At 68.0% G+C, this 97,002-nt stretch carries 84 protein-coding genes (1 of these 84 only partly in view); 65 read left to right on the top strand and 19 right to left on the bottom strand.

The window, feature by feature from the left end:
• Positions 1-318: 318 nt before the first annotated feature.
• From HTY53_RS14720 to aceA, 22 genes are all read left to right on the top strand, one after another.
• On the top strand, positions 319-921 hold the full coding sequence (locus HTY53_RS14720; protein WP_174107341.1) for a TetR/AcrR family transcriptional regulator: 603 nt from the start codon (positions 319-321) through the stop codon (positions 919-921).
• A 91-nt stretch (positions 922-1,012) separates the two neighbouring features.
• Complete coding sequence (locus HTY53_RS14715) at positions 1,013-2,239, top strand: substrate-binding domain-containing protein (RefSeq protein WP_254599961.1); 1,227 nt, start codon at positions 1,013-1,015, stop codon at positions 2,237-2,239.
• A gap of 189 nt (positions 2,240-2,428) precedes the next feature.
• Complete coding sequence (locus HTY53_RS14710) at positions 2,429-3,190, top strand: ABC transporter ATP-binding protein (RefSeq protein ID WP_238511857.1); 762 nt, start codon at positions 2,429-2,431, stop codon at positions 3,188-3,190.
• Positions 3,191-3,194: 4 nt separating this feature from the next.
• Positions 3,195-3,956: an ABC transporter ATP-binding protein gene (locus HTY53_RS14705; RefSeq protein WP_174107340.1), complete on the top strand. Its 762-nt coding sequence runs from the start codon at positions 3,195-3,197 to the stop codon at positions 3,954-3,956.
• 145 nt (positions 3,957-4,101) lie between these two features.
• Positions 4,102-5,109 (top strand): branched-chain amino acid ABC transporter permease, encoded by a 1,008-nt coding sequence (locus tag HTY53_RS14700; protein WP_174107354.1) that lies wholly within the window; start codon positions 4,102-4,104, stop codon positions 5,107-5,109.
• Between the two features lie 46 nt (positions 5,110-5,155).
• Complete coding sequence (locus HTY53_RS14695) at positions 5,156-6,226, top strand: branched-chain amino acid ABC transporter permease (protein ID WP_174107339.1); 1,071 nt, start codon at positions 5,156-5,158, stop codon at positions 6,224-6,226.
• Between the two features lie 49 nt (positions 6,227-6,275).
• Positions 6,276-7,823 carry an acyl-CoA synthetase gene (locus HTY53_RS14690; RefSeq protein WP_174107338.1) on the top strand — a complete coding sequence of 516 codons (1,548 nt, stop codon included), beginning with the start codon at positions 6,276-6,278 and terminating at the stop codon, positions 7,821-7,823.
• A 155-nt stretch (positions 7,824-7,978) separates the two neighbouring features.
• A complete protein-coding gene (locus tag HTY53_RS14685; protein WP_438820963.1) occupies positions 7,979-10,072 on the top strand; it encodes a D-(-)-3-hydroxybutyrate oligomer hydrolase in 2,094 nt (697 codons plus the stop codon).
• 2 nt (positions 10,073-10,074) lie between these two features.
• The gene (locus HTY53_RS14680; RefSeq protein WP_174107336.1) at positions 10,075-11,043 is read left to right on the top strand and encodes a MaoC/PaaZ C-terminal domain-containing protein; all 969 of its coding nucleotides are present in this window, start codon (positions 10,075-10,077) and stop codon (positions 11,041-11,043) included.
• A gap of 179 nt (positions 11,044-11,222) precedes the next feature.
• Positions 11,223-13,811: an ATP-dependent chaperone ClpB gene (gene clpB / locus HTY53_RS14675; RefSeq protein WP_174107335.1), complete on the top strand. Its 2,589-nt coding sequence runs from the start codon at positions 11,223-11,225 to the stop codon at positions 13,809-13,811.
• A gap of 98 nt (positions 13,812-13,909) precedes the next feature.
• Positions 13,910-14,128: a DNA-binding protein gene (locus tag HTY53_RS25060; RefSeq protein WP_368041001.1), complete on the top strand. Its 219-nt coding sequence runs from the start codon at positions 13,910-13,912 to the stop codon at positions 14,126-14,128.
• Positions 14,129-14,403: 275 nt separating this feature from the next.
• Positions 14,404-15,411, top strand: coding sequence for a sulfate ABC transporter substrate-binding protein (locus HTY53_RS14670; RefSeq protein WP_174107334.1), 1,008 nt, complete (start codon positions 14,404-14,406; stop codon positions 15,409-15,411).
• Positions 15,412-15,432: 21 nt separating this feature from the next.
• On the top strand, positions 15,433-16,359 hold the full coding sequence (locus HTY53_RS14665; protein ID WP_174107333.1) for an EAL domain-containing protein: 927 nt from the start codon (positions 15,433-15,435) through the stop codon (positions 16,357-16,359).
• On the top strand, positions 16,356-17,024 hold the full coding sequence (locus HTY53_RS14660; protein WP_174107332.1) for an RBBP9/YdeN family alpha/beta hydrolase: 669 nt from the start codon (positions 16,356-16,358) through the stop codon (positions 17,022-17,024). The genes HTY53_RS14665 and HTY53_RS14660 overlap by 4 nt, the downstream gene beginning before the upstream one ends.
• A 178-nt stretch (positions 17,025-17,202) precedes the next feature.
• Positions 17,203-18,174, top strand: coding sequence for a sulfate ABC transporter permease subunit CysT (cysT, locus tag HTY53_RS14655; protein ID WP_254599960.1), 972 nt, complete (start codon positions 17,203-17,205; stop codon positions 18,172-18,174).
• Position 18,175: 1 nt separating this feature from the next.
• Positions 18,176-19,219, top strand: a complete 1,044-nt coding sequence (gene cysW, locus HTY53_RS14650) for a sulfate ABC transporter permease subunit CysW (RefSeq protein ID WP_174107331.1) — start codon at positions 18,176-18,178, stop codon at positions 19,217-19,219.
• The gene (locus tag HTY53_RS14645) at positions 19,216-20,367 is read left to right on the top strand and encodes a sulfate/molybdate ABC transporter ATP-binding protein (protein WP_174107330.1); all 1,152 of its coding nucleotides are present in this window, start codon (positions 19,216-19,218) and stop codon (positions 20,365-20,367) included. The genes cysW and HTY53_RS14645 overlap by 4 nt, the downstream gene beginning before the upstream one ends.
• On the top strand, positions 20,364-21,320 hold the full coding sequence (locus HTY53_RS14640) for a CysB family HTH-type transcriptional regulator (RefSeq protein WP_174107329.1): 957 nt from the start codon (positions 20,364-20,366) through the stop codon (positions 21,318-21,320). The genes HTY53_RS14645 and HTY53_RS14640 overlap by 4 nt, the downstream gene beginning before the upstream one ends.
• A gap of 423 nt (positions 21,321-21,743) precedes the next feature.
• Positions 21,744-22,943 (top strand): sensor histidine kinase, encoded by a 1,200-nt coding sequence (locus tag HTY53_RS14635; protein ID WP_174107328.1) that lies wholly within the window; start codon positions 21,744-21,746, stop codon positions 22,941-22,943.
• A gap of 113 nt (positions 22,944-23,056) precedes the next feature.
• The gene (locus tag HTY53_RS14630) at positions 23,057-23,872 is read left to right on the top strand and encodes a LytR/AlgR family response regulator transcription factor (RefSeq protein ID WP_174107327.1); all 816 of its coding nucleotides are present in this window, start codon (positions 23,057-23,059) and stop codon (positions 23,870-23,872) included.
• 166 nt (positions 23,873-24,038) lie between these two features.
• Positions 24,039-24,542 carry a ribonuclease E activity regulator RraA gene (gene rraA, locus HTY53_RS14625; protein WP_174107326.1) on the top strand — a complete coding sequence of 168 codons (504 nt, stop codon included), beginning with the start codon at positions 24,039-24,041 and terminating at the stop codon, positions 24,540-24,542.
• A gap of 348 nt (positions 24,543-24,890) precedes the next feature.
• Positions 24,891-26,183, top strand: a complete 1,293-nt coding sequence (gene aceA, locus HTY53_RS14620) for an isocitrate lyase (RefSeq protein WP_174107325.1) — start codon at positions 24,891-24,893, stop codon at positions 26,181-26,183.
• A 180-nt stretch (positions 26,184-26,363) separates the two neighbouring features.
• On the opposite strand, the gene HTY53_RS14615 is transcribed toward aceA, so the two are convergent.
• Together HTY53_RS14615 and HTY53_RS14610 are read right to left on the bottom strand one after the other, a co-directional pair.
• Complete coding sequence (locus HTY53_RS14615) at positions 26,364-26,798, bottom strand: universal stress protein (protein ID WP_149319063.1); 435 nt, start codon at positions 26,796-26,798, stop codon at positions 26,364-26,366.
• A 144-nt stretch (positions 26,799-26,942) separates the two neighbouring features.
• Entirely contained in the window at positions 26,943-27,893 is a 951-nt protein-coding gene (locus tag HTY53_RS14610; RefSeq protein ID WP_174107324.1) for a LysR family transcriptional regulator, read from the bottom strand.
• A 309-nt stretch (positions 27,894-28,202) separates the two neighbouring features.
• Here HTY53_RS14610 and HTY53_RS14605 point away from each other — a divergent pair, with 309 nt between their 5' ends.
• The 4 genes from HTY53_RS14605 to HTY53_RS14590 all read left to right on the top strand — a co-directional run bounded on the left by HTY53_RS14605 (position 28,203) and on the right by HTY53_RS14590 (position 32,747).
• On the top strand, positions 28,203-28,913 hold the full coding sequence (locus HTY53_RS14605; RefSeq protein ID WP_174107323.1) for a haloacid dehalogenase type II: 711 nt from the start codon (positions 28,203-28,205) through the stop codon (positions 28,911-28,913).
• A 45-nt stretch (positions 28,914-28,958) separates the two neighbouring features.
• A complete protein-coding gene (gene aceB / locus HTY53_RS14600) occupies positions 28,959-30,545 on the top strand; it encodes a malate synthase A (protein ID WP_174107322.1) in 1,587 nt (528 codons plus the stop codon).
• 241 nt (positions 30,546-30,786) lie between these two features.
• Positions 30,787-31,257 (top strand): SRPBCC family protein, encoded by a 471-nt coding sequence (locus HTY53_RS14595; protein ID WP_174107321.1) that lies wholly within the window; start codon positions 30,787-30,789, stop codon positions 31,255-31,257.
• Positions 31,254-32,747, top strand: coding sequence for a DHA2 family efflux MFS transporter permease subunit (locus tag HTY53_RS14590; protein ID WP_438820962.1), 1,494 nt, complete (start codon positions 31,254-31,256; stop codon positions 32,745-32,747). The genes HTY53_RS14595 and HTY53_RS14590 overlap by 4 nt, the downstream gene beginning before the upstream one ends.
• Before the next feature lie 49 nt (positions 32,748-32,796).
• Here the strand turns inward: HTY53_RS14590 and HTY53_RS14585 are convergent, their stop codons facing one another.
• Positions 32,797-33,066: an acyl-CoA-binding protein gene (locus HTY53_RS14585; RefSeq protein WP_174107320.1), complete on the bottom strand. Its 270-nt coding sequence runs from the start codon at positions 33,064-33,066 to the stop codon at positions 32,797-32,799.
• A gap of 118 nt (positions 33,067-33,184) precedes the next feature.
• On the opposite strand from HTY53_RS14585, the gene tsaB reads away from it, so the two are divergent.
• The 4 genes from tsaB to HTY53_RS14565 are packed head-to-tail and all read left to right on the top strand — an operon-like array spanning position 33,185 to position 36,603.
• Positions 33,185-33,982 (top strand): tRNA (adenosine(37)-N6)-threonylcarbamoyltransferase complex dimerization subunit type 1 TsaB, encoded by a 798-nt coding sequence (tsaB, locus tag HTY53_RS14580; protein ID WP_174107319.1) that lies wholly within the window; start codon positions 33,185-33,187, stop codon positions 33,980-33,982.
• Complete coding sequence (gene rimI / locus HTY53_RS14575) at positions 33,979-34,539, top strand: ribosomal protein S18-alanine N-acetyltransferase (protein ID WP_238511818.1); 561 nt, start codon at positions 33,979-33,981, stop codon at positions 34,537-34,539. Before tsaB ends, rimI begins: the two co-directional genes overlap by 4 nt.
• A complete protein-coding gene (locus tag HTY53_RS14570; RefSeq protein ID WP_174107318.1) occupies positions 34,536-35,429 on the top strand; it encodes a uracil-DNA glycosylase in 894 nt (297 codons plus the stop codon). Before rimI ends, HTY53_RS14570 begins: the two co-directional genes overlap by 4 nt.
• Positions 35,410-36,603 (top strand): DUF1853 family protein, encoded by a 1,194-nt coding sequence (locus HTY53_RS14565; RefSeq protein WP_174107317.1) that lies wholly within the window; start codon positions 35,410-35,412, stop codon positions 36,601-36,603. The genes HTY53_RS14570 and HTY53_RS14565 overlap by 20 nt, the downstream gene beginning before the upstream one ends.
• A 52-nt stretch (positions 36,604-36,655) precedes the next feature.
• Here HTY53_RS14565 and lplT read toward each other — a convergent pair whose 3' ends face one another.
• Entirely contained in the window at positions 36,656-37,975 is a 1,320-nt protein-coding gene (gene lplT / locus HTY53_RS14560; RefSeq protein ID WP_174107316.1) for a lysophospholipid transporter LplT, read from the bottom strand.
• Positions 37,976-38,476: 501 nt separating this feature from the next.
• On the opposite strand from lplT, the gene alr reads away from it, so the two are divergent.
• Entirely contained in the window at positions 38,477-39,610 is a 1,134-nt protein-coding gene (gene alr / locus HTY53_RS14555; protein ID WP_174107315.1) for an alanine racemase, read from the top strand.
• Positions 39,611-39,714: 104 nt separating this feature from the next.
• Positions 39,715-41,079, top strand: coding sequence for a DNA repair protein RadA (gene radA, locus HTY53_RS14550; RefSeq protein ID WP_174107314.1), 1,365 nt, complete (start codon positions 39,715-39,717; stop codon positions 41,077-41,079).
• A gap of 21 nt (positions 41,080-41,100) precedes the next feature.
• Here radA and HTY53_RS25055 read toward each other — a convergent pair whose 3' ends face one another.
• On the bottom strand, positions 41,101-41,568 hold the full coding sequence (locus HTY53_RS25055) for a hypothetical protein (RefSeq protein ID WP_368040999.1): 468 nt from the start codon (positions 41,566-41,568) through the stop codon (positions 41,101-41,103).
• Between the two features lie 331 nt (positions 41,569-41,899).
• On the opposite strand from HTY53_RS25055, the gene HTY53_RS14540 reads away from it, so the two are divergent.
• Entirely contained in the window at positions 41,900-42,385 is a 486-nt protein-coding gene (locus HTY53_RS14540; RefSeq protein ID WP_174107313.1) for a disulfide bond formation protein B, read from the top strand.
• A 45-nt stretch (positions 42,386-42,430) separates the two neighbouring features.
• Entirely contained in the window at positions 42,431-44,269 is a 1,839-nt protein-coding gene (locus HTY53_RS14535; RefSeq protein WP_174107312.1) for an ABC transporter ATP-binding protein, read from the top strand.
• A 48-nt stretch (positions 44,270-44,317) separates the two neighbouring features.
• Here HTY53_RS14535 and HTY53_RS14530 read toward each other — a convergent pair whose 3' ends face one another.
• Positions 44,318-46,258, bottom strand: a complete 1,941-nt coding sequence (locus HTY53_RS14530; RefSeq protein WP_174107311.1) for an ATP-binding cassette domain-containing protein — start codon at positions 46,256-46,258, stop codon at positions 44,318-44,320.
• Between the two features lie 262 nt (positions 46,259-46,520).
• Between HTY53_RS14530 and HTY53_RS14525 the strand changes: the two genes are divergently transcribed.
• Entirely contained in the window at positions 46,521-47,318 is a 798-nt protein-coding gene (locus HTY53_RS14525) for a hypothetical protein (protein ID WP_174107310.1), read from the top strand.
• Positions 47,319-47,366: 48 nt separating this feature from the next.
• Here the strand turns inward: HTY53_RS14525 and HTY53_RS14520 are convergent, their stop codons facing one another.
• Positions 47,367-47,876, bottom strand: coding sequence for a DUF2165 family protein (locus HTY53_RS14520; protein ID WP_174107309.1), 510 nt, complete (start codon positions 47,874-47,876; stop codon positions 47,367-47,369).
• A gap of 299 nt (positions 47,877-48,175) precedes the next feature.
• Between HTY53_RS14520 and HTY53_RS14515 the strand changes: the two genes are divergently transcribed.
• A complete protein-coding gene (locus tag HTY53_RS14515) occupies positions 48,176-49,267 on the top strand; it encodes a M14 family metallopeptidase (protein WP_174107308.1) in 1,092 nt (363 codons plus the stop codon).
• Positions 49,268-49,315: 48 nt separating this feature from the next.
• On the opposite strand, the gene prmB is transcribed toward HTY53_RS14515, so the two are convergent.
• The 6 genes from prmB to dapC form a co-directional block, all read right to left on the bottom strand.
• Entirely contained in the window at positions 49,316-50,218 is a 903-nt protein-coding gene (gene prmB / locus HTY53_RS14510) for a 50S ribosomal protein L3 N(5)-glutamine methyltransferase (RefSeq protein ID WP_174107307.1), read from the bottom strand.
• Between the two features lie 47 nt (positions 50,219-50,265).
• Positions 50,266-51,447 carry a succinyl-diaminopimelate desuccinylase gene (dapE, locus tag HTY53_RS14505; protein ID WP_174107306.1) on the bottom strand — a complete coding sequence of 394 codons (1,182 nt, stop codon included), beginning with the start codon at positions 51,445-51,447 and terminating at the stop codon, positions 50,266-50,268.
• A 104-nt stretch (positions 51,448-51,551) separates the two neighbouring features.
• Positions 51,552-51,905 carry an ArsC family reductase gene (locus tag HTY53_RS14500; protein WP_174107305.1) on the bottom strand — a complete coding sequence of 118 codons (354 nt, stop codon included), beginning with the start codon at positions 51,903-51,905 and terminating at the stop codon, positions 51,552-51,554.
• A gap of 73 nt (positions 51,906-51,978) precedes the next feature.
• Positions 51,979-52,362, bottom strand: coding sequence for a hypothetical protein (locus HTY53_RS14495; protein ID WP_174107304.1), 384 nt, complete (start codon positions 52,360-52,362; stop codon positions 51,979-51,981).
• A 128-nt stretch (positions 52,363-52,490) separates the two neighbouring features.
• Positions 52,491-53,318 (bottom strand): 2,3,4,5-tetrahydropyridine-2,6-dicarboxylate N-succinyltransferase, encoded by an 828-nt coding sequence (gene dapD, locus HTY53_RS14490; RefSeq protein WP_149319041.1) that lies wholly within the window; start codon positions 53,316-53,318, stop codon positions 52,491-52,493.
• Between the two features lie 96 nt (positions 53,319-53,414).
• Positions 53,415-54,626 carry a succinyldiaminopimelate transaminase gene (dapC, locus tag HTY53_RS14485; RefSeq protein WP_174107303.1) on the bottom strand — a complete coding sequence of 404 codons (1,212 nt, stop codon included), beginning with the start codon at positions 54,624-54,626 and terminating at the stop codon, positions 53,415-53,417.
• A gap of 256 nt (positions 54,627-54,882) precedes the next feature.
• On the opposite strand from dapC, the gene HTY53_RS14480 reads away from it, so the two are divergent.
• The 7 genes from HTY53_RS14480 to HTY53_RS14450 all read left to right on the top strand — a co-directional run bounded on the left by HTY53_RS14480 (position 54,883) and on the right by HTY53_RS14450 (position 65,274).
• Positions 54,883-55,872, top strand: coding sequence for a DMT family transporter (locus HTY53_RS14480; protein ID WP_174107302.1), 990 nt, complete (start codon positions 54,883-54,885; stop codon positions 55,870-55,872).
• 287 nt (positions 55,873-56,159) lie between these two features.
• Complete coding sequence (smc, locus tag HTY53_RS14475; protein ID WP_174107301.1) at positions 56,160-59,675, top strand: chromosome segregation protein SMC; 3,516 nt, start codon at positions 56,160-56,162, stop codon at positions 59,673-59,675.
• A 49-nt stretch (positions 59,676-59,724) separates the two neighbouring features.
• Positions 59,725-61,071, top strand: coding sequence for a cell division protein ZipA C-terminal FtsZ-binding domain-containing protein (locus tag HTY53_RS14470; RefSeq protein WP_174107350.1), 1,347 nt, complete (start codon positions 59,725-59,727; stop codon positions 61,069-61,071).
• Between the two features lie 37 nt (positions 61,072-61,108).
• Positions 61,109-63,268, top strand: a complete 2,160-nt coding sequence (gene ligA / locus HTY53_RS14465) for an NAD-dependent DNA ligase LigA (RefSeq protein ID WP_174107300.1) — start codon at positions 61,109-61,111, stop codon at positions 63,266-63,268.
• 172 nt (positions 63,269-63,440) lie between these two features.
• Positions 63,441-63,941 carry a hypothetical protein gene (locus HTY53_RS14460; RefSeq protein ID WP_174107299.1) on the top strand — a complete coding sequence of 167 codons (501 nt, stop codon included), beginning with the start codon at positions 63,441-63,443 and terminating at the stop codon, positions 63,939-63,941.
• Between the two features lie 155 nt (positions 63,942-64,096).
• Entirely contained in the window at positions 64,097-64,633 is a 537-nt protein-coding gene (def, locus tag HTY53_RS14455) for a peptide deformylase (protein ID WP_174107298.1), read from the top strand.
• Positions 64,634-64,770: 137 nt separating this feature from the next.
• The gene (locus tag HTY53_RS14450) at positions 64,771-65,274 is read left to right on the top strand and encodes a hypothetical protein (RefSeq protein WP_174107297.1); all 504 of its coding nucleotides are present in this window, start codon (positions 64,771-64,773) and stop codon (positions 65,272-65,274) included.
• Positions 65,275-65,322: 48 nt separating this feature from the next.
• On the opposite strand, the gene HTY53_RS14445 is transcribed toward HTY53_RS14450, so the two are convergent.
• From HTY53_RS14445 to map, 3 genes are all read right to left on the bottom strand, one after another.
• Positions 65,323-67,149, bottom strand: a complete 1,827-nt coding sequence (locus HTY53_RS14445) for a pseudouridine synthase (RefSeq protein WP_174107296.1) — start codon at positions 67,147-67,149, stop codon at positions 65,323-65,325.
• Between the two features lie 20 nt (positions 67,150-67,169).
• Positions 67,170-69,755, bottom strand: a complete 2,586-nt coding sequence (locus HTY53_RS14440; RefSeq protein WP_174107295.1) for a [protein-PII] uridylyltransferase — start codon at positions 69,753-69,755, stop codon at positions 67,170-67,172.
• 115 nt (positions 69,756-69,870) lie between these two features.
• Positions 69,871-70,689 (bottom strand): type I methionyl aminopeptidase, encoded by an 819-nt coding sequence (map, locus tag HTY53_RS14435; protein ID WP_174107294.1) that lies wholly within the window; start codon positions 70,687-70,689, stop codon positions 69,871-69,873.
• 337 nt (positions 70,690-71,026) lie between these two features.
• On the opposite strand from map, the gene rpsB reads away from it, so the two are divergent.
• The 16 genes from rpsB to HTY53_RS14355 all read left to right on the top strand — a co-directional run bounded on the left by rpsB (position 71,027) and on the right by HTY53_RS14355 (position 87,492).
• Complete coding sequence (gene rpsB, locus HTY53_RS14430; RefSeq protein ID WP_006578103.1) at positions 71,027-71,770, top strand: 30S ribosomal protein S2; 744 nt, start codon at positions 71,027-71,029, stop codon at positions 71,768-71,770.
• 304 nt (positions 71,771-72,074) lie between these two features.
• Complete coding sequence (gene tsf, locus HTY53_RS14425; protein WP_174107293.1) at positions 72,075-72,953, top strand: translation elongation factor Ts; 879 nt, start codon at positions 72,075-72,077, stop codon at positions 72,951-72,953.
• Positions 72,954-73,270: 317 nt separating this feature from the next.
• Positions 73,271-73,981, top strand: a complete 711-nt coding sequence (pyrH, locus tag HTY53_RS14420; protein WP_006578101.1) for a UMP kinase — start codon at positions 73,271-73,273, stop codon at positions 73,979-73,981.
• A gap of 110 nt (positions 73,982-74,091) precedes the next feature.
• Positions 74,092-74,652: a ribosome recycling factor gene (gene frr / locus HTY53_RS14415; RefSeq protein WP_174107292.1), complete on the top strand. Its 561-nt coding sequence runs from the start codon at positions 74,092-74,094 to the stop codon at positions 74,650-74,652.
• 78 nt (positions 74,653-74,730) lie between these two features.
• Positions 74,731-75,501, top strand: coding sequence for an isoprenyl transferase (locus HTY53_RS14410; protein WP_174107291.1), 771 nt, complete (start codon positions 74,731-74,733; stop codon positions 75,499-75,501).
• Between the two features lie 44 nt (positions 75,502-75,545).
• Positions 75,546-76,367 carry a phosphatidate cytidylyltransferase gene (locus tag HTY53_RS14405; RefSeq protein WP_174107290.1) on the top strand — a complete coding sequence of 274 codons (822 nt, stop codon included), beginning with the start codon at positions 75,546-75,548 and terminating at the stop codon, positions 76,365-76,367.
• A gap of 19 nt (positions 76,368-76,386) precedes the next feature.
• Positions 76,387-77,601 (top strand): 1-deoxy-D-xylulose-5-phosphate reductoisomerase, encoded by a 1,215-nt coding sequence (gene ispC, locus HTY53_RS14400; protein WP_174107289.1) that lies wholly within the window; start codon positions 76,387-76,389, stop codon positions 77,599-77,601.
• A gap of 14 nt (positions 77,602-77,615) precedes the next feature.
• Positions 77,616-79,019, top strand: coding sequence for an RIP metalloprotease RseP (gene rseP / locus HTY53_RS14395; protein ID WP_174107288.1), 1,404 nt, complete (start codon positions 77,616-77,618; stop codon positions 79,017-79,019).
• A gap of 130 nt (positions 79,020-79,149) precedes the next feature.
• Positions 79,150-81,450 carry an outer membrane protein assembly factor BamA gene (bamA, locus tag HTY53_RS14390; RefSeq protein ID WP_174107287.1) on the top strand — a complete coding sequence of 767 codons (2,301 nt, stop codon included), beginning with the start codon at positions 79,150-79,152 and terminating at the stop codon, positions 81,448-81,450.
• 13 nt (positions 81,451-81,463) lie between these two features.
• Entirely contained in the window at positions 81,464-81,991 is a 528-nt protein-coding gene (locus HTY53_RS14385; RefSeq protein WP_174107286.1) for an OmpH family outer membrane protein, read from the top strand.
• Positions 81,992-82,025: 34 nt separating this feature from the next.
• Positions 82,026-83,132 carry a UDP-3-O-(3-hydroxymyristoyl)glucosamine N-acyltransferase gene (gene lpxD, locus HTY53_RS14380; RefSeq protein WP_174107285.1) on the top strand — a complete coding sequence of 369 codons (1,107 nt, stop codon included), beginning with the start codon at positions 82,026-82,028 and terminating at the stop codon, positions 83,130-83,132.
• Positions 83,129-83,581 (top strand): 3-hydroxyacyl-ACP dehydratase FabZ, encoded by a 453-nt coding sequence (gene fabZ / locus HTY53_RS14375; protein WP_174107284.1) that lies wholly within the window; start codon positions 83,129-83,131, stop codon positions 83,579-83,581. The genes lpxD and fabZ overlap by 4 nt, the downstream gene beginning before the upstream one ends.
• Positions 83,582-83,677: 96 nt before the next feature.
• Positions 83,678-84,481, top strand: coding sequence for an acyl-ACP--UDP-N-acetylglucosamine O-acyltransferase (gene lpxA / locus HTY53_RS14370; RefSeq protein ID WP_174107283.1), 804 nt, complete (start codon positions 83,678-83,680; stop codon positions 84,479-84,481).
• Between the two features lie 107 nt (positions 84,482-84,588).
• Positions 84,589-85,722, top strand: coding sequence for a lipid-A-disaccharide synthase (gene lpxB / locus HTY53_RS14365; protein WP_254599963.1), 1,134 nt, complete (start codon positions 84,589-84,591; stop codon positions 85,720-85,722).
• 176 nt (positions 85,723-85,898) lie between these two features.
• Positions 85,899-86,663 (top strand): ribonuclease HII, encoded by a 765-nt coding sequence (gene rnhB, locus HTY53_RS14360; protein WP_174107348.1) that lies wholly within the window; start codon positions 85,899-85,901, stop codon positions 86,661-86,663.
• Between the two features lie 37 nt (positions 86,664-86,700).
• Positions 86,701-87,492: a TrmH family RNA methyltransferase gene (locus HTY53_RS14355; protein ID WP_174107282.1), complete on the top strand. Its 792-nt coding sequence runs from the start codon at positions 86,701-86,703 to the stop codon at positions 87,490-87,492.
• A gap of 112 nt (positions 87,493-87,604) precedes the next feature.
• On the opposite strand, the gene ppsR is transcribed toward HTY53_RS14355, so the two are convergent.
• Entirely contained in the window at positions 87,605-88,456 is an 852-nt protein-coding gene (ppsR, locus tag HTY53_RS14350; RefSeq protein ID WP_174107281.1) for a posphoenolpyruvate synthetase regulatory kinase/phosphorylase PpsR, read from the bottom strand.
• 301 nt (positions 88,457-88,757) lie between these two features.
• Here ppsR and ppsA point away from each other — a divergent pair, with 301 nt between their 5' ends.
• The 3 genes from ppsA to HTY53_RS14335 all read left to right on the top strand — a co-directional run bounded on the left by ppsA (position 88,758) and on the right by HTY53_RS14335 (position 92,838).
• Entirely contained in the window at positions 88,758-91,142 is a 2,385-nt protein-coding gene (gene ppsA, locus HTY53_RS14345; protein WP_174107280.1) for a phosphoenolpyruvate synthase, read from the top strand.
• A gap of 190 nt (positions 91,143-91,332) precedes the next feature.
• Positions 91,333-91,758, top strand: a complete 426-nt coding sequence (locus HTY53_RS14340) for an NfeD family protein (RefSeq protein ID WP_174107279.1) — start codon at positions 91,333-91,335, stop codon at positions 91,756-91,758.
• Between the two features lie 147 nt (positions 91,759-91,905).
• Positions 91,906-92,838, top strand: coding sequence for an SPFH domain-containing protein (locus tag HTY53_RS14335; protein WP_174107278.1), 933 nt, complete (start codon positions 91,906-91,908; stop codon positions 92,836-92,838).
• A 108-nt stretch (positions 92,839-92,946) separates the two neighbouring features.
• Here the strand turns inward: HTY53_RS14335 and smpB are convergent, their stop codons facing one another.
• Positions 92,947-93,399, bottom strand: a complete 453-nt coding sequence (smpB, locus tag HTY53_RS14330; RefSeq protein WP_006579356.1) for an SsrA-binding protein SmpB — start codon at positions 93,397-93,399, stop codon at positions 92,947-92,949.
• Positions 93,400-93,624: 225 nt separating this feature from the next.
• Here smpB and HTY53_RS14325 point away from each other — a divergent pair, with 225 nt between their 5' ends.
• Together HTY53_RS14325 and HTY53_RS14320 are read left to right on the top strand one after the other, a co-directional pair.
• Positions 93,625-94,062: a type II toxin-antitoxin system RatA family toxin gene (locus tag HTY53_RS14325; protein ID WP_174107277.1), complete on the top strand. Its 438-nt coding sequence runs from the start codon at positions 93,625-93,627 to the stop codon at positions 94,060-94,062.
• Entirely contained in the window at positions 94,049-94,426 is a 378-nt protein-coding gene (locus HTY53_RS14320; RefSeq protein ID WP_174107276.1) for an RnfH family protein, read from the top strand. The genes HTY53_RS14325 and HTY53_RS14320 overlap by 14 nt, the downstream gene beginning before the upstream one ends.
• Position 94,427: 1 nt before the next feature.
• Here the strand turns inward: HTY53_RS14320 and HTY53_RS14315 are convergent, their stop codons facing one another.
• Complete coding sequence (locus tag HTY53_RS14315; protein WP_174107275.1) at positions 94,428-95,456, bottom strand: DMT family transporter; 1,029 nt, start codon at positions 95,454-95,456, stop codon at positions 94,428-94,430.
• A gap of 147 nt (positions 95,457-95,603) precedes the next feature.
• Here HTY53_RS14315 and guaB point away from each other — a divergent pair, with 147 nt between their 5' ends.
• Positions 95,604-97,002, top strand: the 5' portion of a protein-coding gene (gene guaB, locus HTY53_RS14310) for an IMP dehydrogenase (RefSeq protein WP_174107274.1). The gene runs 65 nt beyond the window's last position; the window shows 1,399 of its 1,464 coding nt (coding positions 1-1,399); the start codon lies at positions 95,604-95,606; its stop codon lies beyond the right edge, outside the window.

Here is a 97,002-nt window from a genome sequence, read left to right as displayed (position 1 = left end):
GCAGCGTGGCGGGGCCTGGCGGGGTGGCGGGATCGGCGGCGTCCAAACGGTGTCTCCGTGGCGGCATGGCGCATCCTCGGGGAGCGGCGAAGCCGGCTGCAGCCGCCGTGCCTGTTGCGGTCCCTTGGGACAGCCATCTATTGACATTCCGATTCGCTGCTTTATACCATGAAACATGAATCACTTATCAGGTTGAACGGCCTGATCGGCGATCCCGGAACATGGCCTGCCAATGCCGCCCGGCGCCACGCTTCCGTTGCCGCCCGGCTGCTTTCCAACCGCTTCCCAAACCGTATTTCCGCTTGAGCCAAGGCGCCGATGCCACCGACCGAAGCCTGTGTGATCCCGAAAACCGCGCGCGGCCAGAAGACCCGCGACGCGCTGCTGCGGGCCGCCGAGAAGGTGTTCGGCGAGAAGGGGTACTACGCCGCGTCGATCTCCGAGATCACGCAGGAGGCGCAGGTGGCGATGGGCACCTTCTACCTGTACTTCAAGGACAAGGAAGACGTGTTTCGCGCGCTGGTCCAGCACATGCTGGAACTGGTGCGCGCGCATCTGCGCAAGCATGTCGCGCCGGCCACCACGCAGATCGAGGCCGAACGCCTGGGCCTGAAGGCGTTCCTGTCCTTCGTCTCGCGCCACAAGAACCTGTACCGCATCGTGCTCGACTCCTATTCGGTGGACGAGACGATCTACAGCCAGTACTTCCAGGTCTTCGCCGAGCTGTACAGCCGTCGGCTGACGCGCGCGCAGGAGCTGGGCGAGATCGTCCCCGGCGACGCCGAGGTGCGCGCCTGGTGCCTGATCGGCATCAGCAATTTCCTCGGCATGCGCTATGCGCGCTGGAAGCGGCCGGCCTCGATGGAGAAGGTGGTCGACACCGCGTTCGACCTGATCACGCACGGCCTGGCGCCCCGATGAGAAAGACGCCGACGAGAAAGACCCCGACGAGAAAACCCTAAGCGGTACCAGCCAGGCCAGGACAAAACAAAAAGGACCGAGGAGACAAACAATGGGACCCCACCGCATCGCCCGCCGCACCGCGGCGCGTGCCGCCGCGCTCGCCACTACGCTGGTTACCGCGCTGGCCACCGCGCTGCTGACCACCGGCACCGCCGCCGCCAAGGACATCCGCATCGCCCACGTCTACGACAAGACCGGCGCGCTCGAGGCCTATGCCAAGCAGACCCAGATCGGGCTGATGATGGGGCTCGAATACGCGACCGGCGGCACCATGACGGTCAATGGCCGCAAGCTGGTGGTGATCGAGAAGGACACGCAGGGCAAGCCCGATGTCGCCAAGGCGCAGCTGGCCGCCGCCTACAGCGACGATGGCGCCGATATCGCGGTGGGGCCGACCTCGTCGGGCACCGCGCTGGCGATGCTGCCTGTCGCCGAGGAATATCGCAAGGTGCTGCTGGTCGAGCCCGCGGTGGCCGATTCGATCACCGGCGACAAGTGGAACCGCTACATCTTCCGCACCGGCCGCAATTCCTCGCAGGACGCGATCGCCAATGCGGTCGCGCTCGACAAGCCCGGCGTGCAGATCGCCACGCTGGCGCAGGACTACGCGTTCGGCCGCGACGGCGTCAAGGCGTTCAAGGACGCGCTGAAGCAGGCCAGGGTCGTGCACGAGGAATACCTGCCGACCAACACCACCGATTTCACGGCGGGCGCGCAGCGGCTGTTCGATGCGCTGAAGGACAAGACCGGCCGCAAGGTGATCTTCATCATCTGGGCGGGCGCCGGCAATCCGTTCAAGATTGCCGACCTCGATCCGAAGCGCTACGGCATCGAGATCGCCACCGGCGGCAACATCCTGCCGGCGATGGCGAGCTACAAGAACTTCCCCGGCATGGAAGGCGCGACCTACTACTACTTCGGCATCCCGAAGAATCCCGCCAACCAGTGGCTGGTCGCGAACCACTACAACAAGTACAAGACCCCGCCCGACTTCTTCACTGCCGGCGGCATGGCTTCGGGCATCGCGCTGGTCGAGGCGCTGAAGAAGACCGGCGGCGCCACCGGCACCGAGAAGCTGATCGCGGCAATGGAAGGCATGTCGTTCGACACGCCCAAGGGCCGGATGACCTTCCGCAAGGAGGACCATCAGGCGATGCAGTCGATGTACCACTTCAAGATCAAGGTCGACCCGGCGTTCGCCTGGGGCGTCCCCGAGCTGGTCCGCGAGATCAGGCCCGAGGAGATGCAGGTGCCGATCCGCAACAAGCGGCAATAAGCCGGGGAGCGACCGGTGCAAGCCAGCCCTGCGACCTTCGGCGCCGATCACACCGCCAAGCACGCCGCCGAGCACGCCGCCAGGCACGCCGCCGCGCGGGCCACGGCCGCCGATGGCGCGGCGCCGTTGCCAGGCGGCGATGCGCGGCGCGGACCCGCCGACGCGGCGGCGTCGGCCGGACAGCCGGCGCTGGAGACCCGCGACCTGACGATCCGCTTCGGCGGCCACGTGGCCGTCAACGCGGTGTCGTGCGCGTTTCGCGCCGGCGAGCTGACCTGCATCGTCGGCCCGAACGGCGCGGGCAAGACGACGTACTTCAACCTGATCTCCGGGCAACTCGCGCCGACCGGCGGCCGCATCGCGCTGTACGGCCGCGATATCACCGGCCTGAGCGCGTCGGGCAAGGCGCGCCGCGGCATCGGCCGGGCCTTCCAGCTGACCAGCCTGTTTCCCAATCTGTCGGTGCTGGAGAACGTGCGGCTGGCGGTGCAGGCCCGGGCCCGCATCGGGCTCGATCTGCTGACCGTCTGGAGCAGCCATCGCGGCGTCAATGCCGAGGCCGAGCGCTGCCTGGAACGCGTGGCGCTGGCGGCCAAGCGCGATCTGACCGTGGCCGCGCTGCCGCATGGCGACCAGCGCAAGCTCGAGGTCGCGATCCTGCTGGCGCTGCGCCCGCGCGTGTTCATGTTCGACGAGCCGACCGCCGGCATGAGCGTCGACGAGGTGCCGGTGATCCTCGACCTGATCCGCGAGATCAAGCAGGACCGCTCGCATACCGTGCTGCTGGTCGAACACAAGATGGACGTGGTGCGCTCGCTGGCCGACCGCATCGTCGTGCTGCATAACGGCAGCCTGATGGCCGATGGCGATCCGGCCGAGGTGATCGCGTCGCCGATCGTGCAGCAGGCCTATCTGGGGCTGCCGGCCGACGGGGAGGGCGCGAATGCGTGAAACCATGAGCCAGCCATCCAGCGAAACATCGAGCGAAAACGCCGAGCCGCCGATCCTGCGCCTGCGCGACGTGCAGACCCATATCGGCCCGTATCACATCCTGCACGGCGTCACGCTCGACGTGCCGCGCGGCGGCGTCACGATGCTGCTCGGACGCAACGGCGCGGGCAAGACCACCACGCTGCGCACCGTGATGGGCCTGTGGCGCGCCAGTGCAGGGCGCATCGAATTCGACGGCAAGGACATCGCCGCGCGCGATACGCCCGCGATCGCGCAGGCCGGCATCGGCTACGTGCCGGAGAACATGGGCGTGTTCTCCGACCTGACCGTGGCCGAGAACCTGCGGCTCGCCGCGCGCCAGGGCCCGGCCGATCCGCAGCGGCTCGACTGGGTGCTGCGCATGTTTCCGGCGCTGAAGGTGTTCTGGCATCAGCGCGCCGGTGTGCTGTCCGGCGGCCAGAAGCAGATGCTGTCGGTGGCACGCGCGATCGTCGAGCCGCGCCGGCTGCTGATCGTCGACGAACCGACCAAGGGGCTGGCCCCGGCCATCATCCAGAACATGATCGCGGTATTTCGCGAGCTGAAGCAGACCGACGTATCGATGCTGCTGGTCGAGCAGAACTTCCAGATGGCGCGCGCGGTGGGCGACACGGTGGCCGTGATGGACGACGGCCGCGTCGTGCACGCGGGCACGATGGCCCAGCTCGCGGCCGACGAGGCGCTGCAGCAGCGCCTGCTGGGGCTGTCGCTGGCCGCGCATCAATGACGTCGGCCCGGATGATGTCGGACCTGAAGATATCGGGCCTGATGATGTCGGCCCTGTGCGAGGAAACCGAACCATGACCGCTGGCAGCACCGCGTCCGACCCCGCCACTCCCGTGACCCCCGTCACGCCGGTCACGCCCGATGCCATGCCGCCGGCGAATGCCGCGCATCTGCCGGCCGCACGGCTCGACTGGCTGCCGCTGGCGCTCGCGCCGCTGCTGATGCTGCTGGCATACCCGCTGATCGGCAGCGGTTCGACCTGGCTGACGCTGACGATCGCCGGCCTGGCGATGGGCATGATCGTCTTCGTGGTGTCGTCGGGCCTGACGCTGGTGTTCGGCCTGATGGACGTGCTCAATTTCGGCCATGGCGCCTTTATCGCGCTGGGCGCCTATATCGCGGCCTCGGTACTGCTGCCGCTGGCACCCTGGGTCGAGGCCGACAGCCTGGCGCTGAACCTCGCGGTGTTCGCGCTGGCAATCATTGCCGCGATGGTCGTGGCCGGCGCCTTGGGCCTGGCCTTCGAGCGCGTGGTGGTACGTCCGGTCTATGGCCAGCATCTGAAGCAGATCCTGATCACGATGGGCGGCATGATCGTCGCCGAACAGTTGATCAAGGCGATCTGGGGCCCCGAGACCATCGCGCTGACGCTGCCGGCGAGTTTTCGCGGGGCGGTGCTGCTCGGCGATGCCGCGATCGAGAAATACCGGCTGATCGCGGTGGTGCTCGGGTTGGCGGTCTTCATCGCGATGCTGCTGGTGCTGAACCGCACCCGCATCGGCCTGCTGATCCGCGCCGGCGTCGAGAACCGCGAGATGGTCGAGGCGCTCGGCTACCGCGTGCGCCGGCTGTTCGTCGGCGTGTTCGCGGTCGGCGCGGGGCTGGCCGGCATGGGCGGGGTGCTGTGGGGCCTCTATCAGCAGAACATCACCGCGGCGATCGGCGCGCAGGTCAATGTGCTGATCTTCATCGTGATCATCATCGGCGGACTCGGTTCTACCGCCGGCTGCTTCGTCGGCGCGCTGCTGGTCGGGCTGATGGCCAACTACACCGGCTTCCTGTTCCCCAAGGTCGCGCTGTTCTCCAACATCCTGCTGATGGTGCTGATCCTGCTGTGGCGCCCGCAAGGGCTGTATCCGGTGGCGCGGCGCTGAGGCTTGTCGACGCGTCATATCGCATGACAAAGGAACCGACCGCATCATGATCCGACTGCTCTCCGGCGATACCCCGCGCAGCCGCGTGCTGACGGCGCTGCTGGTGCTTCTGCTGCTGGCGCTGGTCGCCACGCCGTTCCTGATCCCCGGCGCGCGGGCGCTCAACATGGCCGCCAAGATCTGCATCTTCGTGGTGCTGGTGGCGAGCTACGACCTGCTGCTCGGCTACACCGGCATCGTGTCGTTCGCGCATACGATGTTCTTCGGCATCGGCGGCTATGGCGTGGCGATCGCGATGACGCGCTTCGAGCCGGGCTGGGGCGCGCTGCTGGCCGGCGTCGCCGGCGCGCTGATCGTGTCGATGCTGCTGGCGCTGGTGATCGGCCTGTTCTCGCTGCGCGTGCGCGCGATCTTCTTCGCGATGATCACGCTGGCGGTGGCTACCGCGTTCGCCACGCTGGTGTCGCAACTGTCGGCCTGGACCGGCGGCGAGGACGGCCTGTCGTTCAAGGTGCCGGCGCTGCTGACGCCGGGCTTCGCGCTGGAGGACGCCGACGGCGAGGCGCTCGAATGGCTCGGCGTGGCGCTCAACGGCAAGCTGGTTTCGTACTACCTGGTGCTGGCCGGCGCGGCAGTGCTGTTCCTGTTGCTGCTGCGCGTGGTCAACTCGCCGTTCGGCCGCGTGCTGCAGGCCATCCGCGAAAACGACTTCCGTGCCGAGGCGATCGGCTATCGCACTGTGGTCTATCGGACCGTGTCGACCGTGCTGTCGGCGGCGTTCGCGACGCTGGCCGGCGTGCTGATGGCGATCTGGCTGCGCTACAACGGCCCGGATACCTCGCTGTCGTTCGAGATCATGGTCGACATCCTGCTGATCGTGGTAATTGGCGGCATGGGCACGATGTATGGCGCGGTGATCGGCACCGTGCTGTTCCTGCTGGCCCAGACCTACCTGCAGGACGTGATGAAGCTGGCCAGCGAGGCCACCGCGGCGCTGCCGCTGCTGTCGTCGCTGCTGCATCCGGACCGCTGGCTGTTGTGGCTGGGTTTGCTGTTCGTGCTCAGCGTCTATTATTTCCCGCAGGGCATCGTGGGACGTCTGCGCGCCGCGCGATGACGACGATGGCCGGACTGATCATCGCGGTTCACTGCAAGGCGGGACGCTCATGTACGTAGTCGACTGGCTGCACAAGCACGCACAGCATCGCCCCGACAAGATCGCACTGGTCGACGTCGACAGCGGCCGGCAGATCAGCTATCGGCAGTTCGACGAACGCGCCAGCCGCTTCGCCGAATACCTGACCAACACGCTGACGCTCGCCCCGGGCAGCCGCGTCGCCGTGCTCGCGCACAACAGTTCCGACTATCTCGAAATGCTGTACGGCTGCGCCAAGGCCGGCATGGTGATGGTCTGCCTGAACTGGCGGCTGGCGCCGGCCGAGTTGAAGCCGATACTCGACGATTGCACGCCCGAGGTGCTGGTCGCCGGCGACGGCTTTCTTCACATCGTCGCCGAACTGGCACGCGGACGCGCGCTGCGTGCGGTGCTGCATCTGGCCGATGACGAAGCCGCCGACGTACCGGCCGGCTGGACCGAATACGAGGCGGTGCTGGCCGCGGCGTCGGGGAGCCTGATCGAGATGCCTTGCCGCGACGAGCACGAGGTCTGGCATCTGCTTTACACCTCCGGCACCACCGGGCGCCCGAAGGGCGTGATCCAGACCTACGGCATGGTGTTCTTCAACGCCGTGAACGCAACCATCGCGAACCGCATCACGCGCGACGACGTGATGCTCGCGGTGCTGCCGTTCTTCCATACCGGCGGCCTCAATCTGTACGCCAATCCGGTGCTGCATGCCGGCGGCACCGTGCATATCGCGCGCCAGTTCGATGCTGGTGCCACGCTGGCGCGGCTCGATGCACGCTCGGGCGCGGGCATCACGATGTTTTTTGCGGTGCCGTCGATCTACCAGTTCATGAGCCAGCATCCGGAGTTCGAACGCACCGACCTGTCGCGGCTGCGCAGCTGCGCGGCCGGCGGCTCGCCGGTGCCGCTGCCGCTGCTGCAGGCCTGGCAGGCCAAGGGCGTGACGATCTGCTTCGGCTTCGGCATGACCGAGACTGGCCCGACCGTGTTCGTCGCCGACGAGGACACCGCGCGACGCAAGCCGGGCACGATCGGCAAGCCGGTGGGCTCGATGCTGACGCGCGTGGTCGATCCGCTCGGCAACGACGTTCCCCCGGGTGAGCGCGGCGAGCTGCTGATCAAGGGGCCGGGCGTGACACCGGGCTACTGGAACCTGCCCGAGGCGACCGCGGCCGCGCTGCGCGACGGCTGGCTGCATTCGGGAGATATCGCCTATGTCGACGCCGACGGCGACTACTACATCGTCGATCGGGCCAAGGACATGTTCATTTCCGGCGGCGAGAACGTCTATCCGGCCGAGGTCGAGCAGGCGCTGTTCGCGTTGCCGGAGGTCGCCGAGGCCGCGGTGATCGGCGTGGCCGACGCGCGCTGGGGCGAGGTCGGCATGGCGCTGCTGGTGCTCAAGCCCGGCGCGCAGCTGACCGCGGACGACGCGATCGCGCACTGCCGGCAACGGCTGGCGGGCTACAAGGTGCCGCGCCATGTGCGCGTGGTCGATGCGTTGCCGCGCACGCCGTCGGGCAAGATCGAAAAACACAAGCTGCGCATGCAATACGGGCAGCAATGATGCGGCGCTCGCATGCGGCGTTGCCATGCAAGGAGACCACGATGCAGCACAGAGACGGAAGCGAGGTGGCGGGGCAACGGCGCGGCGACGTCGGCAAGGGCCGGGCAACGGCCGGAGCGGGAGGATGGGGAGGATCGGGAGGGTCGGGAAGGCGGATGTTGCTGATCCCGCTGGCCTGCATGGCGCTGGTTGCCTGCGGCTCGGATGATGACGACGACCATCGCGCGCCAGTCAACCAGCGGCCGGCCTATATCGGCGCGCTGACGGTGCACGACTACGACGGCAGCGCCGACGATCTGCTGACCGCCGGCCTGGGCAAGGACGGGCTGGCCGCCGCCACGCCGCCGCTGCCGGCCGATCCCAATGCGCCGACCCGCACCGAACTGCGCCGCTATGCGATCTGGAGCAACTACCAGGCGCTGGTCGATGTCAGCGCGGCCGGCGGCTACGGCACGCTGTACGGGCCCAACGTCGATGCGCAGGGCAACGTCACCGGCGGGCAGGGCAAGATCCCCGGCGTCGAGTATCTGGCCTATGCCGACGACGGCAGCGGCCGGCAGAACGTCACGATGATGGTGCAGATCCCGGCCAGCTTCGATCCGGCCAAGCCGTGCCTGATCACGGCCACCTCGTCGGGTTCGCGCGGCGTCTATGGCGGCATCTCGACCGGCGAATGGGGCCTGAAGCGCGGTTGCGCGGTCGCCTATACCGACAAGGGCACCGGCGCCGCGCCGCACGATCTGGGCAACGACACGGTCCCCCTGATCGACGGCACCCGCACCAGCCGCACAGCGGCCGGCCGCGACGCGCATTTCGCCGCGCCGATCGACGACAACGCGCGCGCCGCCTTCAACGCCGCGGCGCCGCATCGGCTGGCCTTCAAGCATGCGCACTCGCAGCGCAATCCCGAGAAGGACTGGGGTCTGTTCACGCTGCAGGCAATCGAATTCGGCATCTGGGCCATCAACGATCGCCACGGCGAGATGCGCGACGGCCAGCGCCGCCGAACCATCGACAAGGACAAGCTGCTGGTGATTGCCTCCAGCCTGTCCAATGGCGGCGGTGCGGCGGTGGCCGCGGCCGAGGCCGACCTGCAGGGGCTGATCGACGGCGTCGCGGTCAGCGAGCCGAACCTGAACATGCCGCGCGATGCCGGCATCGCGGTGCGGCGCGGCGGCGCGCCGGTGGCCGTCAACGGCCGCACGCTGTACGACTACACGACGATGGCCAACCTGCTGCAGCTGTGCGCGGCGCAGGACCCGGCCAACGCGCAGGCGCCGGCGGTCGGCTTCTACGCGACGCTGGGCAGCATCCCCGCCAACCGTTGCGCCGCGCTGGCCAGCGCCGGCATCATCCGGGGCGCCACGCTCGCCGAGCAGGCGGCCAGCGCCCAGCAGACGCTGCGCGACTACGGCTGGGAGCCGGAGTCGGCGGTGCTGCACGCCTCGCTGGGCTTCTTCGAGGTGGCCAGCGCGGTGTCGGTGACCTATGCCAATGCGCTGTCGCGCGCCAGCGTGACCGACCGGCTGTGCGGCTACAGCTTCAGCGGCATCAACGCCGCATTCGAGCCCGCGCCGGTGACCCAGGCGCAGATGGCCAACATGTTCGCCACCGGCAACGGCGTGCCGCCTTCGTCCGGCGTGCAGCTGATCAACGACCTGGACCCGCGCGGTCCGCGCCGCGATCTGCTGTCGCGCTCGCCCGGCTCGCCGGTCGACGACGCGAACACGTCGGGCGCCCGCTGCCTGCGCGACCTGGTGACCGGCAACTCGCCGCAGGCCCTTGCGCTGCAGGTGGGCGAGCGCCTGACCTTGCGCAACGGCAATCTGCGCGGCAAGCCCGCGCTGATCGTGCATGGCCGCGACGACGCGCTGCTGCCGGTCAACCATACCTCGCGCCCGTACCTGGGCCTGAACCGTCAGCGCGAGGGCGCGGCCAGCCGGCTGTCGTACATCGAGGTGACCAACGCCCAGCACTTCGACGCCTTCAATGCGCTGGTGCCGGGCTATGGCAATCGCTATGTGCCGCTGCACCTGTACCTGAACCGCGCGCTCGACGCGATGTATGACCATCTGCGCAGCGGCACGCCGCTGCCGCCGTCGCAGGTGGTGCGCACGGTGCCGCGCGGCGGCGCGCCGAATACGCCGGCGCCGGCGATTCAGCCTTCCAATGTGCCGGGCTTTGCCGCCAACCCTGCCGCCGGCGACCGCATCGAGGTCACGGGCGGCATCGTCGAGGTACCGCAGTGACGATGGCAACGAGGCAGCCTGCGGTGTCGTCCCTGCGCGGTGCACCGCGCGTGCTGACGCAGGACGACTTCGATCGCTTCGCGCGCCTGTCGCGCGACGACAATCCGATCCACTGCGATCCGGCGTTCGCGCGCGGCACGCATTTCGGCGCCACCGTCGCGCACGGCATGCTGCTGTTCTCGCTGCTGTGCGCGCAGATGCAGCGCGGCCGCGCGGGGCCAGTGCTGCCGCTGGCGCAGACGCTGATGTTTCCGCAGCCGACCTACGTCGGCGACGGCGTGGTGGCGGAAGTGGTGCCGGGGGAGGGCGCAGCGGGGCGGGTCGCGCTGCGGACCGCGATCCGCTGCGTCCAGCGCGGCGGCCGCGCGGTGTCGGCCGACGAGGCGCCGGTCACGGCGAGCGGCGAGGCCGAGCTGCTGCTCGACCCCGATGCCGCCGCGCTCGCCGGCCCGCTGATCGACGGCGCGGCGGGCTCGGTCGCCGCCGTGGCCGGCGATGCGGCGCTGTATCACCTCAGGCCGGGGCAGCAGGCCGACGCCGTGCGCAGCTTCGAGCGCGCCGATATCGACGACTATGTGGCCCTCAGCGAGGATGCCAATCCGCTCTACACGGATCCGGCCCTGGCCAGGCGCCGCGGCTTCGACGGTCCGGTGCTGCCACTGCCGCTGCTGGCCGGCATGTTCTCCGACCTGCTGGGCACCCGGCTGCCGGGGCGCGGCACCGGCTGGATGAAGCAGTCGCTGCGGCTGCGCGCGGCGGCCCGGCTGGGCGAGCCGCTGCGGGCGTCGGTGCGGATCGTGCGGCTGCGCACCGACAAGGAGCTGGTCAATCTGGCCACCGACATCACCGGCGAGGGCGGCCGGCTGGTGCTGCAGGGCGAGGCGCTGGTGCTGGTACGCAATCTGGAGAAAAAGGGGGCGGGCGGAGCCGAGGACCTCGGTCAGGACCGGCCGGCCGCGGTGTCCTCCTGAGCGGTGCGATGGCGCGCTGCTTGCGCCACATCAAATGACGCAGCGCTTCGTCTTGAAATGTCACGGCAAAGCCCTATCTTCGGCAGTGACATCCGGTGTCCTGCCGGCCGACGACGCGTTGCGCACCGACTGCGCCGCGGGGGCCGCCTCGGGACACGTATCCCAGAGAGGGTTTCCCTATGCGTCTTGACAAACTGACTACCCGATTCCAGGAAGCGCTGGCCGATGCCCAGTCCCTGGCCATCGGCAACGACAACCAATACATCGAACCGCAGCACCTGTTGCGCGCGCTGCTGGCGCAGAACGACGGCTCGGCGCGCGCGCTGCTGTCGCGCGCGGGCGTCAACATCAACGGCCTGGCCAGCGCGCTCGACGCCGCCATCAAGCGGCTGCCGCAGGTGCAGGGCACCAGCGAGGTCCAGCTCGGCCGCGAACTGGCGGCGCTGTTCAACGCCACCGAGAAGGAGGCGATCAAACGCGGCGACCAGTTCGTCGCCAGCGAGCTGTTCCTGCTCGCGGTCGCCGACGACAAGGGCGAGACCGGCCGCATCGCGCGCGAGCACGGCATGAGCCGCAAGTCGCTGGAGGCGGCAATCGACGCCGTGCGCGGCGGCGAGTCGGTCAACAGCGCCGACGCCGAGGCCCAGCGCGAGGCGCTGAAGAAATACACGATCGACCTGACCGAGCGCGCCCGCCTGGGCAAGCTCGATCCGGTGATCGGCCGCGACGACGAGATCCGCCGCGCGATCCAGATCCTGCAGCGCCGCACCAAGAACAACCCGGTGCTGATCGGCGAGCCCGGCGTCGGCAAGACCGCGATCGTCGAAGGGCTGGCGCAGCGCATCGTCAACGGCGAAGTGCCCGAAACGCTGAAGAACAAGCGCGTGCTGGTGCTCGACATGGCCGGCCTGCTGGCCGGGGCCAAGTACCGCGGCGAGTTCGAGGAGCGCCTGAAGGCGGTGCTGTCCGATATCGCCAAGGACGAGGGCCAGACCATCGTCTTCATCGACGAGATCCACACGATGGTCGGCGCCGGCAAGGCCGAGGGCGCGATCGACGCCGGCAACATGCTCAAGCCCGCGCTGGCGCGCGGCGAGCTGCACTGCATCGGCGCGACCACGCTGGACGAGTATCGCAAGTACATCGAGAAGGATGCCGCGCTGGAGCGCCGCTTCCAGAAGGTGCTGGTCGACGAGCCGACGGTCGAGGCGACCATCGCGATCCTGCGTGGTCTGCAGGAAAAGTACGAGCTGCACCACGGTGTCGAGATCACCGACCCGGCCATCGTCGCCGCGGCCGAGTTGTCGCACCGCTATATCACCGACCGTTTCCTGCCCGACAAGGCGATCGACCTGATCGACGAGGCGGCTGCGCGCATCAAGATGGAAATCGACTCCAAGCCGGAGGAGATGGACAAGCTCGAGCGCCGCACGATCCAGCTGAAGATCGAGCGCGAGGCGGTCAAGAAGGAAACCGACGAGGCCTCGCGCAAGCGGCTCGAACTGATCGAGCAGGAGATCGCACGGCTCGAAAAGGAGTACGCCGACCTCGACGAGATCTGGAAGGCCGAGAAGGGCGCGGCCCAGGGCGCCGCTGCGCTGAAGGAGGAGATCGACAAGATCCGCCTCGAGATCGCGCGGCTGCAACGCGAGGGCAAGCTCGACAAGGTCGCCGAGCTGCAGTACGGCAAGCTGCCGGAACTCGAAGGCAAGCTCAAGGCCGCCACCGCGGCCGAGGCCAGCGAGCAGAAGCAGCCCAACCGGCTGCTGCGCACGCAGGTCGGCGCCGAGGAGATTGCCGAGGTGGTCAGCCGCGCGACCGGCATTCCGGTCGCCAAGATGATGCAGGGCGAGCGCGAGAAGCTGATTGCGATGGAGGACTATCTGCACAAGCGGGTGGTCGGCCAGGACGAGGCCGTGCGGCTGGTGTCCGACGCGATCCGCCGTTCGCGCGCGGGGCTGTCCGACGAGAACAAGCCTTATGGCTCGTTCCTGTTCCTCGGCCCGACCGGCGTCGGCAAGACCGAGCTGTGCAAGGCGCTGGCCGAGTTCCTGTTCGATTCGCAGGAGCATCTGATCCGCATCGACATGAGCGAATTCATGGAGAAGCACAGCGTGTCGCGGCTGATCGGCGCGCCGCCGGGCTATGTCGGCTACGAGGAAGGGGGCTACCTGACCGAAGCGGTGCGGCGCAAGCCGTATAGCGTGGTGCTGCTCGACGAAGTCGAGAAGGCCCATCCGGACGTGTTCAACGTGCTGCTGCAGGTGCTCGACGATGGCAGGCTGACCGATGGCCAGGGACGCACCGTGGACTTCAAGAACACGGTGATCGTGATGACCTCGAACCTGGGCTCGCAGATCATCCAGCAGATGACCGGCGAACCGCACGAGGCGATCAAGGGCGCGGTGTGGCAGGAGGTCAAGACGCAGTTCCGGCCGGAGTTCCTGAACCGCATCGACGAAGTGGTGGTGTTCCACGCGCTCGACCAGAAGCACATCGAGTCGATCGCGAAGATCCAGCTGCAGCGCCTGCAAGCGCGCCTGGCGCGGATGGACATGGCGCTGGAAGTCAGCGACGCGGCCCTCGAGCGCATCGCCAGCGCGGGCTACGATCCGATGTTCGGCGCGCGGCCGCTGAAGCGCGCGATCCAGCAGCAGATCGAAAACCCGGTCGCACGGCTGATCCTGGAAGGCAAGTTCGCCGCCAAGGATGTGGTGCCGGTGGACTACCGGGATGGGGAGTTCACGTTTGGGCGGGTGGTGCATTGAAGGTCGTCATGTCGCCACCGGTTGAAACCACCTCCCTCTCCCCAACCCTCTCCCCCTGAGGGGGAGAGGGGGGTACACCTACCGATTCGGGACCGCTTGTGGCATCAGCAACCAAGGTTTGGGACGTCGCGGACCATCTGAAGACCGAACGCGACATGGCGTCATATCTCGAGGCTTGTCTCGAGGAAAGGGACAGTGAGCTTGTTGCCCTTGCGCTGGACGACATTGCGCGCGCGAAAGCGATGCATCGGAACGCAACTCTTGACCTGGATCAACCGCCGTCGGCCGCCCGGCCGCTAACATCGACTCCGTCATGAAGCTGCGGGGGCGCACTTCATGACTTGTCTACCCGTTTCCTTCCTGGAAACTTGACCCGCGGTGCTCCCGTACCGCGGGTTTTTTCTTTTGGCTGCCGCCCGGCAGCGCCATCACCCGGCCGTTTGGCGCCTTATGCGAAAAACGTGCTTGGATCGGCGAAACCATTCGTTCCTCGTCGCCTTGCCCGCCGGTAGCCTCGATGCTATCGCGATGGCCCATGCATGCCGTCGCGCATGCCAGCCTTATTTTTTCCGACGGACGGGAGCCCTTGAAGATGATTCGCCAGTTGGCCATTGCGGCCGCAGTGTTGTCCCTTGCCGGCGTGGCCGGTCTCGCGCAGGCCCAAACGACCCTGCTGAACGTGTCCTACGACCCCACGCGCGAGCTGTATGTCGACGTCAACGCCGCCTTTGCCAAGGCCTGGAAGGCGCGCGGCGGCGACAACGTGACGATCCGCCAGTCGCACGGCGGCTCGGGCAAGCAGGCACGCTCGGTGATCGACGGGCTGGAGGCCGACGTGGTCACGCTAGCGCTCGGCTACGACATCGATGCGGTGGCCCAGAAGGGCCTGATCAAGCCGGACTGGCAGAAGCGGCTGCCGCACAACGCCTCACCCTATACCTCGACCATCGTGTTCCTGGTGCGCAAGGGCAATCCGAAAGCCATCCGCGACTGGAACGACCTGGCCAAGCCCGGCGTGCAGGTGATCACGCCCAATCCGAAGACCTCCGGCGGCGCCCGCTGGAACTATCTGGCGGCCTGGGGCTACGCGCTGCGCCAGCCCGGCGGCAACGAGGCCAAGGCGCGCGATTTCGTCGCGCAGCTGCTGAAAAACGTGCCGGTGCTGGACTCCGGCGCCCGGGGCGCGACCACGACCTTCGTCGAACGCGGCATCGGCGACGTGCTGATCGCCTGGGAGAACGAGGCGCTGCTGGCGATCAAGGAGCTGGGCCCGGACAAGTTCGATATCGTCGCGCCGTCGGTGTCGATCCTGGCCGAGCCGCCGGTCGCCGTGGTCGACAAGGTCGTCGACAAGCGCGGCACGCGCCGCGCCGCCGAGGCCTATCTGCAATTCCTCTACACCGACGAAGGCCAGGAGATTGCCGCGCGCAATTACTACCGCCCGATTTCGGAGAAGGTGGCCGCCAAATATGCGTCGGCCTTCCCGAAGGTCAAGCTGTTCACGATCGACGAGGTGTTCGGCGGCTGGCAGAAGGCCCAGCAGACCCACTTCGCCGATGGCGGCACCTTCGACCAGGTCTATCAGCCTGGCCGGCGCTGAGCCGCGGGATCGGGAGCGTCCATGAACGACAGTCGCACGCTGGCCCGCCGCGATCCGGCTTATCGACCGCCGCTGGCGCCGACCGATGCCGACGGACCGGTCGCCGGCCTGGCCGACGCACCGATCCCGGCCGCGCTGGCGCGCTATCTCGAGGCGCTGCCGGACCGGCCCGAGCCCGGCTATTCGCTGTGGCGCGATGCCCGCGGACAGGTGCAGGGGCGCTTCCATCATTGCTCGCTGACCAGCGCGTTCGCGCCGCTGATCGCGCTGGCGGACCGCCGCGCGATCGGCCACGAAGGCACCATCCGCACCTATGCGGGCGAGCAGCCCGGGCTCGCTGCGTGGAAGCTGTTCGCGCTGGCGGCCGACGACGCCTCGCTGGTCGCACTGGACCGGCTGTCGCGGCTGCTGCATGCGATCAACTATGTGGCCGCCGGCGGCACGGGCAAGCTGGTGCTGAACGTACACAACCGCCTGCTTGCCGCGGTGGCCGACGACCACGGCGCGGCGTTCCGGCGCGCGGTGCAGGCGCTCGACCTGCCGCAATCGCAGCTGGTGATCCAGGTGCCGGCCAGTGCCAACGACAATCTGCCGCTGCTGCTGCAGGTGGTCGGCAACTACCGGCGCAACGGCTTCGCGGTCAGCCTGCAGGCGTCCGACCCGGCCGAGGCCGGCGTGCTGATCGCGCAGGCGCGGCCGGACTGGCTCAAGCTCGATATGGGCCGGCTGTGGACCGACCGCCAGCTGGCCGGTCTGCGCACCAGCGCCGCCGATGCCGGCGTCACGCTGATCGGCCGCCGGCTGGACAGTGCCGAGACCGCGTTGCGGCTGCAGGCGGCGGGCATCGAACTGGGGCAGGGCGCCTATGCCGGCGCGACGCTCGGGCCCGGCGAACTGCGGCGCGCGACCCACGCTTTGCGTCACCATGACCAGGAGGAACCGAGATGACGTCGCGTCTGCCGTCCCATGCCGCCGAAATCGAGCTCGAGGTGCCGTCCGGCCTCGGCATCCTGACCGTGCCGGGCCTGCACGGCAGCGGCCCCGAGCACTGGCAGAGCCGCTGGGAACGCCGCTTTCCCGACTGGCAGCGGGTCGAACAGCGCGACTGGTCGCGTCCCAGCCTGCATCTGTGGGCCGAGCGCGTCGGCGACGCCGTCGCCCGGGTGCGCCGCGTCGCGCCGCGCGGCGCGGTGCTGGTGGCCCACAGCTTCGGCTGCCTGGCGACGCTGCGGCAGGCGGCGAACGACCCCGACGGCATCGCCGGCGCCTTGCTGGTCGCGCCGGCCGACCCGGACAAGTTCGGCGTCGCGCCGCTGCTGCCGACCTTCCGGCTGCCGTTTCCGACGTTGCTGGTGGCCAGCCGCAACGACCCGTGGATGGCGCAGCGCACCGCCTTCACCTGGGGCACGCTGTGGGGCAGCGAACTGCACGATGCGGGCAGTCTCGGCCACATCAACGCGGACTCGGGCCTCGGCCGTTGGCCGGAAGGGCTGGCGCTGCTCGGCACCCTGCTGCAGCGGATCGACGCGCGCCGCGCCGACGGGGCCCATGACCGCCACAGCACGGCCTGGGAGGCGGGACTCGAAGTGATTCCCACGGTCCCATATATCTAGAACGACTAAAGACATGCGTAAATATTCGTTCTGGATATAAGCGCTGCTCTGCACAATCTACTGGTCCGCTGCCGCTGCGCCGCACAGGCGCGCCGGCGGGCCCATCGCACGTCGATCGCCCGTCGCACGCCCAATGTGGCGCGCGTCGTCGCCGTCGCCGGCTTTCGAACCCGACACCATGCCTGCCACCCTGCCATTGACCGATACCGTGCCAGCGGCGCCGACCTTCCCGCGGCGGCTGCCGGGGCCGCTGCGCGCGCGCCATACCGTGCTGCCGGGCTTCGGCCTGTCGCTCGGCTTCACGCTGCTGTATCTGACGCTGATCGTGCTGATTCCGCTGGCGGCCGCCTTTCTGAAGGCGTTCACGTTGAGCTGGGACAGCTTCTGGGCCATCGTCACGGCGCCGCGCGTGCTGGCCGCCTACAAGCTGAGCTTCGGCGCCTCGCTGATCGCCGCGCTGGTCAACACCGTGTTCGGGCTGGTGGTGGCCTGGGTGCTGGTGCGATATCGGTTTCCAGGGCGGCGCCTGGTCGATGCACTGGTCGATCTGCCGTTCGCGCTGCCGACCGCGGTGGCCGGCATCGCGCTGACCGCGCTGTTTGCCGGCAATGGCTGGATCGGCCGCTGGCTCGAGCCGCTGGGCATCAAGGTCGCCTTCACCCCGCTGGGTGTCGTGATCGCGCTGACCTTCATCGGCCTGCCATTCGTCGTGCGCACGGTGCAGCCGGTGCTGGAGGAACTCGAACGCGAGCTGGAAGAAGCCGCAGCCAGCCTCGGTGCGACGCGCTGGCAGACCTTCCAGCGCGTGATCGCGCCCGCGATCGCGCCGGCCTTGCTGACCGGGTTTGCGCTGGCCTTTGCGCGCGCCACCGGCGAGTACGGCTCGGTCGTGTTCATCAGCGGCAATATGCCGATGGTCTCCGAGATCGCCCCGCTGATGATCTACGCAAAGCTCGAGCAGTACGACTACGCCGGCGCGACCGCGGTGGCAGTGGTGATGCTGCTGATCTCGTTCGCCTTGCTGCTGCTGATCAATGGGCTGCAGGCCTGGTCGCGGCGCCGTCAGAACGGCGGCCGGCAGAGCGCGGCGAACGCGCGTGACGACGCCACCGACAACACGAGCGCGCTGACTGCGGCCGGAGACTTCTGAAATGGCCGGCTCCCTTCCTCTGGGCGCGGCACGCGCGCTGCCGACGACGCCCGTGCATGATGCCACTGGCGAGGCGCCGTGGGTGCGCCGCACGCTGATCGCGCTGGCGGCGCTGTTCCTGACGCTGTTCCTGTTCGTGCCGCTGGCCGCGGTGTTCTACGAGGCCCTGCGCCAGGGCCTGGGCGCCTACTGGAACGCGCTGACCGAGCCCGACGCGCTGTCCGCGATCCAGCTGACCCTGACGGTGGCGGCGATCGCGGTGCCGCTCAATCTGGTGTTCGGCGTCGCCGCGGCCTGGGCCATCGCCAAGTTCGAATTTCCCGGCAAGAGCCTGCTGATCACGCTGATCGATCTGCCGTTCTCGGTCTCGCCGGTGATCTCGGGCCTGATCTACGTACTGCTGTTCGGCGCGCAGGGCTGGCTGGGTCCCTGGCTGGCCGAGCACGATATCCGCATCCTGTTCGCGGTGCCGGGCATCGTGCTGGCAACCATCTTCGTGACCTTTCCCTTCGTCGCACGCGAATTGATTCCGCTGATGCAGGCGCAGGGCACCGAGGAAGAGGAAGCCGCGATCGTGCTCGGCGCCTCGGGCTGGCAGACCTTCTGGCGCGTGACGCTGCCCAATATCCGCTGGGGCCTGCTGTATGGCGTGATCCTTTGCAATGCGCGCGCGATGGGCGAGTTCGGCGCGGTGTCGGTGGTGTCCGGCCATATCCGCGGCCTGACCAACACGATGCCGTTGCACGTCGAGATTCTGTACAACGAATACAACTTCGTCGCCGCCTTTGCGGTGGCCTCGCTGCTGACGCTGCTGGCCCTGCTGACGCTGGCGATCAAGACGCTGGTGGAGTTCCGCACGCGGCGCGAACTGGGCGAAGCGAGCGACGAGGCCGTGCCAGCCGCGTTGCACCTCGCGTCGCCGCCCGCATTGCAAGCCAACGCGCCGGCGTTGGCCGATGGCGCCGCGCGTCCGGCGCGAACCACGGGGACCGCGTCGCCGGCCAGGCCGGCGGATGCGGAAGACAGCTTGGGATGGACATCATGAGCATTCAGGTCAGGCATCTGCACAAACAGTTCGGCGACTTCGTTGCGCTGGACGACGTCACGCTCGATTTCGCCGAGGGCGAACTGACGGCGCTGTTGGGGCCGTCAGGCTGCGGCAAGACCACGCTGTTGCGCGTGATCGCCGGGCTGGAACGCGCCGACCGCGGCCAGGTGCTGCTCGAAGGCCAGGATGCGACCGGCCAACCGGTGCGGCAACGCCAGGTCGGCTTCGTGTTCCAGCACTACGCACTGTTCCGCCATATGACGGTGTTCGAGAACGTCGCCTTCGGGCTGCGGGTCAAGCCGCGCGGCGAGCGGCCGAGCGAGGCGCAGATCCGCGAGCGGGTGCGCGCGCTGCTGGAACTGGTGCAGCTGGACTGGCTGGCCGACCGTTATCCGCCGCAGCTGTCGGGCGGCCAGCGCCAGCGCATCGCGCTGGCCCGCGCGCTGGCGGTCGAGCCGCGCGTGCTGCTGCTCGACGAACCGTTCGGCGCGCTCGATGCCAAGGTCCGCAAGGAGTTGCGCCGCTGGCTGCGGCGCCTGCATGACGAACTGCATGTGACCAGCGTGTTCGTCACGCACGATCAGGAGGAGGCGCTGGAAGTCGCCGATCGCGTGGTGCTGATGCAGCGCGGCCGCGTCGAACAGGTGGGCTCGCCGCAGGCGGTCTACGAACATCCGGCCACGCCCTTCGTGTTCGGCTTCCTCGGCCATGTCAATCGCATCCACGGACGGCTCGAGCGCGGGGCCGAGGGCGGGGCGCTGCGTACCGGCGCGACGCTGCTGCCGCTGTCCGATGCCTCTGCCGGCGCCGGCGAGGACGGGCTGGCATCGTTCGACGAGGCGGAGGGCGCGGAGGCGGTCGGCTACGTGCGTCCCCACGATGTCGAGCTCGAGCGTTATGCGCCCGGCGCGGACGGCATTGTCGCCACGCTGCGGCGCGCGCTGGCGCTCGGTCCGGTCGCGCAACTGGAACTGGAGCGGGAGGATAACCGCGAGCTGATCGAGGTGGTGCTGCCGCTCGAGCGCTTCCAGCGCGACGGCTACCGCGAGGGCGAGCTGCTGGCAGCGCGGCCGCGCCGGATGCGGGTGTTCGCCGGCGCGCAGGCTGCGGCCGGCAAGGTGGCGCAGGCGGGAGCGGTGCGATGAATTTCCAGCAACTGCGATCGATTCGCGAGGCGGTGCGCCGCCAGTTCAATCTGACCGAGGTCGCCAACGCGCTGTACACCTCGCAACCGGGCGTGTCGCGCCAGATCCGCGAGCTCGAGGAAGAACTGGGCGTCGAGATCTTCGAGCGCTACGGCAAGCGGCTGACCGGCCTGACCGCGCCGGGCCGTGAGATCGTCCGCATCGTCGAGCGGCTGCTGCTCGAGGCGGAAAACCTGCGCCAGGCCGGCGACGAATTCGCCGGCCGCCATACCGGCCGGCTGACGGTCGCCACTACGCATACGCAGGCGCGTTACGCGCTGCCGAAGGTCGTGACCGAATTCCGGCGCGCCTATCCGCACGTCACGCTGGCGCTGCAGGAGGCCTCGCCCAACCATATCGTCGAGCTGCTGCTGTCGGGGCAGGCCGATATCGGCATCGCCACCGAGGCGCTGGCGAGCGAACCGTCGCTGACCGCGTTCGACGCCTATACGTGGCGCCACGTGCTGGTGGTCGCGCCCGACCATCCGCTGACGCGCCTGCCCGAGCCCACGCTGGAGGATCTGGCCGGCTTTCCGATCATCACCTACGACGCGGGCTTCACCGGCCGCCGCAAGATCGACAGCGCGTTCGCGCAGGCCGGCCTGCAGCCGGAGATCGTGCTGACCGCGCTCGACGCCGACGTGATCAAGACCTATGCCGAGCTCGATCTCGGCGTCGGCATCATCGCCTCGATGGCCTACGACGCGCGCAAGGACAGCGGCCTGGTGCGGATCTCGGCCGACCATCTGTTCGCACCGAACACCACCAGCGTGGCGGTGCGCCGCGGCGCCTATCTGCGCGGCTACGCGCATGCCTTCATCCAGCTGTTCGCGCCGCATCTGTCGGAGCAGGCGGTCAGCAGCGCGTTGTCGGAGAGCGGCAGCGTCGGCGCGCTGACGGCCGAGGCCGCGTAGGCGGCATGCAGCGCCCCATCGCGGCGCTGCGGCATGCCGGCTTGCTCGTGCACCGCGCGTTCGCCGCGGTGCCTCGTTGCTTCGGCCCGTCAAGCCATCGCCCTGACGCATCCGGTTCGGGCCCGGCAGCGGCCGCTTCGCGCCGCCGCTCGCCCCGTTCGTCGCATCCGGGTTTCATTCGCCTCGTCACCCGGGTTACAGTATGCGCACGGACACGGGATGCGAATCGATGCAGCGGCCGCGCGCCATGCTGCACCGCATCGCCGATCATCCCGTGCCGCGTGCGATCCGCCTCCGAGATGGCGAGTGCCGCGGTGGGGGCCGCACCGCCGCATGGAACATGGGCGGGTGGCGGCTAGAATGAGGCAACAGTCCCTCCCCACACCCGCAATGCCGAGGTGGCGGTGGACGGACGGAGGCGACATGAGATCGACGCACCGCTGTTTCACCCACGCCATTCCTTCCCGCCTGACGCTGCTGGGGCGCGATCTGGTGTTCGTGCTGATCATGAACGCCGTGATTGCGGTCAGCCTGACCTGGGGCTTCCAGACCGGCGGCACTTTCCTGAAGAACTTCGTCTATAGCGAGCTGATCGGCCTGTCGATCTGGGCGCTGATCGATATTCCGCGCGTGGTGATCTGGCGCAACGAGCGTCCGGCGGGCTGGCCCTTCATCCTGCTGGCGATCGCCGCGGTGCCGCTGGGCGTGCTGTTCGGCAGCTGGGCGACGCGGATGGTGTTGGACCTGCCGCCCAAGTCGATGGAAGAGGCCAACGACATGCTGCGCATGTGCCTGGTGGTCGGAATGCTGGCGGCGACCAGCATGATTTATTTCTACTGGTCGCGCGAGCGCCTGGCCTTCCTGCAGCGTCAGGCCGCCCTGGACGCGCTGCAGCGCGAGGAGGCCGAAAAGCAGCTGGTGCGCGCGCAGCTGATGGCGCTGCAGGCGCAGATCGAACCTCACTTCCTGTTCAATTCGCTGGCCCATCTGGACGGCCTGATCGCCACCGATCCGCGCGCCGCCCGCAAGCTGCTGCAGGGGCTGATCGGCTTCCTGCGGCGCTCGCTGGCCCATACCCGCGCGGAGCAATGCACGCTGCAGCAGGAGTTCGCGCTGCTGCGCAGCTATCTCGATATCCAGGGGCTGCGCTTCGGCCAGCGCCTGTCCTATCAGTTCGATCTGCCGGACGATCTGGCCGAGGTCGAGATTCCGCCAATGCTGATCCAGCCGCTGGTCGAAAACGCCGTCACGCATGGCATCGAACCGTGCATGGCGGGCGGGCGCATCACCGTGTCGGCGCGCGCCCAGGGCGAGAACGCCGTGCAGGTGTCGATCGCCGATACCGGCGTCGGTTTCGCGCAGGCACCGGTCAAGGGCTCGGGCCTGGGGCTGACCCATGTGCGCGAACGGCTGGCGCGGATCTTCGGCGCCGCGGCGGCGATGCAGATCGAGGAGAACGTGCCCAGCGGCGTGGTGGTGCGGCTGACCGTGCCGGTCACGCGCAAGCCGGCCCAGCAGGGCGTGTCCGCGCCGGCTGCCACCTGCGGAACGGCGCCGGCCGGGGCCACGCCGGCCGTGCCGGTGCCGCCCGTGCCTGCTGCCTCGGCCGCCGCGCGGTCCTGATACCGATTCCGCGGCGTGGCGGCTGGCTGTCGTCGCCGCCGGCCGCCCTCCGTTACCGCCGACGGTCCCCGTTGACCGCCGATGAACCACGATCGACTGCCACCGACTTCACGATGACGCCGACCCTGCTGATTGCCGACGACGAACCGCTGCTCGCCCGTGTCCTGCATGCCGAACTAGCCAGCCTGTGGCCGGAGGCGCAGATCGTCGCGACAGTCCATGACGGGGTGTCGGCGCTCGAAGCGGTGCGTCAGCACGCGCCGCGGGTCGCCTTTCTCGATATCCGGATGCCCGGCATCACCGGCATGGACGTCGCGCGCGAACTGTTGGGCAAGCCCGGCGCGCCGCTGGTGGTGTTCGTGACCGCCTACGACCAGTTTGCGCTCGAGGCCTTCGAGAGCGCAGCCGTCGACTACGTGCTCAAGCCGATCCAGCGCGAGCGGCTGGAGGCGACCGTCAACCGGCTCAAGACACGGCTGGCGATGCCGCCGCAGACGATGGACGGCACCGCCTCGGCGGGCGCGCTCGAAGGGGAGCGGCTGGAGCAACTGCTGAACCGGCTCGAGGCGCTCGACCGCGACACCATCGCGCGCACCGGCGGGCCGTATCTGCGCTTCATCAAGGCGCTGGTCGGCCAGGAAGTGCGGATCATCCCGGTCGACGAGGTGATCTACCTCGAGGCGACCGACAAGTACGTCAACGTGGTGTCGAACAGCGGCGAAGCGCTGATCCGCACCAGCCTGCGCGAGCTGACCCAGCAGCTCGATCCCGACCGCTTCTGGCAGATCCATCGCGGCACCGTGGTCAACATCGATTGCGTCGCCGCCGCGGTCAACCAGTCGCTGGGGCGGCTGACGCTGAAGCTGCGCAACCGGCCGGAGACGTTGGCGGTGGCGCGGCAATACGCCTATCTGTTCAAGCAGATGTAAGGCCGGGCGCCGCGCAGGCGCGCCGGTTTCCCGCGGTTTTCGGGCCGTCGTTTTCCTCTATGATGCTTCGGCTGCGCCGCCCCATCGGACGCAGCGGGCCCGCGTTGCGCCGGACCGTCTTCGCTTTTTCCTCTTGTTTCCCCTGCTTATCGAGGAGTGATTTGCCATGGATTTCGCCACCACCGACCTTTGCGACGATCACGAGGCACGCCTGGCCGACGGCTCGCTGCGCGTGCTGACGCCGGGCTGGCAGGCATTCGGCAAGCGCGCGCGCTTTGCCGGCCCTGCCATGACGCTGAAGGTGTTCGAGGACAACTCGCTGGTGCGCGAGGCGCTGGAATCGCCAGGCCAGGGCAGGGTGCTGGTCGTCGACGCGGGCGGCTCGGCGCGCTGCGCGCTGGTCGGCGGCAATCTCGGCCAACTGGGCCAGAAGAACGGCTGGGCCGGCATCGTGCTCAACGGTTATGTGCGCGATACGGTCGAGCTCAACGATTGCGACATCGGCATCCGCGCGCTCGGCGTGCATCCGCGCAAGAGCGAAAAGCGCAACAGCGGACAGCGCGAGGTGGCCGTGCAGATGCCGGGCGCGGTGGTGCGGCCGGGCAACTGGATCTACGTCGACGAGGACGGCGTGCTGGTGTCCGATGTCGAACTGGGCAAGGCGGCCTGAACCGCGCGACAGTCCTTGCACACAATTTCACGATGCGGAAAGACGTTTTGATGCGCAAAAATACATGGGTGCGCGGCACAACGGTCGTTTCTCATGTTGGGAAAGGTCTTGCCGTATCGTGAAATACTTTCGCTAAGCTACTGAAATTTAAGGATAAAAAATCTGCGGCGCGGGCCGCATTCAGCCTTGTTGCGTCGCGGGACGCTTCTCTACACTCTTATATAAGACATATGACTTGTGGCGCCGCCGGAACGGAGAAATCCGGCAACGGGCGCCCAGGTCGGCAGACCGGCTCCCATCCGGTTGCGTCGCAAAGATTTGCCGAACCCCAATCAACAGGAGAGTGACATGTCCCGCGAAATCGAAGCACAAAAGCTCAAGCAAGACTGGAAAACCAACCCGCGCTGGAAGGGCATCAACCGCCACTACACCGCCGAGGACGTGGTGCGCCTGCGCGGCTCGGTCCAGATCGAGCACACGCTGGCCCGCCGTGGTGCCGAGAAGCTGTGGCATCTGCTCAATACCGAGCCGTTCGTCAACACGCTGGGCGCGCTGACCGGCAACCAGGCGATGCAGCAGGTCAAGGCGGGCCTGAAGGCGATCTATCTGTCCGGCTGGCAGGTCGCCGGCGACGCCAACCTGGCCGGCGAGATGTATCCGGACCAGTCGCTGTATCCGGCCAACTCGGTGCCGCAGGTGGTCAAGCGGATCAACAACACCTTCCAGCGCGCCGACCAGATCCAGTGGAGCGAAGGCAAGGGCGATATCGATTTCTTCGCGCCGATCGTGGCCGATGCGGAAGCCGGCTTCGGCGGCGTGCTGAACGCCTTCGAGCTGATGAAGGCGATGATCGAGGCGGGCGCCGCAGGCGTGCACTTCGAAGACCAGCTGGCCTCGGTCAAGAAGTGCGGCCACATGGGCGGCAAGGTGCTGGTGCCGACCCGCGAGGCCGTCGCCAAGCTGACCGCCGCACGCCTGGCGGCGGACGTGATGGGCGTGCCGACGCTGGTGATCGCCCGTACCGATGCCGAAGCGGCCGATCTGCTGACCTCGGACATCGATGACCGCGACAAGCCGTTCTGCACCGGCGAGCGCACCGTCGAAGGCTTCTACCGCACCAAGCCCGGCATCGAGCAGTCGATCGCCCGTGCACTGGCCTATGCGGAAGTGGCCGATCTGGTCTGGTGCGAAACCGGCAAGCCGGATCTGGAGTTCGCCAAGAAGTTCGCCGAGGCCGTGCACGCCAGGTTCCCGGGCAAGCTGCTGGCCTACAACTGCTCGCCGTCGTTCAACTGGAAGAAGAACCTGGACGACGCCACCATCGCCAAGTTCCAGAAGGAACTGGGTGCGATGGGCTACAAGTTCCAGTTCATCACGCTGGCCGGTTTCCACTCGCTGAACTACTCGATGTTCAACCTGGCCTACGGCTATGCGCGCAACCAGATGAGCGCGTTCGTCGAGCTGCAGGAAGCCGAGTTCAAGGCGGCCGAGAAGGGCTTCACCGCGGTCAAGCACCAGCGCGAAGTCGGCACCGGTTACTTCGACGCGGTCACGCAAACCATCGAAGGCGGCCAGTCGTCGACCACTGCGCTGAAGGGCTCGACCGAGGACGAGCAGTTCTTCGACAAGAAGGTGGCTTGAAGTCGTAAGACTCCCGCGTGCTGGTTCCCTCTCCCGCTTGCGGGAGAGGGGTCAGGGGAGAGGGAAGGGGCATTCAGGATGCCGCCGTGGTCCACTGAACCACCCCCTCTCCCCGACCCTCTCCCCCTGAGGGGGAGAGGGAGCATCCAAGGGGAGAGCGGTCACTGAAGGCTGGCTACCTCACCGGTAGACGATCACCGGAATATCGGTATGCGTCAGCACCTTCTGCGTCTCGCTGCCGAGCAGCAGGCCGGACAGGCCGCGGCGGCCGTGCGAGGCCATGAAGATCACGTCGCAGCCATGCCGTTCGGCCGCGTCGATGATGCCCAGATAGGGCACCGCGAAGGTCGACATATCGGTGTCGCAAGGCACACCGGCCGCGGTGGCGGCGGTTTCGACCTCCTTCAGATAGATGCGCGCCTGCGCCTCGATGCGGTCCTTGAAGGCCTGCGGGGCCTCGACCACGATTTCGCTGAAGGGCGTGTACGGATATTCCTCGAGACAGACATAGGCCGTGACCCGCGCGCCGATGGCCCTGGCCAGTTCGATGCCGCCGTCGATCGCTTTCTTGGACAGCTCCGAACCGTCAGTGGGGAGCAGGATGTGCTTGAACATGGCCGTTCTCCTTGCGATGCGTCCAAAGGCATGCCCGAGGGCAGCGGAAGCGGGCGCACAGACCTGGCCCGCGCTGACTTTATTGTAGCCAGTGTGGCGGCTAATGCATCGCGGGCGAACCCTTGCCCGACCGCCGGTGCACGCTCAGGCACCGACCGGTTCGTCCGACGCCGGCAGCGGGGCCTGCTCGCCGCGGCGCCAATAGGCCGGGTTGCCGTAGGTGTTCTTCAGATGATCGATAAACAGCCGCACCCGCAGCGGCAGATGCTTGCGCTGCGGAAACACCGCGTGAATGCCGATCGGCGGCGCCTGGAATTCGTCGAGCACCGTAACGAGGCGCCCGGTTGCGATCTCGTGGCCGACCTCCCACCACGAGCGCCACGCCAGCCCGTGCCCCTGCAGGCACCACGCGTGCAGCACCGCGCCGTCGGTGCACTCCATATTGCCGCCGACCTTGACCGTGACCGGGCGCCCGTCCTGCTGAAACACCCAGCCGCGCTGCACGTTGGCACTGGCGCCGAAGGCCAGGCAGTTGTGCGCGGCCAGTTCTTCCGGCGTTTGCGGTGTGCCGCGGCGGGCCAGGTACGAGGGCGCGGCCACCACCACGCGGCGGTTTTCGGCCAGCCGGATCGACACCAGGCTCGAATCGGGCAGATCGCCCAGCCGTATCGCGCAATCGAAGCCCTCGTTGACCAGATCGACCACGCGGTCCGACAGGTCCAGCGTGATGGTCACGTCCGGATGCGATTCGATGAACAGCGGCACCACCGGCGCCACGTGCTTGCGGCCGAAGCCGGCCGGCGCCGTCACGCGCAGATGGCCGCTGGCCTTGACGCCGCCCGCCGAAACGCTGGCCTCGGCGTTCTGCAGATCGTTCAGGATGCGCTGGCAGTCCTCGAGGAAGGCCGAGCCCTCGAAGGTCAGCGTGATCTTGCGGGTGGTGCGCACCAGCAGCTTGACGCCCAGCCGTTCCTCGAGCGCATCGATGCGGCGGCCGATGATGGCCGGCGCGACGCCCTCGGCGGTGGCGGCGGCGGACAGGCTGCCGCGCGAGGCGACCGAGACGAAGGTCGCCAGTTGCTTGAAATGATCCACGTGTCTCCGACGTATGGGGGCGGTCCGGCTTCTTGCGGGTGGCACGGCTGGCGCGGCCGGTGCGGCTCGCGCGACGCAAAGCGGCCTTGGCGATACGTGCCGACCAGCGGCGGCAAGTGCCGGAACCGATATTGGTTTCGGATCTTCCGACGGTTCGCCAAGATTAGTAGGGCAAAAGTAAAAGATCAAGTGACCGGGGCCGGCTATGCCGCGCTGCAGCGCCTGCCTACAATGCTCGGAATTCGTGGTACGCCGGCCCTCGGCCGCGGCCCGCAACCCCGGTCACCGACGTTCCGATCCTTGCCTTCCATGAACCCGATCCGCGCCGTCGTCTTCGATGCCTATGGCACGCTGTTCGACGTGTACTCCGTCACGGCGCGCGCGGAGCAGTTGTTTCCCGGCAAGGGCGAGGCGCTGGCGCTGCTGTGGCGCGATCGCCAGATCGATTACACGCGGATCCGCACGATGGCCGCGCCCGACGGCGCCTGGTACAAGCCGTTCTGGGCGATCACCGTCGACGCGCTGCGCTATGCGGCGCAGCGGCTGGATCTGCGGCTCGATACGGCCGCCGAGGCGCAACTGCTGAAGGAATACGCCTGCCTGTCGGCCTTCCCGGAGAACCTGGGGGCGCTGCGCCGGCTGCGCGCGGCCGGTCTGCCGCTGGGCATTCTGTCCAACGGCAATCCGGAGATGCTCGATATCTCGGTCAAGAGCGCGGGCATGCAGGGCCTGTTCGACCATGTGCTGTCGGTCGACGCGGTGCGTCAGTACAAGACCGCACCGGCCGCCTACGCGCTCGGTCCCGCGGCCTTCGGCGTGCCGGCTCGCGAGATGCTGTTCGTCTCGTCCAACGGCTGGGACGCATGCGGCGCGACCTGGTTCGGCTACACCACGTTCTGGATCAACCGTGCCGGCCACCCGGCGGAGCGGCTCGACGCCGAGCCGACCGGAACCGGGCACGACATGAACGACCTGCTCGATTTCGTGCGCGCACGCGGCCTCGCCGTGGCGCACGGATAAGAGGGCAGGCATGGCACAACCCCCATCGATTACAGGAGAGCATTGATGGCCATCACGTTGCCTGCGGGCATGAAGATCACCGGCGAAATCCTGCCGGCCTACGAAGACATCCTCACGCCGGAAGCGCTGGCCCTGGTGGACAAGCTGCACCGCGCCTTCGAACCGCGCCGCCAGCAGCTGCTGGCCGCGCGCGTCGAGCGCGCCAAGCGCCTGGACGCGGGCGAGCGCCCCGATTTCCTGCCGGAAACCAGGTCGATCCGCGAGGGCGACTGGAAGATCGCGCCGATCCCGAAGGCGCTCGAATGCCGCCGCGTCGAAATCACCGGCCCGGTCGAAGCGAAGATGGTCATCAACGCGTTCAACTCGGGCGCGGACAGCTACATGACCGACTTCGAGGACTCGAACACCCCGAACTGGCATAACCAGCTGCAGGGCCAGGTCAATCTGAAGGCCGCCGTGCGCCGCACGCTGACGCTCGAGGCCAAGGGCAAGGTCTACAAGCTGAACGACAAGATCGCCACGCTGCAGGTTCGTCCGCGCGGCTGGCATCTGGACGAGAAGCACGTGACCATCGACGGTCAGCGCGTGTCGGGCGGCATCTGGGATTTCGCGCTGTTCCTGTATCACAACGCCAAGGAACAGGTGGCGCGCGGCGCCGGCCCGTTCTTCTATCTGCCGAAGATGGAGAGCCATCTCGAGGCGCGCCTGTGGAACGACATCTTCGTGATGGCGCAGAACGAGATCGGCCTGCCGCAGGGCACCATCAAGGCGACCGTGCTGATCGAGACGATCCTGGCCGCCTTCGAGATGGAAGAGATCCTGTACGAACTGCGCGAGCACAGCGCGGGCCTGAACGCCGGCCGCTGGGACTACATCTTCTCGTGCATCAAGAAGTTCAAGACCGACAAGAACTTCTGCCTGGCCGACCGCGCCAAGGTCACGATGACCGCGCCGTTCATGCGCGCCTACGCGCTGCTGCTGCTCAAGACCTGCCACAAGCGCGGCGCGCCCGCGATCGGCGGCATGAGCGCGCTGATCCCGATCAAGAACGATCCGGAGAAGAACGAGATCGCGATGCAGGGCATCATCGGCGACAAGCGCCGCGACGCCACCGATGGCTATGACGGCGGCTGGGTGGCCCACCCGGGCCTGGTCGAGCCGGCGATGAAGGAATTCGTCGCGGTGCTGGGCGACAAGCCGAACCAGTTCGAGAAGCAGCGCCCGGACGTCAACGTGACCGCCGCCGACCTGCTGAACTTCCAGCCGGAAACGCCGATCACCGAAGGCGGCCTGCGCATGAACATCAACGTGGGCATCCATTACCTGGGCGCCTGGCTGGCCGGCAACGGCTGCGTGCCGATCCACAACCTGATGGAAGACGCCGCCACCGCCGAGATCTCGCGTTCGCAGGTCTGGCAGTGGATCCGTTCGCCGAAGGGCGTGCTGGAAGACGGCCGCAAGGTGACCGCCGAGATGGTGCGCGCGCTGATTCCGGAGGAACTGGCCAAGGTCAAGGAAGTGGTCGGTGGCGACACGACGACCTACGACCGCGCCGCGGAGATCTTCGAGCAGATGTCGACGTCGGAATCGTTCGCCGAATTCCTGACGCTGCCGCTGTACGAAGAGATCTGATGAGGTTCCCCTCTCCCGCTCGCGGGAGAGCGGCGGGGGAGAGGGCAAGCCGCGGCGGTCATGCCGCTGCCGTGGGTCAAGACTACCTCTCCCCAACCTTTCTCCCCTGAGGCGAGAGGGAGAACCCATTGGTGGTTCGCATGCATTCGACAAGCCCGCATCCGCGGGCTTTTTGCTTTGCGGAATGCGGCGCCGGCGCGAGGCCCTCATAATGACGGCTTGAGCAAGAGGGAGAATCAAGTTGCGCTTCGAGCATCTGGTAGAGATCAATGACCCCAACTCGCCGTCGCTGGACCCGCTGACGGCGGACCAGGTCTGGCAGGGGCTGGTGCTGCGCGGCCAGTCGCCGGAGCTGTTCGTGCTCGGCCTGGACCGCGCCGAAATCACCGGTCGAGGCGACGACTGGATCGAACGCGTGCTGCATTTCGGCAAGGCCGAGGTCAGCGACCGGGTCGTGTTCGAACCGCGCCGCTCGGTTCGTTACGAGACCGCCGCCACCGCCGACCACGCCGGCGGCACGCTGACGATGACCATCGAGACGCCCGGCCCCGGCGCGCTGCTGCTGCGCTTCACCTACGAGACCACGATGCCGGCGGTCGATGCCAGCGGCGACGACCGCTACGCCGAGATCGTCAAGTCCGCCTATCACGAGGCCGATCTCGATACGGTGCGCAAGATCCGTGAACTGGCGAGCCTCGGAAGACTGGGGTGAGCGAGGACTCCTTGCCGCCGCGCGCCGGCGACGGTCCGGCGCGCAGCGCCCCGACGCGCGCGTACCTGCGCGAGCGCTACGGCGACAAGCTGCGCTGGCTGGTGCTGATCACGCTGATGATCGGCACGATGTCGTCGATCGTGTCGTCGACCATCGTCAATGTCGCGGTGCCGGACCTGAGCCGGCATTTCGGACTGGGGCAGGAACGCGCGCAATGGGTCGCGGCCAGCTTCATGATCGCGATGACGCTGGCGATGCTGCTGACCCCCTGGCTGCTGAACCGCTACGGCCTGCGCCGCACCTTTCTCGGCGCCGCCGTGCTGCTGGGCGTGGGCGGCATGGTCGGCGGCTTCTCGCCCAGCTATGGCGTGATGATCGGCATGCGCGTGGCCGAGGGCGTGGCCGCGGGCATCATGCAGCCGCTGCCCAATATCCTGATCCTGCGCGTGTTCGAGGAGCGCGAGCAGGGCCGGGCGATGGGGATGTTCGGCTTCGGCGTGGTGCTGGCGCCGGCACTGGGGCCGAGCCTCGGCGGTTTCCTGGTCGAATCGTTCGGCTGGCGTTCGATCTTCTTCGTGGTGGTGCCGCTGACCATCGTCGCCGGGCTGATGGCGCGCCGCTTCATGGCGATCGATTCGGCGATGATGGGCGAGCGGAAACCGCTCGACTGGCAGGGCCTGGCGCTGGCCGGCGTCGCCACGGTGATGCTGCTCAACGGCCTGGTCGAGCTGCGCGAGGACACCGTCACCGGCCTGCTGCTGTCGGGCTTGGGCGTGCTGCTGCTGGTGCTGTTCGTGCTGTGGCAGCTGCGCGCGTCCGACCCGCTGATGAACATGCGGCTGTACAGCTACCGGCAGTTCTCGGCCGGCGCGGTAGTGGCCTTCATCTATGGTGCCGGCCTGTTCGGCTCGACCTATCTGCTGCCCGTCTACATGCAGATGGCGCTGCAGTACTCGCCGTCGCAGGCGGGCTTCGTGTTGCTGCCGGCCGGGATCGCGCTGGCGGTGACCATCGCCCTGGCGGGACGCCTGACCAGCCGCGTGCCGCCGCATATCCAGGTGTCGGTCGGCCTCGCGCTGCTGGCGGCATCGTTCCTGCTGATGGCGCTGGGCTCGCTGGCGACGCCCTATGTCGTGCTGGTCGCGCTGGCGGTGCTGGGCCGCATCGGCCTGGGCTGCATCCTGCCGTCGCTGTCGCTGGGCGCGATGCGGGGCGTCGACTTCTCGCTGATCGCGCAGGGATCGAGCGTGATCAACTTCGTGCGCCAGCTCGGCGGTGCCATCGGCGTCAGCCTGGCCGGGGTCGGCCTGCAATGGCGGCTCGAATCGCATGGCGCGCTGCTGGCCGGCAATCAGGCCGGGGCCGATGCCGCGGCACGCATCCGCGCCTTCGACGAGACCTTTCTGGCGGTGGGGCTGGTGATCGCGACCGCGATCCTGGCCGCCTGGCGGATCCGGCCGCGGCAGGCGCCCGAGCAGGTGGGACAGTAGCGAGGATCCTGTCGTCCCCGCCTGCGTGGGGACGACAGGGCGGTGGGGCTCAGCTGGCCGCGCCCGACTTCAGCTCTTCCACCAGCTCGATGTACTTCTGCATCGCCTCTTCCTGACTGGTGCCTTTCAGCGTCTCCCAGGCCTCGAACTTGTAGCGGCCGACGAAGTCCGTCATGCCGGGCTTGTCGCCATGGACGTCGCCCTCGCTGCCTTGCTTGTACAGCGCGTACAGGCGCAGCAGCGTCATGTTGCTGGGGCGCTCGGGCAGTTGCTTGACGTCGTTCTGCGCTTGCTCGAAGCGCTGTTGCAGGTCGCTCATGGTGACTCCTGGGCAGTGAGGGGGATCGAATCGCGATGATAGCTGCGCGGGACCCGAACCCCTCCCTGCAAAAACCGAGGACGGCTTCGGTTCCGCGGTCAGCGGATACAATCGCGGCATGTCCTGGATTCTTGCCGTTGAAACCTCCACCGAGTGGTGTTCGGTTGCGCTTGGCCGCGCCACGCCCACTGGCGGCCTGCATTGTCTGGCCCGCCACGAACAGACCGGGCCGCGCTCGTCGGCCCGGGTCCTTCCCGCCGCCGGCGAACTGCTGGCCGAGGCCGGCATCCGGCTGGCCGATTGCGCCGCGATCGCCTTCGGCGCCGGCCCGGGATCGTTCACCGGCCTGCGCACCGCCTGCGGCATCGCCCAGGGGCTGGCCTTCGGTGCCGATCTGCCGGTGGTGCCGGTCAATACCCTGATGGCGTGCGCCGAACGCGTGCGCGGCGTGCCCGGTGCCGGCCTGGAAGGCGAGGGCGATCCCGCGGCCGACGTGTTGCCCTCCGGCATGCCGGTGCTGGTCGCCCTTGACGCCCGCATGGACGAAGTCTATGCCGGGCTGTTCGATTGGGATGCGGTGCGTGGCGAATGGCAGGAAGCCGGCCCGATGCGGGTGATCCCCCCGGAGGCGGTGCCGAACCCCGCCGCGCCGTTCTGGCTCGCCGGCAACGGCGTCACGGTCTATGGCGAGCGGCTGCAGGTTGCCGCGCAGGCTGCTCGCACGATATCGGGTGCAATGCCGCATGCGGCTGCCGTGGTGGCGATCGCCCAGCGCGCGCTGGCGCGCGGCGAGACCGTGGCCGCTGCCGATGCGGCGCCGCTGTACCTGCGCGACAAGGTCGCGCAGACTGTCGCCGAGCGTCAGGCCGCGGCGGCGGGGCGCGCCTCGCTGGCGGCGACCGGAGAGCGGCAATGAGCGCCACGCTTGGCGACAGCGGCACCGGCACCCGCGCGCGGCCCGCGGTGCCCGATATGCCGACCCTGCCGGGCGGCTGGTCGCTGGCGCGCATGAGCGCGCGCGACCTCGACGCGGTGGTCGAGATCGAGCAGCGCGCCTACAGCCATCCCTGGACCCGCGGCAACTTCGAGAACTCGGTCAAGGCCGGCCATATCGGCCTGACGCTGCGCGACCCGGCCGGCGCGCTGGCCGGTTACGCGGTGCTGATGCCGGTGGTCGACGAGATGCATCTGCTCAATATCACGATCGAACCGGCGCGCCATCGCCGCGGCCTTGGCAAGCTGCTGCTGGCCGTGGCGCTGGCGACCGCGCATCAGCATCGTCTGCCCAATGTGCTGCTCGAAGTCCGGCCATCGAATACCGCGGCGCTGGCGCTGTACGAGGCCGCCGGATTCGAGGTGATCGGTCGGCGCAAGGGCTATTACCCGGCCGCCGGCGGCGCGCGCGAGGATGCGCTGGTGCTGCGCCGCCACTGGGGTGCGCAGCAGGACCAGGCGCCGGAGGAATCGGCATGAACCGGCGCGCGCTGTTTCTCGAGGCACTGGGCATCGGCACCGAATGGGTGCCGCGTCATGCTTCGGCGCCGGCCGTCGCGCCGAATGCGCCATCGGCCGAGGCGGCACCGCGCCAGCCTGTCATCCCGATCCTGCCGGACGAGGACTTGCTGCTGTCTGCGCCCGAGTTTGCCCAAGACCGCGCCGAAGACCGCGCCGAAGACCGCTCCGAAGACCGCGCCGCCGAGCGCACCGCAGAGCGCACCGACGACATTGCCGCGCTCGACTGGCAGGCGCTGGAAGCGCGCGTCGCCGGTTGCACCGCCTGCCAGTTGTGCAGCACGCGGACGCAGACGGTGTTCGGCGTCGGCGATCGCGAGGCCGACTGGATGCTGATCGGCGAGGCGCCGGGCGAGAACGAGGACCGGCAGGGCGAGCCCTTCGTCGGCCAGGCCGGCAAGCTGCTCGACAATATGCTGGCGTCGCTGCAGCTGGCGCGGGGGCGCAATGTCTTTATCGCCAACGTGCTGAAGTGCCGGCCGCCCGGCAACCGCAATCCCGAGCCCGCCGAAGTCGAACAGTGCGAGCCGTTCCTGCGCCGGCAGATCGCGCTGGTGCGCCCGCGCCTGATCGTCGTGCTGGGCCGCTTCGCCGCGCAGACCCTGCTGCGCACCACCACGCCGATCGGCAAGCTGCGCGGCACGGTGCATCGCTACGAAGGCATCCCGGTGGTCGTGACCTACCACCCGGCCTATCTGCTGCGCACGCTCACCGACAAGGCGCGCGCGTGGGAAGACCTGTGCCTGGCGCGCGACGTCTACCGGCAGAACGATCCGGCTGCCGCGGCCGGTCAGCTCGACGCTCCACGGGCCGGCGGTGCCGGCGGCAGCGATGCGGGAGCCGGTCACTGAATTGGCGGGCGCCGGCGCGACCACGGCCGAGCCGCTGTGGCGCGCCGCCACGTCGGCGCGCGTGCGCGATCTGGCCTGGTGCACGCTGGCGCCACCGTTGTTGAGCCGCTTGCCGGACGATCTGGCCGCACTGGCGGGCCCCGGCGGTGCCGCGCTGGCGAGCTGGCCGCCGGCGGCCCTTGCCGCATGGCAGCGCTGGCTGGCGGGCGCCGACCCGGGCCAGCTGCCGCCCACCATCGAGGAATTGTCTGCCTTGCCGGGCGCCGTGCAAGCGCTGGCCCCGGCCGCGCGCAGCCTGCGCCTGGGCCGGCATGCCGAACGGCTGCTGCATTTTGCGCTGGCGCACGGCAATGGCATCGAGCTGGTCGCCTCCAACCTGCCGGTGCGCCGGCATGGCGGCCACGGCGTGCAGACGCTGGGCGAGCTGGACTTCGTCTGGCGCGAGCTGGCGGGCGGCGCCGGTCAGCTGGTGCACTGGGAAATGGCCGCCAAGTTCTATCTGCTGGTGGAGCCCGGCAGCGATGCGTCGACCGCGGCGGCGCCCGTGGAGATCGGGCGCGCCCCATGGCTGCAGGCCTTCGTCGGTCCCAATCTGGTGGACCGGCTCGGCGACAAGCTGTCGCATATCGTTCGCCGGCAGCTGCCGCTGTCGCGCACGCCGGAGGCCGAGGCGCTGCTGGGCGCCCGCGTCGATCGCAGCGAAATCTATCTGCTCGGCTGGCTGTTCTATCGCGATGGACGGATGCCGGCCGGACTCGACGGTCTGGGGCTGAATCCCGATCATCTGCGCGGCTGGTGGTCGACGCTCGAGCAGTGGGCGCAGCGGGTGCGGCGGGACCAGCGCGTCCATACGCAATCGGCGGGACTGAGCGCTTCCGCGTCGGCGCTGGCAGTACGCTGGCATCGGCTGCCGCGGGCTCGCTGGCTGTCGCCCGCACTGGTGCCCGAGCACGACACCGAATCGTTCGAGACCTTGCACGATGCGCTGGCGGCGCGGTTCGCCGAACCCCATCGGGAACTGGCCTGGCGGCGCGAGTCCCCGGTGATGATCTGCGAGATGGAGCCGGCCGGCGCCTCGGCCCCGGGCTGGTGGCGCGAACGTTCGCGCGGATTCGTCGTGCCGCCGGGCTGGGAGGAGCGGGCGCGGCAGCGCGCCGCGCAGCCGCCGCGCTGAGCCGCTGGTCTTTCGCGCGAAGGCGGCGGCGCGCGTTCGGCGCCGTCCTGGTTTAGTGGTGCTTGTCTTCGCCGATCATCGCCAGCGAGTTGTACAGCCGGACGTTCTTGCGATGCTGCCGCATCACCAGCAGCATCGTGCCGCAGACGAACATGCCGAAGGCGATGATCACGATGCCGATCGGCACGTTCAGCTTGATCAGCAGCGCATACAGGCACAGCATCAGCAGCACCGAGACGTTCTCGTTGAAGTTCTGCACCGCGATCGAGTGGCCGGCCGACAGCAGCACGTGGCCGCGATGCTGCAGCAGCGCGTTCATCGGCACCACGAAGTAGCCCGACATGCCGCCCACCAGCATCAGGAAGACGTAGGCGATCGCCATATACAGCGGCATCCGCATGCCCAGCAGGTCGAGCGCGACATCGGGCATCGCGTCCTTGGTGTAGAAGGCCATCAGCATCACGATCGCGCCCATCGCCACGCCGAACGGCAGCACCGACAGCGACTTGCGTAGCGGAATGCGCATCGCCGCCATGATCGCGCCGACGGCCACGCCGACCGCCACTACGGCCTGCAGCAGCGCGCCTTGCGACAGGTTCAGGCCGAGCGACTTCTCCGCCCACTTCAGCACGATGAACTGCAGCGTCGCGCCGGCGCCCCAGAACAGCGTGGTCACGGCCAGCGAGATCTGGCCGAGCTTGTCTTTCCACAGCGCCGTGAAGCAGTCGGCGAACTCGGCGATCAGCTTGATCGGGTTCTTCTCCTGCTGCGGATAGCGGGCGCCGGTATCGGGAATGAACAGATTGAACAGGGCGGCGATCACGTAGAACAGCATGATGACCACCATCGCGGCCTCGGCCGGCGTGTCGATGCCGGTCTCGATCCAGGGCAGGTCCATCGCCAGCATCAGCGCCGATACCTTGACCGAGATCAGCGCGCCGCCGACCACCGTGCCGAGGATGATCGAGCCGACCGTCAGGCCCTCGATCCAGCCGTTCGCGGCCACCAGGCGTTCGGCCGGCAGCAGTTCGGTCAGGATGCCGTACTTGGCCGGGGAGTAGGCCGCCGCGCCGAAGCCGACCACGCCGTAGGCCAGCAGCGGGTGCAGGCCGAACATCATGATCGCGCAGCCGCCGATCTTGATCGTGTTGGTGATGAACATCACCTTGCCCTTCGGCATCGAGTCGGCGAAGGCGCCGACGAAGGCGGCCAGCACGACATAGGAGAGCACGAAGAACAGCTTGAGCAGCGGGGTCATCCACTGCGGGGAATGCAATTCGGCGAGGAGGGCAATGGCGGCGATGAGCAGAGCGTTGTCGGCCAGCGACGAAAAAAACTGCGCGGCCATGATGGTGTAAAAACCCTTCTTCATACCTTGGACTCTGTCTCCATCGCGATTTCCTTGCGCTACTGGCGTGCCCGCGCCAACGGCTGTCGGCATCGTGCGGAGGGGGTGAACGGCGGCCTTGCCAACGGGACGCCCGCGCCTGGTCCGGTTCGGCGTGGCGGGGGCGTGTACGTACCTGACGGGACCCGTCATATTGAATCACTTTTGAAACATGGCCGGAACGTCCGGCTTTATATCACGAAAGTCTTTCAATTCCGAAGAAGGGAAGACCGCAAATTGACCGGGTTTGACCATTCGATGCGGAGCGGATTCCCGGGAATTGCCGAACCAATGTGGTCAAATAACGGTCTACGCGGTGCCCCTTCGGTGTGCTGCCGCGCATTGGTGCCGAACGCCCATGGTCGTCCCCCTGGTCATCCCCAGGGACAGTGCCCCGGGCACCACTTCGGCACGCCCGCCCATGGCCATGGCAAGCCACAGGCCCGGCGGGCCGCGATGCCGCTGTGACGAACCTTCCCTGATCCCATGCCAAGACCGATTCACGCTGTCATCCATCAACCCGCCCTGGCGAACAATCTCGAGGTGGTGCGTCGCCACGCGCCGGCATCCCGCGTCTGGGCCGTGGTCAAGGCCAACGCCTACGGTCACGGCATCCGCCGCGCCTTCGCCGGCCTGCGCGCCGCCGACGGCTTCGGCCTGCTGGACCTGAACGAGGCCGTGCTGCTGCGTGAACTGGGCTGGCAGGGGCCGATCCTGCTGCTCGAGGGCTTTTTCCAGCCGCAGGACGTGCCGCTGCTCGAGGAATACCGGCTGACCACCGCGATCCACAACGACGAGCAGCTGCGCATGCTCGAGGTGGCCCGGCCCAAGGGGCCGCTGGCGATCCAGCTCAAGCTCAATACCGGCATGAACCGGCTCGGTTTCGCGCCGGACCAGTACCGCACCGCCTGGGAGCGCGCCCGCACGCTGTCCGGAGTGGGCAGCATCGTCCATATGACCCACTTCTCCGACGCCGACGGCGAGCGCGGCATCGCGCACCAGCTGGAGGTGTTCGACGCCGCCACCGCCAATCTGCCGGGCGAGGCCAGCCTGTCGAACTCGGCCGCCACGCTATGGCATCCGGCCGCGCACCGCGCCTGGGTCCGTCCCGGCATCGTGCTGTATGGCGCCTCGCCCAGCGGCCGGCAGGCCGACATTGCGGACATCGGGCTGATGCCGGCGATGTCGCTGCACAGCGAACTGATCGCGGTGCAGGAATTGCGGCCCGGCGACACGGTCGGCTACGGCTCGCTGTTTACGGCCGACCGCCCGATGCGGATCGGCGTGGTCGCCTGCGGCTATGCCGACGGCTATCCGCGCCATGCCGCGGGCTGGGGCGACCAGCCGGCGCCGGTGCTGGTCGATGGCGTGCGCACGCATCTGGTCGGCCGGGTGTCGATGGACATGCTGTGCGTCGACCTGACGCCGTGCCCGAAGGCGCGGGTCGGTTCGCCGGTCACCCTGTGGGGCCACGGCCTGCCGATCGACGAGGTGGCCGCTGCCAGCGGCACCGTCGGCTACGAGCTGATGTGCGCGCTGGCGCCGCGCGTGCCGGTCACCGTCGCGACGCTGACCGTGCCGGACGCCCCCAACGTCGCCGAGAGCGCGCCGGCCAAGTAGAATCGGCGCCTCGCGGCGCCTGCCGGCCTCCGGACTTTCCCGGCCTTCCAGCCCTCGGGGCTTTCGGCGGCGGCGCCTTCTCGTTCCTGGCCCAAGGATTCCCGTTGGCAAAGACCAAGACCATTTACACCTGTACCGAATGCGGCGGCTCCGTGCCGCGCTGGCAGGGGCAGTGCCCGCATTGCCAGCAATGGAACACGCTGGTCGAGAGCCTGCCGGAGACGCCGTCGGCGCGGCGCTTCCAGCCGCTCGCGGCGACCAGCACGGTCCAGCGGCTGTCCGAGATCGAGGCGTCCGACGTGCCGCGCTTTAGCAGCGGCATCGAGGAATTCGACCGGGTGCTCGGCGGCGGCCTGGTGGCCGGCGGCGTGGTGCTGATCGGCGGCGACCCCGGCATCGGCAAGTCCACGCTGCTGTTGCAGGCGCTCGCCAATCTGGCCGGCAGCCGGCGCGTGCTCTATGTCAGCGGCGAGGAGTCGGGCGCGCAGATCGCGCTGCGCGCGCAGCGGCTGGGTATCGACAGTCCGAGCCTGGGGCTGCTGCCCGAGATTCAGCTCGAGAAGATCCAGGCGACGCTGGACGCGGACAAGCCCGAGGTGGCGGTGATCGACTCGATCCAGACGCTGTACTCGGAGGCGCTGACGTCGGCGCCGGGCTCGGTGGCCCAGGTGCGCGAATGCGCGGCGCAGCTGACGCGGATCGCCAAGAGCAGCGGTACCACGATCATCCTGGTCGGCCATGTGACCAAGGAAGGCAGCCTGGCCGGGCCGCGCGTGCTCGAGCATATCGTCGATACGGTGCTGTATTTCGAGGGCGACACGCATTCCTCGCACCGGCTGATTCGCGCGTTCAAGAACCGCTTCGGCGCGGTCAACGAGCTGGGTGTGTTCGCGATGACCGAGCGCGGGCTGCGCGGCATCAGCAATCCGTCGGCGCTGTTCCTGTCGCAGCATGAGCAGACCGTGTCCGGGTCCTGCGTGATGGTCACGCAGGAGGGTTCGCGCCCGCTGCTGGTCGAGATCCAGGCGCTGGTCGACGCCGCCCATGTGCCCAATCCGCGGCGTCTGGCGGTGGGCCTCGAGCAGAACCGGCTGGCGCTGCTGCTGGCGGTGCTGCACCGCCATGCCGGCATCGCCTGCTTCGACCAAGACGTGTTCCTGAACGCGGTGGGCGGGGTCAAGATCACCGAGCCGGCGGCCGATCTCGCGGTGCTGCTGTCGATCCATTCGTCGATGCGCAACAAGCCGTTGCCGCGCGGGCTGGTGGTGTTCGGCGAGGTCGGCCTGGCGGGGGAGATCCGTCCCAGCCCGCGCGGCCAGGACCGGCTGCGCGAGGCGGCGAAGCTGGGCTTCACGCAGGCGGTGATTCCGAAGGCCAACGCGCCCAAGCAGCCGATCGACGGGCTCGAGGTGATCCCCGTCGAACGGATCGAGCAGGCGATCGAGCGCGTGCGCCATCTCGACGGCTGAGCGCCGCGCGTACCGGCGCTTTCAGCCGAACACCGAGTCCTCGCACAGCGCGCCGAGCAGCGCGGCGATCAGCACCACTGCCGACACGAACAGCCAGCGCTGCGTGCGGCGGTACTCGGGGACCTGGTCGTCCTCGACCCGCAGCGAGCGGAACAGCGCCACCACCTGCAGGCCGGCGGCGACACCCAGCGAGACCTCGACGGCCAGCGACAGCGCGTTCCACGGGCCCGGACTCTCGAAACTCCAGTAGCGCCAGAAGGCCAGCGTAAAGGCCAGCAGCACCGAGATCGCAGTGATGAACCCCTGGCGGTAGCCGACCGGCACCACCGGCGCCGGCGACGGGCGCGGTTCGGCCGCCGGGCCGCGGTTGCCATTGGCGGCCTCTGCGGTCGCGCGGAAACAGGGCGGCCGGGTCGGCCGGGTCGGGCGGATTGGCCGGGTCGGGCGGAATTCGGTGCTGCGCACGGCGCGCAGGGCATTGCTGTTCATGGGTACGGTCCTCGACGAATCATGGGGCGAACGCATGGTGCGCCGACGCAATGAACGGCATTGTTCGCGCGTTCGCCGGCATCGGCAATGCCGGCATGCGGCGCTGCGGCGATCGGTCGCAATCGTGGCGGTCGCGCGTGCATGCGCCGTCGCACGCTGCGGCGCGTGTTGGGCAAAATCGGTAAGATGGCGCCTGGTCGCGATACCGGACCACCGCATATCGCCGATGCCCCGTTCTACCCGGACCATTCCCAACCATTCCCAACCATTCCGGACCATTCCGGACCTTGTTCACCGCTTCGTTCACCGCTCTGTCGACCGCCATTCCGCCATGCAAGCGAATTCCCGCGCCTACTTCCTGCTGATCGCCATCGTCTCGTTCGGACTGGTCGGCTATGCCCTCTATCTGCAGCACGCGCAGGGCTATCAGCCGTGTCCGCTTTGCGTGATGCAGCGCTTCGCCTTCGTCGCGATCGGCCTGTTCTCGCTGCTGGCGGCGCTGGGGCAGGGCACCCGCACGCTGTGGCAAGGGCTGGCGATGCTGTCGGGCGTCGGCGGCATCGCGGTAGCCGGCTACCACGTGTCGCTGCTGCTCAATCCGAAGGCGAGCTGCGGCATCGACCCGCTGGAGAACTGGGTCAACGCGCTGCCGACCGCGCGCGTGCTGCCGCAAGTGTTCTATTCCGACGGTCTGTGCTCCGCGCCGCTGCCGCCCGTGCTCGGCATCTCGATTCCGGGCTGGTCGCTGATCTGGCTGGTGGTGCTGACCGGCGTGCTGGCGGTCGGACTGATCCGCCGCGAACGTAACTACCGTTGAGCGACCCGTCGCGGCCGCTCGACACCATTCCTGGAGAAACTGGCCGTGTTCCGTTGGTTTGAAAGGCGTATCCACAACTACCCGGATACGCTCCCCGATACGCCGCCGCCGCACTGGATCGCGTTCATCGTCGATTGCACGGCGGGCGTGCGGCGCTATCTGTTGCTGCTGGTGCTGTGCGCAATGGCGATCGGCATCTTCGAGGCGGTACTGTTCAGCATGCTCGGGCGCCTCGTCGACTGGCTGGCCGCGGTCAAGCCCGAAGCACTGTGGTCGACCTATTCGGATCGCCTGCTGCTGCTGGCCGGCATCGTGCTGGCCAGCATCGCGGTGGTCACGGTCTGGAGCATGCTGAAGTTCCAGACGCTGTTCGGCAACTTCCCGATGCGCCTGCGCTGGAATTTCCACCGGCTGATGCTGAACCAGAGCATGGGCTTCTTCCAGGACGAGTTTGCCGGCCGCGTCACCACCAAGGTCATGCAGACCGCGCTGGCGGTGCGCGATGCCGTGATGACGGTGGCGGATATCCTGGTCTATATCGTGATCTACCTGGTGTCGGCGGCGGTGGTGCTGGGCAATTTCGATGGCTGGCTGCTGGCGCCGTTCCTGGTCTGGGTGATTGCCTATGTCGGCGCGTCGTGGTACTTCGTGCCGCGGCTGGCGCGCGTCTCCGCGCATCAGGCCGACGCGCGTTCGGTGATGACCGGGCGCGTGACCGACGCCTACACCAATATCGCGACGGTCAAGCTGTTCTCGCACTCGCGGCGCGAGGCCAGCTACGTGCGCAGCGCGATGCAGGAGTTCATGCAACCCGTGTATGCGCAGGGCCGGCTGATCAGCGCGTTCGAGATCGTCAACCACACGCTGATCATGATGCTGATCGTCGCCACGACCGGACTCGCGCTGTTCCTGTGGTCCGCCGGCCAGATCGGCATCGGCGCGGTGGCGGCGGCGACCGCGATGGCGATGCGTCTGAACGGCATCTCGCAATGGGCGATGTGGGAGATCGCCGAGCTGTTCGAGCACATCGGCACGGTGCGCGACGGCGTGTCGACGCTGGCGCGTCCGCGCCATATCGAGGATCGGCCCGATGCGGTACCGCTGCGGGTCACGCAGGGCGAAATCCGCTTCGAGCACGTCGGCTTTTCCTATGGCTCCGGCCGGCCGGTGTTCGACGACTTCACGCTGACGATCCGGCCCGGCGAGAAGGTCGGGCTGGTGGGCCGCTCGGGCGCGGGCAAATCGACGCTGGTCAATCTGCTGCTGCGTTTCTACGACGTCGAGTCGGGTCGCATCCTGATCGACGGCCAGGATATCGCCGGCGTGACGCAGGACAGCCTGCGCGCGCAGATCGGCATGGTGACGCAGGACACCTCGCTGCTGCACCGCTCGGTGCGGGACAACATCGTCTACGGCCGGCCCGATGCCACCGATGCCGAGATGATTGCCGCTGCGCGGCGCGCCGAGGCCGAGGACTTCATCCACACGCTGAGCGATCGGGAAGGGCGGCGCGGCTACGACGCGCACGTCGGCGAGCGCGGCGTCAAGCTGTCGGGCGGGCAACGCCAGCGCATCGCGATCGCCCGCGTGATGCTCAAGGATGCGCCGATCCTGCTGCTGGACGAGGCCACCAGCGCGCTCGACAGCGAGGTCGAGATCGCGATCCAGCAGAGCCTGTACCGGCTGATGGAAGGCAAGACCGTGGTGGCGATCGCGCATCGGCTGTCGACGTTGGCGGCGATGGACCGCATTGTCGTGCTGGACCGTGGCCGCATCGTGGAGCAGGGCACGCATCGCGAACTGCTGCAGCGTGGCGGGCTGTACGGCCGGCTGTGGGCGCATCAGAGCGGCGGCTTCCTGACCGAGGAGGCGCTGCAGGAATAGCGGGGCAGCGGCACGCCCGACTGCGGCCGGGCCGCAGTCGGGATCCCGTCAGGCGATCTGCTCGATCTGCTCCTGCAGCTCCAGCCAGCGCTCTTCCAGCGTGGCCAGTTCGCCTTCGACTTCGCCCTGGCGCTTGAGCATCTCGAGCAGCTTCGCCTTGTTGGCCTCGGCATAGCTCGCTTCGTCGGCCATGAAGCCGTCGATCTCCGTCTTGGCCTGCTGCAGCACGGCCATCCGCTTCTCGACCTTTTCCAGCTCCCTGGTCAACGGCTTGCGCAACTGCGCGAGCCGTTGCCGTTCATCCGCCTCGGCGCGGCGTTGGTCGCGACGATTCTGCGCAGGCGCCGCGGTGTCCTCGCCTTCCGCGCCACCGGACCGATGCGCGGCGGCCGCGGCGTTGCGCTTGGCGGCGGCCTGCTGCAGCAGCCAGTCGCGATAGTCGTCGAGGTCGCCGTCGAAGGGCTGCAGGCCGCCGTTGGCCACCAGCATGAACTGGTCGGTGGTCGCGCGAAGCAGGTGCCGGTCGTGCGAGACCAGGATCAGCGTGCCCTCGAACTGCGCCAGCGCCATCGTCAGCGCCTCGCGCGTATCGAGATCCAGGTGGTTGGTCGGCTCGTCGAGCAGCAGCAGGTTCGGCTTCTGCCAGACGATCAGCGCCAGCGCGAGCCGCGCCTTTTCTCCCCCCGAGAACGGTTCGATCGGCGAGGTCGCCATGTCGCCGCGGAAATTGAAGCTGCCGAGGAAGTCGCGCAGTTCCTGTTCGCGCGTATCGGGCGCCAGCCGCGCCAGATGCTGCAGCGGCGAGTCGTGGTCGCGCAGCGTCTCCAGCTGGTGCTGCGCGAAGTAGCCGATCTGCAGGCCCTTGCCGTGGCGCAGCGTGCCGGACAACGGGGCCAGCGTGCCGGCCAGGGTCTTGACCAGCGTCGATTTGCCCTGGCCGTTGGCGCCCAGCAGGCCGATGCGCTGGCCGTTCTGGATCGACAGCGTCAGGCCGTGCAGGATCGTCACCGGCGGCGGACCGTCGTAGCCGCAGTCGACCGCGTCGAGCACCATCATCGGATTGGGCGCGGCATCCGGTTCGCGGAATTCGAACGAGAAGCCGGCCGCGGCGTGCACCGGCGCCAGCCGCTCCATCTTCTCCAGCGCCTTGACGCGGCTCTGAGCCTGGCGCGCCTTGGTGGCCTTGGCCTTGAAGCGGGTGATGAACGATTCCAGGTGCGCGATCTGCTTCTGCTGGCGCGCGTACGCGGCCTGCTGCTGCGCCATCTGCTGCAGCCGCAGCGTCTCGAACAGGCTGTAGTTGCCGCCATAGCGGCGCAGCTGCTGCTGTTCGATATGAACCGTGACATTGCAGATCGCGTCGAGGAATTCGCGATCGTGCGAGATCATCACCAGCGTGCCGGGATAGCGCGCCAGCCAGTCTTCGAGCCAGACGATCGCATCGAGGTCCAGGTGGTTGGTCGGTTCGTCGAGCAGCAGCAGATCGGACGGGCACATCAGCGCCTGCGCCAGGTTCAGGCGCATGCGCCAGCCGCCGGAGAATGCCGCCACCGGCTGGCCCACCTGCGCCAGCGTGAAGCCCAGGCCCAGCAGCAGCGCCTCGGCACGCGAGGCCGCGGTGTAGCCGTCGGCGTCCGCGTAGGCCGCATGCGCTTCGGCTTCGGCGTGGCCGTCGCCGCTGGCCTGCGCGCTGGCGATGGTCTGCTCGATCGCGCGCAGCCGCGTGTCGCCGTCGATCACGTATTCGAGCGCGCTGCGCGACACCGCCGGCGTTTCCTGCGCGACATGGGCCACGCGCCATTGCGCGGGCACCGACACGTCGCCGCCGTCCGGATGGATTTCGCCGCGCAGCAGCGCGAACAGCGTCGATTTGCCGCTGCCGTTGGCACCGACCAGGCCGACGCGTTCGCCGGGGTTCAGCGTCACGCTGGTATGGTCGAACAGCACCTTGGTGCCGCGCTGGAGGACTAGCTGGTCGATTCGGATCACAAGAGTCTTCTATGGAAAGTCGAGCCCGGCACGAAGCCGGGCAGGGCGCATTTTAGCCCGGGGCGGCGGGCGGCATGCCGCCGGTGTCGCGCCGGCCCGCAATTCGCGAGACAATGCGCCCCCGCGTCGTTGCTTGCCGGTTGCATGGTCGGGCGCCGACCATCGGTCGCCGTGCCGCTACCGGTGGAGCTGCCGCCTGCCGTCGTCGCCTGCCATCATCGCCTGGCGTCACCGCCTGCCGTCGCTTATTTCACCCCACCGCATGCCTGCCGACCCTGTTCCCCGCGCCGTCCCGCACACCACCAGCTCGCCCTGGACGCCGGTCCGCAAGGACTTCGTCGATCCGGGGACGCGCTGCGCCGGCTCGGGCGCGGGCGGCAAGGGGCACGGCATTGGCTCGGGCCATGCCTATATCCTGCGCGATGCGCACGGCGACGAGCACGCTTTGGGTCCGGACTGTGCGCATCGGCTGCTGGGCGGCAATGCCGGTCTGGACAGCGTGCCGGACTTTACCGCGCGTGCTGCCGGCGCCGGACCCTGGCGCGACGATGCACGGCCGGCTCGCGGCGCACGCGGCGCACGCGGCGGGCTGGAGCGAGAGCAGGCCCGGCTGCATGCCGCGGCGGTCCGCTACCTGCTGCTGCGCATGGAGAAGGTCGCCGCCGTGCCCCGCGTGCAGCCCAGCGTCCGTTTCGCCCCGCTCGAGCCGTTGTATGCGGCCTGGCGCGAGACAGGCGCCCTGACGCCGCAGCAGGCAAGCCGCGTGTTGGCGATCGAGCGCAGCCCGTCCACGCCGGCCACGCTGAAAAGCGCCAATCTGCTCGACGTCTACACTGCCTACGTGCAGCTGGAACGCAAGCTGCGCGAGGCGGTACGGCTCGAGCAGCAGCGCTTCCTGCGCGGCGTGATGGACTGGCTGGCCCGCCATCTGACACTGACCCGGGCGCAGGGCGAGGCCGCCGGACTGGCGCTGCATCCGCGCGCCTGGCAGCTCGAAGCGGTGCCGCGGCGCGCGGGCGGGGCCGGGAACGCCGGGTCGAACGGCGACTGGGACGGCTGACCGGCCGATTGGAACGGCTGATTGGACCGGCCGATTGGACCGGCCGACTTAGGTGCCGGCGGCGAGCTCGAGGTCGTCGTAGGGCAGGCTGACGTAGATCAGCACCGTCAGCAGCGTGATGAAGAAGCGGAAGGCGTCGGGCACGCCGTTCCATTCCTTCGACATCCACATGCCGAACCACTCGCCGCCGATCGACATGAAGGCGACCTGCCAGGTCAGGAAACCCAGCGTCAGGCCCGCCACTGCCCAGGTCTTCGCCCGATGGAATGCACGCGGCGATTGCCGGCGCGCGCGCCACAGCGCGATGCCGCCGGCCCAGCACAGCAGCGCCGTGGCGGTCTCGAGCGCGATGATGCCGATGTAGCCGGCGTGATGCAGCAGCGGCGACCGGATGGCGCGGTACATGATGCCGTTGCCGGGGAAGGTCGTGTCCATCAGGAACACATGCTGGACGAAGGCAAAGTTGGTGCCGTAGTCGGTGATGTTGCCGAACGACACCAGCGAGGCGAACAGGGCCATGGCCAATACCGCGGCGATCTTGGAATAACGCACGATCATGTTGACAGTCTCAGGATCAATGACCGCCAGTCCTGCGGCGGGATGGCGTGCCAACCCCGGCCGGTTGCGCAACGTGGCGGTCGGAATGAAGGGAAGAGGCGGGACCCGGGACGGGCGCGGGGGAAATCCGGCTGGAGATCGGGACTGGTGTTACCTGAAACGCGTGGCGGGCCTGGGAAGCCGCGCCGGCCGCGTCGGATCGATCCAACCTTGTGCGGACGGGATTGTACCGGCTGGCGCCAGCCGGCGGAATGGCGTTTAATGCGGTCATCGATTCTGGTCGCCCCGGAGAGCCGCCGATGCAGCTGCACGATTGCTTTTCAAGCCGCTACGAGGAAGCGCGCGCCAGGTTCAGGCTGGCGGCCCAGAACGTCGGCGACGTGCCCACGCCGTTCGCGCATCCGACGCGGCGCGGCGCCGAGGACGAGGAGCTGGCGATGGACGTCGCCTGGATCGGTCCGCGCGATGCGCGCCATCTGATCCTGGTCACCTCGGCGATGCACGGCGTCGAGGGCTTCTGCGGCTCCGGGGCGCAGATCGCGCTGCTGCACGATGCCGCGCTGCTGCAGCAATGCGCGAAGGCCGGGGCGGCGCTGCTGCTGGTGCATGCGGTCAATCCCTACGGCTTCTCGCATATGCGCCGGGTCAACGAGGACAACGTCGACCTGAACCGCAACTTCATGGATTTCACGCGGCCGCTGCCGCAAAACGCTGCCTATGCCGAAGTCGCGCCGCTGCTGCTGCCCGCGCACTGGCCGCCGTCGGAGCAGGACGAGGCCGCGCTGGCGCGCACGATCGCCGAGCGCGGCATGAGCTGGTATCAGGCGGCGGTCAGCGCGGGCCAGTACGACGACCCGCACGGCATGTTCTATGGCGGGCGCGTGGCGACCTGGAGCAACTACACGCTGCGCCGCATCCTCGCGCGCTACGGCGCGGGACGAACGAGCCTGCGCTGGATCGACATCCATACCGGGCTGGGGCCCTGGGGCTATGGCGAGCCGATCTACATGGGGCCCGACGATGTGCCGCAGCTGGAGCGGACCCGCGCGATCTGGGGCCAGCACGTGACCTCGATGTACGACGGCTCGTCGACCTCGGCCAATCTGACCGGGCTGGCGTGGCACGCCGTCCCGGATACGTTGCCCGCGATCGACTTTGCCGGCATCGCGCTGGAGTTCGGCACCTTGCCGCTGCCGGACGTGTTGCAGGCGCTGCGCGGCGATCACTGGCTGCATCTGCATCCGGACGCCGACAACACCCAGCGTGCGCTGATCCGCCACGGCATGTGGCGGGCCTTCTACGGCGATGCCGACGACTGGCGCGAAGGGGTCGTCGAGCAATGCACGACCGCGGTACGCGCCGCGGCCGTGGCGTTGGCGGCGATGGAGTAAGACCGCAGCGGCGGTCGTTCTGCCAGCAGCGTCCGCCAACAAAAAGCCCTACAGCCCAGCCGCCTCCAGCGCCTCGTACGTCAGCAGGAATACCTGTTCCTCGCCCGCGCTGACCGTCAGCCAGATCAGTTCCAGATCGGGGAAGGCGGCCTGGACGTTGTCGAACTCGTTGCCGATCTCGACCACCAGCACGCCGCCGGGATTGAGCCGCGCGCGTGCGCCGGCGACGATGCGGCGCACCACATCCATGCCGTCGTCGCCGCCGGCGAGCGCGATGCGCGGCTCGGCCAGATATTCGGCGGGCAGCCGCTGCATCGCGCCTTCGTTGACATACGGCGGATTGCTGAAGATCACGTCATAGGTCGCGCCGGCCGGCAGCGGCGCATACAGGTCGCCGTGATACAGCCGGATGCGGTCCTCGAGCCCGTAGTCGGCGACATTGCGGCGCGCAACTTCCAGCGCATCGGCCGAGATGTCGACCGCATCGATGGTCGCATGCGGCCAGGCCTGCGCGGCCAGGATCGGCAGGCAGCCCGAGCCGGTGCACAGCTCCAGCACCGGGCCGATCGCGTCGATATCGCCGACCCACGGATCCAGCCCGTCCTGCAGCAGCTCGCCGATAAAGCTGCGCGGCACGATCACGCGCTCGTCGACATAGAAGCGCTGCCCATGCATGTACGCCTCGTGCGTGATATAGGCCGCCGGCACGCGCTCGTCGACGCGGCGGCGGATCACCTCCATCACCGCGTCGATTTCCTCTGGCAGCAGCCGCGCATCGAGGAACGGGTCCAGCGTATCGAGCGGCAGATGCAGCGTATGCAGGATCAGATAGACCGCCTCGTCGTAGGCGTTGTCGGTGCCGTGGCCGAACGACAGGCCGGCCTGGGTGAAGCGCGACACCGCCAGGCGCAGCAGATCGCGGACGGTGGACAGGGGAGAGGCGTTGGCCATGGCGGAAAAGTGGTCAGGGTCGGTCAGGGGCGGCAAGGCGGGATCGCTCAGGCGATCAGCCGTTCCAGCACGCCGCGATAGATGTTCTTCAGCGGCTCGATGAAGCGCACTTCGACGTGCTCGTCGATCTTGTGGATGCTGGCGTTCGGCGGGCCAAATTCGATCACCTGCGGGCAGATCTTCGCGATGAAGCGGCCGTCCGACGTGCCGCCGGTGGTCGACAGCTCGGTCTGCACGCCGGTCTCGGCGGCGATCGCCGCGGCCATCGCCTCGGACAGATCCCCGCGCGGCGTCAGGAACGGCTCGCCGCCGAGCGTCCAGTCGAGCTGGTAGTCGAGCCCGTGGCGATCGAGGATCGCGTGCACGCGGGCCTTCAACTGCTCCGGCGTGCTGGCCGTCGAGAAGCGGAAGTTGAAATCGATGGTCACGTGGCCGGGGATCACGTTGGTCGCGCCGGTGCCCGCGTGGATGTTCGACATCTGCCAGGTGGTCGGCGGAAAGTACTCGTTGCCGTCGTCCCAGCGCTCGCCGACCAGTTCGGCCAGCGCCGGCGCGGCCAGATGGATCGGGTTGCGGGCCAGATGCGGATAGGCGATATGGCCCTGCACGCCCTTGACGGTCAGCTTGCCGGACAGCGAGCCGCGCCGGCCGTTCTTGACCATGTCGCCGAGCGTGTCGACCGAGGTCGGCTCGCCGACCACGCAGTAGTCGAGCCGTTCGCCGCGAGCCTGCAGTGCCTGCACCACCTTGACGGTGCCGTCGTGCGCCGGGCCTTCCTCGTCGCTGGTGATCAGCAGCGCGATCGAACCGGCATGGTCCGGATGGGTCTGCAGGAATTCCTCGATCGCCACCACGAAGCCGGCGATCGACGTCTTCATGTCGGCGGCGCCGCGGCCGTACAGCTTGCCGTCGCGGTGAGTCGGCTCGAACGGCGGCGAGGTCCATTGTTCGAGCGGGCCGGTCGGCACCACGTCGGTGTGGCCGGCGAAGACCAGCAGCTTGCCGTCCGTGCCCAGCCGGCCGCGCTTGACCGCCCACAGATTGGTGACGCGAAACGAATCCGGGCCGCTGACCAGCGATTCGCAGGTGAAGCCGAGCGCGGACAGCCGCGTCTGCAGCACGGCCTGGCAGCCTTCGTCGGCGGGCGTCACCGACTGGCGGCGGATCAGGTCTTCGGTCAGCGCCAGCGTGGGATTGGCGGCGGGCGTGGCAGGGATGATGGCGGTCATGGCGCAGCTATGGTAATCGGGGGGATCGGGATGATCGGGCAAACCAGCGTTCTAGCGTTCTAGCGTTCTAGCGTTTTAGCGTTTTAGCGTTTTAGCGTTCGAACTCAGCCCTGGAAACGTCCGGCGTACTGGTCGGCGGCAAAGCCGACCGCGACCGTGCCGTCATGCTCGAGCACCGGCCGCTTGATCAGCGAGGGGCTGCGCTGCATCAGCGCGATCGCGCCATCGGGGTCCTCGGCCAGCGCCTTGTCGGCGTCCGGCAGCGCGCGCCAGGTGGTGCCTTTGCGATTGAGCAGCAGCGACAGCGGTACCTGCGCCAGCCAGCGGCGCAGCAGCGTCTCGTCGACGCCCTGCTTCTTGAAGTCGTGGAAGGCGTAGTCGATGCCGTTGGTTTCGAGCCAGGTGCGGGCTTTCTTGACGGTATCGCAGTTCGGGATGCCGTAGAGCTGGACGGTCATGGCGAATGAAGGAGAAAACGTTGGCGGGGAAGGCAGGCGCGATGCGGTCCGCGATGGCACCGAGCGCCCGGTCTCAGCGCAGCAGCAGATTGATGGCGATCACCAGCGCGGGCAGGCCCAGCGCAAAACCGGCCATCGCCACCGCGGTCATCAGGCGCAGGCGGCGGTCCAGCCGTGCCGCTTCCTTGCGCAGCGCGTCGATCGTGATCGCATGCTGTTCGGCCAGCAGCTTGACATTCTCGGCCTGCTGCATCGCGGCCGATTCGAGCTCGGCGACGCGCGCGGCCAACAGGCGGACCTGCTGCTGCGGATCGGCCACGGGCGCGCCATCGCCGCCGTCCGCCGGCTCGTCCTTGCGCTTGCCTTTCTTGTATTTCTCGATGGTCTTGTTGGCCTGCTCGAGAATGGTCGGCAGCAGGGAGAGCACGGTGCTGACGGTAGCGGGGTCCAGGGCCATGAATCGCTTGCGAAGGGAGGGCACGGGTCACCTCACGTGGGAGCCGGTGTCGATGGGGGCTCGGGCGAGGATGGGACGACCAGGCGGGCGGGGCAGCGGTGGCGGCGCGGGCCGCCACCGGGCTGCCGTCAGTCGCCGCGCAGCAGGTCGTTCAGGCTGGTCTTGGCGCGCGTCTGCGCGTCGACCTTCTTGACGATCACGGCACAGTACAGGCTGTACTTGCCGTCCTTCGACGGCAGATTGCCTGCCACCACCACCGAGCCCGCCGGCACGCGGCCGTAGTGGATCTCGCCGGTTTCGCGATCGTAGATCTTGGTCGACTGGCCCAGGTAGACGCCCATCGAGATCACCGAGTTCTCCTCGACGATCACACCTTCCACAACTTCCGAGCGGGCGCCGATGAAGCAGTTGTCCTCGATGATGACCGGGTTGGCCTGCAGCGGCTCGAGCACGCCGCCGATGCCGACGCCGCCCGACAGGTGCACGTTCTTGCCGATCTGCGCGCACGAACCGACCGTGGCCCAGGTATCGACCATCGTGCCTTCATCGACATAGGCGCCGATGTTGACGTACGAGGGCATCAGCACCGCGTTCTTCGCGATGAACGAGCCGCGGCGGGCCACCGCCGGCGGCACCACGCGGAAGCCGCCCTTGGCGAAGTCGTCGGCCGACCAGCCGGCGAACTTGGTCGGCACCTTGTCGTAGAACTGCGCGAAGCCGCCGGCGGCCATCGGCGCGTTGTCTTCCAGGCGGAACGACAGCAGCACCGCCTTCTTGACCCACTGGTTGACGATCCAGTCCTTGCCTTGCTTCTCGGCCACGCGCAGCGTGCCCGCGTCGAGCTGGCCGATCACCGTGGCCACCGCTTCGCGGATGTCGGCCGGGGCGGACTTGGGCGACAGGCTGGCGCGGTCTTCCCAGGCCTGGTCGATCAGAGCTTGCAGTGCTTGCGTCATATGCGTTTCTTCGCGTGTTGTCGTGGTTGAATTCGTGGCCGCCGCGCGTGGTAGCAGTCGGCGGCCGATATGGGTGCGCCCCGGGCTCGGATCGGTTCAGCCGCGGCCCGCCAGGCCCCGGCAGAAGGCGACGATGCGCTGCGCGCCTTCGCGGCATTCCTCGGGCGTCGCCACCAGCGCCATCCGCACGCGATTGGCGCCCGGATTGATGCCGTCGGCCTCGCGCGCCAGATAGCTGCCGGGCAGCACGGTCAGGTGCTGTTCGGCATAGAGCCGCGCGGCGAATTCGGTATCGCTCAGGCCCGTGCGCGAGACATCGGCCCACAGATAGAAGCCCGCGTCGGGCAGCGCGACGTCCAGCACCTCGGCGAGCATCGGCGTGACCTCGGCGAACTTGGCGGCATAGGCGGCGCGGTTCTCGCGCACATGGGCCTCGTCGTTCCATGCTGCGACGCTGGCGCTCTGCACCGCGGGGTTCATCGCGCCGCCATGATAGGTCCGATACAGCAGGAAGCGGCTCAGCAGCGCGGCGTCGCCGGCGACGAAGCCCGAGCGCAGGCCCGGCACGTTCGAGCGCTTGGACAGGCTCGAGAACATCACCAGCCGCTCGAAGCCGCGGCCCAGCCGGTGCGCCGCCTCCAGCGCGCCCAGCGGCGGCTTGCCTTCGTCGAAATAGATCTCCGAATAGCACTCGTCGGAGGCGATCACGAAGCCGTGACGGTCAGACAGCGCGAACAGCTGGCGCCAGTCGTCGAGCGACAGCACCGCGCCGGTCGGATTGCCGGGCGAGCAGACATAGACAAGTTGGACGCGCGGCCAGACGTCATCGGCAATCCGGTCGAACGCCGGGGCGAAATTGCGCGCCGGGTCGCTGTTGGCGAACACCGGCGTCGCGCCGGCCAGCAGCGCGGCGCCTTCGTAGATCTGATAGAACGGATTCGGGCACAGCACCAGCGCGCCGGGGCGGGTGCCGTCGACCACGGTCTGGGCGAAGGCGAACAGCGCCTCGCGCGAGCCGGTGACCGGCAGCACCTGGCTGGCAGGGTCGACGCGGGGCAGGCCGTAGCGGCGTTCCAGCCAGCCTGCGATGCATTGGCGCAGCGCGTCGGATCCGGCCGTTGTGGGATAATTCGCCAGCCCGCCAAGGGACTCGGCCAGCGCATCGCGGATGAAGCGCGGAGTCGGATGCTTGGGCTCGCCGATGCCGAAACTGATCGGCCGCAGCGCACCGTTCGGCCCGATTCCCGCAAACAGGGCCTTCAGTTTCTCGAACGGGTAGGGCTGCAGCAAATCGAGACGCGGGTTCATGATGGGTCGAAGGCCTGTCGAAACGCAGCATTATAAGGGACGAGGCGCCGCGCCGAGGGACCGGCGGGCCGCGCGCGTTCCGGCCCGATCCGGCCACATCCGGCCCATTCGGCCCATTCAGCCCATTCGGCCCATTCAGCCCGATCCGGGCCAACGGGCTTGAGCGGCTTGACGGGCCCCGGTCGAGCACGCCATATCACCCAGAGCCAAGTCAGGCACCGTTTCCCGGGTGCCGCCTGCCAGTGTTTTCCATTCCATGAGCCATTCCAACGCCAACGTGCGGCCCGGCGCCGCCAATGCCGACCCCAACGCCGATATCTTGAAGGCTTCCCTGTCGATCCTGCTCGGCGCCTCCGTGTGGGGCATCGCCTGGTATCCGTACCGCCTGCTGGCCGCCTGGGGCCTGGGCGGCATGAAGGCCGCGGCCGTGGTCAGCGCGGTCGCCGCCGTGCTGGCGCTGCTGGTGCTGCGGCGGCAATTGCGCGGCCTGCGCTGGTCGTGGCTGTTCGTCGCGATCGCGCTGGCGGCCGGCGTCACCAATGCCGGCTTCGTCTGGGGCAGCGTGCACGGCCACGTGATGCGGGTGCTGCTGCTGTTCTATCTGACCCCGGTGTGGACCGTGCTGGTGGCGCGGCTGCTGATCGGCGAGCGGGTCTCCCCCGCGGGCCTGCTGCTGGTCGCGCTGGCCATGTTCGGCGCCGGCCTGATGCTGTGGACGCCGGAAGTCGGCGTGCCGCTGCCGCGCGATGCCGCCGAATGGGCCGGCCTGGTCGCCGGCATCGCCTTCGCCTTCAATAACGTGCTGTCGCGCCGCGCCGGTCAGCGCTTTCCCGAGATGGACGCGCGCCTGCGCACGCTGATGGTGTTCGGCGGCGGCACCCTGGTGGGTGGCATCGCGGCGTTGTGGCTCGATGCCGGCGCGGTGACGATCGCGCCGGACGCCCGCGTGGCGGCGCCATTGCTGGTGCTGGGGCTGGCGGCCACGCTGGTGGTCGGCAATGCCATCGTCCAGTACGGGCTGCAGCATCTGCCCGCCAACCGGGTCTCGCTGCTGATGCTGTTCGAGATCGTGATCGCCGCGGTGTCGTCGTGGTGGCTGGCAACCGAGACGCTGAGCTGGAAGGAGGCGGCCGGGGGGCTGTGCATCGTGGCGGCGGGCGCCTTGTCGGGATTGGTGCATCGCCGCACAGGCCCGGCCCGGGCGCCGGCAGCGGGCGAGGGCGCTTGCGGTCTGCAGGGGCAGTAAGCGGCCCGCCGGGCGCTTGGCTCCACTGCGGCGGGGCGCGGGTGGGCACACTGCCATAGGCCTCGAACGGCTCCCCAACGCGGCCGAACGCCTGCGTAACACCCCGTAAATCCGGCTGGGCGGCGTCACTCCGATGGTATGATTAGCGCCAATTTTCGGGCACAAGTGCGCGGCGAATGCGGTGCGGGCGGCACGTCCGCACGGGGCGTCGCGCCGGCTGTCCGGCCTTTCTGGGTGCCGCTCGCGGGCGTGCCTCACCACGGATTCAGACTAATTCACGACCAACCGTGCGACTGTCCTCGATCAAGCTGGCGGGCTTCAAGTCCTTTGTCGATCCCACCAATTTCCAAGTGCCCGGCCAACTGGTCGGCATCGTCGGTCCCAACGGCTGCGGTAAATCCAACATCATCGATGCGGTGCGCTGGGTGCTCGGCGAGTCGCGTGCCTCCGAGCTGCGCGGCGAATCGATGCAGGACGTCATCTTCAACGGTTCCACCGCGCGCAAGCCGGCCGGGCGCGCCAGCGTCGAGCTGGTGTTCGACAACGCGGAAGGGCGCGCCGCCGGGCAATGGAGCCAGTACGCCGAGATCGCGGTCAAGCGCGTGCTGACGCGCGACGGCACCTCGTCCTACTACATCAACAACCAGCCGGTACGCCGGCGCGACATCCAGGACATCTTCCTGGGCACGGGCCTGGGGCCGCGCGCCTACGCGATCATCGGCCAGGGCATGATCTCCCGCATCATCGAGGCCAAGCCCGACGACATGCGGATCTTCCTGGAGGAAGCGGCCGGCGTGTCCAAGTACAAGGAACGCCGCCGCGAGACCGAGAACCGTCTGTCCGACACACGCGAGAACCTGACCCGCGTCGAGGACATCCTGCGCGAGCTGTCGGCCAATCTCGACAAGCTCGAAGGCCAGGCCGAGGTCGCGCAGCGCTTCAAGGCGCTGCAGGCGGAGGGCGAGGAGAAGCAGCATCTGCTGTGGCTGCTGCGCAAGCGCGAGGCGCTGGCCGAGCAGGAACGCCACCAGCGCGCGATCGAGCAGGCCCAGATCGACCTGGAAGCGCAGACCGCGCAGCTGCGCCACGTCGAGGCCGAACTCGAGACGCTGCGCGCCGCGCACTACGCCGCTTCCGACGGCATGCACGCCGCGCAGGGCGCGCTGTACGAGGCCAATACCGAGGTCAGCAAGCTCGAGGCCGAGATCCGTTTTGTGGTCGAATCGCGCAACCGCGTGCAGGCCCAGATCGCGGCGCTGACCGCGCAGCGCGAGCAGTGGGAGGCCAAGGCCCAGCAGGCCACCGACGAGCTCGAGCAGGCCGAAGAGGAACTGGCGCTGGCCGAGGGCCGCACCATCGAGGCGCAGCAGGCGGTCGAGCAGCAGAGCGAAGCCCTGCCGACGCTCGAAGCGCAGTGGCGCGACGCGCAGACGCTGCTGAACGAGCAGCGCACCGGCATCATGCAGGCCGAGCAGGCGCTCAAGCTCGAGGCCGCGCATCAGCGCAACGCCGATCAACTGTTGCAGCAGCTCGAACAGCGCCGCGAACGCCTTTCCAGCGAGGAAAAGGGTCTCGACAAGCCCGACGACGTCCGGCTGGAGGAATTGCGCGCCGAGCTTGCCGAACACGAGGCGATGCTCGAGGACGCCCAGGCTGCGCTGGCCGAGGCCGAGGACAATCTGCCGCGGCTCGATGGCGAACGCCGCGCCGCGCAGGAGCGCGTGCAGCGCGAAGCCGCCGCGATCGCGGCGCTCGAAGCCCGCCTGGCCGCACTGCGCCAGCTGCAAGAGAACGTGCAGAGCGAGGGCAAGGTCCAGCCCTGGCTGGCCAAGCACGGCCTGGCCGAACTGCCGCGCCTGTGGAAGAAGATCCATATCGAACCGGGGTGGGAAAACGCGCTCGAGTCGGTGCTCCGTGAAAAGCTGGCAGCGCTGGAAGTCTCCAGCCTCGATTGGATCAAGGGTTTGCTGACCGACGCGCCGCCGGCCAAGCTCGCGTTCTACGCGCCGCCGCCCGCGGCACGCCCCGGCGAGACGCCGGCCGGACTGCGTCCGCTGATGTCGCTGCTGCAGATCACCGAGCCCGGCATCCGCGCGGTGATGCAGGACTGGCTGGCCGACGTCTATACCGCCGACGACATGGAGCAGGCGCTGGCGGCTCGCGCCAGCCTGCCCGAAGGCGCGACCTTTGTCGTCGCCGAGGGCCATCTGGTCGGCCGCAGCTCGGTGCATCTGTATGCCGCCGATTCCGAGCAGGCCGGCATGCTGGCGCGCGAGCAGGAAATCGAGAATCTGCAGAAGCAGGCCCGCGCGCAGACGCTGCTGGCCGACGAAGCCAAGGCGCAGGCGGTGCGCGCCGAGACCGCGTATACCGAGGCCAGCCGCAAGCTGGTGGAGGCGCGCGCCGACAGCGAGCGGGTGACGCGGCGCGTCCACGGGCTGCAGATGGATGTGCTCAAGCTGTCGCAGGCGATGGAGCGCTATGCCGCGCGCAGCGGCCAGATCCGCGAGGAGCTCGAGGAAATCGCCGCGCAGATCGACGAGCAGCGCGCGCTGAAGGCCGAATCCGAAGCCAACTTCGAGCGGCACGATACCGAGCTGGCCGAGATGCAGGCCGCGCACGAAGACCACCAGATGGCCTACGAAGCGCTGGACGCGAAGCTGTCCGAGGCGCGCCAGCGTCTGCGCGATCTGGAGCGCGCGGCGCAGGAGGCGGTGTTTGCCGAGCGCAATCTGGCGACCCGTATCGACGAGTTGCGCCGCAATATCCAGGTGGCGGGCGACCAGAGCGAGCGCATCGCCGAATCGCTGGAAAACGCGCGCGCCGAGTTCGAAACGATCAACGAGCAGACCGCCCACACCGGCCTGCAGGAAGCGCTGGAACTGCGCGCCGAACGCGAGCAGAAGCTGGCTACGGCCCGCATCGAGCTCGACGCGCTGTCGGCGCAGCTGCGCCAGTTCGACGAGCAGCGCCTGGCCGCCGAACGCAGCCTGCAGCCGCTGCGCGACCGCATCACCGAGCTGCAACTGAAGGAGCAGGCCGCGCGCCTGGCGCAGGAGCAGTTCGCCGAGCAGCTGGCCGCGGCCGAGGTCGACGAGGCGGCGCTGGTCGGCAAGCTCAATGCGGACCTGAAGCCGTCGTATCTGCAGGGCGAAGTCACGCGCATCAACAACGCCATCAACGCGCTCGGCCCGGTCAACATGGCCGCGCTAGAGGAACTCGCGGCGGCACGCGAGCGCAAGACCTTCCTCGACGCACAGTCGGCCGACCTGAACGACGCGATCCAGACGCTGGAAGACGCGATCCACAAGATCGACCAGGAAACGCGCGCGTTGCTGCAGGGCACCTTCGACCAGGTCAATCATCATTTCGGCGAGCTGTTCCCGCAGCTGTTCGGCGGCGGTCAGGCCAGGCTGATCATGACCGGCGAGGAAATTCTCGATGCCGGCGTGCAGGTGATGGCGCAGCCCCCGGGCAAGAAGAACTCGACCATCCATCTGCTGTCGGGCGGCGAAAAGGCGCTGACCGCGATCGCGCTGGTGTTCGCGATGTTCCAGCTGAACCCGGCACCGTTCTGTCTGCTCGACGAGGTCGACGCGCCGCTGGACGACGCCAATACCGAGCGCTACGCCAATATGGTCGCGCGCATGTCGGACAAGACCCAGTTCGTCTTCATCTCTCACAACAAGATCGCAATGGAAATGGCGCACCAACTGATCGGCGTCACGATGCAGGAACAGGGCGTGTCGCGGATCGTTGCCGTCGACATGGACGCGGCCGTTTCCATGGCGGAGGCGGCATGACCGGATCGCTTGGATTGGCGCATGGGCTGAACCGTGGAGGGCGCGCGTGATGGATCTGCAAACCGCGCTGGTCGTCGCCGGCATCGTGCTGCTGCTGTTGGTGGTGGCCTACAACCAATGGCAGATCCGCAAGTCGCGCCGGCCGCGCGCGCTGCAACCCGAGGACGATCTGCCGCCGATGCGCGAGCCCGTGGTCGGCGAGGAGATCAAGCCCGAGGTCAGCGCCAAGCTGCACGAGCCGCCGCCGCCCGAGACGATCCAGCGCAAGGAACCGACGCTGGCGGTGCCGCCGCTGGATGACGACGCGCAGGCCGCGCAGGCCGCGTCCCCGCTGGTGGCAGGCAGCGCCGATGCCGACGAGATGCTGGCCGAGGAAGTCGCCGACGGCGTTGCGCGCAGCGTGCCGTCCGCACGCACTCCGGCGCCGCAGCGCCCCAAGGACACGAACACGAACGCCGGCGCGGGCGAGGCGTCCGCAAAGGCAGCCGCACCGGCGACCGCCCCCGCATCCGTGCCACAACCCGAGCCGGTGGCCGAGCCGATTGTGGGCGACGGCCAACCCAGGCCCGCCGTGATCGATCCGCTGATCGATTGCATCGTGCCGCTGCATCTGGAGCGCAAGGCCTCCGGCGACCGCATCCTGCCGCTGACCGGACGCCTGCGCCGGGCCGGCACCAAGCAGGTCCATATCGAGGGCCTGTACGAGCCGGCCAACGCCTGGGAGCCGGTGACCGCCGGCCATCAGTACGAAGACCTGCAGGTCGCGGTGCAGCTGGCCAATCGCGGCGGCCCGCTCAACGCGCTGGAATTTTCCGAGTTCGTCAACGCGGTCGAGGCCCTGGCCGAGTCGCTCGATGCGTCGGCGGAGCTGCCCGACATGAGCGAGACCGTCGCCAATGCGCGCGAGCTCGACAGCTTCGCCGCCGCCTGCGACGTGCAGCTGGGCGTCAACGTGGTGTCCGACGGCGCGCCGTGGTCGGCCGCCTATGTGCAGAACGTCGCCACCCAGGACGGACTGGTGCTGTCGCGCGACGGCACCCGCTTCACCCGCTACCAGGCCGGCCCGGACGGCATCCAGCGCGCGCTGTTCACGCTGCAGTTCGGCGATACCAACTTCCTGCGGGACGATCTGACGGTCAAGGCCGGCAGCCAGATCACGCTGCTGCTGGACGTGCCGCAGGCCTCCCAGGCGGTCAAGCCGCTGAAGACGATGTGCGAGTACGGCGACAGCCTGGCGCAGCGGATGGGCGCGAGGCTGGTCGACGACAATCATCGGCCGCTGACCGAAACGTCGTTCGTCGCGATCTTCCAGCAGCTGCAGGCGCTCTACGACAAGCTCGAGGCGCGCGGCATGCCGGCCGGATCGCCGGTCGCACTGCGGCTGTTCAGCAGCTGACGCGCGTCGCTTTTTCCGCAGCCTCAACGAAGTCTCCATGCCAGCAAAGAAACACGGCGCTCCCACTCCGGCCGATGCGCCGCGAGCCGACGCGACCGAAGCGGCCAACGCCGCGCGGCCCGACAATTCCGCCGACAAGCCCGAGGCGCCGGCCGCGCGGGCCGATTGGCTGCGCGAGCAGATCGAGCACCACAACTACCAGTATTACGTGCTCGACGCGCCGACCATTCCCGACGCCGACTACGACGCGCTGTTCCGCGAGCTGCAGGAACTGGAGGCCGCGCATCCCGAACTGCTGACTCCCGAATCGCCGACCCAGCGCGTCGGCGGGCAGCCGCTGACGGCGTTCGCGACGGTGCGGCATCGGCTGCCGATGCTGTCGCTGAACAACGCCTTCGACGACGACGACGTGATCGGTTTCGATCGCCGCTGCGCGCAGGGGCTGGGCCGTACCGCGGCCACCGAGGGCGCCGCCGATCTGTTCTCGGCCGCCGATGCGGTCGAATACGCCTGCGAGCTGAAGTTCGACGGGCTGGCGATGTCGCTGCGCTACGAGAACGGCCGGCTGGTCCAGGCCGCCACGCGCGGCGACGGCGAGACCGGCGAGGACGTGACCGCCAATGTGCGCACGATCAAGGCGATTCCGCTGAAGCTCAAGGCCGGTGCCCCGGCCGTGCTCGAGGTGCGCGGCGAGGTCTTCATGTACCGGCGCGATTTCGACCGGCTCAATGCGCGCCAGGCCGAGGCCGGCGAGAAGACCTTCGTCAATCCGCGCAATGCCGCCGCCGGCAGCCTGCGCCAGCTCGATCCGCGCATCACCGCGCGCCGTCCGCTGTCGTTCTTTGCCTATGGGCTGGGCGAGCTGGACGGGGAGCCCCGCCCGGCCACGCACGAGGCGCTGCTCGAGCGCTTCGCCGCGCTGGGCCTGCCGGTCTGCGCCGAGCGCGCCGTGGTCAAGGGCGCGCAGGGCCTGCTCGGCTTCTATCGCACCATTGGCGGCAAACGCGACAGCCTGCCCTATGACATCGACGGCGTGGTCTACAAGGTCAATGCGGTCGACGAGCAGGAACGTCTGGGTTTCGTCTCGCGGGCGCCGCGCTTTGCGCTGGCGCACAAGTTTCCGGCGCAGGAAATGACCACCGTGGTCGAGGACATCGAGGTTCAGGTCGGCCGCACCGGGGCGATCACGCCGGTGGCGCGGCTGGCGCCGGTGTTCGTCGGCGGCGTCACGGTGACCAATGCCACGCTGCACAACGAGGACGAGGTCCGCCGCAAGGACGTGCATATCGGCGACACCGTGATCGTGCGCCGCGCCGGCGACGTGATTCCGGAAATCGTCGCGGTGGTGCCGGAGCGCCGGCCCGCCGATGCGCGGCCGTTCGCGATGCCGACCGCCTGTCCGGTATGCGGATCGACTATCGAGCGGCTCGAGGACGAGGCGATCGCGCGCTGCACCGGCGGGCTGATCTGCGCCGCGCAGCGCAAGCAGGCGCTGCTGCATTTCGCGCAGCGCCGCGCGATGGATATCGAAGGGCTGGGCGAGAAGGTGGTCGACCAGCTGGTCGAGCAGGGCATCGTCCGCACCCCGGCCGATCTGTACAAGCTGGGCGTGGCCAAGCTGGCGGCGCTGGACCGCATGGCCGACAAGTCGGCCAGCAATCTGGTCGCCGCGATCGATGCCTCGCGCGAGACCACGCTGAACCGCTTCATCTTCGCGCTGGGCATCCGCCATGTCGGCGAGGCGACCGCCAAGGACCTGGCGCGTCATTTCGGCAAGCTCGATGGGCTGATGGCGGCCGACGAGGCGGCGCTGCTGGAGGTCAACGACGTCGGCCCGGTGGTGGCGCAGTCGATCGCGCATTTCTTTGCCGAGCCGCACAACGTCGAGGTCATCGAGCAGCTGCGCGCCGCCGGTGTGCACTGGCCCGAGAGCGAGCCGGCCGCGCGCGCGCCGGCGCCGCTGGCGGGCAAGACCTTCGTGCTGACCGGCACCTTGCCGACGCTGTCGCGCGAGGAGGCCAAGGAGCGGCTGGAAGCGGCCGGCGCCAAGGTCGCGGGCTCGGTGTCGAAGAAGACCGACTACGTGGTCGCCGGCGAAGAGGCGGGCAGCAAGCTGGCCAAGGCGCAGGAGCTCGGTGTGCCGGTGCTGGACGAGGCGGGCATGATCGCGCTGCTCGAACAGCACGGCGCGGCGTGACGTCAGGACGCTGACCCGAAGGACGGCGATCCGCGCCGGTGTCCAGTGAGACAGCCGATCGCGGGTCGCCAAAGCAAAGATGCAGGGCCGAATTCGAAAGAGGCGGCCCATGCCGCGCGATTAGCCTCGGCGGGTTCTTCCACCACGTGTTCCACACGACAAGGGGTTCCACATGGGTTCGATCGCCAGCGCCAACGTTTCCCGCATGCCGACCGTGGCCGCCAACGAGGCGCCATGCAAGGATTGGCTCGCCGTCCGCGTCAAGCTCGACGCCCTGCGCGATGGCTTTGAGCACCAGCCGGCACAGCGGCACGAGCAGGGATTCGTGTTTCGCGGCCAGGTTTTCCGGCTCGAGTATGTCGCCGATACGAATACCGGCATCCTGCGCAGGATCAAGGGCCACGCGAGCCGTGTCGAGCGGCCCGCTGGCCGTCTCTTGTGCCGGGTTTCGGCCGCGCCTTCGCAGGCGCCGTGGTTCGCCCGCATCCGGCAGGCCGCCGCGAATCTGTTTTCGCCGCTGCTCGACATGTGGGACGGCGACAAGCAGTGCGTATTCGGTTGCCGGACTCTGCAGTCGCGCGGGCAAACGATGTTGCGCTATCTGGCGCCGCACGTTCCGCTCGAGCGGTTGCGATCGGTCAATGTCGACGTGGACAGGATCTTTGCGCCGTAGCCGCAGCCTTGCCGGCCTTGGCGTCGGCGTATGCGTCGGCGTATGCGTCGACAGTGCGAAGGCAGGGCGCTGGCTATAATCGACGGAATTTCGGCGAGAACCGCCGCATGCGGCAGCCGGTACACACACCGGCTGGGCGAGCAGAGGACATAGCAATGATTCGCGACATTCTGAAAATGGGCGACCCCCGGCTGCTGCAGGTCGCCCGCCCGGTCCAGCGCTTCAATACCCCCGAACTTCGCACGCTGATCGAGGACATGTTCGACACCATGGAACATGCCAACGGCGCCGGGCTGGCCGCGCCGCAGATCGGCGTCGACCTGCAGGTGGTGATCTTCGGCTTCGAGCGCAATCCGCGCTATCCGGATGCGCCGCAGGTGCCCAAGACCGTGCTGATCAATCCGGAATTGACGCCGCTGTCGGACGAGATGGAGGACGGCTGGGAGGGCTGCCTGTCGGTGCCCGGCCTGCGCGGCATGGTGCCGCGCTATACCAGCCTGCGCTATACCGGCTACGACGTGATGGGGCAGCGCATCGAGCGCGTGGCGGAGGGCTTCCATGCGCGCGTGGTGCAGCATGAATGCGACCATCTGCGCGGCATCCTGTACCCGATGCGGATCAAGGACTTCAGCAAGTTCGGTTTCACCGAGGTGCTGTTTCCCGATCTCCCAGCGGCAGCCGGCGACGACTGAACGCGCCGCTGCCGTGGCGGGCTGTCCGGCGCCTACTTTTGACGCCAGATACCGAAAGACGCCACAGCTCTCTCTCACTATGGTCCTCGTTTCGCAGCGGAAAGCTGCGTTTCGTTTGGACCATCAGGAGAGAGATCATGAATTGCCATTCCGTCAATTTGGGCGTCGCGCAAACATGGAGCGACGTGCGCGGGTTGCTGCGAGGCGCGGCGACCAGTGCCAAAGCTTTGGAGCCGGGCCAGTCCTATTCCGGCGAACTGCAATGGCGTGGTGCCACATTCCGGGTCGGATATCGGGCACCATCCGCACTGGCATCAAAGGTTGGGAGCATTGGCCAAAGGTTGTCCCGCCTAGCGTTCGGCCATGCCAGCCTCGATGTCAATGACGCCAAGACTCATCCCGGGGACGTCTTGCTGGCGGTGAGCTGGAATCCGTTGCCGCTGCGGGACCATGGCCCCATCGCATGGGTGTGCCATCTGCTGTTCGGACTGCCCGCGACCCACCTGTTACTGCGCCCAATGGTAAGCGACGAGTGGCATGCCGCCTTGTGCAGTATCGGCATCGACCGTGGAAGCACGACCGCGCCGGCCGCTGTTGCCGTGACCGGGCGCGAACCGGAAGGTGTCCGCGTTGCGCAGTAGCTTCGTACGCGTCAGAGCGGCGCGCCTCGCGCGCCGCCATCAACTGACTCAGAACTTTTCAAACGGCCCCAGGAAGCGCCACTGGCCGACCGGCAGGTCGCCCAGCACGATGCGGCCCATGCGGACGCGCTTCAGTCCGACCACTTTCAGGCCGACCTGCTCGCACATCCGGCGGATCTGCCGTTTCTTGCCTTCGCGCAGCACGAAGCGCAACTGCTCCTCGTTCTGCCAGCTGACCTTGGCCGGCTTGAGCGGCTCGCCGTCGAGCGACAGGCCGTGGCGCAGCTTCTCGAGCCGATCGGCGGGGAACACGGCCGAGATATTGCGCTCGACGGGGCCATCGGGCGCGTCCTCCCAGACCACCCGCACCAGATATTCCTTCTCGATGTTGGAGTCCTCGCCGATCAGCTGGCGCGCGATGCGGCCGTCCTGCGTCAGCACCAGCAGGCCGGTCGAATCGATATCGAGGCGGCCGGCCGGCGCCAGGCCCTTGTGCTGCCACGGTGCGTAGCGCTTGCGAGTCGGATCGTCTTCCCACTGGTTCTCGGCGGTAAACAGCGCGGCCGCCGGCTGATAGCCTTCCTCGGCCTGGCCGGACACATAGCCGATCGGCTTGTGCAGCAGCACGGTAACGCGCTCGCCCTGTTCCGAACGGGCCGCCTGCTGGATCTCGATCGTCGCGTCGGGACGGATCCGCGTGCCCAGCTCGGTTACCGGCTTGCCGTCGACCAGCACCCAGCCGCGTGGAATCCATTCGTCGGCCTCGCGGCGCGAGCACAAGCCCAGTTCGGACATCCGCTTGGACAGGCGCACGAGCCCATCGTCGCCGTGGGCCGCGCCGGCGGCATGCGCGCTCGATGGCGGGCGGGCCGGGCTGCGGATCGCGGTATGTGTCTGGGCGGCCGGTGGCGCGTTGTCGCGCGAGCGTGCGCTGCCCGGTTTGGGGGCGCGGCCGGTGCCGGCGCCGAAGCCGGAGCGGGCCGGGCGGAGGTCGCCAGCATTGTTTTGCGGAGGGCGCGGCCGGGCAGGGCGCTCGCGGGAGTCGGCTTCGGCTGCGCGCGGCGCGGTCGTGCGGCGGGGCGCGTATTCGCTGCGTTCGCCGCGTGCCGGGCGTTCGCCGCGATCGCTTCCATATTCCCGGCGCGGGCCGGCGGCGGGGCGGTCGCCGCGCTCGGGACGTGGCGGACGCGCGCCGCGCTCGGACCGTTCTCCGCGTTCGCTCCGCTCTCCCCAACGCGCCTGCCGTTCGCGCGGCTCGTCGCCGCCGAAACGGCGCGGGCCGCGCTCATCATCACCGGTACGACGCGGCGGCCGCTCGGCGGCGCCAAGGCGGCGCGCCGGCCGCTCGTCGCCGCCGAAACGGCGCGGGCCGCGCTCATCGCCACCGGTACGGCGTGGCGGCCGCTCGTCGGCGCCCAGTCGGCGCGGCGGCCGCTCGTCGCTGCCGAAACGGCGCGGGCCGCGCTCATCATCACCGCTACGACGCGGCGGCCGCTCGTCGGCGCCGAGGCGGCGCGGCGGCCGCTGATCGTCGCCGAAGCGGCGCGGGCCCCGCTCATCGCCGCCGGTACGGCGTGGTGCCCGCTCGTTGTCGCCGAATCGGCGGGGAGCGCGCTCGTCGCTGCCGGGGCGGCGCGGGCCGCGCGCATCCGGCGCCGGCCGGGCGCCGCCTTGCTTGCGCGGCTTGCCGCTGGCCTCGGCGCGTTCGTAGGCCGCGCGCACCCCTTCGGCCACGGTCTGTACGCGGCGCCGGTTCAGATCCGACACGCGCACCGGCCGGGTGGCGCCGCTCTTGCGCGCCGCGCCGGTACCGTTGTTGGCGGCGGCGGGTTTCAGTCCCAAGGTCTTGCGCTTGGGGGAGGGTTGATCGCTCATGGTTTCAATGGTGTCGCGGCTCAGATGTCGAGCGCCGCGAGCAGGTCCTGTTCAAGCTGGATTTCGAGCCGGTTGTCGGCGGCAAGGCGGCTGCCGTCGACGAGGAACATGTCCTCGACCCGTTCGCCCAGCGTGTTGATGCGTGCGGTATGCACGGAGATATGGTGGCGGCCGAGCACGCGGGCGATCGCGTACAGCAGGCCGGTGCGGTCGTTGGCCGACAGTTCGAGCAGGAAGTACTGGCCGCGCTCGTCGGGCCGCAGATCGACCCGCGGCTTGATCGGGAAGCTGCGCGACTGGCGCGACAGCCGGCCGGGCGATGGCTCGGGCAGCGGCGCCTGGTGCGTCAGCCGCTCGCACAGCTCGTGCTCGACCAGCGCGATGATGTCGCGGTAGGTTTCGCGTCCGCCGCCGACCACGCCGGGATCGAACACCTGGAAGGTATCCAGCGCGTAGCCATGCCGCGTGGTGTGGATCTTGGCTTCCTGGATCGAGAAGCCCTTGCGCTCGAAATAGCCGCAGATGCGCGCGAACAGATCGGGTTGATCCTTGGCGTAGACCGCGACCTGCAGCCCTTCGCCGGCCGGCGACACGCGCGCCTTGACCACCGGCTGCGCGCTGTCGACGCGGTCGGCCAGATGGCGCGTCAGCCAGGCAATGTCGCGCGCGTCGTGGCGCAGGAAGAAGGCCACGTCGAGCCGTTCCCACAGCGCCTCCGCGCGGGCCGGATCGAAGGCCTGCAGCCGCAGCGCGGCGATGGTTTCCTCGCGCCGCTGCGCCCACAGCGAATGCGGATCGACGCGCGCGCCGCCGAGCACGCGCAGCGTGATGCGGTACAGGTCCTCGAGCAGCTTGCCCTTCCACGCGTTCCAGACCTTGGGGCTGGTGCCGCGGATATCGGCCACCGTCAGCAGATACAGCGCGGTCAGATAGCGTTCGTTGCCGACCACGCGGGCGAAGGCATGGACGACCTCGGGGTCGGTCATGTCCTGCTTCTGCGCGACATGGCTCATCGTCAGATGATGCTCGACCAGCCAGGCGATCAGATTGGCGTCCTCGCGCGCGATACCGTGCTGCCGGCAGAAGCGGCGGGCATCGGCAGTGCCGAGTTTCGAATGGTCGCCGCCACGGCCCTTGGCGATATCGTGGAACAGCGCCGCCAGCCACAGCACCCACGGCTTGTCGAAGTTCGCCATCAGCTGGCTGCAGAACGGGAATTCGTGGGTGTGCTCGACGATGGCGAACCGCCGCATGTTGCGCACGACCATCAGGATGTGCTGGTCCACGGTGTAGACGTGGAACAGGTCGTGCTGCATCTGGCCGACGATGCGCCGGAAGTTGATCAGATAGCGGCCCAGCACGCTGGTCTGGTTCATCAGCCGCAACGCGTGCGTGATGCCCTGCGGCTCCTGGATGATCGCCAGAAACTGCTGGCGATTGACCGGATCGTTGCGCCAGCGCGCGTCCATCACCGTGCGCGCGTTGTACAGGCCGCGCAGCGTCCGGGGCGACAGGCCCTTGACGCCGGGCGTGCGCTCGTACAGCAGGAACGTTTCGAGGATCGCGTGCGGATTGCGTTCGTACAGGTCGTCGCTGGTGATTTCCAGCATGCCCTGGCGCTCGACGAAACGCTCGTTCAGCACGCGCGTGACCTTCGACTCGCTGGGGAACAGCATCGCCTCGATATTGAGCAGCAGCACGCTGTTGAGCTGGGTCACCGCCTTGGCGGCCCAGTAGTAACGCCGCATCAGCTGCTCGCTGGCGCGCTTGTTGGCGTTCTGCCGATAGCCGAAGGCCTCGGCCAGCGCGGTCTGCAGGTCGAACACCAGCACGTCCTGGCGGCGGCCGGCCAGCAGATGCAGGCGGGCGCGGATGGTCTTGAGCAGGCGCTCGTTGCGCGTCAGCTCCTGCGCCTCGCGCTCGGTCAGCAGGCCCTTGTCGCGCAGCTCCTTCCAGCTGTCGCCGTAGCCGGCCGCCTGGGTCATCCACAGGATCACCTGCAGATCGCGCAGGCCGCCCGGGCTTTCCTTGCAGTTCGGCTCGAGCGCGTAGGGCGTGTCCTGGTACTTGGCGTGGCGCTGGCGCAGTTCGAGCAGCTTGGCCTGGAAGAAGGCGCGCGGGTCGAGCTCGGCGCGATAGCGCGCCTGCAGATCGGCGAACAGCGTGCGGTTGCCGGTGACAAGCCGGGCTTCGAGCAGCGCGGTGCGGATCGTCACGTCGTGGCGCGCCTCGCGCAGGCAGTCCTCGACGGTGCGCACCGACGAGCCGATCTCCAGCCCCAGGTCCCAGCACAGGCCGATGAACTTCTCCATGCGGCCCACGGTGTCGGCATCGGGCTCGGCCGGCAACAGCAGCAGCACGTCGACGTCCGAGTGCGGGAACAGCTCGCCGCGGCCGTAGCCGCCCACGGCCACCAGCGCCATCCCGGACGGCAGCCCGAGGCCGCGCCAGCATTCGACCAGCGCCTGGTCGACCGCCTGACGCAGCCGCGTCAGCAGCGTGCCGACCTGGCCGCCGCCGGTGAAGGCGTCGAACAGCGCCTGCTTGTCGGCCTTGAGCCGGTCGCGCACGCGCGTGGCGAGCAGCAGTTCCGGAGAGGAGTCCATGGCTTGGGCGGGTTGGGTCGACATGGGCGAAGGAGGGCGGGGGCAGCGTATGTCGGCGAGCGGGCGGGATCGGCAAGGCCCAAACGACAGGGGCGCCTCCCGGCGCCCCCTGCGATCAGGCCGCGAGCGTGTCGGTGATGAAGGCGGGCGGCGCCTGCGTGCCGGCGGAGACCGTCAGCACCTCGTAGCCCGTGTCGGTCACCAGCACGGTGTGTTCCCATTGCGCCGACAGGCTGCGGTCGCGCGTCTTGACGGTCCACTGGTCGGGCATCGTGCGGATGTCGCGCTTGCCCGCGTTGATCATCGGCTCGATCGTGAAGATCATGCCCGCCTGCAGTTCCATGCCGGTGCCGGGGCGGCCGTAATGCAGGATCTGCGGATCCTCGTGGAAGTTCTTGCCGATGCCGTGGCCGCAGTATTCCCGCACCACGCTGTAGCCGGCCGCTTCCGCATGCTGCTGGATCACGTGGCCGATGTCGCCCAGCCTGGCGCCCGGACGCACCTGGGCGATGCCCTTCCACATGCATTCGAACGTCACCTGGGTCAGGCGCTTGGCCAGGATCGAACCCTCGCCGACGATGAACATGCGGCTGGTGTCGCCGTAATAGCCTTCCTTGGTGATCACCGTGATGTCGAGGTTGACCACGTCGCCGTTCTTGAGCACGCGCTCGCCTGGGATACCGTGGCAGATCACGTCGTTGACCGAGGTGCAGATCGCGCCGGGGAAGGGCGGATAGCCGGGCGGCGCATAGTTCAGCGGCGCAGGCACCGTGCCTTGTACGTCACGCATATAGGCGTGGCACAGGCGGTCAAGCTCGCCGGTGGTGACGCCGGGCTTCACGAACGGCGTGATGTAGTCGAGGACTTCGCTGGCCAGCCGGCAGGCGACGCGCATCTGGGCGATGTCTTCGGCGGTCTTCAAATGGATGCTCATGCTGCGACGCGGAAAATGAGAGCCGGGCGGCAAGTGGGGTTGACGCCCGTTTCTGGATTGGCAAACCGGAATTATCGCACCATCGGGACCCGGCCGCACCCCGCGGCGGAGAGAAGCCGGCGCCGCACCGTGACGGTGCCTCCCGAGTTTGCCGGCCTCGGGCGGGCTTGAGCGATGGCAGAGATGTTGCTACAATCGCGGGCTCGCTTGGCTTCGCCTGGCGGGTGCGGGGTGGCGCAGTATGCCACGTCCGCGAAATCGCGAGTCCGTCCATCCGGGGTGTTCCTGTTCAGGAATGTCGGGGCGGACTTCAGACCGAACCCTTTTGGAGAATTCAATGTCCGTCACCATGCGCGAAATGCTGGAAGCCGGTTGCCACTTCGGCCACCAGACCCGCTTCTGGAACCCCAAGATGGCCCCGTTCATCTTCGGCCATCGCAACAAGATCCACATCATCAACCTGGAAAAGACGCTGCCGATGTTCCAGGACGCACTGAAGTATGTGCGTCAGCTGGCAGCGAATCGCGGCACCATCCTGTTCGTCGGCACCAAGCGCCAGTCGCGCGAGATCCTGGCCGAGGAAGCGGGCCGCGCCGGCATGCCGTACGTCGATGCCCGCTGGCTCGGCGGCATGCTGACCAACTTCAAGACGGTCAAGATCTCGATCAAGCGCCTGAAGGACATGGAAGCCGCCAAGGAAGCCGGCGCGCTGGACACCATGAGCAAGAAGGAAGCGCTGATGTTCGAGCGCGAGATGGAAAAGCTCGAGAAGTCGATCGGCGGCATCAAGGACATGGGCGGCATTCCTGACGCGATCTTCGTGGTCGACGTCGGCTACCACAAGATTGCCGTGACCGAAGCCAACAAGCTGGGCATTCCGGTGATCGGCGTGGTCGATACCAACCACTCGCCGGACGGCATCGACTATGTGATCCCGGGCAACGACGACTCGAGCAAGGCGGTTGCGCTGTATGTGCGCGGCGTCGCCGACGCGATCCTGGAAGGCCGCGCCAACGCGGTGCAGGACGTGGTCGAAGCGGTCCGTGGCAGCGACGACTTCGTCGAAGTCGAGGAAGCCTGAGGCCGGGCCTCCAGGTCTGAGCGGCCCGAACGGCCCTGACGGACCCGTGGCGCGCGGCGGCATCGCCGGCCGCGCGACCACCAGAAAAGGGGGCGACATGGTACGCCCCCTTTTTTGAATGCGCGCGGTTCGCGCGAGCCCGGAAGCGGGCGACAAGCAACAGGAAGCAGGCAAGCAGGAATGATTGTCATCCGGCGTGGTTACGATCGCGGCGGATGAGTCGTTGAACACCACGCCACCGGCTGGCGCCGAGCATCGTGGCTCGGCGGACCGGGCGGTGCGTGAACCAATCAAGGAGTGACAAATGGCGGCAATTACCGCAAGCATGGTGGCTGAACTGCGCGCGAAGACCGACGCGCCGATGATGGAGTGCAAGAAGGCCCTGACCGAAGCCGACGGCGACCTGGCCAAGGCCGAAGAGCTGCTGCGCGTCAAGCTGGGCAACAAGGCCAGCAAGGCCGCTTCGCGCGTGACCGCCGAAGGCGTGGTCGCTGCCTTCATCGACGGCACCACCGGTGCGCTGGTCGAACTGAACTGCGAGACCGATTTCGTCTCGAAGAACGACGACTTCCTGGGCTTCTCGGCCAAGGTCGCCGAGCTGGTCGCCAAGCAGAACCCGGCCGACGTGGCCGCGCTGTCGGCGCTGCCGCTGGACGGCCAGACGGTCGACCAGGTCCGTTCGGCGCTGATCGGCAAGATCGGCGAGAACATGACGATCCGCCGTTTCGCCCGCTATGACGGCGGCGGCAAGCTGGTCTCGTACCTGCACGGCACCCGTATCGGCGTGATGGTCGAGTTCGACGGCGATGAAGTCGCCGCCAAGGACGTCGCCATGCACATCGCCGCGATGAAGCCGGTGGCGCTGTCGTCGGCCGACGTGCCGGCCGATCTGATCGCCAAGGAGCGCAGCATCGCCGAGCAGAAGGCTGCCGAGTCGGGCAAGCCGGCCGAGATCACCGCCAAGATGGTGGAAGGCTCGGTGCAGAAGTACCTGAAGGAAGTCTCGCTGCTGAACCAGCCGTTCGTGAAGAACGACAAGCAGACCGTCGAGCAGATGCTCAAGGCCGCCAACACCACGGTCAAGGGCTTCACGCTGTTCGTGGTCGGCGAGGGCATCGAGAAGCGTCAGGACGACTTCGCTGCCGAAGTGGCCGCGCAGGTCGCCGCCGCGCAGAAGGGCTGATATCCCGGGCGGGAGGCTGGCGCCGGTCTGGCGCCATGACGGCCCGCCGTATAATCGCGAGGGGCACCGAGAGGTGCCCCTCGGCACAAGAAGAGAGAACAATGGCGCGTGCCGCCCGAACGGCCGGCGCATGCGTCCAGCGCGCCGGCCCGCAGGCCGGCCGCGGAGCCCGTTTTCGCCGTCGCCCGTTTTGACTGGCACCGCCCCCGCGGCCTGCCGACGCGCCCGGGCCACGGGGAAAGCCGGCTTGGTCCCGGCGGCATCCGCCCCCCGGGGCGAGGCCCAGATCGAAGACTCGAACCAGCCCGAGGGTGAATATGCCAGCCTACAAGCGCGTCCTTTTGAAACTGTCCGGTGAGGCCCTGATGGGCGACGATGCCTTCGGCATCAACCGGTCCACGATCGAAGGCATGGTCAATGATATTGCCGAGATCGTGAAGCTCGGCGTGCAGGTGGCAGTGGTGATCGGCGGCGGCAACATCTTCCGCGGCGTCGCCGGCGGCGCCGCCGGCATGGACCGCGCGACCGCCGACTACATGGGCATGCTGGCCACGATGATGAACGCGCTGGCGCTGCAGGACGCGATGCGGCACGCCAATATCGAAGGCCGGGTGCAATCGGCGCTGCGCATGGACCAGGTGGTCGAGCCCTATATCCGCCCGCGCGCGATCCGCCAGCTGGAAGAGGGCAAGGTGGTGATTTTCGCCGCCGGCACCGGCAACCCGTTCTTCACCACCGATACCGCTGCCGCGCTGCGCGGCTCCGAGATCGGTGCCGAGGTGGTGCTCAAGGCCACCAAGGTCGACGGCGTCTATACCGCCGATCCGAAGAAGGACCCCAGCGCCACGCGCTACACCACGATCAGCTTCGACGAGGCGATCTCCCGCAATCTGCAGGTGATGGACGCGACCGCCTTCGCGCTGTGCCGCGACCAGAAGCTGCCGATCAAGGTGTTCTCGATCGTCAAGCCGGGCGCGCTCAAGCGCGTGATCCTGGGCGAGGACGAAGGTACGCTGGTCCACGTTTGAGGCGCCGGGCGGGCCCGCCGCGAGGTGGCGCACGCAACGGCACAGAGTAGAATGATTCGTTTTCGGCCCCGTCCGCCGGGGCCATCGCAGCCAGTTTTCCGGAGGTTATGATGAGCGTCGCCGACATCAAGAAGAGCGCCGAGCAGAAGATGCAGAAGACCATCGAAGCGTTCAAGGCCGATCTGGCCAAGATCCGCACGGGTCGTGCCCACACCGGTCTGCTCGACCATGTCCAGGTCGAATACTATGGCTCGCCGGTGCCGATCAGCCAGGTCGCCAATATCGGCCTGGCCGATGCCCGCACCATCAGCGTGCAGCCGTGGGAAAAGAAGATGGTCGGCGCGGTCGAGAAGGCCATCCGCGACGCCGACCTGGGCCTGAACCCCGCCACCATGGGCGACGTGATCCGCGTGCCGATGCCGCCGCTGACCGAGGAGCGCCGCAAGGAGCTGACCAAGGTGGTCAAGGGCGAGGGCGAGAGCGCCAAGGTGGCGGTGCGCAATCTGCGCCGCGACGCGAACGAACAGTTCAAGAAGCTGGTCAAGGACAAGAGCATCTCGGAAGACGACGAGCGTCGCGGCCAGGACGAGGTGCAGAAGCTGACCGACCGCTATGTCGCCGAGATCGACAAGCTGGTCGCCGAGAAGGACAAGGAGATCATGACGGTCTGAGCCGCGCGGCCTTCGCGCCAGCCCACCGGTTTGCCGGGCGGGCGGCGCGGCGACGCTGCCGGGGACCCGTCCACCATCATGCACATCAGTTCCACACTTGCCATCCCCGAAACCGGTTACGTACCGGCCCACGTCGCCATCATCATGGATGGCAACGGGCGCTGGGCCACGCAGCGGCATCTGCCGCGGGTCGCCGGCCATAGCCGCGGCCTCGATGCGGTACGTACCGTGGTGGAGGCGTGCGCGGTGCGAGGGGTCCGGTACCTGACGCTGTTCGCCTTCAGTTCCGAGAACTGGCGGCGGCCGGCCGACGAGGTCACCTTCCTGATGCGGCTGTTCATGATGTCGCTGCGGCGCGAGGTGGTGAAGATGCACGCCAACAATATCCGCCTGAAGGTGGTTGGCGACCTGAGCCGCTTCAGCCCGCGCATTCAGCAGCTGATTGCCGACGCCGAGCGCCGCACGGCCGGCAATACCGGCCTGACGGTGACCATCGCCGCAAACTATGGCGGCCGCTGGGATCTGCTGCAGGCAGTCCGCAAGATGCTGCTGCAGCAACCGATGCTCGACCCCTCGACGATCGAGGAATCGACGCTGGCGCCGCACCTGGCGATGGCCTACGCGCCCGAGCCGGACCTGTTCATTCGCACCGGCGGCGAGCAGCGCATCAGCAATTTCCTGCTGTGGCAGCTGGCCTATTCCGAGCTGTACTTCACCGATGTGTTCTGGCCCGACTTCGACGCGGCCGAACTGGACAAGGCGTTCGCCTCGTACCGGCAGCGCGAACGGCGTTTTGGCCGTACCAGCGCGCAGGTCGTCGCGCCGTCCGGGCTGTCCGGCACCGCGTAAGCGGGCCGGCCGCCAGCCATCGAACCAACCGGGACTCGCAGCGCATGCTTCTTACCCGTGTCATCACCGCCCTGTGCCTGTTGCTGCTGATCCTGCCGATCCTGTTCCTGGCGCCGCCCGCGGCGCTGGCCGGCCTGATGGCGGTGATCGTGGCGCTGGCCGCCTGGGAATTCGGCCGCCTGCTTGGCCTGCGCGGCGCGGGCCCGTGGATCTATGCGATCGCCTGCGTGGTCGCGATGATCGCCTGGCATGACGTGCCGGCGCGCGGCGCGATGCTGTGGCTGATGCAGGCCTCGGTGGTCGCCTGGGGCGTCGCCATCGTGCTGCTGGCGCGCGGCGTGCGCAAGGCCACGCCGGCCTTCGCGATCGTCGCCGGCCTGGTCGGCCTGGTGATCCTGCCCGCCTTCGGCCACGCCGCGATGCTGCTGCGCGGCCTGGGCGTCGGCGTGCTGCTGTCGGCCGCCGCGCTGGTCTGGGCCGCCGATATCGGCGCGTATTTCGTCGGCAAGGCGATCGGCCGGCGCAAGCTGGCGCCGTCGATCAGCCCCGGCAAGTCGTGGGAGGGCGCGATCGGCGGCTGGCTGTTCGCGCTGGCCGTGGCGCTGTCGCTTGCCGCCACCCATGTCTTCGCGCCGACCTGGTTCGACCGCGTGGCCGACCGCAGCGGCCTGCTGACGGTGGCGCTGCTGACGACGCTGATGGTGATCGCCAGCGTCGTGGGCGATCTGTTCGAATCGCTGCTCAAGCGGCAGGTCGGCAAGAAGGACAGCAGCCGGCTGCTGCCGGGGCACGGCGGCGTGCTCGACCGTATCGACGCGCTGCTGCCGGTGCTGCCGCTGGCCGCGCTGCTGATCCTGTATCTCTGATTTTCCCCAGGCCTCTTTCATGCGTCGCATTACCGTCCTTGGCGCCACCGGCTCGATCGGCGACAGCACGCTGGACGTGATCCGGCGCCATCCCGAGCGCTATGCCGTGCATGCGCTGACCGCGCATCGCCAGATCGACAAGCTGGCCGAGCGCTGCGCAGAGTTCCACCCGGCGCGCGCCGTGGTCGGCAGCGAGAGCGCGGCGGCCGAGCTGCGCGAGCGGCTTCGCGTGGCCGGCGTGGCCACCGAGGTGCTGCACGGCGATGCCGCACTGGCCGAGGTCGCCGCCGACGGCGAGGCCGACACCGTAATGGCCGCCATCGTCGGCGCGGCCGGGCTGCGGCCGACGCTGGCCGCGGCGCGGGCCGGCAAGCGCGTGCTGCTGGCCAACAAGGAGGCGCTGGTGATGTCCGGCGCCATCTTCATGGACGCGGTGCGCGAGCACGGCGCGACGCTGCTGCCGATCGACAGCGAGCACAACGCGATCTTCCAGTGCCTGCCGTTCGACGATCCGCGCTATCGGGCCGGCGTCGCGCGCGTGGTGCTGACCGCTTCGGGCGGGCCGTTCCGCACGCGCGATCCGGCCTCGCTGCACGACATTTCCCCCGACGAGGCCTGCGCGCACCCGAACTGGGTGATGGGGCGCAAGATCTCGGTCGATTCGGCCACCATGATGAACAAGGGCCTGGAGGTGATCGAGGCCCACTGGCTGTTCGGCGCGCCGGCCGAACGCATCGAGGTGCTGATCCACCCGCAGAGCATCGTCCATTCGATGGTCGCCTACGCCGACGGCTCGGTGCTGGCGCAGCTCGGCAACCCCGACATGCGTACGCCGATCGCCTATGGGCTGGCCTATCCCGAGCGCATCGACGCCGGGGTGTCGCCGCTGGATCTGGTCGCGGCCGGCACGCTGGCCTTCGAGACGCCGGACCTGCAGCGCTTTCCGTGCCTGGCGCTCGCCTTCGACGCGCTGCGTGCCGGCGGCGTGGCGCCCGCGGTGCTGAACGCCGCCAACGAGGTCGCGGTCGACAGCTTCCTGCAGGGCCAGATCCGCTTCACCGATATCGCCGGCGTGGTGGCGCGCGTGCTCGAGCAGGGCCCGCGCCATGCGGCCGATTCGCTCGACGCGGTGCTGCAGGCCGACCAACAGGCCCGGACGCTGGCCCGCGCGCTGGTGCAGGCAGGGGGCGGGGCACGCATCGGCGCCACGGCCGGCGCGGCCACGCCCAGCTGAACCGGATCGCCGCCATGCAAACCATCCTCGCCTTCATCGTTGCGCTCGGCATCCTGATCTACGTGCACGAGATGGGCCACTACCTGGCCGCACGCGCCTGCGGTGTCAAGGTGCTGCGCTTCTCGATCGGCTTCGGTCGGCCGTTGCTGCGCTGGGTGTCGCGCCATCGCGACCGCACCGAATGGACGCTCGCGGCGATTCCGCTGGGCGGCTACGTCAAGATGCTCGACGAGCGCGAACGCGATCCCGAGCGCGATCCTCCTTATGACCCGGCCGACCTGCCGCGCGCCTTCAACCGCCAGCCGGTCGGCAAGCGCATCGCCATCGTCGCGGCCGGACCGGTCGCCAACTTCCTGCTCGCGATCGTGCTGTATTTCACGCTGTTCGCCGGCGGCATGCAGGAGCCCGCGCCGGTGCTGGCGGCGCCCGTGGCCGGTACGGCCGCGGCCCAGGCCGGCGTGCGCGACGGCGACCGCGTGCTGTCGCTGACCGCCAACGACGAGACCGAGGCGGTGCGTTCCTGGAACGATCTGCGCATGGCCGTGATGGCGCAGGGGTTCGATGGCGCGGGGGCGGTGCTGCGCGTGCGCGGGGCCGATGGCGCCGAGCGCGATCTGCCTATCGCGCGTCTGCCCAATACCGGCGGCGATCCGCAGCGCGATCCGCTGGCGACGCTCGGGCTCGCGCTCAAGGGCGGCCCGGTGACGATCCGCGAAGTGCTGCCCGATTCCGCCGCCGAACGCGCGGGCCTGCGCGCGGGCGACCGCGTGCTGGCGTGGCAGGGCGAGCCGATCCGCCAGGCCGATCAGCTGATCCGCGCGGTGCGCGCGAATCCGGGCGCGCAGGCGACGCTGTCGATCGAACGGGAAGGAAAGACGCTGCAGGTGCCGGTGAAGATCGACGCGGTGCCGGGCGACGGTGAGGGCAAGGGGGAAGGCGAGGCAAAAGCGGCCACTGCCGGCAAGCTCGGCGCGGCGCTGGCGCAGGCGGTGCAGATGGAAACTGTGCGCGATGCCCCGCTGGCGGCGCTCGCCCGTGCCGGACAGCAGGTGTGGGACACGAGCGTGCTGTCGCTGAAGCTGCTCGGCCGCATGCTGATCGGCCAGGCTTCGCTGCAGAACCTCAGCGGTCCGCTGACCGTGGCCGACTACGCGGGCAAGGCCGCGGACCTCGGCTGGCAACCGTTCATCGGCTTCCTGGCATTGGTCAGCGTCAGCCTCGGCGTATTGAATTTGTTACCCATTCCGGTATTGGACGGGGGGCATTTGCTGTATTATTGCGTTGAATTTTTGACTGGCAGGCCCGTTCCAGACCACTGGCAGGCTGTGCTGCAGAAGGTCGGCATTGCCTGCATCTTGCTCCTGACTTCGCTCGCCTTGTTCAACGACGTCAGCCGCCTGTTTCTTGCGCGCAGCTAGAATCCGGTGCGCAACGACGTAGCGGCTTGCCGCGGCACCGGCCACGGCATACCGTTGCGGACCTCGTCGCGAGGCCGCCCGGCGAAGCATCAGAGCCCAATCCTGCATGGAATCAAAGAGGGGATCAAGATTGATCAGACATAAGCGCATCTCGCTTAGCATGCTGGCGAGTGCCATCATCGCGGCCTGGGCACCGGCGGGCTGGGCCGCGGATCCGTTTGTGGTCAGGGATATTCGAGTCGAAGGTCTGCAGCGGGTCGAACCGGGCACGGTCTTCGGCTATCTGCCAGTCAAGGTAGGCGAGACCTTCACCGACGACAAGGGCGCCGACGCAATCCGCGCGCTCTACAACACCGGCTTCTTCAAGGACGTGCAGATCCGCGCCGAGGACGGCGTGCTGGTCGTCCACGTCGAGGAACGCCCGGCCATCTCGCAGCTCGAGTTCGTCGGCATCAAGGAATTCGACAAGGACACGCTGCGCCGTTCGCTGCGGGCCGTCGGCGTGGCCGAAGCGCGCTACTACGACCGCGCGCTGATCGACAAGGCCGAGCAGGAACTGAAGCGCCAGTATGTCGCGCGCGGCTACTACGCGGCCGAGGTGCAGACCACGATCACGCCGGTGGACCGCAACCGCGTGTCGGTCGTCTTCAACGTCGACGAAGGCCCGATCGCCAAGATCCGCCAGATCAATATCGTCGGCAACAAGGCCTTCAAGGAAGGCACGCTGCGCGACGAGATGCAGCTGTCGACGCCGAACTGGCTGTCCTGGTACACCAAGAACGATCTGTACTCGAAGCAGAAGCTGACCGCCGACCTCGAGGCGCTGCGCTCGTTCTACCTGAACCGCGGCTATCTGGAGTTCGCGATCGAATCGACCCAGGTGTCGATCACGCCGGACAAGAAGGACATCTACCTGACGCTGAACATCAAGGAAGGCGACCAGTACAAGGTGTCCGACATCCGCCTGGCGGGCGAGCTGCTCGGCAAGCAGGAAGAAATGGAGAAGCTGCTGACCCTGAAGAAGGGCGACATCTTCTCGTCGGAAAAGCTGACGCAGAGCACCAAGGCCATCACCGACCTGATGGGCACCTATGGCTATGCGTTCACCACCATCAATCCGCAGCCGCAGATCGACCGCGAGAAGCGCGAGGTCGCGCTGACGCTGATGGTCGACCCGGGCCGCCGCGTCTACGTGCGCCGCGTCAACGTGGTCGGCAACAGCAAGACGCGCGACGAGGTGGTGCGCCGCGAGATGCGCCAGATGGAGAGCTCGTGGTTCGACAGCGAGAAGCTGACGCAGTCGCAGGCCCGCATCAACCGTACCGGCTATTTCACCGACACCAACATCACCACCGAGGACGTGCCGGGCGCGCCCGACCAGGTCGATGTGAACGTCAACGTCACCGAGAAGCCGACCGGCCAGATCAGCCTGGGCATGGGCTTCTCGTCGACCGACAAGCTGGTGCTGCAGGCCGGCCTGCGTCAGGACAACGTGTTCGGTTCGGGTACCAGTCTGGGCCTGGACGTGAACACCGCGAAGTCGTTCCGCACGATTGCCCTGACGCAGTACGACCCGTATTTCACCGTCGACGGCATCAGCCGCTCCACCGACATCTACTACCGGACCTCGCGCCCGCTGTACTACATCGGCGATCAGGATTACCGGATCGTGTCGACCGGCGGCAGCTTCAAGTTCGGCGTGCCGTTCTCGGAGAACGACACGGTGTTCTTCGGCATCGGCTACGAGCGGACCGAGCTGACGGTGTCGAACAACACGCCGATCCAGTATCAGCGCTGGGTGCGCGAGAACGGTGACGTCACCAACAACTTCCCGTTCACGATCGGCTGGGCGCGCGATCGCCGCGACAGCGCGCTGATCCCGACCAAGGGCCCGTACACGCAGGCCAACCTCGAGGTCGGTCTGCCTGGCATCGGCGACACGCAGTACTACCGCGCCACGCTGCAGCAGCAGTACTACTACCCGCTGTCGAAGGCCTTCACGCTGGCATTCAACGGCGAAATCGCCTACGGTCACGGCTATGCCGGCAAGGACTTCCCGGTCTTCAAGTATTTCTACGCCGGCGGTATCGGCTCGGTGCGCGGCTACCAGACCAGCACGCTGGGCCCGAAGGACCAGAACGGCAACCCGATCGGTGGCGCCTCGAAGGTGATCGGCAACGTCGAATTCATCTTCCCGCTGCCGGGCTCCGGCGTGGACCGCACGCTGCGGCTCTTTACGTTCTTTGATTTCGGTAACGTGTACCAGGAAGGCGAGGCGCCGCGCTTCAGCGATCTGCGGTATTCGACCGGCCTCGGCCTGTCCTGGCTGTCGCCGATCGGACCGCTGAAGGTCAGCGTGGGCTTCCCGCTCAAGCGCGAAGAGGGCGACCGCACCCAGCGCTTCCAGTTCCAGATCGGTACCGCGTTCTGACAGAGGTCGATTCATGAAAAATACAACCCGCATCATCCAGTCCTTCGCCGTCGCGGCCGGAGCGGCGGCCGCACTGGCGGTGGCCGCCCCCGCCAGCGCGCAGGAAACCCGCATTGCCGCCGTCAATTCCGAGCGCATCCTGCGCGATTCGCAGCCGGCCAAGCAGGCCCAGGTCAAGCTGGAGCAGGAGTTCTCCAAGCGCGACCGCGAGCTGCAGGACATGGCCCAGAAGATCAAGGGCATGGCCGACCGGCTGGACAAGGACACCGCCGTGCTGGCCGATGCCGACCGTCAGCGCCGTCAGCGCGAGCTGGCCGATCTGGACCGCGAATTCCAGCGCAAGCAGCGCGAGTTCCGCGAGGATCTGAACCAGCGCCGCAACGAGGAACTGGCGCAGGTGCTCGAGCGCGCCAACCGGGTGATCCGGCAACTGGCGGAGCAGCGCAAGTACGACCTGATCGTGCAGGAAGCCGTCTACGTCAATCCGCGCATCGACATCACCGACGATGTGATGAAGGCCCTGAACGCCGGCGGCAAGTAAGCCGTCCGCGTTCGTCGTTTCAGGAAGTACCGCGATGAAGACACCCACACTGGGTCAGCTCGCCACGGACACCGGCGCGCAAGTTGTGGGTGATCCCACGCTGGCCGTGCGCGGCCTCGCGCCGCTCGATCAGGCCGGGGAAGGGCAGCTGTCCTTCCTGTCCAATCCGCTGTACCTGCCGCAGGCGCTGACGTCCTCGGCCGCCGCGGTGATCGTCTCGCCGGCCGACCTCGAGCGCATTCGCGAGCAGGGCCGTGCCGACGGCCGCAACTGGCTGGTCGCGCGCAACCCCTACGTCTGCTTCGCCCGCATCGCGCAGCAGTTCGATCGTGCCGCCAACCACGACCCCCGCACCGGCATCGACCCGCGCGCCAGCGTCGCCGACGGCGCGGTGGTGCCCACCTCCTGCTATATCGGCCCCAATGTCGTGATCGAAGCCGGCGCCCGGCTCGGCGAGCGCGTGCGCGTGCTGGCCAACACCTATATCGGCGCGGGCGCGCAGATCGGCGACGATACGCTGCTATACGCCAATGTGTCGATCTACCATGCTTGCGTAGTCGGGCAGCGGTGCATCGTGCACAGCGGCGCGGTAATCGGTGCCGACGGTTTCGGTTTTGCGCCGGACATCCGCCCGGACGGCGTTGAATACGTCAAGATTCCGCAGACCGGCCGCGCGGTGCTCGGCAACGATGTCGAGATCGGCGCCAACACCGCGATCGATCGCGGCGCGATGGGCGATACCGTGATCGAGGACGGCTGCAAGATCGACAATCAGGTCCAGATCGCGCATAACGTGCGCGTCGGCGCCCACACCGTGATCGCCGGCTGCGCCGCGATCGCCGGCAGCACCAAGGTGGGCCGCTTCTGCGTGATCGGCGGTTCGGCCAATTTCGCCGGCCATCTGCAGGTCGCCGATCGCACCACGGTGTCGGGCGGTACCTCGATCACCAAATCGATCACGAAGCCGGGTCAGCACTTCACCAGCGTGTTCCCGTTCCTGCCGCATGGCGACTGGGAGCGCAACGCCGCCATCGTGCGCGGGCTGTCGAAGCTGCGCGAACGCGTGGTGCAGCTCGAAAAGCGCCTGCGCGGGCAGGCCCCGGACGCCACGACAAAGAATACGGAAGAGAAATCATCATGACCGCCACCGACATCGACATCCGCCAGATTCTGAAGCTGTTGCCGCATCGCTATCCGATCCTGCTGGTGGATCGCGTGCTCGAATTCGAACCGCAGAAGCGCATCAAGACGCTGAAGAACGTCACCATCAACGAGCCGTACTTCCAGGGCCATTTCCCCGGCGCGCCCGTGATGCCCGGCGTGATGATCCTCGAAGCACTGGCGCAGTCGGCCGGCCTGCTGACCTTCGGCGCCGACATGGAGCGCAAGGAAGGCTCGCTGTACTACTTCGTCGGCATCGACGGCGCCCGCTTCAAGCAGGTGGTCTATCCGGGCGACCAGCTGCATATGCATGTCTCGGTCGAGCGCTACATCCGGGGCATCTGGAAATTCAAGGCGCACGCGACGGTCGACGACAAGATCGCCTGCGAGGCCGAACTGATGTGCACCGTCAAGCAGGCCGACGCCTGAAGACACGGCGCCTGGCGCCGTCTTGACGCGGCGCCCGCGAACGTAAGCGCGAACGCGGGCGCGCCGCCCACAACAAGATCGATAGGACTTTCACGCATGACGCAAATCCATCCCACCGCCCTGGTCGACCCGAAGGCCGAACTGGCGGCCGACGTCAGCGTCGGACCGTTTTCCATCGTCGGTCCCCATGTGCGGATCGGCAGCGGTACCGTGATCGGTTCGCACACCACGATCGAAGGCCATACCACTGTCGGCGAGGACAACCGCATCGGGCCGTACGCCTCGGTCGGCGGCGCGCCGCAGGACATGAAGTACCGCGACGAGCCGACCCGGCTGGTGATCGGCGACCGCAACCGCATCCGCGAATTCACCACGATCCATACCGGCACGGTGCAGGACGAGGGCGTGACCAGCATCGGCAACGACAACTGGATCATGGCCTACGTCCATATCGCGCACGATTGCCGCGTCGGCAATCACACGGTGTTCTCGAGCAATGCGCAGATCGCCGGCCATGTGCAGGTCGGCGACTGGGCCATCCTCGGCGGCATGAGCGGGGTGCACCAGTTCGTGCGCATCGGCGACCATGCGATGCTCGGCGGCGCCTCGGCGCTGGTGCAGGACGTGCCGCCGTTCGTGATCGCGGCCAGCGACAAGAACGGCAACAAGGCCACGCCGCACGGCATCAACGTCGAAGGGTTGCGCCGCCGCGGTTTCGATGCGGGCCAGATCGCCGCGCTGCGCCAGGCCTACAAGCTGCTGTACAAGTCGGACCTTGGCTTCGACGAGGCCCAGGCCGAGATCGGGCAGATGCTGACCCAGGCCGATGCGAGCACTGCTGTGCCGCTGCGGGCCTTCCTCGAGTTCATCGCCGCGACCAAGCGCGGCATCGTGCGCTGAAGCCCGGCGTCGCCATGGCCGACGCGAAAATGCAGCCGATCCCGGTACTGGAATCCCAAGCCGCCGCCGCGTCGTCGGCGCTGCCCCAATTGCGGGGCGAGATCGCAATGGTGGCCGGCGAGGCCTCGGGTGATCTGCTTGCCTCGCTGCTGTTGGCGGGGCTGCGTGCGCGGCTCGGCGACGCGGTGTCCTACTCGGGCATCGGCGGCGCACGCATGATGTCGCAGGGCTTCGTCTCGCACTGGCCGATGGAGACGCTGTCGGTCAACGGCTATGTCGAGGTGCTGGGCTCGCTGCGCGAGATTCTGGCCACCCGCCGCGCGATCCGCGACCGCCTGCTGGCCGATCCGCCGCTATGCTTCATCGGCGTCGACGCACCCGATTTCAACTTCGGGCTGGAAGTGCCGCTGCGCCGTGCCGGCATTCCGGTGGTGCACTTCGTCAGCCCATCGATCTGGGCCTGGCGGGGCGGGCGCATCCGCACCATCGCGCGTGCGGTCGATCATATTCTTTGCCTGTTTCCATTCGAGCCGGAGATCTACGCCAAGGCCGGCATCGCGGCGACCTATGTGGGCCATCCGCTGGCCGACGTGATCCCGATGGTGCCCGACGTCGACGGCGCACGGGCGAGGCTCGGTCTGCCCGCCGGGCGCCGCGTGGTCGCGGTGCTGCCGGGCAGCCGGCAGTCCGAGGTTCGGCATCTGGGTGCGACCTTTTTTGCCGCGATGAACCAGATGCGGCAGATGGACAACGCGCTGGCCTTCGTGGTGCCGGCCGCCAATGCGTCGCTGCGGGCGGTGATCGAATCGCATGCCAGCGAGTATCCCGACCTCGACGTGACCATCGTCGACGGCCAGTCCCATCTGGCGATGGAAGCGGCCGACGTGGTGCTGCTCGCCAGCGGCACCGCCACGCTGGAAGCGGCGTTGTACAAGAAGCCGATGGTGATCTCGTACAAGGTGCCCTGGCTCACCGCGCAGATCATGAAGCGTCAGGGCTATTTGCCCTATGTCGGCCTGCCGAATATCCTGTCGGGACGCTTCGTCGTGCCCGAGCTGCTGCAGGACGACGCCACGCCCGAGGCGCTGGCGCGCGAGACGCTGCTGCAGCTGAACGACCAGGACAACACCGCCTTCCTGTACGAGCACTTTACGCAGATGCACCAGACCCTGCGCCGCAATACTGCCGATATCGCCGCCGACGTGGTGGTCGATCTGCTGCGCAGCCGGAGGGCCGGCTGATGGCGCGGCTGCCTGCGCGCTCGCCCGGCACCGGCACCGCCCAGGTCGGCAAGACCGGCAAGGCCGGTGCGCCCGCCAGGGCCGCCACGGCGGCCAAGGCGACGAGGTCCGGCAAGGCCGCCAGGGCGGCCGCCGCCGACGCGCAACTGGACCTGTCGCTGTCGCCCGCGGCCGCGATGGCGCAGCGACTGTGCGGCGTCGACGAGGCCGGACGCGGTCCGCTGGCGGGCCCGGTGTTCGCCGCCGCGGTGGTGCTCGATCCAGCGCGGCCGATCGAGGGCCTTGCGGACTCCAAGATCCTGACCGCCGCCCGGCGCGAGGCGCTGTTCGACGAGATCTGCTCGCGCGCGATGGCCTGGCATATCGCCTTCGCCACGGTCGAGGAAATCGACACGCTGAACATCCTGCACGCGACCATGCTGGCGATGCAGCGGGCGGTGCACGGCCTGGCGGCCTGCGGCATCGCGCCGGACCTGGTGCAGGTCGATGGCAACCGCTGCCCGCACGTGCCGTATCCGGTCGAGGCGGTCATCAAGGGCGATGCCACGGTGCAGGCCATCTCCGCCGCCTCGATCCTGGCCAAGGTCGCGCGCGATCGCGAACTGGTCGCGCTGCATGCGCAGTATCCCGAGTACGGCTTCGACAGCCACGTCGGCTACGGCACGCCGCAGCACTTGCTGGCACTGGCCCGCTTCGGCGCGACGCCGCATCACCGCCGCTCGTTCGCGCCGGTGCGCGAGGCGCTGTTGCGCGGACCGCTGGGCGCCGACGCCATCCTGCCGGTGGGCGTGCCGGTGGGCGATATCGACGGCTTTGGGCCGCGGCCGTCGCCGGACGAGCTGGCCGAGACCATCGACGCATTCGACGCGCTCGAAGCGATCGACGAAGCGATCGACGAAGCGGTCGGCGCGGCAATCAACCCCGGCCCGGCACTTTCCTAGGCCCCTTGCGGCATAACGTAGAACAACGTGGATTAACGTGAAGCACGTCAGCTCGCGCGACAACGCGCTGTTCAAGCATTTGAAGGCCCTGACCGGCTCGACCCATCAGCGGCGCAAGGCCGGCCAGTCGGTGCTCGACGGCGTGCATCTGGCCGACGCCTATCTGGGTGCCCTGGGGCAGCCCGTCAGCTGCGTGGTCTCGGAGCGCCATCTGGGCCATCCCGAAGTCGCCGCGCTGCTGGCCCGCATCGACGAGCAGCGCGTGGTGGTGCTGGCCGACGCGCTGTTCGCTCAGATTACCGGCGTGGTCAACGGCATCGACCTGATGCTGGTGATCGATACCCCGGCAGGGCATCTGCCGGCGCGCATCGACACCGACTGCATCGTGCTGGACGGCGTGCAGGACGCGGGGAATGTCGGCTCGATCCTGCGCAGCGCCGCGGCAGCCGGTATCGGGCACGCGTTCCTCGCTACCGGCAGCGCCTTCGCCTGGTCGACCAAGACGCTGCGCGCGGCGATGGGCGCCAATTTCCACCTGAATATCGTCGAGCACTGCACCGTCGAGATGCTGGCGCCGCGGCTGGCCGTGCCGCTGCTCGCGACCTCGTCGCACGCCGACACGGCGCTGTTCGATACCGACCTGCGCGGGCCGGTCGGCTGGGTGGTCGGCAACGAAGGGGCAGGGGTCAGCGCGCAGTGGATGGCGCTGGTCGAACGGACGGTCGGCATTCCGCAGCCGGGCGGGCTGGAGTCGCTGAACGTGGCCGCGGCCACCGCGGTGTGCCTGTTCGAGGCGGTGCGGCAGCGGCGGGGGGTAGGGCGGGAATAAGGTCGGTAAAAGGGCTTGAAACTAGTGCCCGGTGCGGTTTTCCCTGCGACACCGGGCTCCCCTCTCCCGCACGGCGGGAGAGGGAGTCACCAGAGAGGGGAAAAACTCCCCCTCAATAGTTGTCCCGATCGACCTTGATCTCCTGCAGGATCGTGGTGGCGATTTCCTCGATCGACTTGTGCGTCGACGACAGCCATTTGATCCCCTCGCGGCGCATCATGATCTCGGCTTCGTTGACCTCATAGCGGCAATTTTCCAGCGACGCGTATTTGCTGCCGGGCCGGCGCTCATTGCGGATCTCGGACAGCCGCTGCGGATCGATCGACAGGCCGAAAATTTTCGGCTTGAAATCGTACAGCGCCGACGGCAGCTTGCCGCGCTCGAAATCGTCGGGAATCAGCGGGTAATTGGCCGCCTTCAGGCCATATTGCATCGCCAGATACAGGCTGGTCGGCGTCTTGCCGCTGCGCGACACGCCCACCAGGATCACGTCGGCCTCGGCCAGATTCTTGTGGGACTGGCCGTCGTCATGGGCCAGCGAGAAATTGATCGCCTCGATCCGGTTCTTGTACGCCTCGGTATCGGCATTCTGGTGAAAGCGCCCGATCGCGTGGGTCGATTTCAGGCCCAATTCCTTTTCGAGCGGCTCGATAAAGGTCTGGAACATGTCCAGAATCATGCCCTTGGCGCGGCGCAGCGCCTTGTTCGACTCGGCATTGACCAGCGTGGTGAAGACGATCGGCGGAACGCCTTCGCCATAGAAGGCCTCATTGATCTTGCCGACCGCCATATGCGCCTTTTCCGGCGTATCGATAAAGGGCATTCGCACCTTGCGAAAGCGCATCTCGAACTGGGCCAGGATCGAATGGCTGAATGTTTCGGCGGTGATCCCGGTGCCGTCCGAGACGATAAATACGGTGCGGACGGCGGGCTTGTCGGCGCGCGGCGCGGCGGGGGAATCCATGTCTGAACAATTATTTGGGGCCTGCCGCACGCGAAAGTGCGGTGCGGCACGGTAGAATAGCGGCGATCTTTTCGCTAAGCAATTGCACGGCGCGCCACGCGCGGGACGATTCGAGGCGGGATTGTCGACAAAATGGCTCGACAGCTTTCCGCCGATTTCATCGACCCGATCAGCCGCGACGGCCCACCGGTCACGGCCGATCCGCGCCCCGGATTGTTTAGCAAAGCGATCCGCCCGGTAGCAGAACTCCAATCACATTCCGGCGTGAGCGACAGGTTTCCTACTTTGTTTTGAGGCTTTTATGACCAACCTGGCAAATGACGGCGCCTACGTGCTGCCGTTCGAGCAGTTGCGCATGGCGGATGTGGAAGTGGTGGGGGGCAAGAATTCGTCGCTCGGCGAAATGATCTCCCAACTGGCAGGCGCCGGCGTGCGCGTGCCCGGCGGCTTCGCCACCACCGCCTTGGCCTTCCGCGACTTCATCGCCCACAACAACCTCACGCAACGCATCTCCGATCGCCTCAAGGCGCTCGACGTCGATGACGTCAAGGCGCTGGCCGAAGCCGGAGCCGAGATCCGCAACTGGGTCGCCACCGCACCGTTCCAGCCGCGCCTGGAGCAGGAAATCCGCGAGCACTATGCCCGTGTCGCCGAGCGCGAAGGTGCCGAGGCATCCTTTGCGGTTCGCTCGTCGGCCACCGCCGAAGATCTGCCTGACGCCTCGTTCGCCGGCCAGCAGGAGTCCTACCTGAACGTCAGCGGCATCGACGACGTGCTCGACAAGATCAAGCACGTGTTCGCCTCCCTGTACAACGACCGCGCGATCTCGTACCGCGTGCACAAGGGCTTCGCCCACGACGTGGTGGCGTTGTCGGCCGGCGTGCAGCGCATGGTCCGTTCCGACCTGGCCGCTTCGGGCGTGATGTTTACCATCGACACCGAATCGGGCTTCCCCGACGTGGTGTTCATCACCTCCAGCTATGGCCTGGGCGAAACGGTGGTGCAGGGCGCGGTCAATCCGGACGAGTTCTACGTCTTCAAGCCGACGCTGCAGGCCGGCAAATACCCGATCATCCGCCGCTCGATCGGCTCGAAGCTGATCAAGATGGAATTCACCGCGCCCGGCGAAGCCGGCCGCGTCAAGACCGTCGACGTGCCCAGCGAACTGCGCAACCGCTACTCGATCACCGACGAGGACGTCTGCGAGCTGGCGCGCTACGCGATGATCATCGAGAAGCATTACGGCCGCCCGATGGACATCGAGTGGGGCAAGGACGGCAAGGACGGCAAGATCTACATCCTGCAGGCGCGCCCCGAGACCGTGAAGAGCCAGTCGGCCGGCAAGGCCGAGCAGCGCTTCAAGCTGAAGGGTACCTCGGCGGTGCTGGCGACCGGCCGCGCCATCGGCCAGAAGATCGGCACGGGCCCGGTGCGCGTGATCAATGATCCCAGCGAAATGGAGCGCGTGCAGCCTGGCGACGTGCTGGTCGCCGACATGACCGACCCGAACTGGGAGCCGGTGATGAAGCGCGCTTCGGCCATCGTGACCAACCGCGGCGGGCGCACCTGCCACGCCGCGATCATCGCGCGCGAGCTGGGCGTGCCGGCCGTGGTCGGCTGCGGCGACGCCACCGACGTGCTCAAGGACGGCACGCTGGTTACCGTCTCCTGCGCCGAAGGCGACGAGGGCCGCATCTACGACGGCCTGCTCGAGACCGAGGTCACCGAGGTCCAGCGCGGCGACATGCCGGAGCTCGACGTCAAGATCATGATGAACGTCGGCAATCCGCAGCTGGCCTTCGATTTCGCGCAGATCCCGAACAGCGGCGTGGGTCTTGCCCGTCTCGAATTCATCATCAACAACAATATCGGCGTTCACCCGAAGGCCATCCTCGACTATCCGCAGGTCGATTCGGATCTGAAGAAGGCGGTCGAGAGCGTGGCCCGCGGCCATGCCAGCCCGCGCGCGTTCTATATCGACAAGTTGGCCGAAGGCATCGCCACCATCGGCGCAGCCTTTTATCCGAAGCCGGTGATCGTGCGCCTGTCGGACTTCAAGTCCAACGAGTACAAGAAGCTGATCGGCGGTTCGCGCTACGAGCCGGACGAGGAAAACCCGATGCTGGGTTTCCGCGGCGCCTCGCGCTATATCGCCGAGGACTTCGCCGAGGCATTCGAGATGGAATGCAAGGCCATGAAGCGCGTTCGCGACGAGATGGGCCTGACCAACGTCGAGATCATGGTGCCGTTCGTGCGTACGCTGGGCCAGGCCGAGAAGGTCGTCGACCTGCTGGCCAAGCACGGTCTGAAGCGCGGCGAGAACGGCCTGCGCGTGATCATGATGTGCGAGGTGCCGTCCAACGCGATCCTGGCCGAGGAGTTCCTGCAGTACTTCGACGGCTTCTCGATCGGCTCGAACGACCTGACGCAGCTGACGCTGGGCCTGGACCGCGATTCGGGCATGGAGCTGCTGGCCAAGGACTTCGACGAGCGCGATCCTGCGGTGCGCTTCATGCTGTCGCGCGCGATCTCGACCGCGCTGCGGCTGAACAAGTATGTCGGCATCTGCGGCCAGGGCCCGTCGGACCATCCGGACTTCGCCGCCTGGCTGGCCAAGGAAGGCATCAAGTCGATCTCGCTGAATCCCGATTCGGTGATCGACACGTGGCGGCAGCTGGCGTCGTAATTTGAGCGACGACAACAGGTTCGGTGCCGTCTGCCGGGCCCTGCTTCGGTAGGGCGCGGCCATGCCCCCGCAGGTGCTTCGGTGCCGCGGGGGTTTTTCGCTTTGGGCGGGACATGGCCGCGGTCGATGCACAGGGCCGTGCCCCGCAAGAAAACTAGAAAGCAATAACGATATCGAGGGGTGAATCGCCATGGCGGACTACCACATCTGGTTCGGCCTTGCGGTACTGCTGGTCATTGCGGAACTGGCCAGCCTGACGCTGTATCTGCTGATCGTCGCGCTGGCGGCGGTGGCCGCCGGCATCGCCGCGCTGTCGGGGCTCGCCCTCGCGGCGCAGTTCGGCGTCGCGGCGGTGATCGCGCTGATCGGCTTCGCGGCGCTGCGGCGCTCGCGCTATGGCCGCGCGCGGCGCGGGGCGGCCGCTACCGATCCCAACGTCAATCTCGATATCGGACAGGAGCTCGATGTGCCGGCCTGGGACGCCGATCGGCGCGCACGGGTGCCGTATCGCGGCGCGCAGTGGCAGGTCGAACTGGGCGGCCCCGGCGAGGCGCTGCCGGGCCGCTATCGCATCGTCGAAGTCCGCGGTAATACGCTCGTCGTGGTGCCGCGCTAGCCTGTCGCCGACGTCGCGTTGGGCCACGGCGCGCGGGGCAACGCCACGCCGCGAGCCCATGCCGCCTTTGGCGTGCTGCCTTCCTTTTGCCTTCCTTTTGCCTTCCTTTTCGATTCCTTCTCCCTTCCAACCACCGATGGAGTCCCCATGCTAGAAGTCGCCGGCAGCGTGCTGCCTCTCCTGGTCCTGATCGCCGTGATCGTGCTGCTCGCGCAGAGCTTCAAGATCGTGCCGCAGCAGCATGCCTGGGTGCTGGAGCGCCTGGGCAAGTACCGCGCGACGCTGACGCCCGGACTGAACGTGGTGCTGCCGTTCATCGACCGGGTCGCCTACAAGCACATCCTGAAGGAAATCCCGCTCGACGTGCCCAGCCAGGTCTGCATCACCAGAGACAACACGCAGCTGCAGGTCGACGGCGTGCTGTACTTCCAGGTCACCGATCCGATGAAGGCATCGTATGGCTCGAGCAACTTCGTCGTCGCGATCACCCAGCTGGCGCAGACCACGCTGCGCTCGGTGATCGGCAAGATGGAGCTCGACAAGACCTTCGAGGAGCGCGAGTACATCAACCACAGCATCGTCAATGCGCTGGACGAGGCCGCCTCGAACTGGGGCGTCAAGGTGCTGCGGTACGAGATCAAGGACCTGACCCCGCCGAAGGAAATCCTGCATGCGATGCAGGCGCAGATTACGGCCGAGCGCGAGAAGCGGGCGCTGATCGCGGCGTCGGAAGGCCGCCGGCAGGAGCAGATCAACCTGGCCTCGGGCGCCCGCGAGGCGGCGATCCAGCAGTCCGAAGGCGAACGTCAGGCGGCGATCAACAAGGCGCAGGGCGAGGCCGCGGCGATTTTGGCGGTGGCCGAGGCCAACGCGCAGGCGATCGAGAAGATCGGCCGTGCGATTCGCGCCGAGGGTGGCGTCGAGGCGGTCAATCTGAAGGTTGCCGAGGAATATGTCGGCGCCTTCGCCAATCTGGCCAAGACCGGCAATACGCTGATCGTGCCGGGCAATCTGGGCGAAATGAGTTCGATGGTCGCGTCGGCGCTGCAGATCGTCAAAAGCCAGAAGAGCGCGGGCTGATCGCGAGGCCTCTGCCAATCGTCGTCCCCGCGAATGCAGGGAGGCAGTGACTGACAAAGACGCTGGATTCCCGCCTTCGCGGGAACGACAGCGTGGCGCAGCGGAGCGTTATTCCTTCCCGCCGCTCTTGATGATCCGTGCCTTCTCGCGCTGCCAGTCGCGGTCCTTCTCGGTCTCGCGCTTGTCGAACAGCTTCTTGCCCTTGGCGAGACCGATCTCGCATTTGACGCGGCCGCGCGTGTAATGCAGGTTCAGCGGCACCAGCGTATAGCCGCGCTGCTCGACCTTGCCGATCAGCTTGCGGATCTCGTCGGCCTTGAGCAGCAGCTTGCGCGTGCGGACCGGATCCGGCTTGACGTGCGTGGAGGCGCTCTGCAGGGGGCTGATATGCGCGCCGATCAGGAACAGCTCGGCGTCGCGCACCACCACATAGCCTTCCTTGATCTGCACGCGCCCCGCGCGGATCGCCTTGACCTCCCAGCCTTCGAGCACGATCCCGGCTTCGTATCGCTCCTCGATGAAATAGTCGAAGAAGGCCTTCTTGTTGTCTGCGATGGTCATGCGTGGCGGATGGTAGGGTGTGGCGGCGCCGTTGTGCGGCCCCGCGTGTTTGGCGGAGGCCGGTGGGGCGACCGCTGGTACGATGACTGGCGCCGCGGCCGATGGCGGCGTCCCGGCCGGAGTGTGCGCGAGGCAGGCGCGCGTCGGCTAAAATCCGGATTCTAGCAAACAGACCGGCCCCGGTTGTCGCCCCGTGGACAGCCATCGGCCCAGAACCGTCAACTCATGGCAGACGTCCATAAAACCGTGCTGCTCGGTTATTCGGCCGAGCGAATGTACGACCTGGTCACGCGCGTCGAGGACTATCCCAAGTTCCTGCCCTGGTGCGGTGGCGTGGAGATATTCGAGCAGACCGACACGCTGCTCGACGCCAAGCTGCATATCCATTTCAACGGCATCAAGCAGTATTTCCATACGCGCAATACGCAGCATCGGCCCACGCGCATCGACATGAATTTCGCCGATGGCCCGTTCAAGACCTTCAACGGCTACTGGAATTTCATTCCGCTGCGCGAGGATGCCTGCAAGATCGAATTCCATCTGCATTACGAGTTCTCCAGCATCATCCTCGAGAAGATCATCGGGCCGGTGTTCAACATGATCGCGAACACCTTCGTCGACGCCTTCGTCAAGCGCGCGGAGGTCGTCTATGGCAACAGCTGAAATAGCCGGGCAGGGCGGCGCCACCGTCCGCGTGGCAGTCTGCTACGCCAGGCCGGACGCTGTCTTCCTGAAGGACATCGCGCTGCCCGCCGGCACCACCATCGCGGCGGCGATCGAGGCCAGCGGCGTACTGACGGCCCACCCGGAGCTGGATCCGGCTACGCTGCGCGTCGGCACTTTCGGCAAGCTCAAGACGCCAGAGACCCCGGTGCGCGAGGGCGATCGCATCGAGCTCTACCGGCCGCTGGTGGCCGATCCCAAGACGGCGCGCCGACGCCGCGTGCAGAAGGCCCGCGAGGCCGGCACGCGGGAAGGGCAGAAGTGGATGCGCGGCGGCGGCGACAGCGAGGCTGTCGGCCGCTGAGTCATCGAGCCTGGCCTGCCTGGCCGGCCGGATCGGCATCGGCGTTTGCCGGCTCGCCAGCAGCAGGCTCGGCGGCCTTGTCGCCCGCATGCAGCCGCACCGACCAGGCCACGCCGATCATCAGCAGCACGATCGCCGCCAGCTCCAGCGGCCGCGGCCAGCGGTGCTCGTACAGGAAGCCGTAGGCCAGCGCGAACAGCGTCTCGAACACGATCATCTGGCCCGACAGCGTCAGCGGCAGCCGCCGGCTGGCGATATTCCACAGGTTGTTGCCGATCAGCGAGGCGCCCAGGGCCACCGCGGCATTGACCCACCAGAACCATTGCCAGTCGCGCCCGCTGTCCGGCGCCATCAGCACGTCGCGGAACACCAGCCAGCCGATCAGGGCCAGCACGGCCGACACGATGCCGGTCGACAGCCCGTACAGCGCCGACCATTCGTTGCCGCTGTATTGCGGATTGCGCTGCAGGTAGCGGGCATTGTCGACGGCGTACAGCGTCCAGCAGACCAGCGCGCCGGCCGCGCAGACGACGCCGGCCAGCTTCTGCCAGACCGGTCGCGCCGCCTCGGCCGCGGCTGCGCCATGGGCGCCGGTGCCGCCGCCGGCAAACAAATCCAGGTTGATGCAGGCGATGCCGACGGCGACTACCAGCAAGGGCAGCAGCAGCCGCGACAAGGGCACCGCGCCGTGGTCTCGCCGGCCCATCACGGTGACGGAGATCGGCAGGATGCCGATGATCAGCGAGGTGGGCCCGACGCCCGCCAGCTGCACGCCGAAGGCCAGCAGCACGTAGTAGAGCAGGTTGCCGGTGAAGGCCTGACGCAGCAGGGCGATGCAGTCGGCGCGGGTCAGCTTGCGGGCGATGCGGCGCATCAGCGGCGCCGCCGCAACCGCCGCCACGAGCCCGTAGGCCAGATAGCGGCCGATCGCCAGTTCCCACGGCGAAAAGACCGGCAGCAGTTTGGGCGCGATGAAAACCATGCCCCAGAACGCGCCGGCCAGCAGGCCGCACAGTACGCCGATTCCCATCCGTTTTGCCGCGCTCGACGCGCCTCCGTTCAGAAAAGCCTGAAAGGATAGCATTTGGATAGCGTTTGCCTTGCAGATTCCGGGGGCGCACGCGTCATGAAAAGGGCGGTTCCTGTATAATTCGATTTTGCGCCTAGAGGAATCGCTATGCGTCTTGTCCAGAAAGCACTCACGTTCGATGATGTGCTGCTCGTGCCGGCCTATTCGGCCGTCCTCCCCCGGGATGTCTCCCTCCGCACCCGCCTGACCCGCTCGATCGAATTGAACATTCCGCTCGTGTCCGCCGCCATGGACACCGTGACGGAAGCGCGTCTTGCCATCGCCATGGCCCAGGCGGGCGGCATCGGCATCGTCCACAAGAACCTGAAGCCGGCCGATCAGGCGCGGGAAGTCGCCCGGGTCAAGCGCTACGAATCGGGCGTGCTGCGTGATCCGATCACCATCTCGCCGGACATGAAGATCCGCGACGTGATTGCACTGTCGCAGCAGCATGGCATTTCAGGTTTCCCGGTGCTGGAAGGCAAGACCGTGGTCGGCATCATCACCAACCGCGATCTGCGCTTCGAGGAAGAGCTGGACGCGCCGGTGCGCGCCAAGATGACCCCGCGCGAGAAACTGGTCACGGTGGCCGAGGGCGCCAGCCTGGACGAGGCCAAGCGCCTGATGAACCGCCACCGCCTGGAGCGCGTGCTGGTCGTCGACGAGGCCTTCCAGCTGCGCGGCCTGATCACGGTCAAGGACATCCAGAAGGCGGTCGAGCACCCGCTGGCGAGCAAGGACGACCATGGCCAACTGCGCGTCGGCGCGGCGGTCGGCGTCGGTCCGGACAACGACGAGCGTGTCGAACTGCTGGTCAAGGCCGGCGTCGACGTGATCGTGGTCGACACCGCCCACGGCCATAGCCAGGGCGTGCTGAACCGTGTGCGCTGGGTCAAGGACAACTTCCCGCACGTGCAGGTCATCGGCGGCAATATTGCTACCGGGGAAGCCGCCCGCGCGCTGGTCGAGCATGGCGCCGACGGCGTCAAGGTCGGCATCGGCCCGGGCTCGATCTGCACCACGCGCATCGTCGCCGGCGTCGGCGTGCCGCAGATCACCGCGGTGTCGAACGTGGCCGAGGCGCTGGCCGGTACCGGCGTGCCGCTGGTGGCCGATGGCGGCGTGCGCTATTCGGGCGATATCGCCAAGGCGCTGGCCGCCGGTGCGCATACCGTGATGATGGGCGGCATGTTCTCGGGCACCGAGGAAGCGCCGGGCGAGGTGTTCCTGTATCAGGGCCGCTCGTTCAAGAGCTACCGGGGCATGGGCTCGGTCGGCGCGATGAAGGACGGCGCGGCAGATCGCTACTTCCAGGAAGACAACACTGCCAACGTCGACAAGCTGGTGCCGGAAGGCATCGAAGGCCGCGTGCCCTACAAGGGCTCGGTGATGGCCATCATCCATCAGCTGACCGGCGGCGTGCGCGCTTCGATGGGCTATTGCGGCAGCAGCTCGATCGCCGAATGGCACGAGACCGCGCAGTTCGTGCAGATCACCGCGGCGGGCA

The organism is Cupriavidus gilardii, assembly GCF_013314895.1.
Lineage (GTDB): Bacteria > Pseudomonadota > Gammaproteobacteria > Burkholderiales > Burkholderiaceae > Cupriavidus > Cupriavidus gilardii_C.
Note: the sequence above shows the minus strand (reverse complement) of the source record. Positions and strands in the feature narration are given on the sequence as shown.

Bases quoted from the DNA above. Each gene is read 5' to 3' on its own strand.
- HTY53_RS14720 (WP_174107341.1), top strand. From the start codon at position 319: ATGCCACCGACCGAAGCCTGTGTGATCCCGAAAACCGCGCGCGGCCAG.
- HTY53_RS14715 (WP_254599961.1), top strand. From the start codon at position 1,013: ATGGGACCCCACCGCATCGCCCGCCGCACCGCGGCGCGTGCCGCCGCG.
- HTY53_RS14705 (WP_174107340.1), top strand. From the start codon at position 3,195: ATGAGCCAGCCATCCAGCGAAACATCGAGCGAAAACGCCGAGCCGCCG.
- HTY53_RS14700 (WP_174107354.1), top strand. From the start codon at position 4,102: ATGCCGCCGGCGAATGCCGCGCATCTGCCGGCCGCACGGCTCGACTGG.
- HTY53_RS14695 (WP_174107339.1), top strand. From the start codon at position 5,156: ATGATCCGACTGCTCTCCGGCGATACCCCGCGCAGCCGCGTGCTGACG.
- HTY53_RS14690 (WP_174107338.1), top strand. From the start codon at position 6,276: ATGTACGTAGTCGACTGGCTGCACAAGCACGCACAGCATCGCCCCGAC.
- HTY53_RS14685 (WP_438820963.1), top strand. From the start codon at position 7,979: ATGTTGCTGATCCCGCTGGCCTGCATGGCGCTGGTTGCCTGCGGCTCG.
- HTY53_RS14680 (WP_174107336.1), top strand. From the start codon at position 10,075: ATGGCAACGAGGCAGCCTGCGGTGTCGTCCCTGCGCGGTGCACCGCGC.
- clpB (WP_174107335.1), top strand. From the start codon at position 11,223: ATGCGTCTTGACAAACTGACTACCCGATTCCAGGAAGCGCTGGCCGAT.
- HTY53_RS14670 (WP_174107334.1), top strand. From the start codon at position 14,404: ATGATTCGCCAGTTGGCCATTGCGGCCGCAGTGTTGTCCCTTGCCGGC.
- HTY53_RS14665 (WP_174107333.1), top strand. From the start codon at position 15,433: ATGAACGACAGTCGCACGCTGGCCCGCCGCGATCCGGCTTATCGACCG.
- HTY53_RS14660 (WP_174107332.1), top strand. From the start codon at position 16,356: ATGACGTCGCGTCTGCCGTCCCATGCCGCCGAAATCGAGCTCGAGGTG.
- cysT (WP_254599960.1), top strand. From the start codon at position 17,203: ATGCCTGCCACCCTGCCATTGACCGATACCGTGCCAGCGGCGCCGACC.
- cysW (WP_174107331.1), top strand. From the start codon at position 18,176: ATGGCCGGCTCCCTTCCTCTGGGCGCGGCACGCGCGCTGCCGACGACG.
- HTY53_RS14645 (WP_174107330.1), top strand. From the start codon at position 19,216: ATGAGCATTCAGGTCAGGCATCTGCACAAACAGTTCGGCGACTTCGTT.
- HTY53_RS14640 (WP_174107329.1), top strand. From the start codon at position 20,364: ATGAATTTCCAGCAACTGCGATCGATTCGCGAGGCGGTGCGCCGCCAG.
- HTY53_RS14635 (WP_174107328.1), top strand. From the start codon at position 21,744: ATGAGATCGACGCACCGCTGTTTCACCCACGCCATTCCTTCCCGCCTG.
- HTY53_RS14630 (WP_174107327.1), top strand. From the start codon at position 23,057: ATGACGCCGACCCTGCTGATTGCCGACGACGAACCGCTGCTCGCCCGT.
- rraA (WP_174107326.1), top strand. From the start codon at position 24,039: ATGGATTTCGCCACCACCGACCTTTGCGACGATCACGAGGCACGCCTG.
- aceA (WP_174107325.1), top strand. From the start codon at position 24,891: ATGTCCCGCGAAATCGAAGCACAAAAGCTCAAGCAAGACTGGAAAACC.
- HTY53_RS14615 (WP_149319063.1), bottom strand. From the start codon at position 26,798: ATGTTCAAGCACATCCTGCTCCCCACTGACGGTTCGGAGCTGTCCAAG.
- HTY53_RS14605 (WP_174107323.1), top strand. From the start codon at position 28,203: ATGAACCCGATCCGCGCCGTCGTCTTCGATGCCTATGGCACGCTGTTC.
- aceB (WP_174107322.1), top strand. From the start codon at position 28,959: ATGGCCATCACGTTGCCTGCGGGCATGAAGATCACCGGCGAAATCCTG.
- HTY53_RS14585 (WP_174107320.1), bottom strand. From the start codon at position 33,066: ATGAGCGACCTGCAACAGCGCTTCGAGCAAGCGCAGAACGACGTCAAG.
- tsaB (WP_174107319.1), top strand. From the start codon at position 33,185: ATGTCCTGGATTCTTGCCGTTGAAACCTCCACCGAGTGGTGTTCGGTT.
- rimI (WP_238511818.1), top strand. From the start codon at position 33,979: ATGAGCGCCACGCTTGGCGACAGCGGCACCGGCACCCGCGCGCGGCCC.
- HTY53_RS14570 (WP_174107318.1), top strand. From the start codon at position 34,536: ATGAACCGGCGCGCGCTGTTTCTCGAGGCACTGGGCATCGGCACCGAA.
- HTY53_RS14565 (WP_174107317.1), top strand. From the start codon at position 35,410: ATGCGGGAGCCGGTCACTGAATTGGCGGGCGCCGGCGCGACCACGGCC.
- lplT (WP_174107316.1), bottom strand. From the start codon at position 37,975: ATGAAGAAGGGTTTTTACACCATCATGGCCGCGCAGTTTTTTTCGTCG.
- alr (WP_174107315.1), top strand. From the start codon at position 38,477: ATGCCAAGACCGATTCACGCTGTCATCCATCAACCCGCCCTGGCGAAC.
- HTY53_RS25055 (WP_368040999.1), bottom strand. From the start codon at position 41,568: ATGAACAGCAATGCCCTGCGCGCCGTGCGCAGCACCGAATTCCGCCCG.
- HTY53_RS14540 (WP_174107313.1), top strand. From the start codon at position 41,900: ATGCAAGCGAATTCCCGCGCCTACTTCCTGCTGATCGCCATCGTCTCG.
- HTY53_RS14525 (WP_174107310.1), top strand. From the start codon at position 46,521: ATGCCTGCCGACCCTGTTCCCCGCGCCGTCCCGCACACCACCAGCTCG.
- HTY53_RS14520 (WP_174107309.1), bottom strand. From the start codon at position 47,876: ATGATCGTGCGTTATTCCAAGATCGCCGCGGTATTGGCCATGGCCCTG.
- HTY53_RS14515 (WP_174107308.1), top strand. From the start codon at position 48,176: ATGCAGCTGCACGATTGCTTTTCAAGCCGCTACGAGGAAGCGCGCGCC.
- prmB (WP_174107307.1), bottom strand. From the start codon at position 50,218: ATGGCCAACGCCTCTCCCCTGTCCACCGTCCGCGATCTGCTGCGCCTG.
- dapE (WP_174107306.1), bottom strand. From the start codon at position 51,447: ATGACCGCCATCATCCCTGCCACGCCCGCCGCCAATCCCACGCTGGCG.
- HTY53_RS14500 (WP_174107305.1), bottom strand. From the start codon at position 51,905: ATGACCGTCCAGCTCTACGGCATCCCGAACTGCGATACCGTCAAGAAA.
- HTY53_RS14495 (WP_174107304.1), bottom strand. From the start codon at position 52,362: ATGGCCCTGGACCCCGCTACCGTCAGCACCGTGCTCTCCCTGCTGCCG.
- dapD (WP_149319041.1), bottom strand. From the start codon at position 53,318: ATGACGCAAGCACTGCAAGCTCTGATCGACCAGGCCTGGGAAGACCGC.
- dapC (WP_174107303.1), bottom strand. From the start codon at position 54,626: ATGAACCCGCGTCTCGATTTGCTGCAGCCCTACCCGTTCGAGAAACTG.
- HTY53_RS14480 (WP_174107302.1), top strand. From the start codon at position 54,883: ATGAGCCATTCCAACGCCAACGTGCGGCCCGGCGCCGCCAATGCCGAC.
- HTY53_RS14470 (WP_174107350.1), top strand. From the start codon at position 59,725: ATGGATCTGCAAACCGCGCTGGTCGTCGCCGGCATCGTGCTGCTGCTG.
- ligA (WP_174107300.1), top strand. From the start codon at position 61,109: ATGCCAGCAAAGAAACACGGCGCTCCCACTCCGGCCGATGCGCCGCGA.
- HTY53_RS14460 (WP_174107299.1), top strand. From the start codon at position 63,441: ATGGGTTCGATCGCCAGCGCCAACGTTTCCCGCATGCCGACCGTGGCC.
- def (WP_174107298.1), top strand. From the start codon at position 64,097: ATGATTCGCGACATTCTGAAAATGGGCGACCCCCGGCTGCTGCAGGTC.
- HTY53_RS14450 (WP_174107297.1), top strand. From the start codon at position 64,771: ATGAATTGCCATTCCGTCAATTTGGGCGTCGCGCAAACATGGAGCGAC.
- HTY53_RS14445 (WP_174107296.1), bottom strand. From the start codon at position 67,149: ATGAGCGATCAACCCTCCCCCAAGCGCAAGACCTTGGGACTGAAACCC.
- HTY53_RS14440 (WP_174107295.1), bottom strand. From the start codon at position 69,755: ATGGACTCCTCTCCGGAACTGCTGCTCGCCACGCGCGTGCGCGACCGG.
- map (WP_174107294.1), bottom strand. From the start codon at position 70,689: ATGAGCATCCATTTGAAGACCGCCGAAGACATCGCCCAGATGCGCGTC.
- rpsB (WP_006578103.1), top strand. From the start codon at position 71,027: ATGTCCGTCACCATGCGCGAAATGCTGGAAGCCGGTTGCCACTTCGGC.
- tsf (WP_174107293.1), top strand. From the start codon at position 72,075: ATGGCGGCAATTACCGCAAGCATGGTGGCTGAACTGCGCGCGAAGACC.
- pyrH (WP_006578101.1), top strand. From the start codon at position 73,271: ATGCCAGCCTACAAGCGCGTCCTTTTGAAACTGTCCGGTGAGGCCCTG.
- frr (WP_174107292.1), top strand. From the start codon at position 74,092: ATGAGCGTCGCCGACATCAAGAAGAGCGCCGAGCAGAAGATGCAGAAG.
- HTY53_RS14410 (WP_174107291.1), top strand. From the start codon at position 74,731: ATGCACATCAGTTCCACACTTGCCATCCCCGAAACCGGTTACGTACCG.
- HTY53_RS14405 (WP_174107290.1), top strand. From the start codon at position 75,546: ATGCTTCTTACCCGTGTCATCACCGCCCTGTGCCTGTTGCTGCTGATC.
- ispC (WP_174107289.1), top strand. From the start codon at position 76,387: ATGCGTCGCATTACCGTCCTTGGCGCCACCGGCTCGATCGGCGACAGC.
- rseP (WP_174107288.1), top strand. From the start codon at position 77,616: ATGCAAACCATCCTCGCCTTCATCGTTGCGCTCGGCATCCTGATCTAC.
- HTY53_RS14385 (WP_174107286.1), top strand. From the start codon at position 81,464: ATGAAAAATACAACCCGCATCATCCAGTCCTTCGCCGTCGCGGCCGGA.
- lpxD (WP_174107285.1), top strand. From the start codon at position 82,026: ATGAAGACACCCACACTGGGTCAGCTCGCCACGGACACCGGCGCGCAA.
- fabZ (WP_174107284.1), top strand. From the start codon at position 83,129: ATGACCGCCACCGACATCGACATCCGCCAGATTCTGAAGCTGTTGCCG.
- lpxA (WP_174107283.1), top strand. From the start codon at position 83,678: ATGACGCAAATCCATCCCACCGCCCTGGTCGACCCGAAGGCCGAACTG.
- lpxB (WP_254599963.1), top strand. From the start codon at position 84,589: ATGGTGGCCGGCGAGGCCTCGGGTGATCTGCTTGCCTCGCTGCTGTTG.
- rnhB (WP_174107348.1), top strand. From the start codon at position 85,899: ATGGCGCAGCGACTGTGCGGCGTCGACGAGGCCGGACGCGGTCCGCTG.
- ppsR (WP_174107281.1), bottom strand. From the start codon at position 88,456: ATGGATTCCCCCGCCGCGCCGCGCGCCGACAAGCCCGCCGTCCGCACC.
- ppsA (WP_174107280.1), top strand. From the start codon at position 88,758: ATGACCAACCTGGCAAATGACGGCGCCTACGTGCTGCCGTTCGAGCAG.
- HTY53_RS14340 (WP_174107279.1), top strand. From the start codon at position 91,333: ATGGCGGACTACCACATCTGGTTCGGCCTTGCGGTACTGCTGGTCATT.
- HTY53_RS14335 (WP_174107278.1), top strand. From the start codon at position 91,906: ATGCTAGAAGTCGCCGGCAGCGTGCTGCCTCTCCTGGTCCTGATCGCC.
- smpB (WP_006579356.1), bottom strand. From the start codon at position 93,399: ATGACCATCGCAGACAACAAGAAGGCCTTCTTCGACTATTTCATCGAG.
- HTY53_RS14325 (WP_174107277.1), top strand. From the start codon at position 93,625: ATGGCAGACGTCCATAAAACCGTGCTGCTCGGTTATTCGGCCGAGCGA.
- HTY53_RS14320 (WP_174107276.1), top strand. From the start codon at position 94,049: ATGGCAACAGCTGAAATAGCCGGGCAGGGCGGCGCCACCGTCCGCGTG.
- HTY53_RS14315 (WP_174107275.1), bottom strand. From the start codon at position 95,456: ATGGGAATCGGCGTACTGTGCGGCCTGCTGGCCGGCGCGTTCTGGGGC.